At 38.9% G+C, this 84,153-nt stretch carries 76 protein-coding genes and 2 tRNA genes (1 of these 78 only partly in view); 46 read left to right on the forward strand and 32 right to left on the reverse strand.

Annotation, left to right across the window (positions count from 1 at the left end; translation table 11 throughout):
- Together RM541_RS02140 and RM541_RS02145 are read left to right on the forward strand one after the other, a co-directional pair.
- Positions 1-672 carry the 3' portion of a CRTAC1 family protein gene (locus tag RM541_RS02140; protein WP_311498577.1) on the forward strand. Its footprint begins 1,548 nt before the window's first position, so the window shows 672 of its 2,220 coding nt (coding positions 1,549-2,220); its start codon lies off the left edge, out of view; its stop codon occupies positions 670-672.
- Between the two features lie 153 nt (positions 673-825).
- Positions 826-1,755, forward strand: a complete 930-nt coding sequence (locus RM541_RS02145; RefSeq protein ID WP_311498578.1) for a DUF6807 family protein — start codon at positions 826-828, stop codon at positions 1,753-1,755.
- Positions 1,756-1,844: 89 nt separating this feature from the next.
- Here the strand turns inward: RM541_RS02145 and RM541_RS02150 are convergent.
- Positions 1,845-1,917, reverse strand: a tRNA-Gln gene (locus RM541_RS02150).
- A 326-nt stretch (positions 1,918-2,243) separates the two neighbouring features.
- Here RM541_RS02150 and RM541_RS02155 point away from each other — a divergent pair.
- The 3 genes from RM541_RS02155 (at position 2,244) to RM541_RS02165 (ending at position 7,155) form a co-directional block, all read left to right on the forward strand.
- Complete coding sequence (locus RM541_RS02155) at positions 2,244-5,564, forward strand: glycosyltransferase family 117 protein (protein ID WP_311498579.1); 3,321 nt, start codon at positions 2,244-2,246, stop codon at positions 5,562-5,564.
- Positions 5,565-5,667: 103 nt separating this feature from the next.
- Positions 5,668-6,300 (forward strand): hypothetical protein, encoded by a 633-nt coding sequence (locus tag RM541_RS02160; RefSeq protein ID WP_311498580.1) that lies wholly within the window; start codon positions 5,668-5,670, stop codon positions 6,298-6,300.
- A gap of 33 nt (positions 6,301-6,333) precedes the next feature.
- On the forward strand, positions 6,334-7,155 hold the full coding sequence (locus RM541_RS02165) for a polysaccharide deacetylase family protein (RefSeq protein ID WP_311498581.1): 822 nt from the start codon (positions 6,334-6,336) through the stop codon (positions 7,153-7,155).
- Here the strand turns inward: RM541_RS02165 and RM541_RS02170 are convergent.
- Together RM541_RS02170 and RM541_RS02175 are read right to left on the reverse strand one after the other, a co-directional pair.
- Complete coding sequence (locus RM541_RS02170) at positions 7,152-7,448, reverse strand: thioredoxin family protein (RefSeq protein ID WP_311498582.1); 297 nt, start codon at positions 7,446-7,448, stop codon at positions 7,152-7,154. The two genes, RM541_RS02165 and RM541_RS02170, sit on opposite strands and share 4 nt — an antisense overlap.
- A 75-nt stretch (positions 7,449-7,523) precedes the next feature.
- Positions 7,524-8,747 carry a metallophosphoesterase gene (locus RM541_RS02175; protein ID WP_311498583.1) on the reverse strand — a complete coding sequence of 408 codons (1,224 nt, stop codon included), beginning with the start codon at positions 8,745-8,747 and terminating at the stop codon, positions 7,524-7,526.
- 292 nt (positions 8,748-9,039) lie between these two features.
- Between RM541_RS02175 and fucP the strand changes: the two genes are divergently transcribed.
- Together fucP and polA are read left to right on the forward strand one after the other, a co-directional pair.
- Positions 9,040-10,350, forward strand: a complete 1,311-nt coding sequence (gene fucP, locus RM541_RS02180; protein WP_311498584.1) for an L-fucose:H+ symporter permease — start codon at positions 9,040-9,042, stop codon at positions 10,348-10,350.
- 95 nt (positions 10,351-10,445) lie between these two features.
- Positions 10,446-13,277: a DNA polymerase I gene (gene polA / locus RM541_RS02185; RefSeq protein ID WP_311498654.1), complete on the forward strand. Its 2,832-nt coding sequence runs from the start codon at positions 10,446-10,448 to the stop codon at positions 13,275-13,277.
- A 71-nt stretch (positions 13,278-13,348) separates the two neighbouring features.
- On the opposite strand, the gene RM541_RS02190 is transcribed toward polA, so the two are convergent.
- Positions 13,349-13,951 carry a DUF5004 domain-containing protein gene (locus RM541_RS02190; protein ID WP_311498585.1) on the reverse strand — a complete coding sequence of 201 codons (603 nt, stop codon included), beginning with the start codon at positions 13,949-13,951 and terminating at the stop codon, positions 13,349-13,351.
- Positions 13,952-14,295: 344 nt separating this feature from the next.
- Between RM541_RS02190 and rplM the strand changes: the two genes are divergently transcribed.
- From rplM to RM541_RS02225, 7 genes are all read left to right on the forward strand, one after another.
- Positions 14,296-14,751, forward strand: a complete 456-nt coding sequence (rplM, locus tag RM541_RS02195; protein WP_311498586.1) for a 50S ribosomal protein L13 — start codon at positions 14,296-14,298, stop codon at positions 14,749-14,751.
- Positions 14,751-15,137 (forward strand): 30S ribosomal protein S9, encoded by a 387-nt coding sequence (gene rpsI / locus RM541_RS02200; protein WP_311498587.1) that lies wholly within the window; start codon positions 14,751-14,753, stop codon positions 15,135-15,137. The genes rplM and rpsI overlap by 1 nt, the downstream gene beginning before the upstream one ends.
- Positions 15,138-15,322: 185 nt before the next feature.
- Entirely contained in the window at positions 15,323-16,231 is a 909-nt protein-coding gene (rpsB, locus tag RM541_RS02205; RefSeq protein WP_311498588.1) for a 30S ribosomal protein S2, read from the forward strand.
- A 91-nt stretch (positions 16,232-16,322) separates the two neighbouring features.
- Positions 16,323-17,150 carry a translation elongation factor Ts gene (gene tsf, locus RM541_RS02210; protein WP_311498589.1) on the forward strand — a complete coding sequence of 276 codons (828 nt, stop codon included), beginning with the start codon at positions 16,323-16,325 and terminating at the stop codon, positions 17,148-17,150.
- 167 nt (positions 17,151-17,317) lie between these two features.
- Positions 17,318-18,064 carry a tRNA1(Val) (adenine(37)-N6)-methyltransferase gene (locus RM541_RS02215; RefSeq protein ID WP_311498590.1) on the forward strand — a complete coding sequence of 249 codons (747 nt, stop codon included), beginning with the start codon at positions 17,318-17,320 and terminating at the stop codon, positions 18,062-18,064.
- 134 nt (positions 18,065-18,198) lie between these two features.
- A complete protein-coding gene (locus tag RM541_RS02220; protein ID WP_311498591.1) occupies positions 18,199-19,374 on the forward strand; it encodes an acyl-CoA dehydrogenase family protein in 1,176 nt (391 codons plus the stop codon).
- A 457-nt stretch (positions 19,375-19,831) separates the two neighbouring features.
- Complete coding sequence (locus RM541_RS02225; RefSeq protein WP_311498592.1) at positions 19,832-20,626, forward strand: DUF3050 domain-containing protein; 795 nt, start codon at positions 19,832-19,834, stop codon at positions 20,624-20,626.
- A gap of 166 nt (positions 20,627-20,792) precedes the next feature.
- Here the strand turns inward: RM541_RS02225 and RM541_RS02230 are convergent, their stop codons facing one another.
- The 6 genes from RM541_RS02230 to trmB all read right to left on the reverse strand — a co-directional run bounded on the left by RM541_RS02230 (position 20,793) and on the right by trmB (position 24,562).
- Positions 20,793-21,128 carry a 2Fe-2S iron-sulfur cluster-binding protein gene (locus RM541_RS02230; RefSeq protein WP_311498593.1) on the reverse strand — a complete coding sequence of 112 codons (336 nt, stop codon included), beginning with the start codon at positions 21,126-21,128 and terminating at the stop codon, positions 20,793-20,795.
- 218 nt (positions 21,129-21,346) lie between these two features.
- Positions 21,347-21,589 (reverse strand): NifU family protein, encoded by a 243-nt coding sequence (locus tag RM541_RS02235; RefSeq protein WP_311498594.1) that lies wholly within the window; start codon positions 21,587-21,589, stop codon positions 21,347-21,349.
- Positions 21,590-22,726, reverse strand: coding sequence for an Mrp/NBP35 family ATP-binding protein (locus RM541_RS02240; protein ID WP_311498655.1), 1,137 nt, complete (start codon positions 22,724-22,726; stop codon positions 21,590-21,592). It abuts the gene before it with no gap.
- A gap of 200 nt (positions 22,727-22,926) precedes the next feature.
- Positions 22,927-23,268, reverse strand: coding sequence for an MGMT family protein (locus RM541_RS02245; RefSeq protein ID WP_311498595.1), 342 nt, complete (start codon positions 23,266-23,268; stop codon positions 22,927-22,929).
- On the reverse strand, positions 23,265-23,888 hold the full coding sequence (locus RM541_RS02250; protein ID WP_311498596.1) for a LysE family translocator: 624 nt from the start codon (positions 23,886-23,888) through the stop codon (positions 23,265-23,267). Before RM541_RS02250 ends, RM541_RS02245 begins: the two co-directional genes overlap by 4 nt.
- Positions 23,889-23,890: 2 nt before the next feature.
- Positions 23,891-24,562, reverse strand: coding sequence for a tRNA (guanosine(46)-N7)-methyltransferase TrmB (gene trmB, locus RM541_RS02255; RefSeq protein ID WP_311498597.1), 672 nt, complete (start codon positions 24,560-24,562; stop codon positions 23,891-23,893).
- A gap of 67 nt (positions 24,563-24,629) precedes the next feature.
- Between trmB and RM541_RS02260 the strand changes: the two genes are divergently transcribed.
- Positions 24,630-25,679: a glycosyltransferase gene (locus RM541_RS02260; protein ID WP_311498598.1), complete on the forward strand. Its 1,050-nt coding sequence runs from the start codon at positions 24,630-24,632 to the stop codon at positions 25,677-25,679.
- Here RM541_RS02260 and RM541_RS02265 read toward each other — a convergent pair.
- Both RM541_RS02265 and RM541_RS02270 read right to left on the reverse strand, forming a co-directional pair.
- The gene (locus RM541_RS02265; RefSeq protein WP_311498599.1) at positions 25,626-26,705 is read right to left on the reverse strand and encodes a sensor histidine kinase; all 1,080 of its coding nucleotides are present in this window, start codon (positions 26,703-26,705) and stop codon (positions 25,626-25,628) included. The two genes, RM541_RS02260 and RM541_RS02265, sit on opposite strands and share 54 nt — an antisense overlap.
- The gene (locus RM541_RS02270; RefSeq protein WP_311498600.1) at positions 26,705-27,388 is read right to left on the reverse strand and encodes a response regulator transcription factor; all 684 of its coding nucleotides are present in this window, start codon (positions 27,386-27,388) and stop codon (positions 26,705-26,707) included. Before RM541_RS02270 ends, RM541_RS02265 begins: the two co-directional genes overlap by 1 nt.
- A gap of 170 nt (positions 27,389-27,558) precedes the next feature.
- On the opposite strand from RM541_RS02270, the gene RM541_RS02275 reads away from it, so the two are divergent.
- The 4 genes from RM541_RS02275 (at position 27,559) to RM541_RS02290 (ending at position 33,948) form a co-directional block, all read left to right on the forward strand.
- Positions 27,559-30,357 carry a TonB-dependent receptor gene (locus tag RM541_RS02275; protein ID WP_311498601.1) on the forward strand — a complete coding sequence of 933 codons (2,799 nt, stop codon included), beginning with the start codon at positions 27,559-27,561 and terminating at the stop codon, positions 30,355-30,357.
- A gap of 46 nt (positions 30,358-30,403) precedes the next feature.
- On the forward strand, positions 30,404-32,410 hold the full coding sequence (locus RM541_RS02280; protein WP_311498602.1) for a hypothetical protein: 2,007 nt from the start codon (positions 30,404-30,406) through the stop codon (positions 32,408-32,410).
- 147 nt (positions 32,411-32,557) lie between these two features.
- A complete protein-coding gene (locus RM541_RS02285) occupies positions 32,558-32,896 on the forward strand; it encodes a T9SS type A sorting domain-containing protein (protein ID WP_311498603.1) in 339 nt (112 codons plus the stop codon).
- 74 nt (positions 32,897-32,970) lie between these two features.
- Positions 32,971-33,948 (forward strand): LuxE/PaaK family acyltransferase, encoded by a 978-nt coding sequence (locus tag RM541_RS02290; protein ID WP_311498604.1) that lies wholly within the window; start codon positions 32,971-32,973, stop codon positions 33,946-33,948.
- A 273-nt stretch (positions 33,949-34,221) separates the two neighbouring features.
- Here RM541_RS02290 and tyrS read toward each other — a convergent pair whose 3' ends face one another.
- The gene (tyrS, locus tag RM541_RS02295; RefSeq protein WP_311498605.1) at positions 34,222-35,517 is read right to left on the reverse strand and encodes a tyrosine--tRNA ligase; all 1,296 of its coding nucleotides are present in this window, start codon (positions 35,515-35,517) and stop codon (positions 34,222-34,224) included.
- Positions 35,518-35,597: 80 nt separating this feature from the next.
- On the opposite strand from tyrS, the gene RM541_RS02300 reads away from it, so the two are divergent.
- A complete protein-coding gene (locus RM541_RS02300; RefSeq protein ID WP_311498606.1) occupies positions 35,598-36,608 on the forward strand; it encodes an NAD-dependent epimerase/dehydratase family protein in 1,011 nt (336 codons plus the stop codon).
- A 2-nt stretch (positions 36,609-36,610) separates the two neighbouring features.
- Here the strand turns inward: RM541_RS02300 and RM541_RS02305 are convergent, their stop codons facing one another.
- The 3 genes from RM541_RS02305 to RM541_RS02315 are packed head-to-tail and all read right to left on the reverse strand — an operon-like array spanning position 36,611 to position 39,220.
- The gene (locus RM541_RS02305; protein WP_311498607.1) at positions 36,611-37,144 is read right to left on the reverse strand and encodes a DUF4296 domain-containing protein; all 534 of its coding nucleotides are present in this window, start codon (positions 37,142-37,144) and stop codon (positions 36,611-36,613) included.
- A gap of 1 nt (position 37,145) precedes the next feature.
- Entirely contained in the window at positions 37,146-38,489 is a 1,344-nt protein-coding gene (locus tag RM541_RS02310) for a dihydroorotase (RefSeq protein ID WP_311498608.1), read from the reverse strand.
- Entirely contained in the window at positions 38,489-39,220 is a 732-nt protein-coding gene (locus tag RM541_RS02315; RefSeq protein WP_311498609.1) for a polyprenol monophosphomannose synthase, read from the reverse strand. The genes RM541_RS02310 and RM541_RS02315 overlap by 1 nt, the downstream gene beginning before the upstream one ends.
- Positions 39,221-39,324: 104 nt before the next feature.
- Between RM541_RS02315 and RM541_RS02320 the strand changes: the two genes are divergently transcribed.
- Both RM541_RS02320 and RM541_RS02325 read left to right on the forward strand, forming a co-directional pair.
- Entirely contained in the window at positions 39,325-39,990 is a 666-nt protein-coding gene (locus RM541_RS02320) for a DUF4271 domain-containing protein (RefSeq protein ID WP_311498610.1), read from the forward strand.
- A 15-nt stretch (positions 39,991-40,005) separates the two neighbouring features.
- Entirely contained in the window at positions 40,006-40,752 is a 747-nt protein-coding gene (locus RM541_RS02325) for a uroporphyrinogen-III synthase (RefSeq protein WP_311498611.1), read from the forward strand.
- A 133-nt stretch (positions 40,753-40,885) separates the two neighbouring features.
- Here RM541_RS02325 and RM541_RS02330 read toward each other — a convergent pair whose 3' ends face one another.
- A complete protein-coding gene (locus tag RM541_RS02330; RefSeq protein ID WP_311498612.1) occupies positions 40,886-41,281 on the reverse strand; it encodes a DUF423 domain-containing protein in 396 nt (131 codons plus the stop codon).
- 270 nt (positions 41,282-41,551) lie between these two features.
- Here RM541_RS02330 and RM541_RS02335 point away from each other — a divergent pair, with 270 nt between their 5' ends.
- The 3 genes from RM541_RS02335 to RM541_RS02345 all read left to right on the forward strand — a co-directional run bounded on the left by RM541_RS02335 (position 41,552) and on the right by RM541_RS02345 (position 42,989).
- Positions 41,552-42,022: an Lrp/AsnC ligand binding domain-containing protein gene (locus RM541_RS02335; protein ID WP_311498613.1), complete on the forward strand. Its 471-nt coding sequence runs from the start codon at positions 41,552-41,554 to the stop codon at positions 42,020-42,022.
- Between the two features lie 153 nt (positions 42,023-42,175).
- Positions 42,176-42,379: a hypothetical protein gene (locus RM541_RS02340; RefSeq protein WP_311498614.1), complete on the forward strand. Its 204-nt coding sequence runs from the start codon at positions 42,176-42,178 to the stop codon at positions 42,377-42,379.
- A 91-nt stretch (positions 42,380-42,470) separates the two neighbouring features.
- Positions 42,471-42,989 carry a ferritin gene (locus tag RM541_RS02345; RefSeq protein ID WP_311498615.1) on the forward strand — a complete coding sequence of 173 codons (519 nt, stop codon included), beginning with the start codon at positions 42,471-42,473 and terminating at the stop codon, positions 42,987-42,989.
- Positions 42,990-43,060: 71 nt separating this feature from the next.
- On the opposite strand, the gene RM541_RS02350 is transcribed toward RM541_RS02345, so the two are convergent.
- A complete protein-coding gene (locus tag RM541_RS02350; RefSeq protein WP_311498616.1) occupies positions 43,061-43,747 on the reverse strand; it encodes a zinc metallopeptidase in 687 nt (228 codons plus the stop codon).
- A gap of 199 nt (positions 43,748-43,946) precedes the next feature.
- Here RM541_RS02350 and pyrH point away from each other — a divergent pair, with 199 nt between their 5' ends.
- The 9 genes from pyrH (at position 43,947) to RM541_RS02395 (ending at position 55,160) form a co-directional block, all read left to right on the forward strand.
- A complete protein-coding gene (gene pyrH, locus RM541_RS02355; RefSeq protein WP_311498617.1) occupies positions 43,947-44,654 on the forward strand; it encodes a UMP kinase in 708 nt (235 codons plus the stop codon).
- Between the two features lie 29 nt (positions 44,655-44,683).
- The gene (gene frr, locus RM541_RS02360) at positions 44,684-45,238 is read left to right on the forward strand and encodes a ribosome recycling factor (protein ID WP_311495181.1); all 555 of its coding nucleotides are present in this window, start codon (positions 44,684-44,686) and stop codon (positions 45,236-45,238) included.
- Between the two features lie 125 nt (positions 45,239-45,363).
- The gene (locus tag RM541_RS02365) at positions 45,364-47,835 is read left to right on the forward strand and encodes a DUF5686 family protein (RefSeq protein ID WP_311498618.1); all 2,472 of its coding nucleotides are present in this window, start codon (positions 45,364-45,366) and stop codon (positions 47,833-47,835) included.
- A gap of 75 nt (positions 47,836-47,910) precedes the next feature.
- Positions 47,911-50,331, forward strand: coding sequence for an efflux RND transporter permease subunit (locus RM541_RS02370; RefSeq protein WP_311498619.1), 2,421 nt, complete (start codon positions 47,911-47,913; stop codon positions 50,329-50,331).
- A gap of 62 nt (positions 50,332-50,393) precedes the next feature.
- Positions 50,394-51,836 (forward strand): asparagine--tRNA ligase, encoded by a 1,443-nt coding sequence (asnS, locus tag RM541_RS02375; RefSeq protein ID WP_311498620.1) that lies wholly within the window; start codon positions 50,394-50,396, stop codon positions 51,834-51,836.
- A 98-nt stretch (positions 51,837-51,934) separates the two neighbouring features.
- Positions 51,935-52,063 carry a hypothetical protein gene (locus RM541_RS02380; RefSeq protein WP_311498621.1) on the forward strand — a complete coding sequence of 43 codons (129 nt, stop codon included), beginning with the start codon at positions 51,935-51,937 and terminating at the stop codon, positions 52,061-52,063.
- An 80-nt stretch (positions 52,064-52,143) separates the two neighbouring features.
- A complete protein-coding gene (locus RM541_RS02385; protein ID WP_311498622.1) occupies positions 52,144-53,010 on the forward strand; it encodes an RluA family pseudouridine synthase in 867 nt (288 codons plus the stop codon).
- Positions 53,011-53,094: 84 nt separating this feature from the next.
- Entirely contained in the window at positions 53,095-54,555 is a 1,461-nt protein-coding gene (gene rpoN, locus RM541_RS02390; protein ID WP_311498623.1) for an RNA polymerase factor sigma-54, read from the forward strand.
- On the forward strand, positions 54,555-55,160 hold the full coding sequence (locus RM541_RS02395; protein ID WP_311498624.1) for a hypothetical protein: 606 nt from the start codon (positions 54,555-54,557) through the stop codon (positions 55,158-55,160). Before rpoN ends, RM541_RS02395 begins: the two co-directional genes overlap by 1 nt.
- Here RM541_RS02395 and RM541_RS02400 read toward each other — a convergent pair.
- The 9 genes from RM541_RS02400 to RM541_RS02440 form a co-directional block, all read right to left on the reverse strand.
- Positions 55,155-55,877: a porin family protein gene (locus tag RM541_RS02400; RefSeq protein ID WP_311498625.1), complete on the reverse strand. Its 723-nt coding sequence runs from the start codon at positions 55,875-55,877 to the stop codon at positions 55,155-55,157. The two genes, RM541_RS02395 and RM541_RS02400, sit on opposite strands and share 6 nt — an antisense overlap.
- 95 nt (positions 55,878-55,972) lie before the next feature.
- A complete protein-coding gene (locus RM541_RS02405) occupies positions 55,973-56,452 on the reverse strand; it encodes an ExbD/TolR family protein (protein ID WP_311498626.1) in 480 nt (159 codons plus the stop codon).
- Between the two features lie 35 nt (positions 56,453-56,487).
- Positions 56,488-57,099 carry an ExbD/TolR family protein gene (locus RM541_RS02410; protein WP_311498627.1) on the reverse strand — a complete coding sequence of 204 codons (612 nt, stop codon included), beginning with the start codon at positions 57,097-57,099 and terminating at the stop codon, positions 56,488-56,490.
- 3 nt (positions 57,100-57,102) lie between these two features.
- Positions 57,103-57,540: a hypothetical protein gene (locus RM541_RS02415; RefSeq protein ID WP_311498628.1), complete on the reverse strand. Its 438-nt coding sequence runs from the start codon at positions 57,538-57,540 to the stop codon at positions 57,103-57,105.
- A 14-nt stretch (positions 57,541-57,554) separates the two neighbouring features.
- Entirely contained in the window at positions 57,555-58,361 is an 807-nt protein-coding gene (locus RM541_RS02420) for a MotA/TolQ/ExbB proton channel family protein (RefSeq protein ID WP_311498629.1), read from the reverse strand.
- Between the two features lie 67 nt (positions 58,362-58,428).
- Positions 58,429-58,516 (reverse strand) — tRNA-Ser (locus tag RM541_RS02425).
- 69 nt (positions 58,517-58,585) lie between these two features.
- Positions 58,586-59,614, reverse strand: a complete 1,029-nt coding sequence (locus tag RM541_RS02430) for an asparaginase (RefSeq protein ID WP_311498630.1) — start codon at positions 59,612-59,614, stop codon at positions 58,586-58,588.
- Positions 59,598-60,740 carry a 1-acyl-sn-glycerol-3-phosphate acyltransferase gene (locus tag RM541_RS02435; protein ID WP_311498631.1) on the reverse strand — a complete coding sequence of 381 codons (1,143 nt, stop codon included), beginning with the start codon at positions 60,738-60,740 and terminating at the stop codon, positions 59,598-59,600. The genes RM541_RS02430 and RM541_RS02435 overlap by 17 nt, the downstream gene beginning before the upstream one ends.
- A gap of 124 nt (positions 60,741-60,864) precedes the next feature.
- Positions 60,865-61,632, reverse strand: coding sequence for a TatD family hydrolase (locus RM541_RS02440; RefSeq protein ID WP_311498632.1), 768 nt, complete (start codon positions 61,630-61,632; stop codon positions 60,865-60,867).
- A gap of 51 nt (positions 61,633-61,683) precedes the next feature.
- Between RM541_RS02440 and RM541_RS02445 the strand changes: the two genes are divergently transcribed.
- Positions 61,684-62,121 (forward strand): retropepsin-like aspartic protease, encoded by a 438-nt coding sequence (locus tag RM541_RS02445; RefSeq protein ID WP_311498633.1) that lies wholly within the window; start codon positions 61,684-61,686, stop codon positions 62,119-62,121.
- 259 nt (positions 62,122-62,380) lie between these two features.
- Here the strand turns inward: RM541_RS02445 and odhB are convergent, their stop codons facing one another.
- From odhB to RM541_RS02460, 3 genes are all read right to left on the reverse strand, one after another.
- A complete protein-coding gene (gene odhB / locus RM541_RS02450; RefSeq protein WP_311498634.1) occupies positions 62,381-63,667 on the reverse strand; it encodes a 2-oxoglutarate dehydrogenase complex dihydrolipoyllysine-residue succinyltransferase in 1,287 nt (428 codons plus the stop codon).
- A 54-nt stretch (positions 63,668-63,721) separates the two neighbouring features.
- Complete coding sequence (locus RM541_RS02455; protein ID WP_311498635.1) at positions 63,722-66,496, reverse strand: 2-oxoglutarate dehydrogenase E1 component; 2,775 nt, start codon at positions 66,494-66,496, stop codon at positions 63,722-63,724.
- Between the two features lie 165 nt (positions 66,497-66,661).
- Entirely contained in the window at positions 66,662-67,636 is a 975-nt protein-coding gene (locus tag RM541_RS02460) for a polyprenyl synthetase family protein (protein ID WP_311498636.1), read from the reverse strand.
- 140 nt (positions 67,637-67,776) lie between these two features.
- On the opposite strand from RM541_RS02460, the gene RM541_RS02465 reads away from it, so the two are divergent.
- The 4 genes from RM541_RS02465 to RM541_RS02480 are packed head-to-tail and all read left to right on the forward strand — an operon-like array spanning position 67,777 to position 74,489.
- On the forward strand, positions 67,777-68,388 hold the full coding sequence (locus tag RM541_RS02465) for a TetR/AcrR family transcriptional regulator (RefSeq protein WP_311498637.1): 612 nt from the start codon (positions 67,777-67,779) through the stop codon (positions 68,386-68,388).
- On the forward strand, positions 68,372-69,817 hold the full coding sequence (locus RM541_RS02470; protein ID WP_311498638.1) for a TolC family protein: 1,446 nt from the start codon (positions 68,372-68,374) through the stop codon (positions 69,815-69,817). Before RM541_RS02465 ends, RM541_RS02470 begins: the two co-directional genes overlap by 17 nt.
- 22 nt (positions 69,818-69,839) lie before the next feature.
- Positions 69,840-71,003, forward strand: coding sequence for an efflux RND transporter periplasmic adaptor subunit (locus RM541_RS02475; protein ID WP_311498639.1), 1,164 nt, complete (start codon positions 69,840-69,842; stop codon positions 71,001-71,003).
- Between the two features lie 9 nt (positions 71,004-71,012).
- Positions 71,013-74,489: an efflux RND transporter permease subunit gene (locus RM541_RS02480; RefSeq protein WP_311498640.1), complete on the forward strand. Its 3,477-nt coding sequence runs from the start codon at positions 71,013-71,015 to the stop codon at positions 74,487-74,489.
- A 59-nt stretch (positions 74,490-74,548) separates the two neighbouring features.
- On the opposite strand, the gene RM541_RS02485 is transcribed toward RM541_RS02480, so the two are convergent.
- Entirely contained in the window at positions 74,549-74,908 is a 360-nt protein-coding gene (locus RM541_RS02485) for a toxin-antitoxin system YwqK family antitoxin (RefSeq protein WP_311498641.1), read from the reverse strand.
- Positions 74,909-75,139: 231 nt separating this feature from the next.
- On the opposite strand from RM541_RS02485, the gene aspS reads away from it, so the two are divergent.
- The 4 genes from aspS (at position 75,140) to RM541_RS02505 (ending at position 79,272) form a co-directional block, all read left to right on the forward strand.
- Positions 75,140-76,888 carry an aspartate--tRNA ligase gene (gene aspS, locus RM541_RS02490; protein WP_311498642.1) on the forward strand — a complete coding sequence of 583 codons (1,749 nt, stop codon included), beginning with the start codon at positions 75,140-75,142 and terminating at the stop codon, positions 76,886-76,888.
- A 58-nt stretch (positions 76,889-76,946) separates the two neighbouring features.
- The gene (locus RM541_RS02495; protein WP_311498643.1) at positions 76,947-78,734 is read left to right on the forward strand and encodes a chloride channel protein; all 1,788 of its coding nucleotides are present in this window, start codon (positions 76,947-76,949) and stop codon (positions 78,732-78,734) included.
- A 3-nt stretch (positions 78,735-78,737) separates the two neighbouring features.
- Positions 78,738-78,977: a hypothetical protein gene (locus RM541_RS02500; protein WP_311498644.1), complete on the forward strand. Its 240-nt coding sequence runs from the start codon at positions 78,738-78,740 to the stop codon at positions 78,975-78,977.
- Between the two features lie 100 nt (positions 78,978-79,077).
- The gene (locus tag RM541_RS02505) at positions 79,078-79,272 is read left to right on the forward strand and encodes a cold-shock protein (RefSeq protein WP_311482759.1); all 195 of its coding nucleotides are present in this window, start codon (positions 79,078-79,080) and stop codon (positions 79,270-79,272) included.
- Between the two features lie 187 nt (positions 79,273-79,459).
- On the opposite strand, the gene RM541_RS02510 is transcribed toward RM541_RS02505, so the two are convergent.
- Entirely contained in the window at positions 79,460-80,413 is a 954-nt protein-coding gene (locus RM541_RS02510; protein ID WP_311498645.1) for an NAD-dependent epimerase/dehydratase family protein, read from the reverse strand.
- A 267-nt stretch (positions 80,414-80,680) separates the two neighbouring features.
- On the opposite strand from RM541_RS02510, the gene RM541_RS02515 reads away from it, so the two are divergent.
- From RM541_RS02515 to RM541_RS02525, 3 genes are all read left to right on the forward strand, one after another.
- Positions 80,681-81,262, forward strand: coding sequence for a hypothetical protein (locus tag RM541_RS02515; RefSeq protein ID WP_311498646.1), 582 nt, complete (start codon positions 80,681-80,683; stop codon positions 81,260-81,262).
- Between the two features lie 18 nt (positions 81,263-81,280).
- Positions 81,281-81,793: a nuclear transport factor 2 family protein gene (locus RM541_RS02520; RefSeq protein WP_311498647.1), complete on the forward strand. Its 513-nt coding sequence runs from the start codon at positions 81,281-81,283 to the stop codon at positions 81,791-81,793.
- 95 nt (positions 81,794-81,888) lie between these two features.
- Entirely contained in the window at positions 81,889-83,958 is a 2,070-nt protein-coding gene (locus RM541_RS02525; RefSeq protein WP_311498648.1) for a M13 family metallopeptidase, read from the forward strand.
- The last annotated feature ends 195 nt before the right edge of the window (positions 83,959-84,153 follow it).

Consider the following 84,153-nt stretch of genomic DNA (forward strand, 5'->3'; position numbering starts at 1 on the left):
GATGTTTCAGCGGAAGTGGGGCTGAACAAAATAGGATACGCCATGGGTGCTAATTATGGCGATTTGGACAATGACGGTTATCCGGACATTTATCTGAGTACAGGTGAAGTAAATTTTGAATCTATTATCCCGAACAGGGTTTTCAGAAATAACTCCGGAAAAGAATTTCAGGATGTGACCACGGCCGGAGGATTTGGACATATTCAAAAAGGACATGCCGTCTCATTTTCTGATGTTGATAATGATGGAGATCAGGACGTTCATGTGGTGATGGGAGGAGCTTATGAAGGTGATAATTTCTTCAATTCGCTTTATATAAACCCCTATCAGGATGAAAACAACTGGATCACTCTAAAACTGGAAGGAACACAGGCAAACAGGGCAGCTATTGGCAGCAAAATTGAAATAAAAGTTATGGAAGATGGACTTGAACGCTCTATTTTTCACACAATTAGTTCAGGAGGAAGTTTTGGCGCTTCTACTTTAAGGGCGCAGATAGGCTTGAGAAAAGCTTCAGAAATAATGGAAGTAAAAATTCTTTGGGCGGGTAGTGGCAACAAACAAAGCTTTAAAAACCTGAAATTAAATACGTTCTATAAGATCACAGAAAATAAAGCGGAAGCAAAAGAATTGAAATTAAAACCTTTTCAATTGAAGGAAACTGTACAGTAGTGTTTCCCTTTTCAGAATTTCAAATGTGTATGCCGAAATTTGCCAATTTTCGACCTCCATATAAAACTCCCACTTTACACGAAATACTTCAGAAAAAACGAACATTAGCAGAACAATCAGAATTCCCATAAATTTAAACATTAAACCATCAGGATGATAAAATTTAAACTCCTTCTATTCTTTGCGACAGCCACGTTTCTTCCGGAGATCCTTTGTTCCCAGGAACTGGAATTCAGAAAGTCTGACGAAGGAATCTTGCTTTTGGAAGATAATCGTCCGCGTTTTTTCTACCAAACTGCGACAAAATCTAAAGATGGAGAATATCCCCGTGCAAACTATATTCATCCACTCTACGGCCCAAATGGTGAAGTTCTAACTGAAGATTTTCCGGAAGATCATTTGCACCACCGCGGAATTTTCTGGACTTGGCACCAGTTATATGCTGAAGGAGAACGGGTAGCCGATCCCTGGCTATTACAAAATATCCGTTGGGATGTGCAAAAGACATCTACAAGTATTAAAGAGAATACCGCGGAAATAAAAGCTGAAGTTTTTTGGGTACTAACTTCAACTCAAAAAGCTGTAATTAGAGAAAATGTCTCCATTAATTATGAACGTTTGGAGAACGGAATCTTCTCTTTAACCTTTGACATAAATCTCACTGCATTAGTTGATGGAATAGCAATAGGAGGATCTGAAGATGAAAAAGGCTACGGCGGATTTTCACCGCGGTTTGTTTTACCTGAAAATGTGAGCTTTCACTCCGGTACAGGAGAAGTTGAACCCCACAACCTACCGGTGCAAGGCGGCCCCTGGATTGCATTAAAAGGTAGCTTTATTGATTCCAATCCAGGCAAGTCGGGAATTGTAATCATGGGAGAACCAGAAAAGTTGCCTTCCTACCAGGGCTGGATTCTTAGAAGTTCCCGAAGTATGCAAAACATGGCTTTTCCCGGAAAAGATGCTGTTGACATTGAAAAGGGTAAGAGCCTGAATTTCCGTAACCGGATTCTGGTGCACAGCGGACTTTCAACTAAAGAAATCGAAGCTTATTATAAGGAATTCAGAAATCACCTCAATTAAGAATAAGATCCAATTCCCGTAATGCACCCTACAAAACTTCCAAAAAACAAAAAACCGAACTCTTTTCAGAATTCGGTTTTACATTTTAGTTGGCCTACTAGGGCTCGAACCTAGACTCTTCTGGACCAAAACCAGACGTGTTGCCAGTTACACCATAGGCCAATGCTTAAATGCGGATGCAAATTTAAAACAAAGTTCTTTTTACACAAACATTTTGATCAAAATTATTTCAAAAACCTTCATCTTTTTTTAAATTCTACTGTACCTCTGATATTTACATATAGCACAAGTTAAGCTAATTTGGCTTTTCCCGATAAAATAATTCCTTTTAAAGCACGTTCATCAGGCATTCACATATTTATTATTAAATTCGCCACATTAATATAAAGTATCTCAGGGAATAACCATGAGGATTAAAAAATTAGTTTAAAAATCGAGGGTAAGCCTCGGGTAATCATACCCTACAAGGGATTCAACATTACATAAAAATGACAGATTTTAACTTTCGTAAGTGGAACAAAATCCTGGGATGGCTGGTTTTTATAATTGCACTTACCACTTATACTTTAACCCTGGAACCTACAGCGAGTTTCTGGGATGCAGGAGAATATATTGCGACTTCTGCCAATCTTGAAGTCGGTCACCCACCAGGAGCACCTTTTTATCAGATGATGGGCGCGTTCTTTTCCACTTTTGCCCCAGACGACAGTCAGGTGGCATTAATGGTGAATTTTATGTCTGGTGTGGCCAGTGCTTTTACTATTCTGTTTATGTTCTGGTCCATTTCCCTGCTTCTGCTAAAAATTGCAGGGCCACCTTCTAAAATTTCCGCATCAAAAAAGATGTCAGTTTTAGGAAGTGCCATGGTTGGATCCCTTGCTTTCACCTTTACCGATAGCTTCTGGTTTAGCGCTGTTGAAGCTGAAGTTTATGCCATGGCCTCGTGCTTTATGGCAATTTTATTTTACCTGGGACTGCTTTGGGAAAGGGACATGTTTAAACCTCGTGGCAACCGTTGGGTGATTCTAATCTCGTTGGTCATCGGGCTTTCTTTTGGTGTGCATTTTCTTGGATTGTTAACGATTCCTGCCATTGGTTTTCTATATTTCTTCAAAAACTATAAAAATGTCACGGTCAAAAATTTCATTATTGCCAACGTGGTGGTAGTTGCAGTTTTGCTATTCATCTTTAAACTTTTACTGCCTTATACCCTGACATTTTTCTCGGCTTCAGAAGTATTTTTCACCAATTCGCTTGGACTTCCTTTTAATACAGGTACAATTATAGCCTTTATCGTTATTGTCGCTGCATTTTACTTCGGAATCTCCTATACCCGCAAAAAAAGATACTATCAGCTTAATACTCTCTTTCTCTGCATCCTCTTTATTCTGATAGGTTTCTCCAGCTGGATGATGCTGCCAATCCGTTCAAATGCGCCTACTATTATTAATGAAAATAGCCCGGACAATGCGCGGGAACTCCTGGCCTACTACAACAGGGAACAATATGGGGAGACCCATCTTTTCTATGGACCTCAATGGTCAGAAATGTACGCCGGCCTGGACGAGGACAATCCTTATTTAGACGCAAAACCGCTTTATGAGAAAGACGAGGAAAAGGGAGAGTATGTAATTGTAAATGATTATAAGAACGCCAGGCAAAATCTGGATGATGATCACAAAGCTATTCTACCCCGTATGTGGAGCACACAGCACGCGGTAAATTATATGGAATTCACCGGACCACTGGAATTCACAGTCAAACCTGAATATCAGGGTGAAGAGCAGCTAATGCAGGCCATTAATGAATTCCGAAGAAGTTATAATACAAATCAGCTGGATAATGAAGATTATCACAATTTCCTGCAAAGGTTTAGTGATTACATAGATGTAGAAAAACCTTCATTTGCCTCTAACATTGCATATTTACTGGAATACCAGATTGGATATATGTACTGGCGCTACTTTATGTGGAATTTTGTAGGTCGCCAGGATGATGTACAGGGAAAATATACAGATTTGAACGGAAACTGGCTCAGCGGCATAGATTTTATTGACGAAATGCACCTGGGTTCACAGGACGAACTTCCCAGCGATGTCGAGAACAACAAAGCAAGAAATACGTATTACTTCCTCCCGCTAATATTAGGGCTAATAGGTTTGGTTTTTCAGTTTAAACGGGACAAAAACAACTTTTGGGTGCTGCTCGTCTTTTTCCTTTTCACGGGTATAGCGCTTAAAATCTATCTTAATGAGCGGCCATTCGAGCCTCGGGAAAGGGATTACGCCCTGGTGGGTTCTTTTTACGTTTTTGCCATATGGATCGGCTTTGGAGTTTATGCGTTAATAGATATTCTCAAAGATTATTTAAAACCAAAACTTGCAGTGCCTATAGTGATTGTAGGTACTTTGCTCGCCGTTCCCACTTTACTCGCCAGTGAAAACTGGGACGATCATGACAGGTCCGGCCGCTATACCGCGCTTGCAATGGCAAAAATGTACCTGGATTCTGTAGAGGAAAACGGAATTATATTTACTATTGGAGACAACGATACTTTCGCTTTATGGTACGTCCAGCAGGTTGAGAAATACAGAACTGACGTGAGGGTCATTAATACCAGCCTTTTTGCGACAGATTGGTATATTGACCAGATGAAGCTTAAAGCTTTTGAAAGCGATCCTATCCCGTCTCAGTTCGAAAGTGAATTTTATACCGGTAAGAATGATGCTATATTTCTGGATGAACGAACCACTGATACCCTTGCTATAAACACCTGGCTAAATTATATTGAAAGTGATGATGCCCGCACCCAGGCCGAACTTAGAGGCGGACAAATGGTCAATACTTTCCCCACCCAAAATGTGAGGATTCCGGTTGATAGACAAAATGTCCTCCAAAATAGTATTGTGGAGGAAGATGAAAGTGATCTTATAGTAGACCATATAGACATTCATATCGATCAAAGCGTATTGTATAAAAACAGGCTGATGATGCTGGATGTGATCGCCAATAATAATTGGGAGCGCCCAATTTACTTTACCGGAGGCAGCTTTGGCGATGACGATTACCTGTGGATGAAGGATTACCTGCAGCTGGAAGGAGTTGCTTATAAGCTGGTACCTATCCGCACCCCTGTAAATCCTCGAAATCCATTCGATATGGGCCGCGTAAATACCCAGAAGATGTATAATATTGTAAAGCAATGGGACTGGGGGAATATGGAGGATCCCGATATTTATCATGATCCCGAAACCCGTAAAAACGCAATTACCTACAGGAGTAATCTTGCACGACTGGTAGAAAATCTTCTGCAGGAACAGGACACATCAGCTGCTAAAGAAATTCTGGATCTCGGGATCGAAAAAATGCCATTAGATAAATATGGCTATTATTCTCTTGTAGAACCATTTATTGAAGGCTATTATGAAGTTAATGAAATAGAAAAAGCAAGAGATCTCTGGGAGCAAGTTGCCGAAAAATACCAGGAGAATCTCAACTATTACAGCACCTGGGATCAGGACAGGCAATATCGTTATGCAAGCGAAATTATTAATGATATTGAAAGATACCGCTCCCTTATAAACATTCTGGTAAGACAGCAGGACGAGGAAATTGTAAAGGAAAAAGCAGAAGAGTTTAATACATATCTGCGTCTTTTCAGGCATTTTTATGCAGAAGATGAAGAAATTGATACCGATGCAGGACCTTCTCAGCAGTTAATTGAAGAGCAGTTTGACCGGGAACTTAATCCGCAGCAGGGAGTAGACACTTTTTCTGAAGAAATTCCGGCGGAAGAGCTTCAGGAGTAAAAAATAGTTCAGCCATGATTCATTATTTGTTTTATGGCTGAGTTTTCTTCGGAACGAAAGTATCAACATTTTATTAGCAGGTTCTTATGCCTAAACACTAGAGATGATTGAACAGAAGGACAAAATAAAATTATTTGAAACTTTAATCATTTTATACAAATGTCATAGTTCCGTAAATACAATATGGAAAAAGCTGGATCAGAATAAGGAAATCATCAAAGGTTTAAGTTATTCAGATTCTCCACTGCTATATCATATCATTTTAGAAGTTGTAAATTTTCAAGAAGAATATAAGAATTTCAATTGTATTCATCTAAAACCTTATAAAGAAAGGATTAATGAGATAAGGAACATTAACAAAAGTATATTTAAAAAAATAAACGAATGGGATTTACAAAGTTTTAGAAATAATATTGTTGCCCATCCATGGAGAAAATCAGGCCAATTCGTAATTCCAGATTCTTTAGATTACAAAATACCCAGAAATGCTTTTGAATTCCAACTCTTGGTCAATTATTTAAACTATGTCTGGAAAATGATAAGTTCAGAATTCAGCAATGAATTTGAAGAAACAATTAATCACATGCTTTCTATTAAGATAGAATCAAAACCAAAAGCTGACTATAGAAAGATTAATGAAGAACAATTAAATCTAGTAGATGAAGTCAATAGAAAATGTAAAGACCTCAATAAAGATTATTTCTTGCAAGTCTACTTATATGACATTGACAATTAGCTGATAAGTACAGCGAACATTGCATATTCACAATTGACGCGAATATTAATCAACATAAGCAATATTTCCCTTTCCTGTACCACAACAGAAAACAACGCAGGATCGATAATTGCCTTTTTAGGAGGTGCTCCTAAAATTCACAATTTTTCATCTCTTGCGCAAATTGAAATGAACAAATTTCTGGTTAAATATCCTTCAATTCTAAGGCGGCTTTACCCCCGAAGATGGACAAAAATGGAAATGCAGAAGAGTATTTACCTCACTTTTGATGATGGGCCAATTACTGAAGTTACTCCGTGGGTTTTGGACCTTCTAAAGGAATATAATGCACACGCCACCTTCTTTTGCATTGGTGATAATGTGCAAAAACATCCCGAAATCTTCAGAAGAATCCTTTCTGAAGGACATAGCATAGGAAATCATGCTTTTAATCACCTGGATGGCTGGAAAACCGCAACTTCAGCATATATTGAAAACGTTTCTAAGGCTGAAGAAGCAATAAATTCTGAAGAAAAAGAGGGAAAGAGGGAAAGAGAGAAAGAGGACCACCGAACTACGAACAACAAACTACGAACTACCAAACTCTTCCGCCCTCCCTACGGAAGGATAAAAAACAGCCAGGCGCGAAAATTGGCAAATATCGGCTACCAGTTAGTGATGTGGGATGTGATTAGTTATGATTTCGATGAGAATTTATCTGAAGAAGAATGCCTCCAGAATGTCCTGGAAAATGCTGAACAAGGAAGCATCATCGTTTTTCACGATAGCAGGAAAGCCTTCATAAACCTGGAAAAAGTACTCCCGCAGGTGCTGGAATACTACAAAAACAAGAATTTCAGCTTCAAAAAGCTTTAAATGTATTCTTTAATAAGCCCGATGATCGTATTGGCATCCTGTTCCCCACTCTGCCGCCATTTCATTTCACCATTTTTATAGATCATTAAAGTAGGTAGCGCCTTTACCCTAAGGGCTTCAGCAAGTTGTGCATTTTTGTCTACATCTATTTTTATCACTTTGGCCTTATCGCCAAGTGCCGCTGCCACATCCCTTAAAACCGGATGCATTGCTTTAGAAGCATCATTCCATTCAGTATAAAAATCTAACAACACGGGGATGTTTAGATCTACCAGTTCACCAAATTTTGACATAAAATCAAGCTTTTATCACAATTAGATTTGTACACCTTAAATGCCGGCATAATCAAATATAGCAAATTCTTATTATTATGCAGGCTTGGGGCCTTTTTTCAGTTCAATAACGCTTATTTCAGGCCATATTCCAACCCGCCCGGGATAGGCAAGAAATCCGAAGCCGCGGTTTACGTTAATAACCCTGCCCATTTCTTCATAAATCCCTGCCCAATGCTTGTAGCGATACTGCACGGGGCTCCACTGGAACCAGCCGGGAATTTCTATACCAAACTGCATTCCGTGAGTATGTCCGCTAAGGGTTAACTGGAAATGTTTATCATCTTTTCGCACTTTCTCATCCCAATGCGAGGGATCATGACTTAAAAGTACTTTGAAGTCCTTTGCTGTTAATCCTTCGGAAGCCTTATCAAGATCCCCGTTCTTCTTAAAACCACCGGCTCCCCAGTTTTCCACTCCGACCAATGCAATTCGTTGTCCGTTCTTTTCAAGAAAACGATGTTCATTTAGCATCAGGTTCCAGCCCATTTCTGCGTGGGTCTGTTTCAAAGTCTCAAGATTTTCCCTTTTTGCAGCTGCACTTGGCCAGTTTTTATAATCTCCGTAATCGTGATTTCCCAGGACAGAATATACCCCATCCCGAGCTTTTACAGTAGAAAATAGGTCTTTCCAGTCTTCCATTTCGGCTGCTGAATCGTTTACCAGGTCGCCGGTAAAAAACACCACATCGCTATCCTGTTCTCTTAACAAGTCGACCCCGTATTTGATTTTTTCAGGATTATCAAAGCTACCGCTATGCACATCACTTATCTGGCTAATCCTGTACCCATCAAAAGCATCGGGAAGATCATCGAAGTACAACGTGTACTTCAAGACCCGGAAATCATATCTTCCTTTATACATTCCGTAGAGCATCGATGCGAAAGGTATGGCTGCTAAACCAAGAGCTATCTGGCTAAGGAATTTTCTTCTTGAAGGCAAATTAAAGTCAGTACCCGAAATTGCCAATTTTCGACCCCCGCCTACAAAAAGCCTGACGATATCCTCGCCAAACATCAGAAGAAAAAAGATGAGCTTGGGCACGAAGAAAACCAGGAAGAACCCTACAGCATAAGACCGGGCACCGGCCCAGCCATCATCTTCGCCACTGTTAAATTGATAAAGCAGGTTTGCCAGTACAGCAAGGGAGAGGAACAAGTAGATATAGTAAATCCAGGAATACCTGCTCACGGTTTTAAAAACCTGGTACGCATAAATGTCCAGGAGAACGTAAACAACAACAAAAATAATCCATCGCATTGGCTTGTGTAATTTTTGCGCGAAGATACTTTTAATCTTTCTGGATAACTGCCTGTTACAGTTATTTTAGCTAATGATAACATAGAAATTTTATATTCCGGCATTACAATCTTCAGGATCTTGCAAACCTATAAATTTGAATATCCAAGGCCTTAGAATTACCTTCACCCCATCTTATATAATCAATGAAAAATTGGCTCTTTTTGCTTGCAAAATGTTTTCTTTGGCAAAGTAAAAAAGACAACATCAAAAATGTACAACTCACATAATTACCTCTAAGACTAACTAATCAATGAATCAACAAAAATCTTATCGTACGGCATTTATATTTTTAACTATCCTCTTTTTCCTATGGGGCTTCATCACTGTACTGGTGGATTCTTTAATTCCGCGGTTAAGGGAGGTTTTTACCCTTAGCTATTTCCAGGCCGGGATGGTGCAATTTGCTTTTTTTGGCGCCTATTTCCTGCTCTCTATCCCCGCGGGTTATATTTTATCCAAAATTGGCTATAAAAGAGGAATTATTCTGGGCCTGGTGACCATGGCCTTGGGTTGTTTACTTTTTTACCCTGCTGCATCCTATAGAATCTTCGGAATTTTTATGCTCGGATATTTTATTCTTGCCGGCGGAATTACAATTCTCCAGGTGGCTGCCAATCCTTATGTCACCATTCTTGGCCCGGAAAAATCTGCTTCCAGCCGGCTCAATCTCTCCCAGGCTTTTAATTCCCTCGGAACCGCTATCGCTCCGTTAATTGGCGCACTTTTTATCCTGAGCGACAAGGTAATGTCTTCTGAAGAAATCGCTTATATGACTGAAGCTGAACAGAAAGATTATTACATCGCTGAAGCTTCTGCAGTACAAACGCCGTTTCTTGGGATCGCAGCATTTATAATTCTAATAGCTGTGGTCTTTTTATTTGTAAAACTTCCGAAGATTGGAGATACAGCAGCATCCAACGACTATGGAAAAGTACTGAAAAACAAAAACCTTATTTTGGGTGCCATCGCCCTTTTCTTTTACGTAGGGGCCGAAGTTGCCTTGGGGAGTTATATGGTCAATTATTTTCTAAGCCTTGAATTATCTGAAACTATACGCGACACGCCCTTTATGCGGAATATCGCAGAATGGACGCTAAATTCAGGATTGACGGAATCCAGCAGCATGGCCATAGTAGGGGTCTTTGTTACCTTTTACTGGACAGGTGCAATGGTGGGAAGATTTATTGGCTCCTACCTTACAAAAATTATGAATCCTGCAGTAGTGCTGAGTGTTTTTGCCTCCTGCGCAATTGGTTTATTGATAATTACCAATTTTAGTACAGGCCTAGTAGCAATGTGGACGATAATTGCCATTGGATTGTTCAACTCCATTATGTTCCCAACCATTTTCAGCCTTGCGTTGGACGGGCTGGGGGACGATAAACCGCAGGGGTCTGGTGTACTTTGTACTATGATTGTAGGAGGTGCGATTATACCACCGGCCTACGGTTATATTGTGGATAGCTTTAGCTTTAATATTGCTTTTATCCTGGTGATGCTCTGTTATGCTTATATCCTCTACTACGGCTATCGTAATAAACGCCGGCAGGTCGCTATTTAAATCTATTAAGCCTTTCATTTCTGAATGGCTTTTCTCTTATATGACATTATCTTTGTAGTTTTGAAATATTCTGTAAATAACATTTGAACCAATATATGGCTGCTCAAAAACGCTTATTCTTACTTGATGCATACGCACTGATCTTCCGTGGTTATTATGCTTTTATTAAAAATCCCAGGATCAACTCCAAAGGTTTTGATACTTCAGCAATAATGGGTTTTACCAATTCACTGTTTGATGTGATTAGGCGGGAAAAACCAGATCATCTCGCAGTTTGTTTCGACAAAGAAGGCAGCGAAGTAAGAAAAGAAATGTTTAGCGAATACAAAGCTAATCGCGACGCAACGCCAGAGCCTATAATGCAGGCTATCCCGATTATCCAAAATATTTTAACAGCAATGCACATTCCGGTAGTGGTACTTCCGGGCTGTGAAGCCGATGATATTATTGGTACACTGGCACAGCAAGCCGAAAAAGAAGACTATCAGGTTTTTATGGTGACTCCAGATAAGGATTTCGCGCAGCTGGTTACCGAAAATATCTTTATGTACCGCCCCGCAAGAATGGGAAATGGTATAGAAATCTGGGGAATACCTGAGGTGAAAAAGAAATTTGGCGTAGAGCGGCCGGAGCAGGTGATAGATTACCTGGGGATGATGGGAGATGCTGTAGATAATATTCCCGGTCTTCCCGGAGTTGGTGAAAAAACTGCAAAAAAGTTCCTGAAGGAATTTGGTAGTATGGAAGAGTTGCTCGCCAACACTGCAAAGCTAAAAGGGAAAATGCGCGAAAAAGTGGAAGCACATGCAGAACAGGGAATTCTTTCCAAAAAACTCGCTGCCATTATCACCGATTGCGATGTGAAATTTCATGCTGAAGATTATGAACTTTCAATGCCTGATGCAGAAAAGGTCCAAGAGATTTTTGATGAACTGGAATTTAGAAGGCTGAAGGATCAATTTGTAAAATTATTTAGTGGCGAAGAAGATCATCCGCAAACACAGGTGACCAATTCCCCTTCAGCAAAACAGAATGCACAAGCCGTTGCAGGAGCAGGACAATTCTCTCTTTTTGGATCTGGAGGTGCAGAAAAAATAGAACCGACTTCCGGCCGAAAATCGCTAGAGAACACAGCACACGTTTATCAGAGTTTAAGTACAGGGATGTCACGGAAACTTTTTCTTCAGAATTTAATGAAGCAGCAAAGTGTAAGTTTCGATACCCAAACTACGAGTACAAATCCAATGGATGCAGAACTGGTAGGGATTGCATTTTCCTGGGAAACCGGAAAAGGTTTTTATCTGCCTTTTCCTGAAGATAAAGATGAATCTCAAAAGCTCATCGAAGAATTGCGACCTTTCTTTGAAAATGAAAACATAGAAAAAATTGGTCAGAATTTAAAGTATGACATTAAGGTAATGGCCAGGTACGGCATCGAAATCAAAGGAAAACTTTTTGATACGATGATCGCTCATTACCTGATCAACCCGGATATGCGGCATAATATGGATATCCTGGCAGAAACTTATCTCAATTATTCTCCGCAGCCTTTATCTGAAGTTGTTGGTAAGAAGGGAAAAAATCAGAAGTCGATGCGCGACATTCCGCTGGACCGCCAGTGCGAATATGCTGTAGAAGATGCAGATGTTATCCTTCAGCTTAAGCAGTTTTTTGAGAAAGAACTTAATGAGGCAAACACACGCAAATTATTTAATGAAATTGAAATTCCGCTGGTAAAAGTCCTGGCCGAAATGGAGCTGGAAGGGATTAATCTTGACGAAAAGTTCCTTAATTCCCTTTCCGAAGCACTGGATAGGGACGTAAAGGAACTGGAAGAAAAAATTTATGCTGATGCCGGAGAGGAATTTAATATCGGCTCTCCCAAACAACTGGGAATTATTCTTTTTGAAAAAATGGAGCTGGTAAAAAAACCTAAAAAAACTAAAACAGGACAATATTCCACGAGTGAGGATGTACTTTCTGTACTCGCCAAAGATCACGAAATCATCCAGCGTGTACTGGACTACCGCGGACTCGTAAAATTGAAAAACACTTACGTTGATGCTTTACCGGGACAGATAGAGAAATCTACCGGCCGCGTCCATACAGATTATGTACAGACGATTGCCGCTACAGGAAGACTGAGTTCCAATAATCCTAACCTTCAGAATATACCTATAAGGACAGAAAGAGGACGGCAAGTGAGAAAAGCTTTTGTACCAAGAGACGAAAATTACATTTTACTGGCTGCCGATTATTCCCAGATTGAACTGCGAATAATCGCTGCACTCAGCAAAGAAGAAACTATGATCAAAGCTTTTAAGGAAGGAGAAGATATTCATGCCTCTACAGCTGCCAATGTTTTTAGCGTACCAATTGATGAAGTTACCCGCGAACAAAGGAGCAATGCGAAAACTGTCAATTTTGGGATCATATATGGAGTTTCGGCTTTTGGCCTTAGCAACCAGACCAGCCTTAGCAGATCTGAATCCAAAGAATTGATTGACACCTATTACAAAACCTACCCTAAACTGAGCAATTTTATTAGTGAGCAGGTGGATTTCGCAAGAGAAAATGGATACGTCCAAACTGTTCTAGGAAGAAGAAGGTACCTGAAAGATATCAATTCGCAGAATGCCATGGTAAGAGGTGCTGCGGAAAGAAATGCTGTTAATGCTCCTATCCAGGGAAGCGCTGCCGATATTATCAAACTCGCCATGATCAATATTAATACTAAACTAAAGGAGAACAGTTACAAAACCAAGATGCTCCTACAGGTACATGATGAATTGGTTTTTGATGTTTATAAATCTGAACTGGAAGAAGTGAAGAAAATGATCAAGCACGAAATGGAAAATGCATTTAAACTTGAAGTTCCGTTAGATGTTGACCTTGGTGAAGGTCAGAACTGGCTGGAAGCACATTAAATACAAAAACCCTCACAGAATAAAATCTGCGAGGGTTTTCTACTAACAACACTAAACTAATCAATTATTTTTTACTGCACTTTTGTATAAATCGTTTCCAGCCTTGTTATTTCAGAAACAACAGTGGTATCACGTCCGTCATTAATATAATTTGCACCATCAATTTCACTAGCTGTGGTTATTACATGTAAAAGTTCCTCTCCATTTTCGTTGGTAAGTTCAATGGTCTTTGAATCTGTGTAAGTCACTCCATCTACATCAAATGTCACCTCCAGGACCGAACTGTCACTATTGTTAACCACATCATATTCTGCGAAGTAGATACCATAACTACAGTCAAATCCATTTTTAAAATCCAGTTTTGCCTGACCAGTTTTTACCGATCCATCCTCATTAAAAACGAAATACATTTCATTAAAACAAGTAGTTTCCTCCAAAATATCTGTACTGGTATCAGGATCACCATCATTAAGATTCACTGCAACATCTGAAGCCATAGAAGAAAGTTCCCATCTGCCAATAAGGCTGCTTTGCTCTATTGTCGCATTGCTAACTTTCAGAACTTCTGCACTTGCAACTGTCATCTCATCATTTTCAGGCTCACATGAAGCCGTAACACCCGCAACCATCACAATTATCCCAAATGCTCCGGTCAGTTTCTTTAATCTGTTCATTATCACTCATTAAATTTGGAGATGCAAATGTAGGACAAGGATTGGTTTTTTATGACTTTATTAACACCATAATTACTCTTTATCGGTAATTAACATCATTTCAGCCGCTAATATTAGATTAGATCTTTTACAAGCCACTGTTCCGCCTAGTGTTATTCAACTTCTCTTACTGTTTTGTAAAGAAGCAGAACGCTTCTGACAATCAGTATTTTCCATCTATTTAAAATAATGAAACTCCTATTTGCTATATGAATTTATAATTGTACATTTGCAGCCCGTTTTCCCAAGATCAAAATTGGGATTATGGGAATGGAATGTTTAATTATTAAGTAAAACTATTTAGTGTGGACACATTAAGTTACAAAACAGTATCGGCCAACAAGGCCACCGTTACCAAAGAATGGGTACACGTAGATGCTGAAGGACAAACACTGGGACGTCTTGCTTCTAAAGTAGCAAAATTACTAAGAGGAAAGTACAAACCAAACTTCACCCCACACGTTGATTGCGGAGATAACGTTGTTATTACCAACGCTAGCGGAATCAACTTAACCGGAAAGAAATGGGATTCTAAGGAATACATTCGTCACACCGGTTATCCAGGTGGACAAAGAAGTCTTACAGCATCCGAATTATTCAACAAAGCTCCTGAGCGTTTGGTGGAAAAAGCGGTAAAAGGAATGTTACCTAAGAACAAATTAGGAGCAGACCTATTCAGAAATTTAAAGGTTTATGCAGGATCTGACCACGATCAGGAAGCTCAAAAACCTAAAACTATTAACTTAAACGATCTTAAGTAATGGAGGTTATTCACAAAATTGGTCGTAGAAAAACGGCTGTTGCACGTGTTTATGTTTCTGATGGAAATGGAAACATCACCGTGAACAAAAAAGAAATGAACGATTACTTTACAACAGGTACGCTTCAGTACAAAGTTAATCAGCCGTTAACGCTTACCGGTAATGATAAAACTTTTGACGTAAAAGTAAACGTTTACGGAGGTGGAATTACAGGTCAGGCAGAAGCTATTCGTCTTGCAATTTCCAGAGCTATGGTAGAACTTGACGAAGACAACCGTACGACTCTTAAGCCGGAAGGTTTATTAACAAGAGATCCACGTATGGTAGAACGTAAGAAATACGGACAGAAGAAAGCCCGTAAGAAATTCCAGTTCTCTAAACGTTAATTATTTGGGCACAGCCCTAAAAGTTCATTTAAAATTAAAAAGATTTTTGTTGTTATTCGTTGTCATGCAGCGCTTGTCGAAGCATACACCGGAAGTTAGTTTAGCATCTAAACAAGCAAGGCCGTATTTAATTAAATAGCCACTTGCCTGTTGCTATCTTCAACAGAACGTAAACTATTACAAAAATGGCAAACAAAGTAGAAGTAAAAGAATTACTTGACGCAGGTGTACATTTTGGTCACCTTACAAGACGATGGAATCCAAATATGGCTCCTTACATATATATGGAGCGTAACGGGATTCACATCATCAACCTATACAAAAGTGCTGCTAAAATGCAGGAAGCCGGTGAGGCTTTGGCAAAAATCGCAGCCAGTGGTAGAAAAATACTTTTCGTAGCTACCAAAAAACAAGCAAAAGAAATTGTAGCTGAACAAGCTGAGAAAGCAAACATGCCTTACATCACAGAAAGATGGCCGGGTGGTATGCTTACCAACTTTGTAACTATTCGTAAAGCTGTTAAGAAAATGGCTTCTATCGATAGAATGAAAAAGGATGGTACGTTTAACACGCTTTCTAAAAAAGAACGTCTACAGGTAGATCGTCTTAGAGCTAAGTTAGAGAAAAACTTAGGTTCTATTTCAGACATGTCAAGACTTCCCGCAGCCTTGTTTATCGTAGATATTACACGTGAACACATTGCAGTTAAAGAAGCTCAAAAATTAAACATTCCAATATTCGCGATGGTGGATACCAATTCAGATCCACGTGAAGTAGATTATTTGATCCCTTCTAACGACGATGCTTCAAAATCTATCAGCAAGGTTATTTCTTATGTTGCAGATTCTATTGTTGAAGGCTTATCAGATAGAAAGACGAGCAAAGATTCTAAGAAGAAGGACGAAAAAGATGACGCCGCTCCTAAAGTAGCAAAATCTGAAAAAGCTCCAAAAGCAAAAGCAGAGAAAGCTGAAGTTCCTTCTACAGATCCTGAAGACAAAAAGGCAATGCAGGAAGCTCAACAAGACGTAAAGCTTCAATCTAAGCAACAAACTTTAGATAAAGCTTCAGACGATAACGGAGAAGAAGAATAAAATAACAGTTTGGTAAATTTTATAAGTCGTTTAGTTCATTTCTTTACAAATAGACTAAACGACTTGTTAATTCTAAATAAAAAATAATACTATGGCTAAGATATCCGCCGCAGAAGTAAACAAACTAAGAAAAGCTACCGGTGCAGGAATGATGGACTGCAAGAAAGCTTTGGTAGAAGTTGATGGTGATTTTGACAAAGCAATCGAAGTGCTTCGTAAAAAAGGTCAAAAAGTTGCTGCAAAGAGAGCAGACAGAGAATCCAGTGAAGGTGCAGCAATTGCAAAAGTAAATAACGACAGTACTAAAGGTGCCGTTATTTCCCTTAACTGTGAAACAGATTTCGTTGCCAAAAACGAAGATTTTGTAGCTCTGGCACAAAGTCTTGCAGAGCTTGCTCTTGATTACAATACCAAAGAGGAACTCTTGGCTGCAGATTATAAAGGAATCACTGTTCAGGATAAACTTACTGAGCAAACCGGTGTTATAGGTGAAAAGATCGAAATTGGTGCATTCAAAACGCTTCAGGCTCCTTTTGTAGGTTCTTACATTCACGCAGGTAATAAAATCGCTGTTCTTACAGGTCTTTCTGCAAACGTAGACGGTGCAGATGAAGCTGCTAAAAACGTTTCTATGCAAGCTGCTGCAATGAATCCCGTTGCTTTAAATGAAGACGGAGTAGATCAAACTACTATTGATAAAGAAATTGAAATTGCAAAAGATCAATTGCGCCAGGAAGGAAAACCTGAAGAAATGCTTGATAAAATCGCAAAAGGAAAAATTCAGCGTTTCTTTAAAGACAACACTTTAGTGAACCAGGATTACATTAAAGGCAACAAAGAAAGTGTTGCAGACTATGTAAAATCTGTAGATTCTCAATTAGAAGTTGTTGCTTTTGAAAGAGTTGCTCTTGGTGAGTAATTTCTTCTGAAGAAAATATATTTAAACCGCTTTCTTATTAAGGAAGCGGTTTTTTATTTTTAAGCTGAAGACACTTTTACTAAAATTATACCGACTACTATAAGTCGATAATTGCCATTTCTGACTATCGCCCTTTTTCTGCTGAAAACTTCAAATTTCATATTTCTATGTCTGATCAAATCTTCAAATTCAAAGAATTTTCTGTAGCACAGGATAAAGCTGCGATGAAAATAGGCACAGACGGCGTTTTACTGGGCGCATGGACGCCTTTAGATCATAATCCGGAGTCAATCCTTGATATTGGTACAGGAACAGGGCTAATTGCCTTAATAATGGCGCAAAGATCAGGCGCTTTTGCCATTGACGCCATTGAAATTGAAGAAAATGCGTACGAACAGGCAGTCGAAAACTTCGAAAATAGTAATTGGGGCGACAGACTTTTCTGTTATCATGCAGATTTAAATGAGTTTGCTGAAGAAATGCAGGATGAGGAAAAATACGACCTCATTATTTCCAATCCGCCTTTTTATGCCGCTCCCCTTTCTTCAGAAGTAGCCGAAAATGAGCAAAAAATGCCAAAGGCAAGGAAATTGGCACGTTTCACAGATTCCCTGCCGTTTGAACATTTGGTGCACGGCGCCTCCGTTTTACTTTCCCAAAAAGGCATCTTCAGTGTAATAATTCCATATGCCGAAGAAGAAAATTTTATTGAACTTGCTTCTGCAGTTCATCTTTTTCCGAAGAAAATAACCCGGGTAAGAGGAACTAAAGACAGTGCTTTAAAAAGATCTTTACTGGCATTTTCTTTTCGGAAAACTGCGGTACAAACAGATGAATTGATCATCGAAATTTCCCGGCACAATTATACTGAAGATTATAAAAAGCTGGTTTCTCCTTTTTACCTGAAGTTATAACGGCTAAGAAAGGATTATAATTTCCGTTCATTACAAGGATTTGATCTATATGCCGAAAATTGCCATTTCCGGCTGTCCGTTAAAAGATTGCTTGCTCCAAAAGTCCTAAGTATCTTTGAGCAAATTTCAGCAAAATGAGAGAAGATCTTTTCGAGGCTCCGGATTATTATCTCCTAGACGAGCTGCTCACAGAAGAACATAAGATGGTCCGCAAGGCTGCGAGGGACTTTGTAAAGAAGGAAATTTCTCCAATTATTGAAGAAGCTGCGCAGGGATGTAAATTTCCGAAACAGCTTTTAAAAGGATTGGGCGAAATTGGAGCTTTTGGTTGTTTTCTTCCCGAAAAATATGGCGGCGGCGGCGTAGATCAGATTTCGTACGGCCTTATCATGCAGGAACTGGAACGTGGCGACAGCGGAATTCGCTCTACAGCATCAGTTCAAACTTCGCTGGTGATGGATCCTATCTACACCTACGGAACAGAGGAGCAACGAAAAAAATTTCTTCCGAAACTTGCCACCGGTGAGATGATGGGCAGTTTTGGGTTAACTGAACCCGATCACGGTTCAAACCCAGCCGGAATGCTCACAAACTTTAAAGATAAAGGCGATCATTATTTACTTAATGGATCGAAAATGTGGATTTCTAATGCTCCATTTGCAAATATCGCTATTGTATGGGCAAAGGATGAAAACAAAAGAATCCACGGACTTATTGTAGAACGTGGAATGAACGGATTTTCTACTCCCGAAACACACAATAAATGGTCACTACGTGCCAGCGCCACCGGAGAGTTAGTATTTAACAACGTCAAAATTCCGAAGGGAAACCTGCTACCCAACAAAAGCGGACTTGGAGCACCTTTAGGCTGCCTCGATTCAGCAAGATTTGGGATTGCCTGGGGTGCAATTGGCGCGGCCATGGACTGCTATGATACGGCACTTCAATATTCAAAAGAACGTCTTCAATTTGATAAACCAATAGCAGCAAAACAGCTTCAACAGAAAAAACTGGCCGAAATGGTTACAGAAATCACCAAAGCACAATTATTGTCCTGGAGACTGGGAACGCTCAAAAACGAAGGGAAAGCAACTTCCGCACAAATCTCTATGGCCAAAAGAAACAATGTAGAAATGGCGCTGAAAATAGCGAGGGAAGCCCGCCAAATCCTTGGGGCAAACGGCATAAGCGGCTCATACAGTATCATGCGGCACATGATGAACCTGGAAAGTGTAATTACCTATGAAGGAACGCACGATATTCATCTTCTAATTACAGGAATGGATATCACAGGGCATTCAGCTTTTTAAATTTAGTAAAAAAATTAAAAGAGGAAATGAGTTAAAAGGTGATGCAGTGAAGATTAAAAAGTTTTGTCACCTCGAGCCTTTGGAAATGCTTGTCATAGCAGCTGAAAAGCTTTAAAAAAGAATAGGTTATTTAGGACGTAAATAAGCAGAACTTTATTAAAAAGTTCATTATTCTAAATCGAAGCAAGGGCAGCGTTTACAACGTTTGCCTTTTTTATAGTTCTCACAGCATTTTTTCTTCAGGGCCTTAGGCTTCTTTGCTACTACCCCATCAATTTTTAAATACTCCTTAGACTTTTTAGAGTAAAAAATAATGACATTTAATATTGTTGTAAGACGAGTATTCATATTTTAAAGTTATCACAAAAAAGACAATTTGCGGTTAAAGGTATTTTAAAGTAACCATATATTTTAAAATTTGCTTCTCAGCTGTTACTTTTGCAAAAACTAAGATTTTATGATAGAGAAGATAAATAACAGCCTAAAACCAAAAACAGAACAGCTTTTAAATCATTCTTTATATAAAAAAGTTAATTCTCCACAGCAGCTTCGGGTTTTTATGGAACACCATGTATTTGCAGTATGGGATTTTATGTCGCTGCTTACTGCGCTACAGGAAAAACTTACCAAAACCACGCAACCATGGTTTCCTGTAGGTGACCCAGAGATAAGATATTTAATTAATGAAATTGTACTTGCTGAAGATACCGATGTAAATCTGGAAGGAAAACATCAAAGCCACTTTGAAATGTACCTCGAAGCAATGGCCTCTGCCGGTGCAGATACAAAAAAGATAGAAGATTTTCTTCTCCAGGTTAACCACGGTACAGATATCTTTCTAATTATAGCAGCCAGTAAAGTACCGCTAAGTATAAAGCAGTTTCTTAAAAATACTTTTGATGTAATTTCTGAAGGAAAACCGCACAACATTGCTGCTGCTTTTACCTTTGGAAGAGAAGGCCTTATCCCCGCAATGTTTTCTTCAATTATTGAAAATGTTCAAAGAAATTTTCCTGAAAATGACCTAAGGCTGTTCAAGTATTATTTTGACAGGCATATTGAACTTGATGGTGACGAACATGGTCCCATGGCTTTTAAAATGATAGAAAAGCTCTGCGGAAATGATGCTGAAAAGTGGCAGGAAGCTCAACAAACCGCTGAAAATGCACTTTCCAGCCGAATTGAACTTTGGAATGGAATAGAAGAAGTCATTTCAGAAAAAACAGATTCTGAAAACCTTCAAAGAGTTTAATAATACAGGCTTTTGAGGTGTGTGCCTTAAAATGGCAATTTTCGTCCTAATATTCTTGACCTCACAGAAAATAAATTAGACCTCACAGGTTTTAAAAATCTGTGAGGTCTGGTGTTTAAAGGGCTTAATAATTGGCAAATTCCCGATTAAACTTTTAAAATTTCTTCTAAGTTGACTCGGGAGCTAATTTAACCTCCAGCCCGTCCAGTTCTTCTGTAATTGGGATCTGACAGCTTAAACGGCTATTGGACTCCACAAAAAATGCCTGATCCAACATATCTTCCTCTTCTATACTTTGCTCCGGCAGCATATGCTCCAGGTTAAGAACATAGCACTGGCAGGATGCGCACATAGCCATTCCACCACAAATTCCAATCGTACCCTCCGGCGCCAATTCGTAAGAGCGAACTACTTCCATAAGGTTCATATTCATATCTGTGGGAGCATCTACCAAATGTGCTTCGCCTTCACGGTCGATAATTGTGATTTTTATATCAGACATATTTTAAGTAAAAAAGATCTTTTATTCGTTTAAAATGATAAGCTGAAACAACTGCTTTCTAAAAAAGCAGACAATTTCAGCCCATTTGATTATAATGATTCTTTAAAATGCTTCACATCCTTCTGAATGTTCTTTTTTTCTTCATAAGAAGTCACAGGTAACATTTGGATTGTAATTCCTCCTTGTTTCTTATGAAAAAATTCCACTTCCAGAAAAAATTAAGGTTCTACATTAATCACCCGTTCAATTTGCGGCACATATTTTTTAATGGTCATTTCCACGCCAGATTTAAGCGTCATAGTGTTTACAGAACAACCCACGCACGCGCCTTCCAGTTGTACCCTTACCAGACGATCATCTTCAATAGAAATTAACGAAATATCGCCTCCGTCACTTTCCAGGAAAGGACGAATCTCTGCCAAGGCCTTTTCTACATTTATTTTAACTTCTTCGCTCGTCATCTATTTCTTTTTAACTGCACTACATCCTGCCATTGTGGTGATCTTAATAGCTTCGGTTGCCGGCAGATTTTCGTTCCTTTTCACAGTTTCTTCAACCATGTTTCTCGTAATCTCTTTAAATGCATTTTCCAGCGGAGTATCTTCCTGCAAGGCAGCAGGACGACCTACATCTCCAGATTCCCTAAGACTCTGCACTAATGGAACCTCTCCTAAAAACCGAACCTTTAGATCTTCAGCAAGGTTTTTTGCTCCCTCTCTCCCAAAGATATAATATTTATTGTCAGGCAGTTCTTCCGGAGTGAAATATGCCATATTTTCTACTATTCCCAGGACTGGAACGTTGATGCTCTCCTGCTGAAACATTGCCACTCCCCGCTTAGCATCTGCCAGAGCCATATTTTGCGGCGTACTTACCACAACAGCCCCAGTAATAGGCAACGACTGCATTATGGAAAGATGAATATCACCGGTTCCCGGTGGTAGATCTACTAATAGAAAATCCAGTTCTCCCCACGCGGCGTCAAAAATCATCTGGTTAAGTGCTTTGGCAGCCATAGGCCCTCTCCATACCACAGCCTGGTTTGGCTGCGTAAAAAACCCTATAGATAATATTTTAATTCCATAGTTTTCTATGGGTTTCATTTTCGATTTACCATCTACATTAACAGACAAAGGTCTTTCGGTTTCTACATCGAACATCATTGGCGTAGACGGGCCATAAATATCGGCATCAAGAATACCAACCTTAAACCCCATTTTGGACAAAGTAACCGCAAGATTCGCAGTCACTGTAGATTTTCCTACTCCGCCTTTTCCAGAGGCGACAGCTATAATATTTTTAATTCCGGGGATAGGCTTCCCTTTTATCTCCGGTTTTTTCTTCTCCTGGGCTTCAACTTTAATATTCACCTTCACTTTGGCTTTTTGATAAACCTTCTCGTGAATAGCTTTTAAAATATCAACTTCAGCCCGCTTTTTTATGTGAAGCGCAGGAGTTGCAAGAACTAAATCTACAACCACCTCATCACCAAAGATCATAATGTTTTGCACTGCACCGGCATCTACCATATTTTTACCTTCTCCGGCTACTGAAATAGTCTCCAGTGCTTCTAAAATATCTTTTTTATTCAATACCACGATATTTCCGTTTTTCGGCAGAAAAAAGTTCAAGTTCCTCATGCTTCCGGGAAATTGAAAATTTCTGAAATTATTTGATCTAACAGCTCTTATATAGATCGATTCTAAGCGCAAATATAGGTCGAAAAGCTAAGAAAACGAAGCATTTGACTAGAATTGATTGTTCAGTTTAAAGCGTGCTGTACCAAATGGAAAAGAAACTATTCCAGTTCTTTCAGCTCTTTTACAGGATCCCAAAAATGTCTTTCAAAATCCTGAATTTTTAAATCTTTTACAGTTACTCCTTCATCCTTTAAAAGTTGCTCCATTGCATGCGTTCCGCTAAAGTGGCTTTTTCCGGTTAGGAGTCCGTTTCTATTTACCACGCGGTGTGCGGGAACATCTGGTTTTTCTTTAGACGCATTCATAGCCCAACCTACCATCCTGGCACTTTGAGGTGAACCTAAATATCTTGCAATTGCACCATAGGAAGTTACACGGCCATGTGGAATTTTGGCAGCTACATGATAAACTTTTTCGAAAAACCCGGAGTCCCTGCTCATGTATTGTATATTCTAAACAACGTGATCACGATTAAAACCAGCATAAGAAGCGCCATAAAATAGTTGGAAAACTGGGAGAAAGATTCTGTTTTGCCTTCAATCTTATTAAAAAATACCACGTAAAGGTAAAGACTGGTGAATGTACCAAGGGTGGCTGCCAGCGTAAAACAAAGTATTTTTAGCCATGGGTAAAATTCCTCAACACCTACATTTAATGCTCCCGCAATTGCAACAAAATAAGGAATAGGAAAAACGTTTAGAACAGCAATAAGCATCCCTTTAAAAATGCTATTGGATTTAGCTGTTTCAGATTTATGCTCAATCCCTTCTTCACGTTTAGCTTTTACAAAAAAATAGATTCCGAGGATAATAAAAATCACCAATCCGGCCCTTAGTAAAATATTCTGAACAAAAGGATTGGAAAAAATATAATTTGCCAGAAGTACGGCTACAAATGCCTGAAGAAAAACCACAAAAGAAGCACCCATTGCAACGTACATTCCGCTTTTTTTCCCTCGCTCCACGCAGGTTTTTGCAACAGTCATATTTACCAGACCAGGAGGAATAACCCCTAGAAGAGCGGCAAAGTATGTGATGAGAAAAAGTTTTGCTACTTCCAAGCTTATTTTATCTTAAACTGAATGTATGTGATTGGTTTTCCTTTCTCAAGGTACTGTTTTTCATAGAAAGTCTGGATTTCCCGTACTTCCTTTGGAGAATATTCATTTTTATAAATGTCGTGATGTGCGTAAATAACCTCATGACCTTCGCCATGCAAGAGCCCAAGGGTGTAGCCGTGCATAAACTCACTGTCGGTTTTCAGGTTTACAAGTCCGTCATCTTTTAAAATCTGCTTATACTTCTGAAGAAATTCAGAATTTGTAAGACGATGTTTCGTCCTTTTATATTTTATCTGGGGATCTGGAAAGGTTATCCAGATTTCACTTACTTCATTTTTACCAAAAACATGAGTAATAAGCTCTATCTGCGTGCGCAGAAAAGCAACATTTTGCAGATTCTCCTCCAAAGCGGTTTTTGCTCCCCGCCAAAAACGCGCGCCTTTAATGTCTATTCCTATAAAATTGGCATCGGGATTTTGTTGCGCAAGACCAACGCTGTATTCACCCTTTCCGCAACCTAATTCCAGTATTATAGGTTTATCATTTTTAAAAAATTCATTCCACCTTCCTTTCCATTTAAAATCGTCATTAGTAAGTTCTTCTCTTGAAGGCTGAATAACATTCGAAAATTCTTCGTTTTGCCTGAAACGTTTAAGCTTATTTTTACTTCCCACGTGTTTATTTAATATTTTGGTAAAATTAAAGAAAATAGACCACAGCCCGATAAGATTATATTTGGAAATGCGAAAGAAACGAATTTTAGTCGCACCATTAAACTGGGGGTTGGGCCATGCCTCTCGCTGTATCCCAATTATCAAAGGGCTTGAGGAGGAAAATTTTGAGCCTGTTTTAGCTTCAGATGGAAATGCACTATCACTTCTTCAAAAGGAATTTCCGCATCTAAAGTCCTTTGAACTTCCTTCCTATAAAATTGAATATGCCAAAAACGGGAGCAATTTTAAATTGAAGATGATGTGGGACAGCCCCAAAATCTTAAAAGCCATTAAAGCTGAAAAAAAGATCACAAAGAAGCTGGTAGAAGAACTTAACCTGGATGGTATCATTTCAGATAATAGATTTGGGGTAAGGTACAAACACCTGAAATGTGTATTTATCACCCACCAATTAAATGTTTTAAGCGGAACCACTACCTATTTCAGTAGCAAAATCCACCAAAAGTATATAAAGAAGTACGATGAGTGCTGGATTCCCGATGCTAAAGGAAGAAAAAACCTCAGCGGCATCCTTGGCCACCTTAATAAGATAAATGAGAATATAAAATACATTGGTCCTCTAAGCAGATTCGAGAAAAAGGACCTGCCAAAGGTTTATGATTATCTTATTTTGCTTTCCGGACCTGAACCGCAACGAACGATACTGGAAGAATTACTACTAAAAGAATTTGCAGAAAGTAAAGCGAAAATTTTACTAATAAGGGGTGTTATTGAAGAAAAAGATCAACCCTCTAAAATGGCAAATATCGACATTGAGAATTACAGGTATGGAAAAGATTTGGAAGAAGCGGTTAATTCTTCTAAAATGGTTATTTGCAGATCGGGCTATACATCTATTTTAGACCTGGCAAAATTGGAGAAAAAAGCCTTTTTCATTCCCACACCCGGTCAATTTGAACAGGAATACCTCGCAGAAAGACTCATGAATCTGGGAATAGCTCCATCGTGTAGCCAGAGCGACTTTAAACTTGAAAAGCTGCAGGAAAGCAAAAATTTTAAAGGACTAAAGGATATCGGATTTGCTGACAGTTTCAGGGAGTTCTTCGCTCTTTTCTAGAGTAAAGGAAAATTCGCTTCCCACGCCGAAAACACTTTCTACGTATATCTTTTCCTCGTGGGCTTCAATAATATGCTTTACAATAGCTAATCCAAGACCTGAGCCTCCTTCTTTACGGGAACCGCTTTTATCCACCCGATAGAAACGCTCAAATAACCGCGGAATATTTGCTTTAGCAATACCTTCCCCATTATCGGTCACTCTCACTATAACTTTATTTTTTATAAGGTTTTCTATTGTAATTTCTGTAGTTCCGTCCTTCTTTCCGTATTTAATAGAATTAACCACAAGATTTGTAAGAACCTGCTGGATTCGCTCCCTGTCTCCGTAAACATAGATTGACTTTCGATAGTCGGTATCAAAAGTAAGGGTGATATTTTTTTTTGCTGCTTTCATTTCCAGCAGGTCAAAAGTATTCTGAACAAGTTCCACAATATTAAAATCCTCCATTTGCAAGTGCAGATCCCCTACTTCCAGCTTGCTAATCATATCGAGATCCTTGACAATATATATTAGCCTTTCCACACCTTTACTGGCCCGATTAAGGTATTTCTTCCTTACAGCTTTATCTTTCATCGCCCCATCAAGTAAAGTAAGAATATACCCCTGAACGGTAAAAAGAGGAGTCTTTAACTCATGGGAAACATTACCCATAAATTCTTTTCTATAGCCTTCCCTTATTTTAAGGGCTTCAATTTCGAGCTTCTTGGTTTCAGCAAATTTTTCTACCTCCCTGGTAAGGGTTACCATATCTGTGGTTACCTGGCTGGGCCGCAGCGTAGTGGAGTCTAGTAATGATACGTTGTCGTAAATCTTTTTTATACGCCGATAAATAAAGTATTCTACCCGCTGCTGAATGATAACGAATGAGAAAATATACGTTACAAATAAAAAGACAAGAAAAGGCATCCACAGCAAAACGTCCATATAATACAAAAAACCAGCCAGTAGAAACCCTACAAAAATAGTTATGTAGAGCGATGTCTTTATTGCAAATTTATATGAGCGTCTAAATTTATTTGCCATTAAACTACAAACTTATATCCTACCCCTTTTACGGTTTTAAAACTATCATCACCAATTTTTTCCCTAAGCTTCCTTATGTGTACATCTATGGTTCGACCGCCGACAACGACGTCATTCCCCCATATTTTATCCATAATGTCTTCCCGTTTAAAAACTTTTCCCGGTTTGGAAGCCAGAAGAGACAACAATTCAAATTCTTTACGGGGCAGGAGCATTTCCTCATTGTTCTTTATGACCTTATACTCCTCTCTATTTATTGTAAGATCACCAATTTTTACAATACTTGCATTAGAAGTATCGTCCTTAAACCTTCTTAACAGCGCCTTTACTTTACTGGTAAGTACTTTTGGTTTAATGGGCTTTGTGATATAATCATCAGCACCCGCGTCAAACCCCGCCATTTGGGAGTAATCTTCACCGCGGGCAGTAAGAAAGGCAATAATAGTATCTTCAAGTTCCGGAATTTTTCTAATTTTTTCGCACGCTTCAATACCATCCATTCCCGGCATCATCACATCCAGGATGATAAGCTGCGGATTTTTTTTCTTCGCAAGTTTCACACCATCAGCACCATTATCTGCCGTAATAACTTTATATCCTTCAGAAGAAAGATTATAGCTTACTATTTCCAGGATATCCGGTTCATCGTCTACCAAAAGGATACAAATGTCTTTTTTCTTCATGTTTATAATAGTTAAAAATTCAAGGTAAAAGTAAATATAAATTTCATTTGAGGATTTGATTGATTGATTGGTAACCTTTAACTAACATTAATATCACAAAGGATTAATGTGAGGTTAACTCTTTGTTTACATGACTACCCTTTATTTGCGCCAGAGAATTAAACACACAAATGAAACATTTTTTAGCATCTTTTACAGTATTATTTTTAACAACACTGCCAATGCTGGCCCAGCAAGAAAACACGGGCTCTATTGTAGGGAAATTGTCCGATAAGGAAATGAACGGAGAACCCTTACCCTTTGCAAATGTAATAATTAAAGGTACATCAAAAGGTACCACCACAGATTTTGACGGCCTTTATGTACTAAAAGGTCTTGAACCCGGAACATATACCGTGGAATTTAGTTTTGTAGGATATGAAACCCTGGAAGTTCCTAACGTAGAGGTTGTGTCCGGAAAAGTTACCGAGGTAAATACGGGATTAGGTGCCAGCGCCGCTGCACTTGATGAAGTGATTATTTCTACAGTTTCCAGAAGAGATTCTGAAGTTGCCCTTTTACTGGAACAAAAAGGTGCCATGGAAATTAAAGAAAGTATAGGGGCACAAGAACTGGCAAAATTAGGGGTTTCTGATGTTGCCACAGCTACCACTAAAATTTCGGGAGTTACCACGAGTGAGGCTTCAGGCGATTTATTTGTAAGAGGTTTAGGGGATCGTTATTTATATACCACTTTAAATAATCTTCCTATTCCTTCAGATGATGTGGAGCGTAAGAATATTGATCTTGGCCTGTTTCCAACACGTGTGGTACAGAGTGTAAGCATTAGCAAAACATATTCTGCACAAAATTCTGCTGATCAGGCTTCAGGAACGGTTAATATTGACTCAAGGGAACTGAGGGGAACACAGGAACTGGATTTTGGTATGCGCTTTGGAGCAAATACAAATGCCATTGGAGAATATAATAATTTTAAGGTTTCTCCAAACCAGGAAGATGTTTATTTTGGTTTTTATGACCAAGCTATCCCTACAGAATATTCCATTAACAACCAGAGCTGGGATCCTCAAACCGATGCTTTCCCGGTAAACCAGAGATATGCTTTAACTGCCGGAAAGAAATTTGGGAAAAACCTGAAAGTTCTTCTTACCGGATCACAATCTACCAATTTTGAATATCGTAGCGGATTATTTAGAGAGTATCGTAATAACAACCTATACGATTATTTCTCTGATACCGAAAATTTCCAGAAAACTGTAAATACCACAGGACTTCTAGATGTAGGCTATGAAATAAATGAAGATCACCGCATTAAAATAACCAGTCTCTTTATAAATAAACTTACAGATGAAGTTTATGAAGCTGGTCGGAATGCAGAGGGGGTAATATTTGAGGAAACTGCTCCGGCCGAAAACCTCAACCAATTTGTACGTGATCAAAACATCAAACAAACAAGGCTATGGGTAAATCAGCTTCATGGAGACCACAACCTTTCAGAAATGAATACGCTGGAATGGGCTGTTGGATACAACATGGTAAAAGCCGATGAACCTAATCGTATCCGTAACGAATTAAATATAAATGATGAAGGTTTCGTTCAGTTTGGAAGAATGGGTGGCTATCAGCAACGAAAATCTACTCAGGAAATCAATGATAATGAATTTAACGCCCTACTTACTGATCAAATTAATTTCATTAAAAGCGACACCACAGATAACAATGTTTATCTCCAGTTTGGTGGAAATTACAGAAACAAAGAAAGAGATTTTTATTCCAGGTTTTTTGGTGTTGAAGAAAACGGACTTAACAGAGTTAATCCTTCCTCTATTGATAATCTTACCGACGCTTTATCTACAGAAAATTTCAGAAACGACAACCTGACTCTTAATAGGTTAAACCCAGATCTTTATGAGGCTACTTTAGAATCCTATTCTGGATTTGCAGCTTTTAATTATGGGTTTGGTAAGTGGAACTTTAACGTGGGTGCAAGGTATCAAAAGGATAATCTTGATGTGGTTTTTGACGTAAACAACTATCCGGCCAACCGTCCAAATTATTCATTCCAGAGCTACGATAACATTTACCCGAGTTTTAATATCAAATTTTCGCCAAATGAGAATTCTAACCTTAGATTGGCTGCAAGTAAAACCATAACCCTTCCGGAATTCAAGGAAATAGCTCCTTTTGAATATGTTTCTCAGACGGGACAAATCACCAGAGGTAATCCAGAATTAGATGCTTCCAATAACCTTAACCTGGATCTTAAATATGAATTATTTCCTAAATCTGGCCAGCTAATTTCCCTTACAGGTTTCTACAAGAAAATTGAAGATCCAATAAACAGGGTGCAGGATCGGGGTGCTGCAGGGGTTTTCTCTTACTTTAATGCCGGAAAGGAAGCAAATATCTACGGCCTGGAACTGGAAACTAAAGTTAATGTTATCAATAACGAAGAACCGGAAGGATTTGATTTTGATGTAGCTTTTAATGTTTCCAGAACATGGCACGTACAGGATCTTAAAAATGTCTACAACAACGAAGGAAATTTTATACGAACCTTCCAGTATAACAATAAGACTGAAATTGGTCTTCAAGGTGCTTCTGACTGGATTTTTAATGGCTCCCTTAATTTTTCTACCGAATCTGAGAACCCTTTTAGAGCTTCTTTTGTAGGATATTATGCTTCAGATAAAATTTTCGCACTTGGATCACCTGAAGTACAAACACAAACTGAAGTTTTCTATAACGACGAAATTATTGAAAAAGGTTTTGTTGTTCTGGACGCTGTATTTAGCCAAAATTTGGGAGAACACTGGGATATCCAGTTCCGTGGACAAAACCTTCTGAATCCCGAAATCGAAAGGGTACAGGATGTAAGACCAAGTTCTACAGGAATTGAATCCACCCAAACCGTAAGGTCATACACCCGCGGTGCAGTATTAAGTCTTGGTGTAAACTATTCTTTTTAACTCAACATATAAACCACTAACAATCTGAACCTTAAAATTTAAAAAAATGAAAAAATTAATTAATCACTTTTTATTAGTTCTTGCAGTAGTTCTGGGCCTCGTAGCCACGGGATGTAGCAACGATGACAATTCTATTGAACCCATCGACGATGATGGAGGAAATCCAGGAGGGCCTGAAGGTACAACACTAAATGGATCTCTTGAAGAAGACCGTACCCTTGACGCGAGTGAAACTTACTCTCTTACCGGAATTCTTTCCGTAGAGGCAGGAGCAACGTTGACTATTCCTGCAGGAACAAAAATCGTAGCTGATGCCGACCTTGATGACAGCGACGAAACTAACGTTTACATCGTGGTACAAAAAGGAGGAATGATAGATATACAGGGAACAGCTTCTGCTCCTGTGGTAATGTCTTCTGCAAACGGCCAATCAGGTAGCTGGGGAGGTCTTATTATAGCAGGAAATGCTGAAACTACCGCAGGTACAGATGCAACTGCTGAAGTTGGAGGTATCATCTACGGAGGTACAGAATCTGATGACGATTCTGGATCTATTAGCTATCTTTTACTTTCTGATGCCGGAGCGCAGATAAATGCAGAATCTCAGTTTAACGGACTTTCACTTTACGGAGTTGGTTCAGAAACTACTATCCAAAACATTGCTATCACTAATGGAGCTGATGACGGGGTTGAATTTTTTGGAGGATCTGTTTCTGCATCAAATATTTATTTGGAAAATAACGAAGATGATGCTGTAGACTGGACCGAAGGTTGGGATGGTACTTTAACTGACGTATATGTACTTAATAACGATCCTAATTTCTCTACGGCTATTGAAGCTGACGGAGTAAATAGCAATCCAACCATTAATAATTTTACTGCTGTTTCTACTGCAGGTGGAACTGCCCTACAATTTAAAGCACAATCTGGAGCTACTATTACGGGACTTTCCCTTTCTGGCTATGATACAGCTGTAGATATCCCTGAAGCCGGAAGAACAGATCTTTCAGGTATTCAGTTAAATGGTGCTGATGCTGATGTAGATATGGATTATACTGAAGTTCCAACTGTTGAAGTCAGTAGTTTTGACTGGGTTACCAACCGTGGGCAGGTATCAGTTTTACCAGGTACGATTTCTTCAGATTATTCTCTTGATGCAAATTCAGATTATGTAATCAACGGAATAGTATCAGTAGAAGAAGGAGCTACTCTTACAATTCCTGCAGGAACAAATATTACTGCGAGAACAGATGAGGATGAAGATGGAACAAGCGTTTACATTGTAGTTCAAAAAGGAGGAATAATTGATGTGCAGGGAACTGAAGAGAACCCAGTGGTTATGACTTCTACTTCAGGTCAACCAGGAAGCTGGGGAGGATTGGTAATTGCCGGTAATGCTGAAACAACTGCCGGTACCAATGCAACTGCTGAGGTTGGAGGTATTATCTATGGAGGTGATGATCCTGAAGATAATTCCGGTTCTATAACTTACCTTATTCTTTCTGACGCCGGAGCGCAGATAAATGCAGAATCTCAGTACAATGGAATTTCTCTTTATGCAGTAGGTTCAGAAACCACTATAGAAAATGTTGCTATTCTTAACGGAGCTGATGATGGAATTGAATTCTTTGGAGGATCGGTTTCTGCATCCAATCTTTACCTGGAAAACAACCAGGATGATGCTGTAGACTGGACTGAAGGTTGGAACGGCGGCGTAAGCAATGTCTATGTATCGAATACAGATGCAAATTTTTCCACTGCTATAGAAGCCGATGGTGTGAATGGTAACCCAACAATCGAAAACTTCACTGCTGTATCTACAGTAGGAGGAACTGCTTTACAATTCAAAGCACAATCTGGAGCTATTATCACCGGACTTTCTCTTTCTGGATATGATACTGATGTTGATATTACTGAAGATGGAAGAACAGATCTTTCCGGGATCCAAATAGAAGGCGCAGACGCTGATACAGAAGCTGCTTACGATGCAGATGCTACAGTTGATGCAGCAATGTTTGACTGGACGGAAGGAAATTTATCATATTTGAATTAGCCTGAAAATATAATCATCTGCCTTCAAATTAAAAAGGCCGCCGAAGTGGCGGCCTTTTTCTGTTAAATTTATTAACCATATTAGCGTATTTTTATGGCAGGATTTTTGAAAATTAATTCGTAGTTTTGTAATAATCAGCCAGAAAGAATGAAGCAAAAATACTTTTTCAGTTTCATATTTGTTTGTTTTTTGTCTTTTGCCACTCCAGTTGTGGCTCAGGACACTACAAGCACGGGGAATAGGACCGAGATTCCTATTTCAGGATTATCAATTTATCCTAATCCTGTTACTGGCGGTAAGGTTTATATTAGCACGACCAGAAATCTTGAAAAACAAATTGAAATTTATAATGTGCTTGGGAAACCAGTTCAAAGGACAAGGATACGAGGGAAAGAATTAGATGTCTCCACCTTAAGCCCCGGGATTTATATCCTGAAAATTGAAGAACAAAACAGCAAAGCAACAAGAAAGCTCGTTATTAAATAATATTACAATAATATTTTAAGTACCTGAAAGCTTCTATTTATAGAGGCTTTTCCGTTTTATAGATGACCCATAGCATGCTCAAGGACCAGATATTTAATATTTCTTCTGAAGTTGAATTTGAAAGGATTACACTCGAGGTGTTTAAGTTTCAGTATGCCCAAAATAAAGTGTACCGCCAATTTTGCCAATTATTGGGCAAAGACAGCACTTCGGTTAACAGTATAAAAGAAATACCTTTTCTTCCAATTGAATTTTTTAAAACCCACAGCGTACTTTCTTCTGAAAAAGCGCCGGAAATCACCTTTACAAGTAGCGGAACAACCGGAAACACCACCAGCAAACATCATGTGATCGATTTAAAGCTTTATGAGGAAAGTTTTACTGAAGGATTTAAACATTTCTATGGAAATCCTGAAGACCTGGTGATATTTGCCCTTTTACCGTCTTATCTTGAACGGCAGGGTTCTTCGCTGATTTATATGGCAGAAAATCTCATTTCCAGAAGTAAACATGATGAAAGTGGCTTCTACCTCAACGAACTCGGGGAATTAGCCGCAAAACTTACAAAACTTGATCAATCTGGAAAGAAAATCCTGCTCATAGGCGTTTCCTTTGCTCTTTTGGACATGGTGGAAAACTTCAGTTTTAAGCTTCAGAATACAATTATCATGGAAACCGGCGGAATGAAAGGCCGGCGCAAAGAAATGATAAGAAAAGAGCTTCATCATATCCTTGCTAAAGGTTTTGGGGTTGATAAAATCCACAGTGAGTACGGAATGACGGAATTGCTTTCGCAGGCCTACTCTAAAGGATCTGGTGTTTTTGAATGTCCGCCCTGGATGAAGATTTTAATCCGCGATCCTGAAGATGCTCTGGAAATTCTTCCGGAAAACAAAAACGGCGGAATAAATGTAATTGATCTGGCAAACCTTAATTCCTGTTCTTTCCTTGCCACACAAGATCTTGGCAAAAACCTCTCAAAAAACACCACAGAAATTCTGGGAAGATTCGACAATAGTGATATTCGGGGTTGTAATCTTATGGTTTTATAACCTGATTAGCAGCAGACTGTATAAAATAGAAAATATTCAAAAAAAATATTCCTGTAAAGCCTTTTCACTACTGAGATAGAAGAAAAAACAGAAGAAATTTAATTTTTTTATGTAGAATAATGTAATGTAAAGAAGGTTTTTCGACCTAATATATGTGAGAAAGTGAAATAGAATTTCCTCTCTTACAGGTTAGTTGGTTTTTTCATAATAAATTGGTTGGTTAGTTAGTTGCAATCCCTCTGTACACCCCTACGTGACAGAGGGATTTGCATTTTATACCACTCTTATTATGTACGTATTCTTTTTACCCTTATTTAGAATAACATATTTATTGTTGAGAAGATCTGAAGTTGTAATTACATAATCTTCCTTTACTTTTTCTTTATTAACAGAAACAGAATTCTCTTTTAAAGCCCTTCTGGCTTCCCCGTTAGAATTGAGAAAGTCTGTTTTTGCAGCAAGGGCAGCGATCATATCGAGACCAGCTTCAATTTCTGTTCTGGCTATTTCAGCTTGTGGCACTCCTTCAAAAACATCCAGAAAAGTAGCTTCATTTAAACCTTTAAGGTCTTCAGCTGTACTTTTTCCGAACAAAACTTCAGAAGCTTTAACGGCATTGTCGTAATCTTCTTCAGAATGAACCATTATTGTCACCTCTTTGGCCAAAACCCTTTGAAGTTCCCTTTGATGAGGAGCTTCAGTATGTTTGTGAACCAAATCATCAATTTCTTCTTTACTTAAAAAAGTGAAAATCTTTATATACTTTTCAGCATCAGCATCGCTGGTATTTAGCCAATATTGGTAAAATTTATAGGGAGACGTACGCTGCGGATCCAGCCATACATTTCCACCTTCGGTTTTGCCAAATTTCGTCCCGTCGGCTTTTGTTATTAAAGGACAGGTTAAGGCATAGCCTTTTCCGTTCCCAATCCTTCTTATAAGTTCGGTTCCTGTGGTAATATTACCCCACTGGTCACTTCCCCCCATCTGCAAAGTACATTGGTGCTCCCTGAAGAGATGAAGAAAATCGTACCCCTGTACCATTTGATAAGTAAATTCTGTAAAAGACATTCCTTCGGCAGCATCAGAAGACAGCCTTTTCTTTACAGAATCTTTCGCCATCATGTAATTAACAGTAATGTGTTTACCAACATCACGTATAAAAGCCAGGAATGAAAAATCCTTCATCCAGTCATAGTTATTTACCAAAACTGCCGTATTTTCTGCATCCCCTTTAAATTCCAGGAATTTCGATAATTGCGCTTTTAGAGCTTCCTGGTTATGACGTAGCGTTTCCTCATCCAGTAAATTACGCTCTGCAGATTTCCCTGAAGGGTCGCCAATCATCCCGGTAGCACCGCCAACAAGGGCGTAAGGCTTATGTCCACAAAGCTGAAAATGTCTTAACATCATCACGCCTACCAAATGACCTATATGAAGCGAATCTGCGGTAGGATCTATTCCCACATAGGCAGCACGCATTTCTTCCATTAAATGTTCTTCGGTTCCTGGCATTGCGTCATGTAACATTCCGCGCCACGTAAGTTCTTCTACAAAATTTTTGTTCATGGTCTCTAAGTCTTCTAAAAACAGCCGTAAAGATACCATAAACTGTTATTTTTCCTAAGTGGTTTCGCTATATTTACCACATGATTCTAGTAACCGGAGGAACGGGCCTTGTGGGTTCGCATTTACTTTTGGATCTCGCCAGATCGGGAGAGAAAATCCGCGCGATCCATAGAGAAAGCAGTAATCTTGAGACGGTGGAGAAAGTTTTCTCCTATTATGTTTCTTCTGCGGAAGCAAAAAAACTTTTTAATACTATTGAATGGGTTAAGGCGGACATACTGAATATTCCGGCCTTAAAATTGGCATTTTCAGAGGTTGACTTTGTTTACCACTGTGCGGCCCTTATTTCTTTTGATTCGGGCGATGTCAACAAACTCCGACAAATAAATATTACGGGCACAGCAAATGTTGTAAACCTTTGTATTTCGAATTCGGTTAAAAAACTTTGCCATGTAAGTAGTACGGCCAGCCTCGGAAAACCCCTGGTAGGTAATAAAATTACTGAAAAAACCCCCTGGAATCCTGAAGAGAACCATAGCGATTATGCAATTTCAAAATACGGCGCTGAAATTGAAGTTTGGCGCGGAACACAGGAAGGTGTTGACGCGGTAATTGTCAATCCCGGAATAATTATTGGCCCCGGATTCTGGAATGCGGGGTCTGGTCCTATTTTCCGAAAATTAGATAAAGGATTCAATTATTATTTTCCGAAAATCACAGGGTTTGTAGATGTAAAGGATGTAGTGAAAGCCATGCAGCAATTAATGGCTTCAGAAATTAAAAATGAACAGTTTATTCTTGTTTCTGAAAACCGAAATTTTAAATATGTCTTTAAAGAAGCGGCGGCAAGTATTAATAAACCCGCACCCCGAAAGAAATTAAAGAAATGGATGATTTTGCTGGCCTGGATATTTCAGAGCTTTGGAAGTATTTTTGGATTTAAAAAACAGCTTAGCAGAGCTTCCAAAAAATCCCTTTATGACGAGTGGCATTTCAGTAATAAAAAAATAAAGAACGATCTTAGTTTTCAGTTTCAGCCGTTATCAGTAAGTATCAGGGAAACCGGAAAAATTTATTTGAAAGAGTCCTGATTTTACCTTCTTCTATCCTCCCTGGATGAAATAAGGCTGTCCCGGGAAATAAAATTTCTACGCCGTATATCCCGCACATCATTTATAGAATCCTGTCTCCTTATAGAGTCTCTCAATGAATCATTTGGAATAGAGTCCTGTGCTGCAACAGAATCCAGTTTGGAAATAGAATCCTGTATTCGTTCTTCTTCTTGCTGGATAGAATCACGCGCCTCTTTAACACGCTGCAGCCGATCTCTTACACGCTCAAAAATAATCTCATAAGTCGTGAAATTTTCGGTATAATAATCATTGCTGCGCTCCAGCTGCAGGCTGTCTATATCGTGCTTTTCATAAATATACTGGTAAGGTTTTATACCGGCATCTTCAAGCACTGTCTTGTTTAAATTCCTTGCCGATTGCAAAATAGCAAGTTCTGTAAGTACATCTACCATCTTTTCTTCCCCTATCAGGTCATCAGGTTTCTCTGTCCGCTCAATATTTCGGCAGCCAGAAAAAAGAATTACAACAAGAAAAAATAACAGAATGTTTTTCATTTTATCTATCAAACGTTAGACGTTCTGCAACTTTGGAAAAAGGCTGATGTTTAAAGTTTTTATATACCAGGCGACCATTTACAAATGTATGTGTGACCCTGGATTTAAATGTTGTTCCTTCAAAAGGAGACCAACCGCACTTATAAACAGTGTTATCTGGCTGTACAGCCCAGGGAGCGTTTAAATCTACCAGTACAAGATCTGCTTTATATCCTTCCCTTATATACCCCCTATCTTTGATCTGAAAAAGTATAGCGGGATTATGGCACATTTTTTCAACAATTTTTTCCAGACTAATTTTTTCCTGATGATGAAGCTGAAGTAAAGCCGGTAATGCATGCTGTACCAGGGGACCTCCGCTAGGAGCCTTGGTATATACATTTTTCTTCTCTTCCCGGGTGTGGGGAGCATGATCTGTCGCAATAACATCTATATGGTCATCTTTTACTGCCTGTAGGAGTGCCTGCTGATCCTTCTCTGTTTTTACTGCAGGATTCCACTTAATAAAAGTTCCCTTTTTAGCATAATCTGAATCATTAAACCATAGATGGTGTATACAAACTTCAGCAGTGATTTTTTTATCCTTCAGAGGTTTTTTATTACTAAACAGGCTTATTTCTTTTGCTGTGGAAACATGGAATACATGCAATCTTGCCCCTGTTTTCTTAGCCAGTGCAACCGCCCTGGAAGAAGACTTATAACAAGCTTCAGCACTTCTTATTTTAGGGTGCAATTCTATAGGAATATCCTCGCCATAACGTTCCACACATTCCTCAAGATTTTTACGAATAGTCTCTTCATCTTCACAATGCGCTGCTATTAACAGGGGAGACTTCAAAAATATCTGCTCCAGCACTTTTTCATTATCTACCAGCATATTTCCGGTAGAAGAGCCAAGGAACAACTTTAAAGCTGCAGTAGTTTTTGGGTCTATCTTTACAATTTCATCCAGGTTGTCGTTAGTGCCACCAAACATAAAAGAATAATTGGCGTATGAAGATTCTTTTGCCAACTGAAACTTTTCTTCCAGCAACTCTATAGTAGTGGTTTGTGGCAGGGTATTGGGCATTTCGATAAAAGAAGTAATACCCCCTGCAACTGCTGCACGGGAACCCGTTTCAATCGATTCTTTGTGCGTAAGACCCGGCTCTCTAAAATGAACCTGATCATCTATAAGCCCCGGTAAAAGGTAATTCCCTTCTGCATCATAAATAATAACATCGGGAGATTTGGCACTTATACTTTCAGCAATTTCTACTATAATCCCTTCTTCTATAAAAACATCGCCTTCTTTGATCTTACCCTCATTGACAATTCTGGCGTTTTTTATTAAAACCTTTTTCATTATACTTCAACCTTATTAAAAAGACTTTTCATCTTCATATTTATTACCCCAAAAACAGCTTCAGAAATAATCGAGCCGCTCATTTTAGATGTGCCCTTAGTTCTATCTGTAAATATTACCGGCACTTCCACAATCCTATATTTTAACAAATGGGCCTTAAATTTCATTTCAATTTGAAATGCGTAACCCACAAACTGAATCTTATCAAGATTGATATTTTCCAACACTTCCCGTTTATAACAAACGAAACCAGCAGTGGTATCCTGAATATTCATTCCTGTAATAAACCTAACATATCTTGAGGCCAGCCAGGACATTAGTACCCGGTTCATTGGCCAGTTAACAACATTCACACCGGTTATATACCTCGAGCCGATTGCGACATCGGCATTATCCCTCTTACAGGTATTGTACAACCTTATAAGATCATTAGGATTATGGGAAAAATCGGCATCCATCTCGAAAATATAACTATAATGGCGATTCAGGGCCCATTTAAACCCTAAAATATAAGCAGTACCGAGTCCTAATTTCCCCTTCCTTTCTTCCAGAAATAAGGAATCTCCGAACTCTGCCTGCAAGGTACGGACTCTTGCTGCTGTACCATCGGGAGAATTATCATCCACCACCAGAATATGAAATTTGCGTCGCTGGGAAAACACATTCCTAATTATGCGCTCAATATTTTCAATTTCGTTGTAGGTGGGTATAATAATTATCCCTTTTACCATCCCGTAAAATTTTGCACAAATGTAGGCATTTTATGTAATCGTTTCTTTGGATTTACGGTCAAGTTTTTATTTCAATAATCATACATTTGTAAAAAATTCACCACTTGCAGGCAATAGAAAGACAAGCAGATACTTCAGATTGGATTACACTTATCCTTTTGGTCTGTATTCTACTGCTGGCCATCATCAAAATGACATACCCACAGCGGTTTGGAGAGTTTATCTCTCTGCTAAACTCGGGTAAATTTATGATGTTTAAAGGAAAGGAGAACCATGCTTTTCATCCTTTTAACATATTGATGTTCCTGGTTAATATGGGCGCGGTTTCCATTTTTTTGCTTATTCTACTGGATTTCTTTTTTCACGTTGAAAAGGAAGAAGCCATTATTATTTATATACGTATTGCAACCGCCTACGCCAGTTTTGTACTTATAAAGTTGGGCATAGAAAAGATTATCGCAAACGTTTTTTCGCTTGATGAGAAAATAGATTACTACCTCTTTAGGAAACTAGGGTACCGCAACTTTATCTCTCTTTTTGTTCTTCTGGCAGTGATTCTGCTCACCTATTCCTTTACCCCTACCCGCACAATACTTTACGCTATAGCTGGATTTATAATTTTTAGCAATGTTCTGAGCCTCGTTATAATTTACAGACAAAATCAAAATATTATTTCGTCAAACTTGTTTTATTTTATTTTGTACCTTTGCGCTCTCGAAATTGCCCCTTATATTATTTTATACAAGCTGTTTACAAATAACTGGGATTAAATAAAGTAAAGATATATGAAAGTGAAAACAATTTTGATTTCTCAGCCAGAACCAAAAGTCGAGAATTCTCCTTATTTTGAGCTGGAAGAAAAGCAACGAGTAAAAATTGATTTCATTCCCTTTATACATGTTGAAGGTGTATCTTCTAAAGAGGTAAGACAACAAAAAGTAGATCTTACCCAGCATACAGCAATTATCCTGACCAGCAGAAATGCCGTTGATCATTTCTTTAGAATTGCTGAAGAAATGCGTTATAAAGTTCCTGATACCCTAAAATATTTCTGTTTAAGTGAGGCTGTTGCTTACTACCTGCAGAAATACGTCGTTTACAGAAAACGAAAAATTTACGTAGGAAAAAGAACTTTCGCAGAATTGTCTCCTTTAATCAAGAAGTACAAAAATGAGAATTTTTTACTTCCTTCTTCAGATATGTTAAAGCCGGATGTTCCCAAGACTTTGAATAAGCTTGGAGTTAACTGGAAAAAAGCAACTTTCTACAAGACTGTAGTGAGCGATCTTTCCCATTTAAGAGATGTCACTTACGATATTCTTGTTTTCTTTAGCCCTAGCGGAATTAAATCCCTTTTCGAGAATTTTCCTGACTTTAAACAGAATGAGACGCGAATAGCGGTTTTTGGAAACACTACTATTAAGGCCGCAAAAGAACATGGTTTAACAGTAAACATTAAAGCTCCTACCGCAGAAACTCCTTCGATGACGATGGCGTTAGAAAAATATATCGCTCGGATGAATAAAAAATAAATTCTTCTGATGAATAAATAAAATCCGGTACTTCTTTTGAAATACCGGATTTTTTTAACCGTAGCTACGCATAACTTGACATCTTTTTGGCGAGTTATCGAAAACTTTCATTTTCGACCTGTGCTTTATATCTTCACACCTTCTCCCTCTTAAACTTAAAAATGCTTAGCAGCATTAGACCCCAACCAACGATTAAAAGGCTACCTCCAAAAGGAGTGACAAGGGCAATACTCTTAAAATCCAGGGCGGTAAGATTATTTGTCGCGAGTAAATATATAGAACCCGAGAAAAAAATTATCCCAAAAACGAACAGGTAAAAAATGAAATCCCGTAATTTAGGTGTCAGGAAATTATTGGCTCCCAAAAGAAGCAAAAGCAGTGCGTGGTACATCTGATATTTTACAGCCGTTTCAAAAGATTTCATAGAAGCATCCATGAGAAGTGGCTGCAGCCCATGTGTAGCAAAGGCTCCTGTAATTACACCCAGCAATCCAAAACATGTTCCAGCAATCAGGAATTTTTTATCCATACTTAATTATTAGTAAGTTCTTTCCCTCATCAGGCAATAAATTTACCACGGACTGGTTAATCCTTGATAACTGCTGTAAATTTAACTGAATTCTACAAAAGGACGATATAGAACAGCAAGAGGTATTTGCAGATCAATGAAGATTTTATGTAATTATCTCTTATTTATATAAAATCGCACACAGGTTAGCCATTAATAGAGTTCTTTAAACTTTAGCTAACACTTTGACCAAAATTTATTATTTTAGATAATTAATCAAAAGATGCCAAGATGAAAATTGTTGATCAGGATGTTGTTATAGATGGTATAGACAAAACGATCCTCAACGCCCTAATGGAAGATGCAAAAAAACCAATTCTGGAAATTGCACGAGGTATAGGCATAACAGGCGCTGCCGTACACCAAAGACTTAGAAAACTGGAAAAATCGGGGTTAATCGAAGGCTCAAAGCTTATGATAGACCCGCGGATTTTAGGGTATAAAACAATGGCTTTTGTTGGTGTTTATCTGGACAAAGCGGTAAGTAACCCAAAAGCAGTAAACCAGCTTCGGGAGATCACAGAGGTTATAGAATGCCATTATACTACCGGAAACTGGTCTATATTTCTCAAAATTCTCTGTAAAGACAACGAGCATCTTATGCAGGTACTTAACAAAAACATCCAGGGAATTGAAGGAGTTTCCAGAACAGAAACATTTATTTCCCTTAATCAGCAAATAAATCGACAGATTAAGATTTAATATTTGTATTTATTCTAAATAAGAATTAGTTTTGGCTCTACAATGAAGCTACTGTACACTTCCCGACATTTTTCTTCATACCAGTGCGACAAAGGCCGCTGTTTTTATGTTGATTTTAATCATAAAACGGTAAAATTAAGCTTTTGTCAGCTTTTGGCATTTCGGCAGCAGGTGAAAAAAATAAATCCTGAAAATCATTTTAATGGTGAAAACAAAAGCGGCATTGAAATTTTAATGCTTTGCAACAGGGAACATATTTTTATTCTTGACACGCTAGAAATACTAGACCTTCAGGAGCTTGTAAACGGAACTTTCGGAATGCTGGAACTCAACTCCCTTTTAAACACTCCCGTTTAGTGCAATATTACAACCAGATTTAGACTGCTTCTAAATTTCCATCCTATTAGTATTCTCGTCTGCTTTTTCGTATTTTTAATTAAAATACAATATGAAAGATCTTGTAAGACAAAAGCTGAGCATCCATGTAGAAATCATGGACCTTCTAAATAAACAAATAGAAAAAGAAGCACATTCTTCTTCTGCATATCTAGCTATGGCCTCCTGGTGTGATCATAATGCTTTAACTAACAGCGCGAAATTTTTCTACGATCAATCTTTAGAGGAGCGTGAACACATGCTGAAGATTTTCAAATTTATTAATGATAACGGAGGTACTGCCTATTCTCCTGAAGTCCAGGGCATAGTACACGATTATAATTCCCTACAGGAAATTTTTGAAGTAGCTTTGGATCAGGAAATTACCATCACCAAATCCATACACAATATTGTTTATAAATGCCGCAAAGTACAGGATCTCAATACAGAAAATTTTCTACTTTGGTTTGTCACCGAACAGGCCGAAGAGGAGCAAACCATGAGAAGGGCCTTGGAACTTTTTGATTTAATGGGCACTGAAGGTTTAGCATTAAAATTTATTGACGAAAGAATTCCACAGATTCGCGAATAAAAACGAAAAACTTAACACAAAAAAAAGGCTGCCCAAAAGCAGCCTTTTTCATTATAAATTATTTTGTTTTCTTAATCTCTTCCCATATAAATGCTCAGGAAGTAAAGCAGAGTAGCCAAAGAACCTACTGCAGCAACAACATAAGTTCTTGCAGCCCATTTGAGGGAATCTTCTGCCGCCTCATGCTCCTGAGAGCTCAACATATTCTCATTTTCCAACCATACAAGTGCACGCTTGCTCGCATCATATTCTACCGGTAACGTTACAAAGCTAAACAGCGTTCCCATACCAAACATAATTATTCCTATAAGCAAAATAGTACTTCCCAGGGCAGTGGTAGCCATCAACATTAGACCACCAAAGATTACCCATTGTGAAAATCTTGAAGCAATGCTCACTACCGGCACTAACTGGCTTCTCATTTTAAGCCAGCCATAAGCATTTGCATGTTGAACAGCGTGACCACATTCGTGAGCCGCAACTGCAGCCGCTGCTGCATTGCGTTGGGTATATACACCTTCGCTAAGATTTATGGTCTTCTTAGCCGGGTTGTAATGGTCTGTTAGCATCCCCGGTGTTGAAATTACCTTTACATCATGAATGCCATTATCATATAACATCCTTTCGGCAATTTCCTTACCGCTCATCCCGTTCTGCAGATGAACCTTAGAGTACTTTTTAAATTTACTCTTCAATTTATTGCTCACATACATGCTCACAATAAATATCAAACCAGCAATTATATAATATCCAAACATCGTTTTATAATTTTTAAATCTAATCAAAGATAGCAAAAACCTCGCCAATACTTACAGCAGCAGCTCTCTGCCATTCCAAATTTATAAAAGCATTTAATTATTATAAATATTTCCTTCAGAAGTAAGATTCCTTCTATTTATGTTATTTCTCAAAGTAAGATATTATCTATATTTGCATCAATAATTTATACCTTTCACTATGCATTACAAGAGAATACTTCTAAAATTATCGGGAGAAGCTTTAATGGGAGAACGCCAATATGGCATAGATCCTATAAGGCTGGCAGAATATGCCGAAGAAATAAAATCTGTTACCGATAAAGGTATAGAAGTAGCAATAGTAATTGGTGGTGGAAATATATTCAGAGGAGTTGCCGGCGCCAGCAAAGGCATGGACCGCGTACAGGGAGACCATATGGGAATGCTTGCTACTGTTATTAACGGGCTCGCTTTACAAAGCGCTCTTGAAGATGCAGGAATCCAGACAAGGTTGCAATCTGCCATTAAAATTAATGAAGTTGCAGAACCTTTTATCAGAAGAAAAGCAATCCGTCACCTGGAAAAAGGAAGAGTGGTGATTTTCGGTGGAGGAACCGGGAATCCTTACTTCACAACAGATTCCGCAGCAGTTTTAAGAGCAATAGAAATTCATGCCGATATTATCTTAAAAGGAACAAGGGTTGATGGAATTTATACCGCAGACCCTGAAAAGGATAAAAAAGCAACCAAATTTGATTACATTACCTTTGAAGATGTAATTAAAAAAGGCCTGAAAGTGATGGATACCACCGCTTTTACGCTCAGCCACGAAAACGAGCTACCAATAATTGTATTTGATATGAACACTCCCGGAAACCTCATAAAAGTGGCTACGGGTGAAAAAATAGGCACAATAGTTAATTTGTAATTCACCTGAAAGATAAAAGTTTACTAAAAATGGAAGACGAAGTTGATTTTATAATAGATAGTACGAAAGAAGGAATGGACAGAGCCATTGAGCACTTAAAAAAGCAGTTGCTCAATATTCGTGCAGGTAAAGCAAACCCGGCAATGTTAGGCGGAGTCCTTGTAGAATATTACGGTGCAAAAACACCTTTAAACCAGGTTGCAAATGTCTCTACACCAGATGCCCGTACTATTTCTGTTCAGCCTTTTGAAAAGAAACTTATCCCCGAAATAGAAAAAGGGATCATGCAGGCCAATCTTGGGTTTAATCCCATGAACAATGGGGAAAGTGTAATTATAAATGTTCCGCCATTAACAGAGGAACGTCGTACCCAGCTTGTAAAACAGGCAAAAGCCGAAGCCGAGGATGCGAAGATTGGCGTAAGGAACGACCGGAAATCTGCTAACAACGATCTTAAAAAATTAGATATTTCTGAAGATTTGCTGAAAAGTGCTGAAGCAGATGTTCAGGAACTTACTGATAATCACATCACCAAAATTGATGAAATTCTGGTTGTGAAAGAAAAAGAAATTATGACGATATAGCGTTCAAAATTTCTCTTTGACGAAAATTGCCAAATTCAGCCTGCCGCTTTGGGAGACTTAATTTGGCAATTTTTATTTTAGTGGCTACTGTAGATTTATAGTATCTTCAGAAGAAAAAATTTTATATGCACAAATTTCTGATTTTTGCTCTCCCGTTGCTCTCATTGTTCAGCCTTTCAGCTCAAAATGAGGTTTCAGGAAAAATTGTTAATGCAGAAAACGGAGAACCGCTTCCCTTTGCAACCATAAGTTATGGAGATGACCGGAATGTGATGACAAACATTGACGGCTCTTTCGAGATTACTTATAAGGAGGATCAAATTCAGCTAAAAATCACTTATGTAGGCTTTCTTAGCAAGAATGTGGAAATTTCAGATGCTATAAAATACGTTGTGGTGAAAATGCAACCTTCCGTAGAAAATCTCAATCCTGTATTTATTTCTTCCGAAGAAAATACTGCAAACAGTATCATCAAAATGGCAATTGCAGCCAGGGAACAGAATGATCCCGAGCAGGCACTGGAGGCTTTTCAGCATAAAACCTACACTAAATTTCTTATCGACAACCAATCTGACGCTGTAAACCTGGAAACCGACACTACAAATCTCGAGATTGAAACGATTATCAATACTGCCAGAGCCTACCTTTCAGAAAAAATATCAAAAACAGCTTTTCAGAAGAAAATAGGAAGAACAGAAACAATCCTGGGCCTGAAAACTGCAGGTTTTAAAGAGCCGGTTTACGAAATGCTCTCGCTGGAAGCCAATCCTTATTCTTTATACAAAAAGGATTATAAGCTATTCCAGACGGATTATGCAGGACCATTGGCAGATAATGCCCTTAAAAATTACAATTTTAAAATTCTCGACACCACAACTACAGACCATCCGGCTTATGTAATTTACTTTGAACCAAAACGTGAGAAAACAGTCGCAGGCCTGGAGGGAATTTTATACCTGGACGTTTCCAGCTATGCGATACAGCGTGCAAAAGCACAATTATTAGGCGCTATAAAACTGGAGGTAAACCATCATTATAAATATTATGATGAAGCAGGAATCTGGTTTCCGGAAAGACAGACCACCACTATACGTCCCGGCTCGGGAGATAAGGATATTGCTGTTTTTGGGGGAGTGATATCTGTCGGGACATTGCAGCGAAGCGATAATATTATCAACCGGGTTCTTGGCTCTGGAGAGGTGCGCCCAGATGCTGTTCTTTCTTCCAGCTCTACCAATTATGATGTTATTTTTGAAGCGTCCGGGGATTTGGAACGAAATCCCGCAAGTGTAGAAGTTCCCCCCGAAGCTGGTGAACAGCCGGAGTCTTTTTGGGAAACTAACCGGCAGGAGCCTTTTACTTATCGTGATAAAAATGCCGCCCAATATGTGGATAGTATTGTAAAGGCCAATAATGTAGAACGTAGGATTGAGGTGAAACAGGCGCTATCAAATGGCAATTATCCCCTTAGTTTTTGGGATTTTAACATAAGTGCTTTTTATTCTTCCAATGGTCACGAAGGCTGGCGGCTGGGCCTGGGAGGCAGAACCAACGATAGATTATCAGACCGCTTTAATCTTCATGGGTATGGCGCTTATGGGCTAAGGGATAAAAAATTTAAGTATAATATTGGAACCCAAATCTATCTCGACAAATCTTCAGGAACAAACTTGAATATTGATTACACAGATGATATACGGGAATTTGGTGCTTTTCAATACCGCAAAAAGGTAGATTTATTTTCACTCTTCAGACCGCGCTTTGGCAATATTGCCTCTTATTTTAACCATAGAACTTTAAGTACAGGGTTGGAGCACCGTTTCAACGCCTACACGACTTCAGAGTTACTGTTAAGCAATAGCCGCATTTCCATGAACGAGAGTTTTGAATACAGCTATTTGCATAACGGACAACTTTATTCGGAATATGATATTTCCGAAATTACTTTTTCTGTTTTATGGCGGCCGTTTAGCAGATTTCTCCATACTCCTGAAGAAAATGTCCTGCTGGAAAGAGGTTTTCCACGATTAACTGCACAGGTTTCCCAGGCAGTAGAAGGAATTGCCGGTGGGGATTTCACTTTTACACGTGCCGGAATTATGGTGGAGCATGAAATAAGCCAGCTTGACCAGTCCAGGACAGAATTTATTTTTGAAGCTAATTATGCCTTTGGTGATCTTCCGCTTACACATGTTTTTCATACTTCCCCCAACAATGTAAATGAACCAAAAATCCTGAATCGGTTTGCGGTGGCTGGCAGGACCGCTTTCGAAACCATGTATTTTAATGAATTCTTTAGTGACAGGCAGGCCATGTTTCACATAAGACATCAACTACGCCCATTTTACATCACTCGCAGCTTCAAACCTGAGCTTGTCATGTTTTCCGGGTTTGCCATTGGTAATTTTGAAGATATTGACAATCATCCTTTTGCAGAATTTAAAACGCTAAAGCACGGTTATTCTGAAGCCGGTGTGGAGCTAAACAATATTCTCCTCGGATTCGGTCTTAGCGCGGCATATAGATTTGGAGCTTATCACCTCCCGGACTTCAGAGAAAACTTTTCCTTTAAGTTCACTTTTGCATTACCGTTATAGGTTTATACTTTACCGCCTCAAAAAGCAGTAATTAGCTGAGCTTTTTCTAACTTTGCCGTCCTTTAAAAACTCACCATGTCTAAATTATTCAGCTTTGGTTTCTGGAATTCCGTAGCGCGGCTTATTCTGCGAAACAGGCTAATTATAATTTTTATTATTCTCGGGGTTACCGTAGCTCTAGCCACGCAGTGGAAAAACATGCGCTTTTCTTATACTGAAGCCAACCTACTGCCAGATGATCATCCAATAAATCAGGTTTATTATGACTTCCTGGACAAATTTGGAGAAGAAGGAAATTTAATTGTTATTGCTGTTAAGGATTCCTCTTTATTTACTCCGAAAAAATTTGAGGCATGGACAAAACTTAACGACAGCCTGGAAAATTTTCCGGAAGTCGATTACGTACTCTCCCTGGGCAATCTGCAAACACTGGAAAAATTTAACGATCCCAACCGGTTTGAAATGGTTCCTTTTATTGAAGAGGAAAATCCCGGAGAGGAGCAGCTGCAGGATTATGAGGACGAATTGTTCAATAGCCTTCCGTTTTACGAAAACCTGGTTTACAGTGCCAACTCCAATACGGTTCAATCTGCACTATATATTAATAAAGACATTGTCAATTCTGAAGATAGAAAAACTTTTGTTCTTGAAGAACTGACTCCGCTTCTGGAAAAATTTGATGAAGAGTATGATCTGGACATCCGGGTTTCCGGAATGCCTTACATCAGGACGCTCAATTCGCAGAACATCATAGACGAAATAAGTATGTTCCTGCTGGCCGCTTTGCTGGTCACTTCCCTGATCTTCTTTTTCTTCTTTCGTTCTATAAGGGCTACAGTAATTTCCATGATTACCGTTTGTATTGGAGTAATGTGGGCGTTTGGGGTAATTGGTCTTCTCCACTACGAGATCACCATTCTAACTGCGATTATTCCGCCGCTAATCATCGTTATTGGAATACCAAACTGTATTTTCCTGATCAATAAATATCAGCAGGAAATCAAGAAGCATGGAAATCAGGCGAAATCCCTGCAGCGGGTTATTACGAAGGTTGGAAATGCTACCTTAATGACCAATGTGACCACAGCATCAGGATTCGCTACCTTTATCTTAACAGATAGTACATTGTTAAAAGAATTTGGTGTTGTAGCTTCCATAAATATTCTTGCACTTTTTCTCCTCTGCCTGCTGGTAATCCCAATTATCTACAGCTACATGTCTTTGCCGAAAGACAAACACCTTAAGCATTTAAACAAACGCTGGATTGGCGGTTTTGTTGGCTGGATGGAAAACATGGTGAGGCACCGCAGAATTACGATTTATATCGTATCAGTGATATTACTTGCCGCAAGCATCATTGGTATTTACAATATCAAAGTTTCAGGAAGTTTGCTGGAAGATATGCCTCAGGAAGCGGAATTTTTTCAGGATATAAAATTCTTTGAAGAGGAATTTGACGGAATAATGCCTTTGGAAATTTACATTGATACGCAGCGCAAACAGGGTGTCATGAAGCTTTCCACTTTAAAAAGAATGGAAAAGCTGGAAAATTTGATTGCTGAAGTTCCCGAACTTTCACAACCACTTTCCGTAGTCCGTTTGGTAAAATATTCAAAGCAGGCCTACTACAATGGAAATCCAAAGTATTACCAGTTACCGAGTTCGCAAGAACAGAATTTTATCATGCCGTATATACAGGGAATGTCTTCAACAGAAAATCTGCTGGGAACGTATGTAGATTCCACAGGGCAATATGCCCGAATCACGACCTTTATGAAGGACATTGGTACCGAGGAAATGGAGGGAATTGAAGAAGACCTTTGGCCACAAATCAACAAAATATTTCCTGAAGAACGTTATAATGTTTCCCTTACCGGAAAAGCATTAATTTTCCAAAAAGGAACGAATTACCTGGTAAAAAATCTCGTATTGTCGCTTTCACTCGCCATATTTTTAATTGCAATCCTTATGGCCTGGATGTTCAGATCCTTCAGAATGATTCTTATTTCGTTGGTGCCAAACCTGTTACCGCTACTGGTCACGGCAGGAATGATGGGTTTTCTTGGAGTCCCCATAAAACCTTCAACAATTCTTGTTTTCAGCATCGCATTTGGTATCTCTGTAGACGACACCATACACTTCCTGGCAAAATACCGGCAGGAATTAAAGGCCAATAATTGGAAAATTAAGAGATCGGTCTATGCTGCATTAAAAGAAACCGGCGTAAGTATGTTCTACACCTCCATTGTTTTATTTTTCGGTTTTTCAGTGTTTATGATAAGCAGTTTTGGCGGAACAGTGGCCCTTGGCGGTTTGGTTTCTGCAACGTTACTTTTTGCCATGCTCGCCAACCTGTTACTTCTCCCTTCTTTGCTGCTTTCTTTGGAAAAAAGCATTGCCAACAAGGAGATTATGAAAGAACCGGCAATTAATATTGTAGAAAGTTCTGAAGATGATGACGAAATTACCAGGGAGGAGAATAACAACAAATATTAAAAATCAAAGCTTTGCAGGCAACAACGGAAAATTTATCTTTGTTGCCATCTAAATCTAATTAAATGACACAGGCAAAAGTTGCTGAATTACTGGACAGCAATCAGTTTTTACAGGAATTTCAGGTAAAAGGATGGGTACGTTCCTTTAGAAGTAACCGCTTTATTGCGTTAAACGACGGCTCAACAATTAATAACCTCCAGTGCGTTATAGATTTTGAAAATACCGATGAAGACATCCTGAAAAGGATCACTGTTGGCGCCGCCATTGGCGTAAAAGGAACTTTAAAAGAAAGTGCCGGAAGTCAGCAACGCGTAGAAATTGACGTGAACGAAGTTGAGATTTTCGGCGATGCCAACCCCGAAGAAGTAAAACTTACCATACTTTCGCCCAAACGCCACAGTCTTGAAAAACTTCGTGAACAGGCGCATTTGAGAGTACGTACAAACACCTTTGGTGCCGTGATGCGGGTGCGTTCCAAACTGTCTTTTGCGGTACACAGCTACTTCCAGCAGAATAATTTTCATTATGTAAACACGCCAATTATCACCGGAAGCGATGCTGAAGGTGCAGGCGAAATGTTTAAAGTAACCAATTTTGATCTCGAGAATCCGCCGAGAAAGGAAGACGGTTCTATTGATTACAAAAAAGATTTCTTCGGAAAAGAAACCAATTTGACCGTTTCGGGACAGCTGGAAGGAGAAACTTTCGCACTTGGCCTGGGCCAGATTTATACTTTCGGACCTACTTTTAGAGCTGAAAATTCCAATACCTCCCGCCACTTAGCCGAATTCTGGATGATAGAACCGGAAGTGGCTTTTTGCGACCTGGACGGCAATATGGATCTTGCTGAAGATTTTATAAAATATGTATTGAAGTACGTTCTTGAAAACTGCAAGGATGACCTGGAATTTTTGGATCAGCGTCTCTCTAATGAGGACAAAGCAAAACCAAAAGCCGAACGAAGTGAGATGGGCTTGCTGGAGAAACTTCATTTTGTGCTCGATAACAACTTTAAGCGCGTAAGTTATACCGAAGCGATTGATATTTTAAAAGATTCCAAGCCAAACAAAAAGAAGAAATTTAATTATATTATTGAAGAGTGGGGTGCTGACCTACAAAGTGAACACGAGCGTTTTCTAGTAGAAAAACATTTCAAATCCCCGGTAATTTTGTTTGATTATCCGGCCAATATCAAAGCTTTTTACATGCGCCTGAATGAAGACGGCAAAACCGTGAGAGCCATGGATATCCTTTTCCCCGGAATTGGGGAAATCGTAGGTGGTTCACAACGGGAAGAACGCCTGGATGTGCTTCAGGATAAAATGAAGGCTTTGGGAATAGACGAAGAAGAACTTTGGTGGTATCTTGACACCCGGAGATTTGGTACCTGTGTACATAGCGGATTTGGATTAGGTTTTGAACGACTGGTACTGTTCGTAACCGGAATGAGCAATATACGCGACGTAATCCCATTCCCGAGAACGCCTCAAAACGCCGAATTTTAGAAGAAAAGTAAATTTTTAGAGAATAACATAAAAAACCTCACAGGTTTCAGAAACCTGTGAGGTTTGTTTTTTATCTTCCATAACTGAAACAACCTGCAATGATGAAGAAGATCAAATCCCTAAGTATTTTGGAAATTATTGGATTGGTATTTTCCGTGTATGTGATAGTCCGGTTTATCATTTTTACTGTAAATGCAGCTCTGGACGGTTGGAACAATCCATTTTAAGCCATAGAACCTGAATTGTGATAAAACCTCACGGGTTTTGAAAACCTGTGAGGTTTGTGCTTTATAACCTATCGATCACCATGAAAATTTTAGAAACGCATATAGTTCCTGCAATTGATGATGAAATTCGATTACAGGAATATGCAGTTTCTATTTTTGAAACCATTCCATCCCGAAGCGGTATTAAAAAAGCTATTAAACGAAAAGAAATCCTGCTCGATGGCAAACCCGCAAGTACATCCGACTGGGTAACAGAGGGACAGAAAATCGAATTACTACAGGCCGAAAATGGTAAAAAAAAGATCTTCACTCTAAAACTGGAAGTTTTATATGAAGATGAAGATTTGGCAATTATCGATAAACCTTCAGGCATTCCTACCAGCGGCAACTATTTTAAGACTGTTGAGAACGCACTGCCCTTTAATTTGCAAATTTCAGCTAAAAAGAGTGCTCTTCCTGCCCCTTTACCTGCCCACAGGCTCGATAATCCCACTAGCGGAATCCTGATTTGTGCTAAAACAAGACCGGCACTTATTAAAATTCAGGAAATGTTTCAGAAAAAGGAAATTCAGAAGACTTATCTGGCGTGTACCACGGGTCGAGCCCCAAAATTGGCAATTTTCGACTCACAAATTGAAAATAAACCTGCAGTTACACGAATTGAAGTTCAGGAATATTTCAGTAATGACAATTTGGAGTACTCGCTTCTAAAAGTATTTCCGGAAACAGGAAGAACACACCAGATCAGGATTCATTTATCCCAAAATGGACTTCCGATCGTTGGGGACAGGCAGTACGGAGGAGAAATTCAGCAAAAATTTAAAGGCCTGTATTTAGCTGCAATAGGAATAAAATTGAAGCATCCGGTTAATGAAAAAATGTTGGATGTAGAACTTCCACTTCCGAAGAAATTCTTAAAAATAAAAACTCTGGCGCAGACTCCTTAACAAAAATTTACCACAAACATGTACTGTGCCAAAGCAAGTATAGCTTTGTTTTTCTTATTTTTGTAATAAAGCCGAAGGAACTTTATGCTTAAGCAACAATTAAATTTCAAATTATCTCAAAAACTGTCTCCACAACAGATCCAGTTAATGAAACTGATCCAATTGCCTACCCAGGCTTTTGAACAGCGTTTAAAACAGGAGATCGAGGAAAACCCGGCTTTAGAGGATGGTAGGGAAGAATCGGCAGATGAATTTGAAGATAATTTTTCTAATGAAAATGATACTGAGGATGATAATTACGACGAAGCATTAGAAGATTTTAATGTTGATGAATATTTAAGTGATGATGAAGTCCCCAGTTACAGGTTAAATGCCAATAATTATAGTGCAGACGATGAGGATAAACAGGTGCCTTATGCATCTGGAACCTCTTTTACCCAACATTTAAAAACTCAGTTAAGTACCTTCAGATTTAATGAAACTGAACAGGAAATTGCGGAATTTCTTGTGGGTAGTGTAGATGAAAGTGGATACATCCGCAGGTCTGTTCAGGACATTGTGGATGATCTTGCATTTACACAAAATGTCTATACTGACGAGGAGACCGTTGAAAAAGTTTTACAACGCGTGCAAAAACTGGATCCTGCGGGAGTGGGCGCCAGATCTCTACAGGAGTGTCTTCTTATCCAGCTTAAAAGGAAAGAAAGTACAGAGTCCGTTTCTCTGGCTTATGATCTTCTTGAACAGTCTTTTGATCACTTCAGTAAAAAACATTATTCCAAACTTCTATCCAAACATGATATTTCTGAAGATCAACTGCGGGATGCCATAGAGGTTATTGAACATTTGAATCCTAAGCCCGGCGGTGCCTTTTCAGGAAATACAAGAATGACAGAACATGTTATTCCTGATTTTACCATAAAAATTGTTGATGGAGACCTGGAATTAAGTCTTAACGGAAGAAATGCACCAGAGATGCATGTTTCCCGGGACTACAGCGATATGCTTAAAGGCTACAAAGATTCGAAGAAAAAGACGAGAGAGCAGAAGGATGCCGTAATGTTTATTAAGCAGAAGCTGGATGCTGCAAAATGGTTTATAGAGGCTATAAAACAGCGACAGCAGACGCTGATGGTTACCATGAGCTCTATCATGAATTACCAGAAAGAATATTTTTTAAGTGGCGATGAGCGTAACTTAAGGCCAATGATCCTTAAAGACATTGCCGATGAAATTGAGATGGACGTTTCTACCGTGTCAAGGGTAGCCAACAGCAAATATGTTGATACTCCTTACGGAACAAAACTGATCAAAGAATTCTTTTCAGAATCTATGAAAAATGATCAGGGTGAAGATGTTTCTACCCGGGAAATCAAAAAAATTCTGGAAATTTCCATAGGTGAGGAAGATAAAAAGAGGCCGCTTACAGATGAAAAACTCGCAAAAGTTCTTAAAGACAAAGGTTATCCAATAGCAAGGCGAACAGTGGCAAAGTATCGTGAGCAGCTGGATATTCCTGTAGCCAGATTACGTAAAGAAATTTAATGAAACTCTTGCTTAAAAGTGCCTCTTACGTTTTTCACCCCTTATGGATGCCATTTGCAGGAAGCCTGCTTTATTTTTTACTCACCCCACGATTTTTCCCTATTGAGCTTATTAAAGTAAAAATGCTGGCTATTGCTATCATTACGATGTTTATTCCAATTGTATTTTACTTTCTCCTGAAAAATCTAGGCAAGGCCAGTTCGTTATTTCTAAGTGATGTACAAGAACGAAGATGGCCGCTCTTCTTTTTTATACTACTCAACCTGATGATACTTTTCCAGGTTTTGAATTCCTATAATTATCCTGCTCTTTACTTTTACTTTGTTGGCATTCTTTTCTCTACAATAACCTGTTTTATAATGGCCATCTTCCGCGTGAAAGTCAGTTTACATCTTGTTGGCCTCTCGGGGCTAACAACGTTTATTGTAGCACTTGGAGTGCACTTTCATCTCAATCTTATTTTTACTATTGCTTTTCTTTTCACCGCTTTAGGCCTTACCGCCTCCTCCCGTCTTATCTACAAAGCACACAATAACCTTGAGCTTGTACTGGGTTTATTTATAGGCCTTATATCACAGTTGATAGTGGTAAATTACTGGCTATAAGATATAAAACATAAGACCCATTTTTAGCGTGGAAAGTTCTACCTGTTCATCCTGAATGTAGGCATCTTTAAAAAATGAATTGAGACTGTAGTAGAAATGGAAATTAAAGGTATTATAACCGAAAGTAAAGGTTGCACCTAACCGAAACCTGTCGAATTCCGGAACCTCTGTCTGAACCACCTGATTAGCCTCCTGGACAAAGTTTGATTTCAGATGATATACATAACCCAACCTTAGTCCTGTATAAACACGCCAGAATTTGTAACTCGTAGCGGTTGATGTTCTCCATCTAAACTCTATGGGTGCCTCAATAAGCTGTGTGGTAAATCTATTTGTGTCATAAGATATATCATTATCGAGGCTTCTAAAAATAGATTCTCCCGCCTCTGTTTCACCTATAAACAGATTTTGCCCATAACTATTAAGTGACCAGCCTAAACCGATTCCCAAAGCAACATTACGGCGCGAGTTGAGAGGAAAATCCCTAATTAGGCCAAGGTGAAATCCACCTGAAAAGCCAGATTGTTCAATAGATTCAGATTTATTAGTAAGAAGATTAAAACTAAAACCTACATAGATCTGATCTTCCCGATATACACTATCTATTACTGTTGGAATAGTATCTCCAACTCTTATAATCAGATCCTTTTCTTCCTGACAAAACGATTTGCCGTAAAATAATAGAAAAAAAAAGAACAAAAACAATTTAGCTTTCATTGAGGTGATGAGGTTTCAGCATAAATATAAAAAAACATCCTGTTCAAAGATATGAACAGGATGTTTTTAAAAATTTTATTTTCTAAAAAGAACTACTACAAATTCTGAGTTGCATCACCGGGAATTACAGTGTAGTTAATCTTAAGGGCTTCCGCCTTTCGAAGTTCTTGTTTAATATCAGATACAAGTCCCATGTTAGTCTCGCCATCAACTTTAAGAGCTGTTGTCAAATAAGGTACAAGCTCCTCTCTTTTTGATTCTCTCTCCTGGAAAATAAATTGCTGAACTTCAGAAACGTTTGCGAACTTATCATTTAACTGAATACGCGCTTCACTTCCGAACTGAGCCTGATATCGTTGACTGGGTTTCCCAGCATAGATATACATAATAAGATCCTTTTTATCTAACTTTTCTACCTGGTCTGCAAATGGTAATTTGTTTTGTACCATTAAGGTATTTTGGCGCATTACCGTGGCAACCATGAAGAAGAAAAGTAACATAAAAACGATATCCGGTAAAGAAGCGGTATTTACCGCTGGTAGTTCTCCACCTTTTTTCTTCTTAAATTTAGACATAATAATAAATTAAAATTTTTAGTTCAAAAAGCTCATTAGCTCTTTTTCGGCTCGGCTTCAGACAGTTTCTGTGGTATCATATTCTTGATAACTTCGATTCTCTCCTCCAACTGCTCCTTGTCTCCGTTATACCTGGGATCAGAATAAGCTGCCTCCATTTCATTAAAGCTAACGTTATAAATTCGTTGAGCTTCTCTGTTTCTCAGGAAATTATATGCTGCAACAAGTTCATTTTGAACTGCAATATATGTTCCATACTCCGTACCACGGTTATTCTGCAAAGAAATAACTGCTTTTTGCGGATTTACAGATAACTCCGGATCTGCGGGACCCTGACAAAAGTCACAAGCCTCATCTCCAACTCCTCCTCCATTGTCCAGGAAGACTATAGCTGCCTGGCGCAATTCACCGATTTCCATAGGTTCATCTTCAACGAGTAAATCATTATTACTGTTAACAATTACTTCAAAGACGTTACGCATCTTTAATACCGGTGGTTCAACATCTTCATCCTGCCATGGCGGAAGCTTCCTGCTAATACCTTTATCTGTTTCAATGGTTGTAGTAACCAGGAAAAAGATCAAGAGAAGGAAGGCAATATCTGCCATAGAACCTGCATTAACTTCTGGTGATGCTCTTCTAGCCATAATTTATTTTATTAATTTTCTCACCCCTGAGAGTACCATCGCTCCCACTGCAATTGCAGCAAGGATATAGAACGTAACAAGACCTGCACCCACCCAATGTGAACCACTGGCAGACAGAACATCTCCGTCCTTAAGCACTATCTCGTTTCCATCAGTTATCACGTAAGCAACAATAACAATTACCGCAAAGGCGCCCACAGAAATAAGAGTATTTTTTATGTTTCCTCTAAAAAGTCCGGCGATTACAAAAATAACAACCAGAACCACAACTATTGCCATTACTATGTAGGCTACCCACATAAAGGGATCCAACACACTGGCTTGAAGATCGGCTGATGCATCAATCGCATCATCACCCGCCATAATGATCCTACCCAGCAGGATAAGCCCAATTACACCGATGACTAAAGCCAAATATTTTAATATCTTATGTAAGGTCATAATTTATATTGGTCTTAAATTCTTTTTCTGTTCTTGTAATCTACCAACATATCGATAAGCAGAATAGAAGCATCTTCCATATCGTTAACGATACTATCTATTTTAGCAATTATATAGTTGTAAAAAATCTGAAGTATAATAGCAACAATTAAACCAAATACCGTTGTTAAAAGTGCTACTTTAATACCTCCGGCAACTAAAGATGGTTGCATATCCCCGGCAGCTTCAATTCTATCAAATGCCTGAATCATACCAATTACCGTACCCATGAAACCAAGCATTGGCGCCAGAGCGATAAAAAGAGAAACCCATGATACATTCTTTTCAAGCTGTCCCATTTGCACTCCACCGTAAGCAACAACTGCCTTTTCAGCAGCCTCGATACTCTCATCTGCACGGTCAAGACCCTGGTAATATATAGAAGCCACAGGACCTCTTGTATTCCTACATACTTCTTTAGCAGCTTCAACACCTCCACTCTTTAGAGCATCTTCAACATCCTGTGCTAACTTTTTAGTATTTGTTGTAGAAAGGTTTAAAAAGATAATCCTCTCAATAGCAATGGCCAAACCAAGAATTAAACAAAGAAGCACAATCCCCATAAAGCCCGGACCACCTTCTATAAAACGTCGTTTTAATTCCTGATGAAAACCGGCAGTCTCTTCTTCGCCTACTTCATCAGCCGCCGCAGCATCTTCGTCTTGTTGAACAAAGGTTACCGTAGTACTCGGCAATGTATTAACACTGTTTGCCGCATTAAGATTTACGGCTCCAAGCACCATAATCGCAGCGATTACCAAAATAGAAAATAATCTTTTCATTACTGTTTGTCTTAATTTAATTAGTTAAAGGGTAAATATAAAAATAATTTTTTAATAAAACACTTAGCAGAGAGGAAGGGATTCGAACCCTCGATACGCTTGTGGCGTATACACACTTTCCAGGCGTGCGCCTTCGACCACTCGGCCACCTCTCTATTAAAATGTTGAACGGTGCGGCAAATAACAAAAAAAATAATACATCATCAAGCATGCTGCGTTAATTTTTAAGCCATTTCACCCCTTAAAGATGTTTCAAATATAGTTTTAAATATTTTGGCTGATAAATTTTTTGTCAATAAATACATCATTTTTCCAACAGCAGCCTCTGTTGTAATATCTTTTCCCGAAATCACGCCAATTTTTTTAAGTTCCATACTGGTCTCATACTGCCCCATTGTAACACTTCCCGCAATACATTGCGTAACATTTACAATTCTAAGTCCCAAAGATATTTTTTCTTTCAGTATATTGAGAAACCATTCATCATTAGGGGCATTCCCACTACCAAAAGTTTCAAGAATCACACCTTTTAGATTTTCTTTCGACAGCATATGTTCGACTGTGCTTTCACTTATGCCGGGGAACATCTTGAGAATAAGAATATCATTATCCAGGTTTCTATGAAGTTTAAGTTTCTGTTTCCGTTCCGGCTTCCACAAATCAGTTTCATGAACTGAGAGATAGACGCCAGATTCAGCTAAGGGTGAATAATTCGGCGAAGCAAAGGCCTGAAAATGTTCAGCGTTTATTTTTGTTGTACGATTGGCCCGATATAATTTATACTCAAAATAAAGCCCTACTTCAGAGATTACAGATTTGCCATTCTTCCGAAGACCAGCAATTTGTATACTTGTGATTAAATTCTCTTTGGCATCAGTCCTTAGATCTCCTATTGGTAATTGAGATCCGGTAAAGATTATCGGCTTACCGAGATTTTCAAACATAAAACTCAATGCAGAAGCTGTGTAGGACATTGTATCACTCCCATGCAAGATTACAAAACCATCGTATTTGTCGTAGTTCGCTTCTACAGTTTCTGCTATTTGAAGCCAGCCATCAGGATTCATATTAGACGAATCCACGGGATCCTTAAAACTTAAGGTTTCTATTTCATGTTCCAGAAGTTTTAATTCCGGAATATTCTGCAGCAATTCATCAAAATTAAAAGCTTTAAGAGCACCTGTATCATAATCTTTTATCATGCCAATGGTCCCCCCGGTGTAAACTAACAGGATCCTAGCTTTCGTTTTCATACAGACCTTCTTTGTTAACTACAGGATTTGCATACATAAGCAGATAACTGTTAACCTCAAGGGAATTCTTAAGATCTACTCTACGCATAAGCCTTCTTTCAAATTGTCTCTTTTGTTTGTCTGAATATTCAGAACTATATTTCCCATGATTCTTTAGTAAATCATAAGCAATATAATTTGCAGGCCATAATTTGTAATTATTGTGTATCTCCTGATCAATTTTCTCTGCCACGACTTTTATCTGATCGTTTACAGAGCTTTGCTGAGCTTCAATTTTAGCAAAGATTTCATCTTCCATTACTCCGCAGGCACTAATATGGATTCTTCCTTTCTGGCCTAATGCCCCCTGCATAATTGAATTAAAATCTTCGTTGGCAGATTTTACATAAGTTTCCTTCATCCTTTTTGCCATGATTTCTGGCATCTTCAGAATATCTGTAGGATCAAACTCATAAGAAATAGCAACAGGAACTATCTTAAGTGTCGAAAAATACTCACAAAGACTCATGTCTTTCTTGGCCATTGCCAGCATCTTTAAAACTCCCTGTTGTGTATGGTCGCTACCGTCTTTTGTCCGCCCTTCCCGCTGCGCCATCCATACTGAACGATTATCTTTGAAGTGCAATTTTCTTATGTATTCTGAAAGCTTAAAAGAACTTTTCAGCATTTCCCTTGGACCGAGCCCTCTCAGAACTAGAAAGTTTCTATTAAGCTTTGAAAGTGCCAAAAGAAAAGGTTTCCGCACCAGGTTGTCGCCAATTGCAGAAGCAGTCATTATCAAGTCATGGTCGTATAAAGTATAATTTAATAACGACGTATCCAGTATAATGTCCCTGTGATTAGAAATAAAGAAATAAGCCTGATCTTTCTGCAAATTTTCAAACCCACTATAAGTAAGACCTTCAGTGCTTTTTTCCAATACCTTATCTACAGAGTGATAAATAACTCTGGTCTGAAAGTCCCTGATGGACTGACACTGAAGTACCAGCTCCTCAATTTCGGAAAATTCCTTTTCCGGAAAAGTAAACTGAAGTAAAGCCTTTACCATTGGATGCCTTACATATTGCCGCAAGGCCTCCTCTACTTCCTCATCTTTATAAAATCTTATATCCTCAAATTCTTGCACAAAATTCTCATCTTAGCATGCCCGGTGGGCACTTATTAAACCAAAAAGCCTTTGCATGGCAATATAAGCAAACAATGTTAATGGCTTATACCGGCAAATAAACAAAATATAAAACAAGAAATAATTACCTCCCAAATATTACTTCTGAATTTGCAGTAGTTATTTCTGCAACTTCCTTTAATTCAATCTTATATATTTCGGATATTTTTTTTGCTATTTCTTCAAGAAAGACCGGTTCGTTTCTTTTTCCGCGGAAAGGAGTTGGTGCGAGATAGGGTGCATCTGTCTCCAAAACAATATCCTGAATAGGAATTTCATTTAGAAACCTGTCAATTTTGCCATTTTTAAAGGTCACCACCCCACCAATACCGAGTTTCATATTATAAGACAACGCCTTATGCGCCTGCTCCAGGGTTCCTGTAAAACAATGAAAAAGCCCAAAGAGATCATCTGCTTTTTCATTTTCCAAAACTTCAAAGACCTCATCAAAGGCTTCCCGGCAGTGAATAACTATTGGTAATTTGTATTTCTTCGCCAGCTGAATCTGCTTCTTAAACGCCTCCTGCTGAATTTGCAAGGTACTCTTATCCCAGTGCAGATCTATTCCAATTTCTCCAACAGCACAGAATTCTCTCTTTTTAAACTGTTCTTCGACATGATCAAGTTCATCTTTATAATCTTCCTTTACATGCGTAGGGTGCAGACCCATCATTAAGAAAATATTATCAGGATAATCCACCTCCAGATCGTACATAGCCTGTGTATATTCTGAATCTATAGCCGGAATAAAAAATCTTTTAATACCCGCATCAATCGCTTTTGCAATTAATTCCTTCCTGTCTTCATCAAAAGCTTCGCTGTATAAATGGGCATGTGTATCGGTTAAAATCATAAATGCAAAAATAATTTATTTTGAAGACCTATCTTTGTGAAAAAAGAAAGAATGTCAACTTTAAAGAAATTGCTTGAAAAGAAAGGATATCAGCGTATAAAATTTAAGTACACGAAGACTAACCATATAGAGATAGAAGCTAAAATAAATAACATCGAGGGTAATTTTATTCTCGACACCGGCGCCTCAAGCACCTGCGTAGGAATGGAAGCAGTGAAACATTTTGAATTAATTGCTGAAGACAGTGACGTAAAAGCAGCCGGGGCCGGAGCTACAAATATGCTCACCCAGATCGCCCAGAAGAACAGAATAGAAATTAAAGGCTGGAAAAAGAAGAAGGTAGATCTGGTACTTTTCGATCTAAGACATGTAAACGAGGCCCTTTTGAATCATGAAGCTGAAAAGGTTCATGGTATTATAGGGGCAGATATTTTAAAACGAGGAAAAGCGGTAATAGACTACGGCAAAAAAGCCCTTTATCTCAAATGATACAAAAAAAAGGGGGAATTTCCCCTTTTGAATATTGGAGTATTAATTTAACTTTACCTGAAATAAAGTAAATTAAAAATCCTGTCTTATCAAAAATAGAGTTCTCACACCAGCTTTTCTTACGATCTTGATGATTGCCATAGCTGCTGTGCTTTTCTTAAATTTGGTTAATTTATTTCTCTTGTTTTAATCTTACCTATAAAACAGCAGAGGCAGCATTAATTAAATGCTGCCTCTGCTGTTTTAATTTTTAAACTATTTAAAGCTCCAGAGATCTCTTCACATCGTTATCCATTAATAACTCCTCTGGATTCTCCAGCGCCTCCTTTACTGCTACGAGGAAACTTACAGATTCTTTCCCATCAATAATTCTATGATCATAAGATAAGGCCACATACATAATGGGGCGTATTTCCACATGACCATCTATAGCTACGGGCCGCTCCACAATATTATGCATTCCCAGTATCGCACTTTGAGGAGGATTAATAATTGGAGTAGAAAGCATAGATCCAAAAACACCTCCATTAGTTATAGTAAAGGTACCTCCCGTCATTTCATCCACAGTAATATTTCCATCCCTTGCTTTTAGCGCCAGACGCTTCACTTCAGCCTCCACACCTCTGAAACTCAAGTTTTCGGCATTTCTCATTACAGGAACCATTAAACCTTTAGGCCCGGATACGGCTATACTGATATCTTTATAGTCATAATTTACCTGATAATCTCCATCTATCATGGAATTTACATCAGGGAATAATTCCAATGCACGCGTAACAGCAAGCGTAAAGAAAGACATAAATCCTAAACTTACTCCATGCTTATCTTTAAACTCTTCTTTATATTTTTTACGAAGTGCAAAAATCGGGGACATATCTACTTCATTAAAAGTAGTTAACATAGCCGTTTCAGTTTTCGCACTAACCAGTCTTTGTGCTACTTTACGACGCAGCATCGACATTTTCTTGCGGGATTCGCCCCTGTTTCCGGTTCCTGGTGTTCCCATAGAAGCTTTTGCTTCTACGGCATCATCTTTTGTTATCCTACCATCTCTTCCAGAACCTTTAACCGACTTTGAGTCTATTCCTTTTTCATCCAAAATCTTTTTGGCCGCAGGAGAAGGGCTTCCACTTGCGTAACTATCCTGCTTCTGAGAAGGAGTGCTAGACTTTGAAGGCTGTTCGGTTTTAGCCGGAGCCTTATCAGAACCTGATTTCTCAGAGTCCAATTCCTTTTCACTTCCGGAGCTAGCGTCCTTGCTTTCCTTTTCCTGCTTTTTCGCTTCTTTATCTCCTCCACCAGGTTTTTCGGCTTCCGTATCAATAAGGCAGACAACCTCACCAACGGCTACAGCATCACCTTCTTCGGCTTTCAAAGTAATTATTCCGCTGGCTTCTGCCGGAAGTTCGAGTGTAGCTTTATCACTATCTACTTCGGCAATTGCCTGATCTTTTTCAACATAATCTCCATCTTCCACTAACCATTGTGCAATTTCAACTTCGGTTATAGATTCCCCTGGAGAAGGAACTTTCATTTCTAAGGCCATGATCTTAATTTTTATTATGGTTTCTGCCGGAACAGAAATTTTTATTCTTAATTATTAAATTGATTCTTCTAAAGATTTATCGAAAACACCGGCAATAACCCGGTCGTGGCGTCTTTTAAAACGCACAGAACTTCCTGCTGCAGGCGATCCATAGAATTTCCTACTGCATATTCTCATATTCCTGGCTTCATCAAAATGCAATAGTAAATGACCATAAGCCCCCATATTTCTTGGTTCTTCCTGCGCCCAAACGAGATCATCTGCATTATTATATTTCTGCATTGTCTCCTTCATCTTTTGGACAGGAAGAGGGAATAGTTGCTCCACCCTCACTAGCGCTACATCATCACGATCGTTCTTTTCCCGATGATCCAGAAGATCATAATAGAATTTACCCGTACAGAAAACCAGAGTTTTTACTTTCTTGACATCGGCATTACCTTCATCTATAAGAGGCTGAAAACTTCCGTTAGCAAATTCTTCTTTAGTAGAAATCACTTTCGGATGCCTGAGAAGACTTTTGGGAGTAAATACAATAAGGGGTTTTCTGAATCCAGCTTTCATCTGCCTTCGCAACAGGTGGAACATATTTGCCGGCGTGGTAATATCGGCAACATACATATTATCCTTAGCACAGAGCTGAAGAAAACGCTCCATTCTACCGGAAGAGTGCTCTGCACCCTGCCCTTCATAACCATGCGGCAGCAGCATTACCAATCCATTCTGAAGTTTCCACTTATCCTCGGCTGCAGAAATGTACTGATCTATCATAATCTGCGCCCCATTTACAAAATCACCGAATTGCGCTTCCCAAATTGTAAGTGTCTGTGGACTTGCCATTGCATATCCATAATCAAACCCTACAACACCATATTCAGACAACAGGGAGTTATATATAAAAAATTCCCCTTTTCGTCCTTCAATATTATTATGTAATATTATCTCTTCTTCACTATCCTCTACCTTCACAACCGCATGACGATGTGAAAAAGTTCCCCGCTCACTATCCTGGCCGCTAATGCGAATATGATAACCCTCTGTCATTAACGATCCATAAGCCAGATGTTCAGCCATAGACCAATCCAACTGGTTGGTTTCAAAATACATCTTATGACGAAGATTTACCAGCTTATCAATTTTACGAAGAAATTTTTTTCCTTCAGGTAACCTGGACACTGCTTCTGCAACTTTATCCAGTTTATCAATATCAAAGGTGGTATCCACCTCCTCCATCATTTTATCTTCCTGTGCATTTTCAAAACCCTCCCATTCGTCCTGCATGAATGGAGTTATTTTAGTTTTATCTTCTTTACGGGAATCTTCCAGATTCTCTTCCAGTTTTGCTTTATATTCTTCTTCAAGTTTCTTTATAAAACCATCATCAATCACACCTTCTTTTTTAAGCCTATCAGCATAAAGATCTCTGGTATTCTCCTGTTTAGCTATGGCTTTATAAAGCTTTGGCTGGGTAAAACGTGGTTCATCCCCTTCATTATGACCATATTTCCTGTAACCAAGAAGGTCAATAAATACATCACGGTGGAATTTCATTCTAAAATCCAGTGCGAATAATATCGCATGAACCACAGCCTCGGCATCATCTGCATTTACATGTAAAACCGGAGACAAAGTTACTTTTGCAACATCTGTACAATAAGTAGAGGATCTTGCATCGAGATAATTGGTAGTGAAACCAATTTGGTTATTAACTACTATATGTATAGTACCACCGTTTTCATATCCTTCCAGTTGTGCCATTTGGACGACCTCATACACCACTCCCTGACCTGCAATTGCAGCGTCACCATGTACCAGAATTGGTAATACTTTAGAACTGTCGCCATTATAACGGCGATCTTTTTTTGCCCGGGCAATACCTTCTACTACAGGCCCTACTGTTTCCAGGTGAGAAGGGTTAGGCGCGATATTAATGTTAATATCGTTGCCATTATCTGTTGTACGGCATGAAGTCCACCCAAGGTGGTATTTCACATCACCGTCAAAAATATCCTGTTCATAATCCTTACCGTCAAATTCACTGAAAATATCCTTGGCACTTTTCCCGAAAATGTTTGTAAGGGTATTAAGACGACCCCGGTGAGCCATTCCCATGACAAAATCTTTTATTCCAAGTTCAGCTGCCCGCTCTATTAATGCATCCAGTGCAGGAATTAAACTTTCTCCTCCTTCCAGGGAAAAACGTTTTTGCCCCACATACTTGGTATGTAAAAAGCTCTCAAAGGAAACAGCCTCATTTAACTTTCTGAGAATCTGTTTCTTTTGATCTCCACTAAACTGCGGGTGGTTTTCGTTAATATTAAGCTTATTCTGAATCCATTGGATTTCCTCCGGCTTCCTAATAAACATATATTCCACACCTATAGATTCACAATAAATCTTTTCAAGGTGACTAACTATTTCTTTAAGGGATTTAGGACCTATACCCAAAATTTCACCTGCGCTAAAGGTAATATCCAGATCATCCTTAGAGAGACCGAAATTTTCGATATCCAGGGTTGGCCTGTATTTTCTTCTTTCCCTTACCGGGTTCGTTTTTGTAAATAAGTGTCCTCTTGTTCTGTATCCGTCAATCAACCGAATTACCTGAAATTCCTTAACTACATGCTCAGGAATCTCTCCTTCTTCAAAATTTGCAGGAGCAGATTCGAGGATTCCCCCGGCAACTCCATCCTGCTGCATTCCAAAGTCAAAGCCCTGAAAAAAAGCCCTCCAACTGGGCTCTACACTATCAGGATATTTTAGATATTGGTCATAAAGTTCTGCGAAGTATGCGGTATGTGCGGCATTTAGAAATGAAAATCTATCCATAATTTGAAACCAATGTTTCTTTTAATTGTAACAACAAAAATACAATTTTTAAAAAAAAAGACCTTGCCGTATCTAATTTTTATACTACGTATTATAATAATTTAACATAGAAACCACCAGACCCCTATCAAAATGTAACTTATTATGATTTTTGATTAAAAAATTCTACACCTCCCTTTCCATTAAAGACTCACCAAATTTCTTTAAAAGCTCCTTTTTCTCCCGGGGAATATTTATTTTTTCCAGAACATCAAATGCTTTTTTGGTATACTTTTTTATCTCCTGCCGGGTTAATTCAGACGCTCCACTGGACTGGAAAATATTTTTCACCGCTTCTATTTTTTCTGAACTATCTCCCGGATTTATAGAATAAAGATGCTCCAATTGTTGTCCTTCACTTTTTCCAGAGGTTTCCAAGGCCTTTAAATAAAGAAAAGTTTTCTTATTCTCAATAATGTCACCTCCAGACTGTTTCCCAAAGGTATCCGGATCTCCAAAAGCGTCTAGATAATCATCCTGTAATTGGAAAGCAATCCCCAGGTAACGACCGTACTGATAAATAGCCTCCTTACATTTAGGGCTTTCTTCAGCAATAATAGCCCCCATTTGCAGAGAAGCACCTACAAGGACCGCTGTTTTATACTCGATCATCTTTAGATACTCCTCAATACTTACATCTTCCCTGGTTTCGAAATCTATGTCGTACTGCTGACCTTCACAAACCTGGATAGCTGTCTTTGAAAAGAGTCTGGCCAATTCTTTAAAAATTGGGTTATCATAATTTTCAAAGAGCTGATATGCTTTTATAAGCATGGCATCCCCGGAAAGTATGCCGGTATTCATATCCCATTTTTCATGTACAGTAGGACTTCCACGCCTAATGGGGGCATCATCCATAATATCATCATGAACGAGAGAAAAATTATGAAAGATTTCAATGGCAAGAGCTGCATCCAGCGCCTTACGGTAATTGGTATTAAATATTTCGGTTGCCATAAGCAGAAGCACCGGCCGAAGTCGCTTCCCTCCCTGGGATAGAATATAAACCATTGGCTCATATAAGTTTTCTGGCTCCTGTACTCTTATTCTTTCCTCCAGATATTCTGAAAATGCTTCCCGATATTGAGAAATAGACAGCATAAATTTTCAATTTTCAGCTAAAATACCACAATTGAAGATAATTCAAATTTTGGCCTCAAGTTAAATTACAGTAAACTCTGGAAACTATATTTGTTTTTAAGGTTTCCTAATGCTACTTTTGCCCCTCAAATTCTTATAGATTGAGAGAAAAAATTCTAATTACAGCAAGTGATATGTTTTTAAGCCTGGGGTTTAAAAGCGTAACAATGGATGATATTGCAGATAATCTGGGAATTTCCAAAAAAACGATTTACAACCATTTTTCCACCAAAAATAAACTGGTACAGGCTACAATTATCCATCTTTTTGATGTAATCCAAACCGGCATTGATAAAATACGGGCTCAAAGGAAAAATCCAATTGTTGAGCTTTATGAGATTAAGAGGTTCACTATGACATATTTAAAAGATGAAAAAGCATCCCCACACTATCAGCTTCATAAATACTATCCGAAAATAGCGCAGCCAATTGAAAAAAAATACTTTGATGTGGTACAGGACTGCGTTACAGACAACCTTGAACGTGGAATTGAGTCGGGACATTATCGCTCAGGCATCCCTATTTCATTTATCGGCAGGATTCATTTTCTTGGCATGTCAGGAATAAAAAATCCAGATATTTTTCCTCCGGAAGAATACAGTAAGCCAAAGCTGATGGAATATTTCCTGGATTATCACCTCCACGCCATATGCACCCCAAAAGGATTAAAAACTTTAGAAGAATTTAAAAAAAGTCATGAGAATTTTAAATAAGTTTCAAATAGCGGTAGCGATAGTCTTTATTAGCTTTCCCATTTGGTCCCAGGAGAAAAATCAAATATCCAAATACAGCCTCTCACTTGAGGAGGCTATAGTTTTTGGACTTGAAAACAATTACAACTCCAGGATAGCACAAAAGGACATTGGAATCGCCCTAAAACAAAAATGGGAAATTATATCTCAGGGATTACCGCAAATTGGAGGTAATGTAGATTATCAGAATTATATTAAACGCCCGGTAACCTTACTTCCCGCCGCTGCTTTTGACAATACCCAGAGTACTGTTGATATTGTGCAGGATTATTTTGAAAATATTCAGAGGAATGATGTTCCTGTAAATGCCCCTGAAGGTTTTATACCTGTGCAGTTTGGCACAAAGCAAAGTCTTAATGCCACGGCCACCTGGAACCAGTTAATTTTTGACGGCTCCTATATTGTGGGAATCCAATCTGCCAGAACCCTTTTAGAAATTTCAGAAAATGCAAAAACAAAAACAGATCTGGAGGTAAAAAGGGCAATTATCAATGCCTATGGCAATGTACTTCTCGCAGAAGAAAGTGCAGAAATCCTGGAGAAAAACGAACAAACTGCTCAGAAAAATTTTGAAGAAACCAGCATCCTCTATGAAAACGGAATGACAGAACAAGAAGATGTGGAGCAACTTGAAATAACACTTCTTGGATTGCAAAACAATCTAAACCGAAGCAGAAGAATGCGTGACATTGCGTACGAAATGCTCAACCTTAGCCTGGGCATCCCCGTGGAGGCCGAAATTATATTAACCGAAGACCTGGACGAGCTTACCATGGAATATTTTGATTTGGCATTGCTTCAAAAGCAAATTCCCGTTGAGCAAAATATTGACTATCGCATTGCAGAAAATACAGCAGAAGCAGCAAACATTGAAGTAAGATTGGAGAAAGCCAAAGCCTTACCAACTCTAACGGGCTTTGTAAATTATGGACTTCAGGGCTTCAGTGAAACATTTTCGTTCCTACAAAGCGATCAGGAGTATTTTGACCAGTCCATTTTAGGTGTGACCTTAAATATTCCAATTTTCAGCAGTGGAATGCGAAGCTCCAGAACCCAGCAGAAACAGATAGCTTATGAGCAGGCACTCATTGAACTTGAGCGTACAGAAAATGAAGTAAAGAATCAGATTAATTCTGCCAAAACCGAATACGAATTCAGCCTTGAAAATTACCAGAATATGAAAAGAAATCTGGCACTGGCTCAACGTATCGAAAATAAAAATCAGATTAAGTTTTTTGAAGGTCTCGCGAGCAGCTTCGAACTTAGTGAAGCGCAAAGACAACTATATAGTGCACAGCAAAACCTACTACAGGCAATGCTGGATGTAATCGTTACAAAGGTTGAGCTGGAAAATTTACTGGACACTACAAAATATAACAATGAAGATTAACAGGTACATTATAAATTCACCAATGAGAAAATTAGCCGTTTTACTAAGCCTTCCGTTAATACTAAATTCCTGCGGAGAGCAGGAAAACAAATCCGTAGATGCTGTTATTCAGGATGGCGATTTAAGCGAGATAAGACAAAGAAAGTCGGAGTTAAGCCAGGAACAAAATGAGCTTACGAAACAGATTAACCGGCTGGACGAGGCAATTAATCAACTCGATGAGAACCGTAGCCGTCCACTGGTAAATATTCAACCCGTGGGAGATACTGTTTTTAAGCATTACGCACAGGTACAGGGAGATGTATCTACAGATGAGAATATTATTATATACCCTGAAACTTCAGGACTTCTTGCGGATGTTCGTGTAAGTGAAGGACAGGAAGTTTCGCGTGGGCAAACGCTGGCGATAGTTGATGATGGCGGACTGGCAAGTGAGCTGGCACGACTGGAGACACAGTTATCTTTGGCAAAGACTACTTTTGAGCGCCAGGAGCGGTTATGGAACCAGAATATAGGATCAGAAATGCAATACCTCGAGGCGCAATCTAATTTTGAAGCTACACAAAATGCCGTTAACCAGGTAAGAACCCAACTTGCGAAGAGTACCATCAAAGCTCCCTTCAGCGGAATTATTGATGAAGTATTAATAGAACAAGGTGAGGTTGTATCTCCCGGACAAAGTCAGTTATTTAGACTGGTAAGCTTACAAAATATGTATGTTGAAGCGAATGTCCCGGAGAATTACCTCAACCAGATATCAGCAGGAAGCGAAGTAATCGTGGAAATCAATTCAATTGGAAAAGAATTTACAGGTAAAATTCAGCGTGTAGGAAATACAATTAATCCCAATAACCGAACCTTCAGAATAGAGGTAGCCATTCCTAATGAAGATAAGATGGTAAAACCAAACCAGATTGCCACGGTAAGAATTAACGATTATACTAATGAAGGTGCCATCGTTGTTCCCGAGTATGCAGTGCAGCAGAATCCGCAAGGGGAAAACCTTGTATACGTGTGGGAATCACAGGGAGAAAACACTGGTGTTGCGAAAGAAGTAGCTGTAGAAACGGGTTATGTTGCCAATGGTGTAATAGAAATTACGGCAGGTTTAGAACCTGGCACCACTATAATTACCGACGGCAGCAGAAATCTTCGTGACGGTCAGGAAATAAAAATCAGAAATTAATTATTTGCAATGAATAAAATAGATAGGGACTTTAAACTTTCTTCCTGGGCTATAGACAACAAGATGACGGTTTACGTTATCATGGCCATCATCCTTATTGGAGGGCTAATGTCTTATTATGCCATGCCCCGGGAATCTTTTCCCGAAGTTATTACGACAGAGATTTATGTAAGTTCAGTAAACCCCGGAAATTCTGCAGAAGATGTAGAAAAGTTCATAACTGAACCTCTTGAGGAAGAGTTTAATGATGTTGCCGGCATAAAGGAAATTACTTCAACTACATTGCAGGACTATTCTTTAGTGATTGTAGAATTTGAGGACGACATAAATGTAGATGTTGCCAAGCAAAAGATAAAGGACAAGGTAGATATGGTGAAGGCCGAAACTACATGGCCTACATTGGACAATGGTGCTAAAGTTGAACCTAATGTCTTTGACCTTAATATTTCTGAAGAGCAATCTATCCTGAACATCAACCTCACCGGAAATTATACCGTTCAACAGCTTAAGGATTATGCTGAATATCTTCAGGATCGTATTGAAATATTACCTGAGATAAAAGAAGCCAATATCCAGGGTGCCGAAGATATGGAAGTTGAAATAGCTGTGGATATTTATAAGATGTCAGCTTCAAAAGTAAGTTTTTCAGATATTATAAATGCTGTAAGTGCAGAAAACCGAACCATTTCCGGAGGGAATATTATCACCAGTGGTGTACAAAGAAATATCAGGATCCTTGGTGAAATTCAAGATCCTGATGAACTTGAAAATGTAGTCGTAAAACGGAATGGAGGAAATGTTTTTTTAAGAGACATTGCTGAAATTAATTTCAAGGAAAAAGATCCCACCACTTATGCCCGTGAGTATGGCGATCCTGTTGTAATGCTGGATATAAAAAAACGTAGTGGTCAAAACATGGTGGAGGCTATCGAAAAAATTAAGGATATCATTGCCACAGAGCAAGCTAAATATCTGCCGCAAAGCCTACATATAAGTCTTTCTAATGATCAGTCTACAAACACTGAAAAGCAGGTAAATGATTTGGTAAACAACATCATTTTCGGGGTTATACTGGTTGTTCTGGTTCTAATGTTCTTTTTAGGCTTCAGAAATGCTCTTTTTGTAGGGCTGGCAATTCCGCTTTCCATGTTTTTATCCTTTATAGTACTTTCCAGTTTGGGCTACACCCTTAATACCATGGTACTTTTCGCACTGGTAATGGGTCTGGGGATGCTTGTGGATAACGGTATTGTGGTCGTGGAAAACGTATATACCCTTATGGACCAGGGAATGTCCAGAAAACAAGCTGCAAAACAAGGAATGGGTGAAATTGCATGGCCAATTATTGCATCAACTGCCACTACTCTTATGGCCTTTTTTCCTCTTGCATTATGGCCGGGAACAGTAGGAAAGTTTATGATGATCTTTCCTATTACCCTTTCCATTGTATTGGGATCTTCCTTATTTGTGGCATTAATTATTAATTCCATGCTTACTTCAGAATTCATGAAAACCGAAGAAGAGGAATTGAAGAAGAAAAAGCTCATAAGGTACAGCGGAATTATGGGAGGTGTCGGCCTTTTGCTTTTAATTCTTGGTTATATAGTTCCTTCCGGTGCTCTCCGTGCTTTTGGAAACCTATTAATCCTGAGTGGAATTTTATTATGGGTTTACAAATACGTACTCGCGGGAGGAGTAGAATTCTTTCAGTTCCGTGCTTTAAAAAAACTTGAGAATTCCTACGAGAGGACCTTAAAATACGCACTTAGGGGGAAAAAGGCTTATGTGTTCTTCTTTGGAACTGTATTAATGCTTTTCCTGTCTATAGTTCTAATTGCCCTTGTACAACCAAAGGTGTTATTTTTTCCTGAAAATGAACCCAAGCAAATCATTACGTATATTGAATATCCGGAAGGTACGGCTATTGAAAAAACAAATGAGCTCACAAAGCAGGTAGAACAACAGATTTTTGAGGTCATTGAGAAATATGAAGATGAAGATGGCTACAACTTTATGGTAGAATCTGCAATTTCACAAGTAGGACAGGGCGCCGGAAATCCACAAACTGATGGTGGCCAACAAAATGATATGCCTCACAAAGGAAAGGTGACGCTTTCTATGCGTGAGTTTCAAAAGCGAAGGGGCGTTTCCAGCAGCAAGGTGCTTTCTGAGGTTCGTGAAGCAGTACAGGGATTCCCGGGAGCCTCTGTAATTGTTGAGAAAGATGCCGCAGGACCTCCCTCAGGTTACCCCATTAATATTGAACTGAAGGGAGAGAATTACGAACAAATGCTTAATGAAGCCGAAAATTTGCGCTCCTATATTCAGGATCTCAGCATTGCCGGAATAGAAGAACTAAAAATTGATGTGAACAAGGCAAAATCAGAACTTGAAGTTCAGGTGGATCGCCAAAAAGCAGGACAGCTGGGAGTATCTACTGCAGCGGTTGGACAAACATTAAGACGGGCTATTTATGGAGAGGAAGTTTCGACTTATAAAGAAGGAGACGACGATTATCAGGTAAATGTGAGGTTTAATGAAGAAAACAGGTATAACGAAAATGTACTATTTAATCAACCTATTACCTTTAAGGATCAGAGTTCGGGAGATTTAATCCAGGTCCCTATCTCTTCTCTGGTAGATAAAAAATTAACCTCTTCCTTCAGCTCAATAAAAAGGAAAGATTTAAAAAGGGTTATCACCTTATACTCTAATGTATTACAAGGCTACAACGGAAATGAAGTGGTTGAACAATTGAGGACTGAGTTGCAGAATTATGAATTACCCGAAGAGGTGAGCCTTGAATTTACCGGCGAGCAGGAAGAACAAGCCGAAAATATGAACTTCCTTATTAAGGCCTTACTCATTGCATTAGGAGGCATTTTGCTTATTTTGGTTGCACAATTTAATTCGGTATCCAAACCGGTGATAATTTTGATGTCGGTATTACTCAGCCTGGTAGGAGTTTTTCTTGGACTGGTGATTTTTCAAATGGATTTCATTATTATCATGACTATGATGGGGATTATTTCACTTGCAGGTATTGTTGTGAACAACGCAATTGTATTGATTGACTATACCCAAATTCTTATAGACAGAAAGAAAGAGGAATTAGGCTTAGAAGAAGACGGGCTTTTGTCACGTGAACAGTATTTTCATGTAATAGTAGCTGGTGGAAAATCCAGGCTAAGACCGGTATTACTAACGGCCATAACCACAGTACTTGGACTTATTCCTTTAGCCATTGGATTTAATGTAGATTTCTTTACTTTGTTTACAGATTATGATCCGCAGATCTATCTTGGAGGAGATAACGTGATATTCTGGGGACCTTTAGCATGGACAGTAATCTTCGGACTTATTTTCGCAACCTTTTTAACTCTAATCATCGTACCGATAATGTTTTATCTTGTAAACAGGGCGAAAGTAAAATTTAAAAACAAACGTTCGGAAAGAAAGGAACGGAAGCAAATAACTTCCGCATAAAAAGAAAACCCCAAAGCAAATGCTTCGGGGTTTTTTTATATTCTGTAGCTTCAGGAAAACTAATCACTGCTCACAATACCGCTTTCATTTTTCCAGCTATTTACTGAAGCAATTTTGCTGTTCTCGTAGTCTACTTCTGTTAAATTTTCGTCAGTCCAAAAAAACCATTTACCAGCTTTTTGACCCGCTTCGTACTGGCCGATCGCTGTCTTTTCACCTCCTTTGTTGTAAGAAACCCACTCCCCGTGGAGTTTTCCGTCCTTGTACGTACCTTCCTGTCTAATATTTCCATCTTCATAGTAAAACGTCCCTTTAATTAATTCTCCCTGTTTTTCAAAAACAGGCTCTTTCTCTTGTGCCATAACAGCACCACCAATGGCTAAAGCGCCTATCAGCATTATTTGTTTTATCTTCTTCATCACAGTTCTTATTTAATAATTGCTTTACAAATATACAAGAAAGTTTACAATAAATCAATAATCAGGTAACATTAAATTAACATTTAAGATTCAAAATACTCATATTCAACACTTAAACCCTTTTTAAAAAGAAGATTTATTGTATAAACACCCCGACTTTTATCTATTATTAATCACTTAAAAACGACAAGAACTTATTACTTTTGCAGCACTTTAAAATTCAGGGATATTATGTACAGAAGTCATACTTGCGGGGAAATTAACCTAACAAACAAAGACCAGGAAGTTCAGCTTTCAGGATGGGTTCAGAAGATTAGAAACAAAGGCTTCATGGTATGGGTTGATCTTCGGGATCGCTATGGCATCACCCAGCTGATTTTTGATGAAGAACGTTCTTCTAAAGAGCTCATGGAGAAGGCAGGAAAACTTGGTCGCGAATTTGTGATTCAGGTAACAGGAGAAGTGATTGAACGCGAATCTAAAAACCCCAACATTCCAACCGGGGAAATAGAAATCCTGGTATCTCAGCTAAATATCCTGAATACCTCCCTTACCCCTCCTTTTACAATTGAAGAAGAGACAGATGGAGGTGAAGATTTAAGAATGAAATATCGTTACCTCGATATCCGCCGGAATCCGGTAAAGAACAAACTTGTGTTTCGTCATAAAGTCGGAATGCAGGTAAGAAATTACCTTTCACAGGCCGGTTTTATTGAAGTTGAAACTCCGTACCTCATCAAGTCAACTCCTGAAGGTGCCCGGGATTTTGTAGTCCCAAGCAGGATGAATGAAGGCCAGTTCTACGCACTTCCCCAGTCTCCGCAGACTTTTAAGCAACTGCTGATGGTTGGCGGAATGGATAAATATTTTCAGATCGTTAAATGCTTCAGGGATGAAGATTTAAGGGCAGACAGGCAACCGGAATTCACACAAATCGACTGCGAAATGGCCTTTGTTGAGCAGGAAGATATCCTGAATATTTTTGAAGGTCTTACCCGACACCTCCTCAAAGAAATAAAAGGGGTCGATATTATTGATTTTCCGAGGATGACTTATGCCGAAGCTATGGCGAAGTACGGAAATGACAAACCTGATATTCGTTTTGGGATGGAATTCGCCAACCTCAACGAACAGGCAAAAAACAAAGGTTTTAATGTATTTGATCAGCAGGAGCTCGTAGTGGGAATTGCTGTTCCCGGTGCCGCTTCCTATACCCGTAAAGAAATCGACAAACTTATTGATTGGGTAAAGCGACCACAGGTAGGCGCAAATGGGCTTGTTTGGGTAAAATATAATGAAGACGGCAGCTTAAAATCTTCTGTAGATAAATTTTATTCTTCTGAAGATCTTCTTGGCTGGGCAAAAGAAACTGGTGCAAAAGCAGGAGATTTAATCCTGGTCATGGCCGGCGATACAAATAAAACACGCACTCAACTAAGTACATTAAGAATGCACCTGGGGAATGAATTGGGTCTAAGAAATTCTGAAGAATTCGCTCCGCTATGGGTACTCGATTTTCCGCTTTTGGAATGGGACGAAGAAACCCAAAGGTATCATGCAATGCACCACCCATTTACATCACCAAAAAAAGAAGATATTGCATTACTGGAAACTAATCCAGGAGAAGTTCGTGCAAATGCCTACGACCTTGTCCTTAATGGAAACGAAATTGGTGGTGGTTCAATTAGGATCCACGATAAAAAAACACAGTCTAAAATGTTTGATTATCTTGGGTTTACAGAAGAAGAAGCCAAAGAACAATTTGGATTTTTAATGGACGCTTTTCAATATGGTGCTCCACCTCACGGCGGAATAGCCTTTGGTTTTGACAGGCTTGTGGCTATACTTGGTGGACAGGAAACTATTCGCGATTTTATTGCCTTTCCTAAGAACAACGCCGGTCGTGATGTAATGATTGATGCTCCTGCAAAACTGGACGAAGATCAACTGAAAGAGCTGCACCTTAAGCTAAGGATATAGGTTAGCTTTTTTCCTGCATTAAGCGTAATTTTTGGTCATAATTTAAAACAGAGTTTGCGTGGCAAATTTCAGCAAATCAGTTTTGCTCCGGTTTTTAAACTGGAAAACCCAGCACCTTTCACATCAGCAATTTCTGATGTTTCTTAGTGCTATTATTGGCTTTATTGCAGGCCTTGGAGCGGTAGCCATAAAAAACCTTACCCATTTTATACAGACACTGCTTGAAGGAAAGTTTATTGCAAATTACCACGATGCATTTTATTTTATTTTCCCCATTATCGGCCTCTTTATTACGTGGCTTTTAATAAAATTCGTTTTCCGGAGAAAAATAGGACACGGTATTCCCACTACCCTTCATGCTATTTCACAGCGTAAAGGGATTATGAGAAGGTACCAGATGTATGCATCTCTTATCACCGCTCCAATTACTGTGGGTTTTGGTGGTTCTGTTGGTCTCGAAGGCCCTACTGTGGCTACCGGCGCTTCTCTTGGTTCTAATATTTCCCGCGTTTTCCTGCTCAACCAGGCTTCCAGAACACTGTTAATAGGTTGTGCGGCCGCAGGAGCCATGTCTTCAATTTTTAAAGCTCCAATTGCGGCTATTATTTTCGCTATTGAAGTGTTTAGTCTGGATCTTACCCTGGTTTCTTTGCTGCCTTTGCTCCTGGCGTCAGTTTCAGCAATCCTTACCTCTTATTTTTTCTTCGGAAGTGAAATTATTCTTCCGTTTCAGCTAAAGGATAGTTTTATTATTTCTGAAGCTCCATATTATATACTGCTGGGAGTACTGGCCTCTATATGTTCTATATACTTTACGAAAACCTACTTCAGTATTAATAAAATTTTTGCAAAGATCGAGTCCCCCTTCTACCGACTCATTTTAGCAGGTTTAGGGCTGGGAATCCTTATATATTTTATTCCACCGTTATATGGTGAAGGTTATAACGTAATCAACAATTTGCTTCAGGAAAATTATCTGGAGGCCCTCGGCACTAACTTTTTCAATGCTTACCTGGAGAATTTCTGGGTGGTAATAATACTTTTAGCCGGACTGGTGATTTTTAAGATTGTCGCCACCTCCCTCACATTTAGTGCTGGCGGTGTTGGCGGAATCTTTGCACCTGTTCTATTTATGGGGAGCGCGATGGGACATTGCTTTGCCCTGTTTATAAACCATTTAAAAATAGCCAATCCTATTTCAGTCAGTAATTTCACACTTGTAGGAATGGCAGGATTAATGGCGGGAGTTCTTCATGCACCTTTAACCGCAATCTTCCTTATTGCTGAACTGACGCACGGTTACGAATTATTTATTCCATTAATGATTACCGCTGCGATTTCCTTTATGATCACTTCCCAGTTTCAGCCTCATTCTGTCTATACGCTGGAACTTGCTGCCAAAGGAGAGCTACTTACGCATAATAAGGATCAGATGGTTTTAACACTAATGAACATTAACAGCGTTATTGAACGAAATTTTATTCCGATTAAGATTAATATGACATTGGGCGACTTAATAAAAGAAGGCGTTATTAAATCCAACAGGAATATTTTTCCGGTTGTAGACAAAAAAGGTATATTCCTTGGTATTATCCTTCTGGACGATATACGGCCCATTATGTTCGACCAGAAAATGTATGATGAAGTTATGGTAAGTGACATCATGCAACGTCCACCCGAGATTATAGATTTAAGGAAAGACAGGACTAAAGATATAATGAAGAAATTTCAGGATAGTGATGCCTGGAACCTTCCTGTTGTGAAGGACAGAGAGTATATAGGATTTATTTCAAAATCTAAACTACTTACCGCCTATCGCAAGAAATTAATTGAAGTAACAGTCTAAATTATGAATACGATATTGAAGATTTTAGGTATAGGGATTCTCATTGCCATTGGAGTGGGTTTTTACTACAAGATGGAGGGAAATGATCCATTAGGTGATGCCATAGTTGGAATTGCCGTCCTGGTCAGCGCCTTTATTTTAATGCCTATCTTCCTCTATGTGAGATGGAAAGGAAAAAAGCTGGAAGACTATACCCTCTCTGAGAAAAACATGAAAAAAATGCGGGAAAATAACCGAAAGTAGAACATGAAACTCTTAATTTTTTAAAATTCTGAGAAAAATTTGCGGCCATGTCGAATATAATATACTAAGTTTGCACTTTAATAATATTTATTTTTTTATAATGGAAGGTACAGTAAAATTTTTCAATGAGTCCAAAGGTTATGGATTCATCACTAACGACGAAACCGGAAGAGACATCTTTGTTCACATTACAGGACTTGACGGCGAAACTCTTCAAGAGGGTGACAAAGTAGAGTATGAAGAAGTGGAAGGAAGAAAAGGAGTAAACGCAAGCAATGTGCGCGTTATAGAATAGCATATTTTCTATTTAAGACTTCAAAAAGCCGCTGTAGCGGCTTTTTTTAGTTCTATACTACTCTGTAAATTTCTTCTGAAAATTTACGTTTTGGAGCTTGCCTCAAAATGCCAATTTTCGAACTGCAGAAATTCCCTGCACCATTTATAAAATTGAATGCCTTGGTAAATTTTAAAAATTCTGAAACCTATTTCTGAAGCTGTTCCTTCATGCCTTTCAGCATTGCTGTGGTAAGGGCTTCAATATCAAAATCAGGGTTCCAGCCCCAGTCTTCACGGGCTTGAGAATCATCGATACTGGAAGGCCACGAATCCGCTATTCTTTGCCTGAAATCTGGATTGTAATCTATTTTAAACCCCGGCAACTGCTTTTTAATTTCTTCAGCAAGCAATTTCGGAGTAAAACTCATTGCCGAAAGATTATAGGCAGACCTGATTTTTATTTTTTCAGAAGGTGCCTCCATAATGTCAATTGTCGCTTTTATGGCATCTTCCATATACATCATGGGAAGTGAGGTATCTTCAGAAAGAAAAGAAGTATACGAACCATTTTTCACGGCTTCATGAAAAATCTCTATAGCATAATCTGTCGTCCCTCCGCCCGGCAGCGTTCTGTAACTTATAATCCCCGGGTAACGGATACTTCTCACATCTACGCCGTAAATCCTGTGAAAATATTCACACCAGCGCTCCCCTGTTTGTTTACTGATTCCATAAACCGTAGAAGGCTCCATAATGGTGTTTTGCGGAGTTTCTTCTTTAGGTGTTGTAGGTCCAAAAACGGCAATACTGGATGGCCAGAAAACCTTTTCAATTTTCTTATCCCTGGCCAGGTTAAGCACGTTAAATAGAGATTCCATGTTTAAGTGCCAGGCCTTCATTGGTGCTTTTTCGGCAGTGGCGCTGAGCATTGCCGCCATAAGATAAACCTCAGAAATTGCATGTTTTTCCACAATTTCGTCAATTTGTTGCGCATTGGTGGCATCGGCAACTTCAAAAGGACCGGAATTCATCAATTCGTCCTTACCTTCCCTTATATCACTGGCAATTACGCTCTCATTTCCGTGGATTTCTCTCAGTTTGAGGCTCAATTCGGTGCCTATTTGTCCGCTGGCTCCTATAATCAGGATTTTTCCAGGCATAAATTTAATTTTTTGCAAATATATCCATTCTTACAGAGATTTATGCAACAAAAAACCTTAAAGCTATCCTATTTTTGAAGTTCTTCTAATTTGATGAGTTGTAGAAACTTCAGCATAAACCTTATTTCTTTGTTTTCTTCCGAAGAAATATAGCGACACCTGTAAAATGGCAATTTTCGATGTTCTGTTTTGTTTCCCGCGGAATTACTCTAAATTTATATCCACAATTATAGTAAGTATTTCTATTCCGAAATTCAGTTAATTTAAATGAAGAAAATCACCTTTATTTTAGGTCTGTTGTGCCTGGTGTCCTGCAAAGACAAACAGGTGGCGAATTCTGCAACAACAGAAGTGGACACCACCGAATTTGGGAGGCAAATAGAGGTTACCAATGAGCAGGTACTGCTTTTGCCGGAAGCACGGGAATATGCTGTGTTGTGGATAGAATATATTACTGCGCAAAATGAAATTGATAAATTTGATGATGCCACGCTTCGCGAAGTGATGGACAATGCCGCTCCTCTGGCAGAAATAATGATCTCTTTACAAAATTCGGTTCCAGATTCGCTAAGATCCACAGCCGTCGAGGCGCGTTTAAATGTACTTACCACAAAATCTATGCTGCTGAATCACGCCGCCTCTAAAAGAAAGCCCGATCCTGACCAAATAGAGGAAGTCGCAGAAGAGATTCCTTCAGAATTTAATTACCTGAAAATCCAGATGAACGAAATTTTCCTAAAAACACTTCAGGATTTTGAAGCTGAACTGGATTTGCAGGAGGAGGAAATGGAAGAGGAGGAAACTGATTCTGTTTTTGCCAGAAGCCGCCGTATTTTAAACGATGATTAAATCTTGCAATTTACTCTAATGAAAACCTTTTTAGCATTTTTGCTCCTGATTACCAGCTGCAATTTTTATGCGCAAACCCCTTCTAATGCTCAACTTTCTGCCCAAAAACAGGTTGAGCAGACCCTCGACCTTTGGCACGAGGCCGCTGCAAATGCCAATTTTGAAGCTTATTTTGAATTAATGACAGAAGATGCTGTTTTTGTTGGTACAGATGCCACGGAAAACTGGCAGAACAAAGACTTCAGGGAATATGCAAGACCTCATTTCGACAAAGGTAAAGCCTGGAAGTTTACAGCGCTGGAAAGGAATATTTACTTCGGAAAAAGCGGAGATTATGCCTGGTTTGATGAATTGCTGGACACGCAAATGGGAATTTGCCGCGGCTCGGGAGTTCTTATAAAAAAGGGCGAAAACTGGAAAATTAAGCACTACGTTCTTTCTATTACCGTTCCAAACGAAAATGTAGATGAAGTTCTTGCTATCAAGAAGAAGGCAGATCAAAGGATCCAAACCAAACTTCAGAAAAATTAATGCTTTTTGGCATTAATTCTGCATAAAGACACCATGTTAAAGATATGTTCCTTTTTACTACTTTAGCATGCAATTTTTCAAAATTTTAAAACCACATGAACACACTTAAAAATGTTTTACTATTTTCTGCTCTTGGCTCGGCTGTACTAACCGGCTGCACGAATGAGGATAGAACGGCGCAGGCCGAAGAAGAAATCCATGGGATCAATCTTGCCTATATGGATACTACTACAAACCCAAAAGACGACTTTTTTAGATATGTAAACGGAAAGTGGCTGGATTCCACTGAAATTCCGGAAGACAGAACTTCCTGGGGTAGTTTTTATGAGTTACGTCAAAGAACAGATGATGATGCACTTAGCATTTTGGAAGCAGCGTCTTCCAGCGACACTTTAAATCCTGACAGTGATCAGGCGAAAGCGGTTTCCCTCTACAAAAGTATCATGGATACCGTATCCAGGAATGAAATGGGGATAGAGCCCCTCAAGCCATATCTTGCTAAAATTGATGCTATTAACAGTAAAGAAGATTTGCAGCAATTCCTGATTGAAATGAGTGAATACGGGAGTGCAGGATTCTTTTCTTTTTATGTTGGGGCAGATAGAAAAGACAGCAATATGAATGCTGCTTACCTTAATCCTTCAGGATTGGGATTACCAGACAGGGATTATTACGTTGCAGACGATTCAGACTCCCAGGAAAAGAGGGAAAAATACAAGGAGTATATTACAGAAATGCTTCAGTATTTAGATTATTCTGAAGAGGAAGCTACTGCAGAAGCAGAAACTATCCTTGCTTTTGAAACCAGTCTTGCACAACCTCAACTGGATAAAGTTGAACGTCGTGATGCCAGAAAAACGTACAATCCAATGACGGTAAATGAACTTCAAAACACTGTTCCTGCCATGCAATGGGAGGCATTTTTTGATGGAATTGGCGCTAAAAATCTGGACACAATCATTATTACCCAGCCGGAGTATATGAAGTCGCTTCAGGATATTATTGCTCAAAATTCTGTTGAAGATTGGAAAGCATATTTAAAGTGGAATCTTTTTAATGATGCCGCTTCTATGCTAACTACTGAGCTTGAGCGCGAAAACTGGGAGTTCTATGACAAAACTTTACAGGGAGCCCAGGAACAACGGCCACGTAATGAAAGAGCCCTGGGAACTGTTAACGGAACTGTTGGAGAAGCTTTGGGTAAACTTTACGTAGAAAAACATTTCCCGCCAGAAGCTAAAGAAAAAGCTCAGGAAATGATTGGAAATATCATTACAGCCTACGAAAACAGGATTAATGAACTACCGTGGATGAGCGAGGACACCAAGAAAAAAGCACTCGAAAAATTAGCGAGTTTCACTGTAAAAGTAGGCTATCCTGATGAGTGGGAAGACTATAGCGGACTTGAAATTAAAAGTCCTGAAGAAGAAGGTTCTTATTTCCAAAACCTGATGAACGCTCAAAAATGGAGAGTTGAAGAAAACCTTGCAGAACTTGGACAGCCTGTAGATAAGAGCGAATGGTATATGCCACCGCAAACTGTAAACGCTTATTATAACCCAAGTTACAACGAGATCGTATTCCCTGCTGCAATTTTACAACCGCCTTTTTATGATTATAAAGCTGATGCTGCAGTAAATTACGGCGGAATTGGAGCAGTAATAGGACACGAAATTTCTCATGGTTTTGACGACAGTGGGTCACGTTTTGATGCTGAAGGGAACCTGAACAACTGGTGGACAGATGAAGACCTTGAGCAATTTGAAGAGCTGGGAAGCGAACTGGCAGATCAATACAGTGCAATTGAAGTTTTGGATAGTGTTTATATCAACGGTCAATTTACTTTAGGTGAAAACATTGGGGATTTAGGTGGAGTAAATGCTGCTTACGACGGACTACAAATTCATCTTGAAGAGCATGGAAACCCTGGTGAGATTGACGGATATACACCGGAGCAACGTTTCTTTATGTCCTGGGCAACCGTATGGCGCACAAAAATGCGTGAGGAAGCTTTAAGAAACAGAATTAAAACAGATCCTCACTCTCCGGGAATGTACCGTGCGTATGTTCCGTTGCAAAATATTGATGCTTTTTATGAAGCCTTCGATATTGCCGAAGGAGATAAAATGTATGTAAGTCCTGAAAACCGGGTGAAAATCTGGTAATTTTCAATAGACAGTTAAAATAACGAGAGCCGGAATTTTTCCGGCTCTTTTATTTTCGAATACTGTCAACTGGAAAAGATACAAGAACGTTTCGCTGAAAGAAACAAGAATTAAGACTAAATTTTAAAACCTAATGAACTGGTTATTATTACTATGTCACAGCGGAGTCGAGATGCTTTCAACTTTGGATCTTCC

This window comes from Autumnicola psychrophila (genome assembly GCF_031846645.1).
GTDB classification, from domain to species: Bacteria; Bacteroidota; Bacteroidia; order Flavobacteriales; family Flavobacteriaceae; genus Autumnicola; species Autumnicola psychrophila.

Coding starts and splice junctions, on each gene's coding strand:
- RM541_RS02515 (WP_311498646.1), top strand. CDS start 80,681: ATGAAGAAAATCACCTTTATTTTAGGTCTGTTGTGCCTGGTGTCCTGC.
- RM541_RS02145 (WP_311498578.1), top strand. CDS start 826: ATGATAAAATTTAAACTCCTTCTATTCTTTGCGACAGCCACGTTTCTT.
- RM541_RS02410 (WP_311498627.1), bottom strand. CDS start 57,099: ATGGCTAGAAGAGCATCACCAGAAGTTAATGCAGGTTCTATGGCAGAT.
- asnS (WP_311498620.1), top strand. CDS start 50,394: ATGACACAGGCAAAAGTTGCTGAATTACTGGACAGCAATCAGTTTTTA.
- RM541_RS02455 (WP_311498635.1), bottom strand. CDS start 66,496: ATGGATAGATTTTCATTTCTAAATGCCGCACATACCGCATACTTCGCA.
- RM541_RS02470 (WP_311498638.1), top strand. CDS start 68,372: ATGAGAATTTTAAATAAGTTTCAAATAGCGGTAGCGATAGTCTTTATT.
- RM541_RS02160 (WP_311498580.1), top strand. CDS start 5,668: ATGATTGAACAGAAGGACAAAATAAAATTATTTGAAACTTTAATCATT.
- fucP (WP_311498584.1), top strand. CDS start 9,040: ATGAATCAACAAAAATCTTATCGTACGGCATTTATATTTTTAACTATC.
- RM541_RS02475 (WP_311498639.1), top strand. CDS start 69,840: ATGAGAAAATTAGCCGTTTTACTAAGCCTTCCGTTAATACTAAATTCC.
- RM541_RS02220 (WP_311498591.1), top strand. CDS start 18,199: ATGAGAGAAGATCTTTTCGAGGCTCCGGATTATTATCTCCTAGACGAG.
- tsf (WP_311498589.1), top strand. CDS start 16,323: ATGGCTAAGATATCCGCCGCAGAAGTAAACAAACTAAGAAAAGCTACC.
- RM541_RS02245 (WP_311498595.1), bottom strand. CDS start 23,268: ATGAGCAGGGACTCCGGGTTTTTCGAAAAAGTTTATCATGTAGCTGCC.
- RM541_RS02520 (WP_311498647.1), top strand. CDS start 81,281: ATGAAAACCTTTTTAGCATTTTTGCTCCTGATTACCAGCTGCAATTTT.
- RM541_RS02190 (WP_311498585.1), bottom strand. CDS start 13,951: ATGAACAGATTAAAGAAACTGACCGGAGCATTTGGGATAATTGTGATG.
- RM541_RS02445 (WP_311498633.1), top strand. CDS start 61,684: ATGTCAACTTTAAAGAAATTGCTTGAAAAGAAAGGATATCAGCGTATA.
- RM541_RS02405 (WP_311498626.1), bottom strand. CDS start 56,452: ATGTCTAAATTTAAGAAGAAAAAAGGTGGAGAACTACCAGCGGTAAAT.
- RM541_RS02350 (WP_311498616.1), bottom strand. CDS start 43,747: ATGTTTGGATATTATATAATTGCTGGTTTGATATTTATTGTGAGCATG.
- rpsI (WP_311498587.1), top strand. CDS start 14,751: ATGGAGGTTATTCACAAAATTGGTCGTAGAAAAACGGCTGTTGCACGT.
- RM541_RS02155 (WP_311498579.1), top strand. CDS start 2,244: ATGACAGATTTTAACTTTCGTAAGTGGAACAAAATCCTGGGATGGCTG.
- RM541_RS02260 (WP_311498598.1), top strand. CDS start 24,630: ATGCGAAAGAAACGAATTTTAGTCGCACCATTAAACTGGGGGTTGGGC.
- RM541_RS02510 (WP_311498645.1), bottom strand. CDS start 80,413: ATGCCTGGAAAAATCCTGATTATAGGAGCCAGCGGACAAATAGGCACC.
- RM541_RS02525 (WP_311498648.1), top strand. CDS start 81,889: ATGAACACACTTAAAAATGTTTTACTATTTTCTGCTCTTGGCTCGGCT.
- RM541_RS02310 (WP_311498608.1), bottom strand. CDS start 38,489: ATGAAAAAGGTTTTAATAAAAAACGCCAGAATTGTCAATGAGGGTAAG.
- RM541_RS02420 (WP_311498629.1), bottom strand. CDS start 58,361: ATGAAAAGATTATTTTCTATTTTGGTAATCGCTGCGATTATGGTGCTT.
- odhB (WP_311498634.1), bottom strand. CDS start 63,667: ATGGCCTTAGAAATGAAAGTTCCTTCTCCAGGGGAATCTATAACCGAA.
- RM541_RS02300 (WP_311498606.1), top strand. CDS start 35,598: ATGATTCTAGTAACCGGAGGAACGGGCCTTGTGGGTTCGCATTTACTT.
- polA (WP_311498654.1), top strand. CDS start 10,446: ATGGCTGCTCAAAAACGCTTATTCTTACTTGATGCATACGCACTGATC.
- RM541_RS02330 (WP_311498612.1), bottom strand. CDS start 41,281: ATGGATAAAAAATTCCTGATTGCTGGAACATGTTTTGGATTGCTGGGT.
- RM541_RS02170 (WP_311498582.1), bottom strand. CDS start 7,448: ATGTCAAAATTTGGTGAACTGGTAGATCTAAACATCCCCGTGTTGTTA.
- RM541_RS02215 (WP_311498590.1), top strand. CDS start 17,318: ATGTCTGATCAAATCTTCAAATTCAAAGAATTTTCTGTAGCACAGGAT.
- RM541_RS02365 (WP_311498618.1), top strand. CDS start 45,364: ATGCACAAATTTCTGATTTTTGCTCTCCCGTTGCTCTCATTGTTCAGC.
- RM541_RS02395 (WP_311498624.1), top strand. CDS start 54,555: ATGAAACTCTTGCTTAAAAGTGCCTCTTACGTTTTTCACCCCTTATGG.
- RM541_RS02370 (WP_311498619.1), top strand. CDS start 47,911: ATGTCTAAATTATTCAGCTTTGGTTTCTGGAATTCCGTAGCGCGGCTT.
- RM541_RS02415 (WP_311498628.1), bottom strand. CDS start 57,540: ATGACCTTACATAAGATATTAAAATATTTGGCTTTAGTCATCGGTGTA.
- RM541_RS02175 (WP_311498583.1), bottom strand. CDS start 8,747: ATGCGATGGATTATTTTTGTTGTTGTTTACGTTCTCCTGGACATTTAT.
- RM541_RS02380 (WP_311498621.1), top strand. CDS start 51,935: ATGATGAAGAAGATCAAATCCCTAAGTATTTTGGAAATTATTGGATTG.
- RM541_RS02480 (WP_311498640.1), top strand. CDS start 71,013: ATGAATAAAATAGATAGGGACTTTAAACTTTCTTCCTGGGCTATAGAC.
- RM541_RS02505 (WP_311482759.1), top strand. CDS start 79,078: ATGGAAGGTACAGTAAAATTTTTCAATGAGTCCAAAGGTTATGGATTC.
- aspS (WP_311498642.1), top strand. CDS start 75,140: ATGTACAGAAGTCATACTTGCGGGGAAATTAACCTAACAAACAAAGAC.
- RM541_RS02235 (WP_311498594.1), bottom strand. CDS start 21,589: ATGACGAGCGAAGAAGTTAAAATAAATGTAGAAAAGGCCTTGGCAGAG.
- RM541_RS02285 (WP_311498603.1), top strand. CDS start 32,558: ATGAAGCAAAAATACTTTTTCAGTTTCATATTTGTTTGTTTTTTGTCT.
- RM541_RS02430 (WP_311498630.1), bottom strand. CDS start 59,614: ATGAAAACGAAAGCTAGGATCCTGTTAGTTTACACCGGGGGGACCATT.
- RM541_RS02275 (WP_311498601.1), top strand. CDS start 27,559: ATGAAACATTTTTTAGCATCTTTTACAGTATTATTTTTAACAACACTG.
- RM541_RS02500 (WP_311498644.1), top strand. CDS start 78,738: ATGAATACGATATTGAAGATTTTAGGTATAGGGATTCTCATTGCCATT.
- RM541_RS02385 (WP_311498622.1), top strand. CDS start 52,144: ATGAAAATTTTAGAAACGCATATAGTTCCTGCAATTGATGATGAAATT.
- frr (WP_311495181.1), top strand. CDS start 44,684: ATGGAAGACGAAGTTGATTTTATAATAGATAGTACGAAAGAAGGAATG.
- RM541_RS02345 (WP_311498615.1), top strand. CDS start 42,471: ATGAAAGATCTTGTAAGACAAAAGCTGAGCATCCATGTAGAAATCATG.
- RM541_RS02485 (WP_311498641.1), bottom strand. CDS start 74,908: ATGAAGAAGATAAAACAAATAATGCTGATAGGCGCTTTAGCCATTGGT.
- rpsB (WP_311498588.1), top strand. CDS start 15,323: ATGGCAAACAAAGTAGAAGTAAAAGAATTACTTGACGCAGGTGTACAT.
- RM541_RS02315 (WP_311498609.1), bottom strand. CDS start 39,220: ATGGTAAAAGGGATAATTATTATACCCACCTACAACGAAATTGAAAAT.
- RM541_RS02290 (WP_311498604.1), top strand. CDS start 32,971: ATGCTCAAGGACCAGATATTTAATATTTCTTCTGAAGTTGAATTTGAA.
- rpoN (WP_311498623.1), top strand. CDS start 53,095: ATGCTTAAGCAACAATTAAATTTCAAATTATCTCAAAAACTGTCTCCA.
- RM541_RS02335 (WP_311498613.1), top strand. CDS start 41,552: ATGAAAATTGTTGATCAGGATGTTGTTATAGATGGTATAGACAAAACG.
- RM541_RS02230 (WP_311498593.1), bottom strand. CDS start 21,128: ATGTCTGATATAAAAATCACAATTATCGACCGTGAAGGCGAAGCACAT.
- RM541_RS02440 (WP_311498632.1), bottom strand. CDS start 61,632: ATGATTTTAACCGATACACATGCCCATTTATACAGCGAAGCTTTTGAT.
- tyrS (WP_311498605.1), bottom strand. CDS start 35,517: ATGAACAAAAATTTTGTAGAAGAACTTACGTGGCGCGGAATGTTACAT.
- RM541_RS02265 (WP_311498599.1), bottom strand. CDS start 26,705: ATGGCAAATAAATTTAGACGCTCATATAAATTTGCAATAAAGACATCG.
- RM541_RS02270 (WP_311498600.1), bottom strand. CDS start 27,388: ATGAAGAAAAAAGACATTTGTATCCTTTTGGTAGACGATGAACCGGAT.
- RM541_RS02305 (WP_311498607.1), bottom strand. CDS start 37,144: ATGAAAAACATTCTGTTATTTTTTCTTGTTGTAATTCTTTTTTCTGGC.
- pyrH (WP_311498617.1), top strand. CDS start 43,947: ATGCATTACAAGAGAATACTTCTAAAATTATCGGGAGAAGCTTTAATG.
- RM541_RS02280 (WP_311498602.1), top strand. CDS start 30,404: ATGAAAAAATTAATTAATCACTTTTTATTAGTTCTTGCAGTAGTTCTG.
- RM541_RS02460 (WP_311498636.1), bottom strand. CDS start 67,636: ATGCTGTCTATTTCTCAATATCGGGAAGCATTTTCAGAATATCTGGAG.
- RM541_RS02225 (WP_311498592.1), top strand. CDS start 19,832: ATGATAGAGAAGATAAATAACAGCCTAAAACCAAAAACAGAACAGCTT.
- RM541_RS02400 (WP_311498625.1), bottom strand. CDS start 55,877: ATGAAAGCTAAATTGTTTTTGTTCTTTTTTTTTCTATTATTTTACGGC.
- RM541_RS02325 (WP_311498611.1), top strand. CDS start 40,006: ATGAAAGTGAAAACAATTTTGATTTCTCAGCCAGAACCAAAAGTCGAG.